This window comes from Streptomyces sp. NPDC031554, assembly GCF_055580685.1.
The window spans coordinates 216,073-330,720 of sequence record NZ_JBVIKX010000005.1 but is presented as its reverse complement, the minus strand read 5'-3'; the positions used below and the strand labels follow the sequence as shown (position 1 = coordinate 330,720).

At 73.4% G+C, this 114,648-nt stretch carries 95 protein-coding genes and 2 pseudogenes; 56 read left to right on the top strand and 41 right to left on the bottom strand.

What is annotated here, in order from left to right; genetic code table 11:
- Positions 1-357: 357 nt before the first annotated feature.
- The 4 genes from ACZ5FU_RS16235 to ACZ5FU_RS16220 all read left to right on the top strand — a co-directional run bounded on the left by ACZ5FU_RS16235 (position 358) and on the right by ACZ5FU_RS16220 (position 4,177).
- Positions 358-2,193, top strand: a complete 1,836-nt coding sequence (locus ACZ5FU_RS16235; protein WP_451775882.1) for a GNAT family N-acetyltransferase — start codon at positions 358-360, stop codon at positions 2,191-2,193.
- Entirely contained in the window at positions 2,190-3,338 is a 1,149-nt protein-coding gene (locus ACZ5FU_RS16230) for an HAD-IIIC family phosphatase (RefSeq protein ID WP_468644002.1), read from the top strand. Before ACZ5FU_RS16235 ends, ACZ5FU_RS16230 begins: the two co-directional genes overlap by 4 nt.
- Positions 3,335-3,628, top strand: a complete 294-nt coding sequence (locus tag ACZ5FU_RS16225; protein WP_451526661.1) for an acyl carrier protein — start codon at positions 3,335-3,337, stop codon at positions 3,626-3,628. Before ACZ5FU_RS16230 ends, ACZ5FU_RS16225 begins: the two co-directional genes overlap by 4 nt.
- Before the next feature lie 186 nt (positions 3,629-3,814).
- Positions 3,815-4,177: a chaplin gene (locus ACZ5FU_RS16220; protein WP_451526660.1), complete on the top strand. Its 363-nt coding sequence runs from the start codon at positions 3,815-3,817 to the stop codon at positions 4,175-4,177.
- A gap of 165 nt (positions 4,178-4,342) precedes the next feature.
- Here ACZ5FU_RS16220 and ACZ5FU_RS16215 read toward each other — a convergent pair whose 3' ends face one another.
- From ACZ5FU_RS16215 to ACZ5FU_RS16195, 5 genes are all read right to left on the bottom strand, one after another.
- Positions 4,343-5,209 carry a tyrosinase family protein gene (locus ACZ5FU_RS16215; protein WP_451526659.1) on the bottom strand — a complete coding sequence of 289 codons (867 nt, stop codon included), beginning with the start codon at positions 5,207-5,209 and terminating at the stop codon, positions 4,343-4,345.
- Positions 5,193-5,663, bottom strand: coding sequence for a tyrosinase family oxidase copper chaperone (locus ACZ5FU_RS16210; protein WP_451526658.1), 471 nt, complete (start codon positions 5,661-5,663; stop codon positions 5,193-5,195). The genes ACZ5FU_RS16215 and ACZ5FU_RS16210 overlap by 17 nt, the downstream gene beginning before the upstream one ends.
- 405 nt (positions 5,664-6,068) lie before the next feature.
- Positions 6,069-6,350, bottom strand: coding sequence for a hypothetical protein (locus ACZ5FU_RS16205; RefSeq protein WP_468644006.1), 282 nt, complete (start codon positions 6,348-6,350; stop codon positions 6,069-6,071).
- A 160-nt stretch (positions 6,351-6,510) separates the two neighbouring features.
- Positions 6,511-7,299, bottom strand: coding sequence for a hypothetical protein (locus tag ACZ5FU_RS16200; RefSeq protein WP_468644008.1), 789 nt, complete (start codon positions 7,297-7,299; stop codon positions 6,511-6,513).
- A 318-nt stretch (positions 7,300-7,617) separates the two neighbouring features.
- Complete coding sequence (locus tag ACZ5FU_RS16195) at positions 7,618-7,857, bottom strand: chaplin (RefSeq protein WP_451526655.1); 240 nt, start codon at positions 7,855-7,857, stop codon at positions 7,618-7,620.
- A gap of 739 nt (positions 7,858-8,596) precedes the next feature.
- On the opposite strand from ACZ5FU_RS16195, the gene ACZ5FU_RS16190 reads away from it, so the two are divergent.
- Genes ACZ5FU_RS16190 through ACZ5FU_RS16155 form a run of 8 tightly spaced genes read left to right on the top strand, consistent with a single transcriptional unit; the run spans position 8,597 to position 18,015 of the window.
- On the top strand, positions 8,597-9,787 hold the full coding sequence (locus tag ACZ5FU_RS16190; protein WP_468835251.1) for a glycosyltransferase: 1,191 nt from the start codon (positions 8,597-8,599) through the stop codon (positions 9,785-9,787).
- Positions 9,784-11,208 carry an exopolysaccharide biosynthesis polyprenyl glycosylphosphotransferase gene (locus ACZ5FU_RS16185; protein ID WP_451526653.1) on the top strand — a complete coding sequence of 475 codons (1,425 nt, stop codon included), beginning with the start codon at positions 9,784-9,786 and terminating at the stop codon, positions 11,206-11,208. The genes ACZ5FU_RS16190 and ACZ5FU_RS16185 overlap by 4 nt, the downstream gene beginning before the upstream one ends.
- Positions 11,209-11,217: 9 nt before the next feature.
- Entirely contained in the window at positions 11,218-12,588 is a 1,371-nt protein-coding gene (locus ACZ5FU_RS16180; RefSeq protein WP_468644013.1) for an O-antigen ligase family protein, read from the top strand.
- The gene (gene murJ / locus ACZ5FU_RS16175) at positions 12,585-14,324 is read left to right on the top strand and encodes a murein biosynthesis integral membrane protein MurJ (protein ID WP_469045467.1); all 1,740 of its coding nucleotides are present in this window, start codon (positions 12,585-12,587) and stop codon (positions 14,322-14,324) included. The genes ACZ5FU_RS16180 and murJ overlap by 4 nt, the downstream gene beginning before the upstream one ends.
- Positions 14,308-15,048, top strand: a complete 741-nt coding sequence (locus tag ACZ5FU_RS16170; RefSeq protein WP_451775900.1) for a polysaccharide deacetylase family protein — start codon at positions 14,308-14,310, stop codon at positions 15,046-15,048. The genes murJ and ACZ5FU_RS16170 overlap by 17 nt, the downstream gene beginning before the upstream one ends.
- Complete coding sequence (locus tag ACZ5FU_RS16165; protein ID WP_468644018.1) at positions 15,045-16,214, top strand: glycosyltransferase; 1,170 nt, start codon at positions 15,045-15,047, stop codon at positions 16,212-16,214. The genes ACZ5FU_RS16170 and ACZ5FU_RS16165 overlap by 4 nt, the downstream gene beginning before the upstream one ends.
- Positions 16,211-16,867, top strand: a complete 657-nt coding sequence (locus ACZ5FU_RS16160) for a YveK family protein (RefSeq protein ID WP_468644020.1) — start codon at positions 16,211-16,213, stop codon at positions 16,865-16,867. Before ACZ5FU_RS16165 ends, ACZ5FU_RS16160 begins: the two co-directional genes overlap by 4 nt.
- Positions 16,864-18,015, top strand: coding sequence for a GNAT family N-acetyltransferase (locus ACZ5FU_RS16155; protein ID WP_451526647.1), 1,152 nt, complete (start codon positions 16,864-16,866; stop codon positions 18,013-18,015). Before ACZ5FU_RS16160 ends, ACZ5FU_RS16155 begins: the two co-directional genes overlap by 4 nt.
- A 40-nt stretch (positions 18,016-18,055) precedes the next feature.
- On the opposite strand, the gene ACZ5FU_RS16150 is transcribed toward ACZ5FU_RS16155, so the two are convergent.
- A complete protein-coding gene (locus ACZ5FU_RS16150; protein WP_469045466.1) occupies positions 18,056-19,429 on the bottom strand; it encodes a glycoside hydrolase family 26 protein in 1,374 nt (457 codons plus the stop codon).
- 158 nt (positions 19,430-19,587) lie between these two features.
- Here ACZ5FU_RS16150 and ACZ5FU_RS16145 point away from each other — a divergent pair, with 158 nt between their 5' ends.
- Positions 19,588-20,904: a carboxylate--amine ligase gene (locus ACZ5FU_RS16145; RefSeq protein WP_469045465.1), complete on the top strand. Its 1,317-nt coding sequence runs from the start codon at positions 19,588-19,590 to the stop codon at positions 20,902-20,904.
- A gap of 166 nt (positions 20,905-21,070) precedes the next feature.
- Here ACZ5FU_RS16145 and ACZ5FU_RS16140 read toward each other — a convergent pair whose 3' ends face one another.
- From ACZ5FU_RS16140 to ACZ5FU_RS16120, 5 genes are all read right to left on the bottom strand, one after another.
- Positions 21,071-22,405: an LPXTG cell wall anchor domain-containing protein gene (locus tag ACZ5FU_RS16140; RefSeq protein ID WP_469045464.1), complete on the bottom strand. Its 1,335-nt coding sequence runs from the start codon at positions 22,403-22,405 to the stop codon at positions 21,071-21,073.
- 100 nt (positions 22,406-22,505) lie between these two features.
- Positions 22,506-22,733 carry a chaplin gene (locus ACZ5FU_RS16135; protein ID WP_468644029.1) on the bottom strand — a complete coding sequence of 76 codons (228 nt, stop codon included), beginning with the start codon at positions 22,731-22,733 and terminating at the stop codon, positions 22,506-22,508.
- A 514-nt stretch (positions 22,734-23,247) separates the two neighbouring features.
- Positions 23,248-24,147: an ABC transporter permease gene (locus ACZ5FU_RS16130; protein WP_451775914.1), complete on the bottom strand. Its 900-nt coding sequence runs from the start codon at positions 24,145-24,147 to the stop codon at positions 23,248-23,250.
- Positions 24,144-26,774, bottom strand: a complete 2,631-nt coding sequence (locus ACZ5FU_RS16125) for an alpha/beta fold hydrolase (RefSeq protein WP_451526641.1) — start codon at positions 26,772-26,774, stop codon at positions 24,144-24,146. Before ACZ5FU_RS16125 ends, ACZ5FU_RS16130 begins: the two co-directional genes overlap by 4 nt.
- Positions 26,775-26,885: 111 nt before the next feature.
- Entirely contained in the window at positions 26,886-28,307 is a 1,422-nt protein-coding gene (locus ACZ5FU_RS16120) for an APC family permease (RefSeq protein WP_451526640.1), read from the bottom strand.
- A 332-nt stretch (positions 28,308-28,639) separates the two neighbouring features.
- On the opposite strand from ACZ5FU_RS16120, the gene ACZ5FU_RS16115 reads away from it, so the two are divergent.
- Positions 28,640-29,485 carry an SCO4651 family lipoprotein gene (locus ACZ5FU_RS16115; RefSeq protein ID WP_451526639.1) on the top strand — a complete coding sequence of 282 codons (846 nt, stop codon included), beginning with the start codon at positions 28,640-28,642 and terminating at the stop codon, positions 29,483-29,485.
- A 48-nt stretch (positions 29,486-29,533) separates the two neighbouring features.
- Here the strand turns inward: ACZ5FU_RS16115 and mmsA are convergent, their stop codons facing one another.
- The 5 genes from mmsA to iolC all read right to left on the bottom strand — a co-directional run bounded on the left by mmsA (position 29,534) and on the right by iolC (position 35,871).
- Positions 29,534-31,036 (bottom strand): CoA-acylating methylmalonate-semialdehyde dehydrogenase, encoded by a 1,503-nt coding sequence (gene mmsA / locus ACZ5FU_RS16110; protein ID WP_451526638.1) that lies wholly within the window; start codon positions 31,034-31,036, stop codon positions 29,534-29,536.
- Between the two features lie 14 nt (positions 31,037-31,050).
- Positions 31,051-32,928 (bottom strand): 3D-(3,5/4)-trihydroxycyclohexane-1,2-dione acylhydrolase (decyclizing), encoded by a 1,878-nt coding sequence (gene iolD, locus ACZ5FU_RS16105; protein WP_469045463.1) that lies wholly within the window; start codon positions 32,926-32,928, stop codon positions 31,051-31,053.
- The gene (iolB, locus tag ACZ5FU_RS16100; protein WP_451526636.1) at positions 32,925-33,749 is read right to left on the bottom strand and encodes a 5-deoxy-glucuronate isomerase; all 825 of its coding nucleotides are present in this window, start codon (positions 33,747-33,749) and stop codon (positions 32,925-32,927) included. The genes iolD and iolB overlap by 4 nt, the downstream gene beginning before the upstream one ends.
- Positions 33,750-33,934: 185 nt before the next feature.
- Positions 33,935-34,873, bottom strand: a complete 939-nt coding sequence (locus ACZ5FU_RS16095; protein ID WP_469045462.1) for a Cgl0159 family (beta/alpha)8-fold protein — start codon at positions 34,871-34,873, stop codon at positions 33,935-33,937.
- A gap of 47 nt (positions 34,874-34,920) precedes the next feature.
- The gene (gene iolC / locus ACZ5FU_RS16090) at positions 34,921-35,871 is read right to left on the bottom strand and encodes a 5-dehydro-2-deoxygluconokinase (protein ID WP_451775931.1); all 951 of its coding nucleotides are present in this window, start codon (positions 35,869-35,871) and stop codon (positions 34,921-34,923) included.
- Positions 35,872-35,995: 124 nt separating this feature from the next.
- Here iolC and ACZ5FU_RS16085 point away from each other — a divergent pair, with 124 nt between their 5' ends.
- The 3 genes from ACZ5FU_RS16085 to ACZ5FU_RS16075 all read left to right on the top strand — a co-directional run bounded on the left by ACZ5FU_RS16085 (position 35,996) and on the right by ACZ5FU_RS16075 (position 38,116).
- On the top strand, positions 35,996-36,913 hold the full coding sequence (locus ACZ5FU_RS16085; RefSeq protein WP_468644036.1) for a sugar phosphate isomerase/epimerase family protein: 918 nt from the start codon (positions 35,996-35,998) through the stop codon (positions 36,911-36,913).
- 287 nt (positions 36,914-37,200) lie between these two features.
- Positions 37,201-37,398, top strand: a complete 198-nt coding sequence (locus tag ACZ5FU_RS16080; protein ID WP_451526632.1) for a helix-turn-helix transcriptional regulator — start codon at positions 37,201-37,203, stop codon at positions 37,396-37,398.
- Between the two features lie 127 nt (positions 37,399-37,525).
- On the top strand, positions 37,526-38,116 hold the full coding sequence (locus ACZ5FU_RS16075; RefSeq protein WP_469045461.1) for a GNAT family N-acetyltransferase: 591 nt from the start codon (positions 37,526-37,528) through the stop codon (positions 38,114-38,116).
- Here ACZ5FU_RS16075 and ACZ5FU_RS16070 read toward each other — a convergent pair.
- A pseudogene (locus ACZ5FU_RS16070) lies at positions 38,097-39,105 on the bottom strand (zinc-dependent alcohol dehydrogenase family protein). The gene ACZ5FU_RS16075 and the pseudogene ACZ5FU_RS16070 overlap by 20 nt on opposite strands.
- Positions 39,106-39,454: 349 nt before the next feature.
- A complete protein-coding gene (locus tag ACZ5FU_RS16065) occupies positions 39,455-41,674 on the bottom strand; it encodes an MMPL family transporter (protein ID WP_468644041.1) in 2,220 nt (739 codons plus the stop codon).
- Positions 41,675-41,848: 174 nt separating this feature from the next.
- Between ACZ5FU_RS16065 and ACZ5FU_RS16060 the strand changes: the two genes are divergently transcribed.
- From ACZ5FU_RS16060 to ACZ5FU_RS16050, 3 genes are all read left to right on the top strand, one after another.
- Entirely contained in the window at positions 41,849-42,520 is a 672-nt protein-coding gene (locus ACZ5FU_RS16060) for a TetR/AcrR family transcriptional regulator (protein ID WP_451526628.1), read from the top strand.
- A gap of 161 nt (positions 42,521-42,681) precedes the next feature.
- Positions 42,682-42,921, top strand: a complete 240-nt coding sequence (locus ACZ5FU_RS16055) for a heavy-metal-associated domain-containing protein (protein WP_401470859.1) — start codon at positions 42,682-42,684, stop codon at positions 42,919-42,921.
- 86 nt (positions 42,922-43,007) lie between these two features.
- A complete protein-coding gene (locus ACZ5FU_RS16050) occupies positions 43,008-45,287 on the top strand; it encodes a heavy metal translocating P-type ATPase (protein WP_451775942.1) in 2,280 nt (759 codons plus the stop codon).
- Between the two features lie 794 nt (positions 45,288-46,081).
- On the opposite strand, the gene ACZ5FU_RS16045 is transcribed toward ACZ5FU_RS16050, so the two are convergent.
- From ACZ5FU_RS16045 to ACZ5FU_RS16035, 3 genes are all read right to left on the bottom strand, one after another.
- On the bottom strand, positions 46,082-47,398 hold the full coding sequence (locus ACZ5FU_RS16045; RefSeq protein ID WP_468835296.1) for a citrate synthase: 1,317 nt from the start codon (positions 47,396-47,398) through the stop codon (positions 46,082-46,084).
- 180 nt (positions 47,399-47,578) lie between these two features.
- Entirely contained in the window at positions 47,579-49,846 is a 2,268-nt protein-coding gene (recD2, locus tag ACZ5FU_RS16040) for an SF1B family DNA helicase RecD2 (protein WP_451526625.1), read from the bottom strand.
- Between the two features lie 174 nt (positions 49,847-50,020).
- Positions 50,021-50,659, bottom strand: coding sequence for a TetR/AcrR family transcriptional regulator (locus ACZ5FU_RS16035; protein WP_451526624.1), 639 nt, complete (start codon positions 50,657-50,659; stop codon positions 50,021-50,023).
- Positions 50,660-50,790: 131 nt separating this feature from the next.
- Here ACZ5FU_RS16035 and ACZ5FU_RS16030 point away from each other — a divergent pair, with 131 nt between their 5' ends.
- The 10 genes from ACZ5FU_RS16030 to ACZ5FU_RS15985 all read left to right on the top strand — a co-directional run bounded on the left by ACZ5FU_RS16030 (position 50,791) and on the right by ACZ5FU_RS15985 (position 60,373).
- The gene (locus tag ACZ5FU_RS16030) at positions 50,791-51,483 is read left to right on the top strand and encodes an NAD(P)-dependent oxidoreductase (protein WP_451526623.1); all 693 of its coding nucleotides are present in this window, start codon (positions 50,791-50,793) and stop codon (positions 51,481-51,483) included.
- Positions 51,480-51,884, top strand: coding sequence for a pyridoxamine 5'-phosphate oxidase family protein (locus tag ACZ5FU_RS16025; protein WP_451775945.1), 405 nt, complete (start codon positions 51,480-51,482; stop codon positions 51,882-51,884). The genes ACZ5FU_RS16030 and ACZ5FU_RS16025 overlap by 4 nt, the downstream gene beginning before the upstream one ends.
- Before the next feature lie 231 nt (positions 51,885-52,115).
- On the top strand, positions 52,116-53,231 hold the full coding sequence (locus tag ACZ5FU_RS16020; protein WP_468835302.1) for a LacI family DNA-binding transcriptional regulator: 1,116 nt from the start codon (positions 52,116-52,118) through the stop codon (positions 53,229-53,231).
- Positions 53,228-54,775, top strand: coding sequence for a sugar ABC transporter ATP-binding protein (locus ACZ5FU_RS16015; RefSeq protein WP_468644052.1), 1,548 nt, complete (start codon positions 53,228-53,230; stop codon positions 54,773-54,775). Before ACZ5FU_RS16020 ends, ACZ5FU_RS16015 begins: the two co-directional genes overlap by 4 nt.
- The gene (locus tag ACZ5FU_RS16010; protein WP_451526619.1) at positions 54,765-56,714 is read left to right on the top strand and encodes an ABC transporter permease/substrate-binding protein; all 1,950 of its coding nucleotides are present in this window, start codon (positions 54,765-54,767) and stop codon (positions 56,712-56,714) included. Before ACZ5FU_RS16015 ends, ACZ5FU_RS16010 begins: the two co-directional genes overlap by 11 nt.
- Before the next feature lie 106 nt (positions 56,715-56,820).
- The gene (locus ACZ5FU_RS16005) at positions 56,821-57,723 is read left to right on the top strand and encodes a ribokinase (protein ID WP_468644055.1); all 903 of its coding nucleotides are present in this window, start codon (positions 56,821-56,823) and stop codon (positions 57,721-57,723) included.
- A complete protein-coding gene (gene rbsD, locus ACZ5FU_RS16000; RefSeq protein ID WP_451775951.1) occupies positions 57,720-58,109 on the top strand; it encodes a D-ribose pyranase in 390 nt (129 codons plus the stop codon). Before ACZ5FU_RS16005 ends, rbsD begins: the two co-directional genes overlap by 4 nt.
- Before the next feature lie 183 nt (positions 58,110-58,292).
- Positions 58,293-58,514: a type II toxin-antitoxin system VapB family antitoxin gene (locus tag ACZ5FU_RS15995; protein ID WP_451526616.1), complete on the top strand. Its 222-nt coding sequence runs from the start codon at positions 58,293-58,295 to the stop codon at positions 58,512-58,514.
- Positions 58,511-58,921: a PIN domain-containing protein gene (locus ACZ5FU_RS15990; RefSeq protein ID WP_468835307.1), complete on the top strand. Its 411-nt coding sequence runs from the start codon at positions 58,511-58,513 to the stop codon at positions 58,919-58,921. The genes ACZ5FU_RS15995 and ACZ5FU_RS15990 overlap by 4 nt, the downstream gene beginning before the upstream one ends.
- A 249-nt stretch (positions 58,922-59,170) precedes the next feature.
- Positions 59,171-60,373 (top strand): esterase/lipase family protein, encoded by a 1,203-nt coding sequence (locus tag ACZ5FU_RS15985; RefSeq protein ID WP_451775960.1) that lies wholly within the window; start codon positions 59,171-59,173, stop codon positions 60,371-60,373.
- 66 nt (positions 60,374-60,439) lie between these two features.
- Here the strand turns inward: ACZ5FU_RS15985 and ACZ5FU_RS15980 are convergent, their stop codons facing one another.
- Complete coding sequence (locus tag ACZ5FU_RS15980) at positions 60,440-60,697, bottom strand: GntR family transcriptional regulator (protein WP_468644061.1); 258 nt, start codon at positions 60,695-60,697, stop codon at positions 60,440-60,442.
- Positions 60,698-60,858: 161 nt separating this feature from the next.
- On the opposite strand from ACZ5FU_RS15980, the gene ACZ5FU_RS15975 reads away from it, so the two are divergent.
- Both ACZ5FU_RS15975 and ACZ5FU_RS15970 read left to right on the top strand, forming a co-directional pair.
- On the top strand, positions 60,859-61,086 hold the full coding sequence (locus ACZ5FU_RS15975; RefSeq protein WP_469045460.1) for a hypothetical protein: 228 nt from the start codon (positions 60,859-60,861) through the stop codon (positions 61,084-61,086).
- Entirely contained in the window at positions 61,083-61,343 is a 261-nt protein-coding gene (locus tag ACZ5FU_RS15970) for a hypothetical protein (protein ID WP_451775966.1), read from the top strand. Before ACZ5FU_RS15975 ends, ACZ5FU_RS15970 begins: the two co-directional genes overlap by 4 nt.
- 68 nt (positions 61,344-61,411) lie before the next feature.
- Here the strand turns inward: ACZ5FU_RS15970 and ACZ5FU_RS15965 are convergent, their stop codons facing one another.
- From ACZ5FU_RS15965 to ACZ5FU_RS15945, 5 genes are all read right to left on the bottom strand, one after another.
- On the bottom strand, positions 61,412-61,771 hold the full coding sequence (locus ACZ5FU_RS15965) for a hypothetical protein (RefSeq protein WP_469045459.1): 360 nt from the start codon (positions 61,769-61,771) through the stop codon (positions 61,412-61,414).
- Positions 61,768-62,247, bottom strand: coding sequence for a hypothetical protein (locus ACZ5FU_RS15960; RefSeq protein ID WP_451775969.1), 480 nt, complete (start codon positions 62,245-62,247; stop codon positions 61,768-61,770). Before ACZ5FU_RS15960 ends, ACZ5FU_RS15965 begins: the two co-directional genes overlap by 4 nt.
- 161 nt (positions 62,248-62,408) lie before the next feature.
- Positions 62,409-63,242 (bottom strand): sugar phosphate isomerase/epimerase family protein, encoded by an 834-nt coding sequence (locus tag ACZ5FU_RS15955; protein WP_469045458.1) that lies wholly within the window; start codon positions 63,240-63,242, stop codon positions 62,409-62,411.
- Positions 63,239-64,393 carry a dihydrodipicolinate synthase family protein gene (locus ACZ5FU_RS15950; protein ID WP_451526608.1) on the bottom strand — a complete coding sequence of 385 codons (1,155 nt, stop codon included), beginning with the start codon at positions 64,391-64,393 and terminating at the stop codon, positions 63,239-63,241. Before ACZ5FU_RS15950 ends, ACZ5FU_RS15955 begins: the two co-directional genes overlap by 4 nt.
- A complete protein-coding gene (locus ACZ5FU_RS15945) occupies positions 64,390-65,541 on the bottom strand; it encodes a Gfo/Idh/MocA family protein (protein ID WP_451526607.1) in 1,152 nt (383 codons plus the stop codon). The genes ACZ5FU_RS15950 and ACZ5FU_RS15945 overlap by 4 nt, the downstream gene beginning before the upstream one ends.
- Positions 65,542-65,864: 323 nt before the next feature.
- On the opposite strand from ACZ5FU_RS15945, the gene ACZ5FU_RS15940 reads away from it, so the two are divergent.
- The 3 genes from ACZ5FU_RS15940 (at position 65,865) to ACZ5FU_RS15930 (ending at position 69,752) form a co-directional block, all read left to right on the top strand.
- Positions 65,865-66,911: a LacI family DNA-binding transcriptional regulator gene (locus ACZ5FU_RS15940; RefSeq protein WP_468835317.1), complete on the top strand. Its 1,047-nt coding sequence runs from the start codon at positions 65,865-65,867 to the stop codon at positions 66,909-66,911.
- A gap of 469 nt (positions 66,912-67,380) precedes the next feature.
- A complete protein-coding gene (locus tag ACZ5FU_RS15935; protein ID WP_468835319.1) occupies positions 67,381-68,181 on the top strand; it encodes a sugar phosphate isomerase/epimerase family protein in 801 nt (266 codons plus the stop codon).
- A 191-nt stretch (positions 68,182-68,372) separates the two neighbouring features.
- The gene (locus ACZ5FU_RS15930; RefSeq protein WP_468835322.1) at positions 68,373-69,752 is read left to right on the top strand and encodes an MFS transporter; all 1,380 of its coding nucleotides are present in this window, start codon (positions 68,373-68,375) and stop codon (positions 69,750-69,752) included.
- 3 nt (positions 69,753-69,755) lie between these two features.
- Here the strand turns inward: ACZ5FU_RS15930 and aroA are convergent, their stop codons facing one another.
- Positions 69,756-70,997 carry a 3-phosphoshikimate 1-carboxyvinyltransferase gene (aroA, locus tag ACZ5FU_RS15925; protein WP_451775981.1) on the bottom strand — a complete coding sequence of 414 codons (1,242 nt, stop codon included), beginning with the start codon at positions 70,995-70,997 and terminating at the stop codon, positions 69,756-69,758.
- 664 nt (positions 70,998-71,661) lie between these two features.
- Between aroA and ACZ5FU_RS15920 the strand changes: the two genes are divergently transcribed.
- Positions 71,662-73,488, top strand: a complete 1,827-nt coding sequence (locus ACZ5FU_RS15920; RefSeq protein ID WP_468835325.1) for a glycoside hydrolase family 3 protein — start codon at positions 71,662-71,664, stop codon at positions 73,486-73,488.
- 64 nt (positions 73,489-73,552) lie between these two features.
- On the opposite strand, the gene ACZ5FU_RS15915 is transcribed toward ACZ5FU_RS15920, so the two are convergent.
- The 5 genes from ACZ5FU_RS15915 to ACZ5FU_RS15895 form a co-directional block, all read right to left on the bottom strand.
- Positions 73,553-74,974: a S28 family serine protease gene (locus tag ACZ5FU_RS15915; RefSeq protein ID WP_451526601.1), complete on the bottom strand. Its 1,422-nt coding sequence runs from the start codon at positions 74,972-74,974 to the stop codon at positions 73,553-73,555.
- Between the two features lie 207 nt (positions 74,975-75,181).
- Complete coding sequence (locus ACZ5FU_RS15910) at positions 75,182-75,571, bottom strand: hypothetical protein (RefSeq protein ID WP_451526600.1); 390 nt, start codon at positions 75,569-75,571, stop codon at positions 75,182-75,184.
- Positions 75,572-75,654: 83 nt separating this feature from the next.
- Complete coding sequence (locus ACZ5FU_RS15905) at positions 75,655-79,386, bottom strand: ABC transporter ATP-binding protein (protein ID WP_451526599.1); 3,732 nt, start codon at positions 79,384-79,386, stop codon at positions 75,655-75,657.
- 205 nt (positions 79,387-79,591) lie between these two features.
- A complete protein-coding gene (locus ACZ5FU_RS15900) occupies positions 79,592-80,626 on the bottom strand; it encodes an esterase-like activity of phytase family protein (protein ID WP_469045457.1) in 1,035 nt (344 codons plus the stop codon).
- Between the two features lie 71 nt (positions 80,627-80,697).
- Positions 80,698-81,519, bottom strand: a complete 822-nt coding sequence (locus tag ACZ5FU_RS15895; protein WP_451526754.1) for a serine hydrolase — start codon at positions 81,517-81,519, stop codon at positions 80,698-80,700.
- Positions 81,520-81,697: 178 nt separating this feature from the next.
- On the opposite strand from ACZ5FU_RS15895, the gene ACZ5FU_RS15890 reads away from it, so the two are divergent.
- The 3 genes from ACZ5FU_RS15890 to ACZ5FU_RS15880 all read left to right on the top strand — a co-directional run bounded on the left by ACZ5FU_RS15890 (position 81,698) and on the right by ACZ5FU_RS15880 (position 85,485).
- Entirely contained in the window at positions 81,698-82,075 is a 378-nt protein-coding gene (locus tag ACZ5FU_RS15890; protein WP_451526597.1) for a hypothetical protein, read from the top strand.
- 122 nt (positions 82,076-82,197) lie between these two features.
- Positions 82,198-84,468: a mannosyltransferase YkcB-related protein gene (locus ACZ5FU_RS15885; RefSeq protein ID WP_469045456.1), complete on the top strand. Its 2,271-nt coding sequence runs from the start codon at positions 82,198-82,200 to the stop codon at positions 84,466-84,468.
- Between the two features lie 213 nt (positions 84,469-84,681).
- Positions 84,682-85,485 (top strand): endonuclease I family protein, encoded by an 804-nt coding sequence (locus ACZ5FU_RS15880; protein WP_451526595.1) that lies wholly within the window; start codon positions 84,682-84,684, stop codon positions 85,483-85,485.
- 70 nt (positions 85,486-85,555) lie between these two features.
- On the opposite strand, the pseudogene ACZ5FU_RS15875 reads toward ACZ5FU_RS15880, so the two are convergent.
- A pseudogene (locus tag ACZ5FU_RS15875) lies at positions 85,556-87,235 on the bottom strand (thiamine pyrophosphate-binding protein); the annotation flags it as partial.
- Positions 87,232-88,212 carry an agmatinase gene (speB, locus tag ACZ5FU_RS15870; protein ID WP_468644084.1) on the bottom strand — a complete coding sequence of 327 codons (981 nt, stop codon included), beginning with the start codon at positions 88,210-88,212 and terminating at the stop codon, positions 87,232-87,234. The gene speB and the pseudogene ACZ5FU_RS15875, both read right to left, overlap by 4 nt.
- Before the next feature lie 206 nt (positions 88,213-88,418).
- On the opposite strand from speB, the gene ACZ5FU_RS15865 reads away from it, so the two are divergent.
- Together ACZ5FU_RS15865 and ACZ5FU_RS15860 are read left to right on the top strand one after the other, a co-directional pair.
- Entirely contained in the window at positions 88,419-89,951 is a 1,533-nt protein-coding gene (locus ACZ5FU_RS15865; RefSeq protein WP_469045455.1) for a PucR family transcriptional regulator, read from the top strand.
- A gap of 90 nt (positions 89,952-90,041) precedes the next feature.
- Complete coding sequence (locus ACZ5FU_RS15860; protein ID WP_451526591.1) at positions 90,042-90,830, top strand: phosphatase; 789 nt, start codon at positions 90,042-90,044, stop codon at positions 90,828-90,830.
- An 86-nt stretch (positions 90,831-90,916) separates the two neighbouring features.
- Here ACZ5FU_RS15860 and ACZ5FU_RS15855 read toward each other — a convergent pair whose 3' ends face one another.
- From ACZ5FU_RS15855 to ACZ5FU_RS15845, 3 genes are all read right to left on the bottom strand, one after another.
- Positions 90,917-91,789 (bottom strand): acyl-CoA thioesterase, encoded by an 873-nt coding sequence (locus ACZ5FU_RS15855; RefSeq protein ID WP_451526590.1) that lies wholly within the window; start codon positions 91,787-91,789, stop codon positions 90,917-90,919.
- Between the two features lie 35 nt (positions 91,790-91,824).
- Positions 91,825-92,982: an acyl-CoA dehydrogenase family protein gene (locus ACZ5FU_RS15850; protein ID WP_451526589.1), complete on the bottom strand. Its 1,158-nt coding sequence runs from the start codon at positions 92,980-92,982 to the stop codon at positions 91,825-91,827.
- 173 nt (positions 92,983-93,155) lie between these two features.
- Positions 93,156-93,755 (bottom strand): SACE_7040 family transcriptional regulator, encoded by a 600-nt coding sequence (locus ACZ5FU_RS15845; protein ID WP_451526588.1) that lies wholly within the window; start codon positions 93,753-93,755, stop codon positions 93,156-93,158.
- A gap of 98 nt (positions 93,756-93,853) precedes the next feature.
- Between ACZ5FU_RS15845 and ACZ5FU_RS15840 the strand changes: the two genes are divergently transcribed.
- From ACZ5FU_RS15840 to ACZ5FU_RS15825, 4 genes are read left to right on the top strand one after another with little or no spacing between them, the layout of a single operon-like run.
- Positions 93,854-95,470, top strand: a complete 1,617-nt coding sequence (locus tag ACZ5FU_RS15840; protein WP_468644090.1) for a carboxyl transferase domain-containing protein — start codon at positions 93,854-93,856, stop codon at positions 95,468-95,470.
- Between the two features lie 14 nt (positions 95,471-95,484).
- Complete coding sequence (locus ACZ5FU_RS15835; RefSeq protein ID WP_451776000.1) at positions 95,485-97,428, top strand: ATP-binding protein; 1,944 nt, start codon at positions 95,485-95,487, stop codon at positions 97,426-97,428.
- Positions 97,425-98,402 carry a hydroxymethylglutaryl-CoA lyase gene (locus ACZ5FU_RS15830; RefSeq protein ID WP_451526585.1) on the top strand — a complete coding sequence of 326 codons (978 nt, stop codon included), beginning with the start codon at positions 97,425-97,427 and terminating at the stop codon, positions 98,400-98,402. The genes ACZ5FU_RS15835 and ACZ5FU_RS15830 overlap by 4 nt, the downstream gene beginning before the upstream one ends.
- Before the next feature lie 5 nt (positions 98,403-98,407).
- Entirely contained in the window at positions 98,408-99,568 is a 1,161-nt protein-coding gene (locus ACZ5FU_RS15825) for an acyl-CoA dehydrogenase family protein (protein ID WP_468835343.1), read from the top strand.
- Between the two features lie 133 nt (positions 99,569-99,701).
- Here the strand turns inward: ACZ5FU_RS15825 and ACZ5FU_RS15820 are convergent, their stop codons facing one another.
- Complete coding sequence (locus ACZ5FU_RS15820; protein ID WP_468835346.1) at positions 99,702-100,037, bottom strand: hypothetical protein; 336 nt, start codon at positions 100,035-100,037, stop codon at positions 99,702-99,704.
- On the bottom strand, positions 100,034-100,624 hold the full coding sequence (locus tag ACZ5FU_RS15815) for a DUF6232 family protein (RefSeq protein ID WP_451526582.1): 591 nt from the start codon (positions 100,622-100,624) through the stop codon (positions 100,034-100,036). The genes ACZ5FU_RS15820 and ACZ5FU_RS15815 overlap by 4 nt, the downstream gene beginning before the upstream one ends.
- A 252-nt stretch (positions 100,625-100,876) precedes the next feature.
- Between ACZ5FU_RS15815 and ACZ5FU_RS15810 the strand changes: the two genes are divergently transcribed.
- The 9 genes from ACZ5FU_RS15810 (at position 100,877) to glmS (ending at position 111,474) form a co-directional block, all read left to right on the top strand.
- Complete coding sequence (locus ACZ5FU_RS15810; protein WP_451526581.1) at positions 100,877-101,926, top strand: ABC transporter substrate-binding protein; 1,050 nt, start codon at positions 100,877-100,879, stop codon at positions 101,924-101,926.
- 104 nt (positions 101,927-102,030) lie between these two features.
- The gene (locus ACZ5FU_RS15805; RefSeq protein ID WP_468644097.1) at positions 102,031-102,840 is read left to right on the top strand and encodes a siderophore-interacting protein; all 810 of its coding nucleotides are present in this window, start codon (positions 102,031-102,033) and stop codon (positions 102,838-102,840) included.
- A 173-nt stretch (positions 102,841-103,013) separates the two neighbouring features.
- Entirely contained in the window at positions 103,014-104,456 is a 1,443-nt protein-coding gene (gene desA / locus ACZ5FU_RS15800) for a lysine decarboxylase DesA (RefSeq protein WP_451526579.1), read from the top strand.
- The gene (locus ACZ5FU_RS15795; protein WP_468644099.1) at positions 104,440-105,732 is read left to right on the top strand and encodes a lysine N(6)-hydroxylase/L-ornithine N(5)-oxygenase family protein; all 1,293 of its coding nucleotides are present in this window, start codon (positions 104,440-104,442) and stop codon (positions 105,730-105,732) included. Before desA ends, ACZ5FU_RS15795 begins: the two co-directional genes overlap by 17 nt.
- On the top strand, positions 105,729-106,280 hold the full coding sequence (locus tag ACZ5FU_RS15790; protein ID WP_469045454.1) for a GNAT family N-acetyltransferase: 552 nt from the start codon (positions 105,729-105,731) through the stop codon (positions 106,278-106,280). Before ACZ5FU_RS15795 ends, ACZ5FU_RS15790 begins: the two co-directional genes overlap by 4 nt.
- Positions 106,277-108,055, top strand: coding sequence for an IucA/IucC family protein (locus ACZ5FU_RS15785; RefSeq protein WP_451526576.1), 1,779 nt, complete (start codon positions 106,277-106,279; stop codon positions 108,053-108,055). The genes ACZ5FU_RS15790 and ACZ5FU_RS15785 overlap by 4 nt, the downstream gene beginning before the upstream one ends.
- Positions 108,056-108,171: 116 nt before the next feature.
- Positions 108,172-109,041, top strand: coding sequence for a DUF4429 domain-containing protein (locus ACZ5FU_RS15780; protein WP_469045453.1), 870 nt, complete (start codon positions 108,172-108,174; stop codon positions 109,039-109,041).
- A gap of 311 nt (positions 109,042-109,352) precedes the next feature.
- Positions 109,353-109,610: a hypothetical protein gene (locus ACZ5FU_RS15775; protein WP_451526753.1), complete on the top strand. Its 258-nt coding sequence runs from the start codon at positions 109,353-109,355 to the stop codon at positions 109,608-109,610.
- 46 nt (positions 109,611-109,656) lie between these two features.
- A complete protein-coding gene (gene glmS, locus ACZ5FU_RS15770; protein ID WP_451526574.1) occupies positions 109,657-111,474 on the top strand; it encodes a glutamine--fructose-6-phosphate transaminase (isomerizing) in 1,818 nt (605 codons plus the stop codon).
- A gap of 251 nt (positions 111,475-111,725) precedes the next feature.
- Here the strand turns inward: glmS and ACZ5FU_RS15765 are convergent, their stop codons facing one another.
- Positions 111,726-112,253, bottom strand: a complete 528-nt coding sequence (locus ACZ5FU_RS15765) for a universal stress protein (RefSeq protein WP_451526573.1) — start codon at positions 112,251-112,253, stop codon at positions 111,726-111,728.
- A gap of 305 nt (positions 112,254-112,558) precedes the next feature.
- On the opposite strand from ACZ5FU_RS15765, the gene ACZ5FU_RS15760 reads away from it, so the two are divergent.
- Entirely contained in the window at positions 112,559-112,888 is a 330-nt protein-coding gene (locus ACZ5FU_RS15760) for a hypothetical protein (RefSeq protein WP_451526572.1), read from the top strand.
- Between the two features lie 379 nt (positions 112,889-113,267).
- A complete protein-coding gene (locus ACZ5FU_RS15755) occupies positions 113,268-114,521 on the top strand; it encodes a helix-turn-helix domain-containing protein (protein ID WP_451526571.1) in 1,254 nt (417 codons plus the stop codon).
- The last annotated feature ends 127 nt before the right edge of the window (positions 114,522-114,648 follow it).

Genomic DNA, 114,648 nt, shown 5'->3' with positions numbered 1-114,648 from the left:
GCTCGATCAGGCCCAGCCTAGCATCCGGGTCGCTCTACGGCTCGCGCACGCACGCTGTCAAGGGCTGCAACACCGCCCTCCTCACCGCCTTCCGAATACCGGCGGAACAATTCTTCGGACGCCCGGAAAAGAACTCCCCTTTCCCTCCTTCGATTTTCCGCATTTCCCGCGCCGCGGCCGGGTCGGGCCGACTCCGCAGCAGCCCGTATACTCGATAGCCCTGGATTCCATCAGCCCGCCCGGAGCAGCTTTGTGAAAAACGCGCCTCGACACCGTCGGAGTACCCCCGCCGATCGAGTGCTCACGGAAGTCGCGGACGCCGTCAGGCTTCAGGAGGGCCCGCCCGGAGTGCGCTCCGTGCTGCGAGCCCTGCGCCGCCTGGCCCCCGCCTCCACGAAGGACATCAGCCGGGCCACCGGCCTGCCCGTCCCGATCGTGGCCGCGCTGGGGAACGAACTGCGCCGCCGTGACCTGCTCACCAAGGAGCGCCCCTCCCGGCTGACCCCGGCCGGCCTGGACGTGGTGGCCGAGCTGGGCATGGACCTCACGCTGGACGCGACCTGCGGCACCTGCGAGGGCCGCGAACTGGTGATCCCGTCCGTCCTGGACGAGGCCGTACGACGGCTGCGCGCCCTGATGGAGGCCGGTCCGGCCGCCGACATGGCCATCGACCAGTCCCACTGCACGCCCGAGACCAAGGTGCGCCGCGTCCTCGCGCTGCTCGCGGCGGGCGCGCTGCCCGGCGGCTCCCTGCTGCTGGTCGGCGACGACGACCTCGTCTCGCTGGCGGTCGCCGTCGTCGGGGACGTCCTGGGCGCCCCGATCGTCGAGCGCGTGACCGTCGTCGACATCTCCCCCGAGATCCTCGCCTACATCCGGGAGGTGTCCGCGGGACTCGGCACCCGCGTCGAGACGGTCGAGCACGACCTGCGCCGCCCGCTCCCCGCCGAACTGCACGACGGCTTCGACGTGGCGATGACCGACCCGCCGTACACCGCGGAGGGCGCCCGGCTGTTCCTGTCGCGCGCCGTGGAGGGCCTGCGTCCCGGCCCCGCGCACAGCATCTTCTTCTCCTTCGGCGGGAAGAGCCCGGACGAGATGCTCGAGGTCCAGCGCGAGATCATGGCGCTCGACCTGGTCACCAACGGCTACGTCCGCAACTTCAACGAGTACGAGGGCAGCGGCATCCTCGGCGGGGTCGGCTTCTTCCAGCACCTCCTCACCACCACCTCGACGGCCTCCCGGCAGGGTGCCTACGAGGGCCCCCTCTACACGGGCGACAAGCGGACCCGGCAGCGCGAGTACACGTGCGTGGCCTGCGGCACGAAGCTCCGGGTCGGCCCCGGTGCCCGCTGGACCTCGGTCGCCGCCCTGCGCGCGGACGGCTGTCCCCAGTGCGGCAAGGGTCCCTTCCGCCCCGGTCGTCTGGTACCGGCGGACGAACCCGGGACCACGGCGCCCGCCCCGTCACCGGCATCCGCCCCGCTACCGGCGTCCACCTCCACGCCGGCGCAGACGCCGGTGCCGGTGTCGGTGTCGACACCGGCCGAGGCACCGGTACCGGCTTCGGCACCGGCCGGGACTCCGGCTCCGGCCCAGGCCCAGACGCCCACCGCCGCGCCCTCTCCCGCCTCCGCCCCCGCTCCCGCTCCCGCCCCGCCCCAGCAGCCCGGCTGGTACCGCCCCGCCCCCGCGGCCCGCGCCGCCCTCGAAGAACGGGCGCGGCCCTACCTCACCCGTCAGGCCGACGAGGGCGACCTGCCGGCCATCGGTGAGTTCGAGGCCGAGATCGCCCGCATCTCCTTCGGCGAGGACGCCGTGGACGACCCCGCCCGGCACGCGTCCCGCGTGGGCCGTTCCATGGAGAAGTCCAGGGAGGGCATGATCGTCGCCCACCGGCCGGACGGGGAGGTGGCCGGTTGGTGCTGGGTGAGCATCAACCAGAACCAGATGACCGGCGACCGCTACGCCAACTTCCGGTCCCTCGCGGTCGCGCCCCTGGACAACCGCGCCGACGTGGCCGAACTCCTCCTCACCGAGGGCCTGGAGTTCTGCCTGGCGAACGGCATCACGGAGGTCGTCGGCCGGGTCCACGTCGGCAACGTCCCGATGCGCACGGTCTACCGCAAGTTCGGTTTCGACCCCGCCACCCTGACGATGAAGCTGCGCCTTCCGGAGGAGGACCCCCGATGACCGGGGCACCAGGGGCACCGGACGCACCGGGCGGGCCGGAGACACCGGGTGCACCCGGGACACCGGACGCACCCGACCCGACCGGTTACGCCCCCGACCGGATCAAGTGCGTCGTCTGGGATCTGGACGGCACCCTGTGGGACGAGATCGCGGTGGAGACGCCCACCGACGAACTGCCCGTCCCCCGGCCCGAGATGCTGGCCGCGATCGACGCGCTGGCGGCCCGCGGCGTGCTCAGCAGCCTCGCGAGCCGCAGCGCGCCCGCCGTCCTCGACCGGATGGGCGCCGTCCCGGAGCTCAGGGAGCGCTTCCTGGCGCCACAGGTGTCCTGGCAGGACAAGAGCGAGTCGCTGCGCCGGATCGCGAAGGATCTCGGGATCGCCGTGGAGGCACTCCTCCTGGTCGACGACTCCCCCTACGAGCGGGCGGAGGTGGAGGCGCTGCTGCCGGGCGTGCGCACCCTCGACCCCGGTGAGGTCCCCGCACTGCTCGCGGCCTTCGGGGACCGCGAGGTCACCCCCGAGTCGCGGGAGCGGGTCCGCCGCTACCGCACCGAGGAGACCCGCCGGGCCGAGGGCGAGCGTTTCCAGGGCACCCGCGAGGAGTTCCTGCGCTGGTGCGACATGCGCCTCACGGTGGGCGCGGCCGCCCCGGACGAGGTCCCGCGGGCGCTGGAACTCGCCGCGCGCACCCACCGTCTGAACTCCTCCGGCCTGACCCCCGACCGGCTGCGCGCGCTGGCCGCCGCCGACGGGCACGACCTGTACACCGCCCGCATGTCCGACCGTTTCGGGGAGTACGGCATCATCGGTGCCGCCCTCGTGGACCGGACCGCCCCCGGCTCCTGGTCGGTACCGCTGCTGGCGCTCTCCTGCCGGGTCGCCGGCCGGGGCGCCGCCGCGGCGTTCCTGTTCTGGCTGATGGAGCGGGCGCGGGAATCCGGTGCCGGGGAGTTCCGGGTGACGCTGCGGCCCACGGACGCCAATCTGGAGATGCGGATCCTGCTCCGCCAGGCGGGTCTGCGCCGCACCGAGGACGGCGAGCACGACGACGGGGCGGTACTGGCCCGCTCCCTGGACGGCGGCGACCTGCCGAAACCCCCCGCCTGGCTGCACGTCTCCCCCCGAAAGGACGCCGACGCGTGACGGACGCCCCCATCCCCTCCTCCACGGACCGCGCGACGGTGGAGCGGGAACTCCGCTCGATGATCGCCGAGGCCGCCCGCCTGGACGCCGCCGTGGTCGCCGGACTCCCCGCCGACACCGACCTGTTCGGCCCGGAGATCGGTCTGACCTCGCTGGCCGGGGTGACGCTGCTGGGCGCGGTCGACGCCCGGTTCGGCGTCGACGTCGCCGCGCTGGACCTCAGCCTGGACAGTCTCCAGTCCATCGCCACCCTGGCCGACTTCGTGGCCTCGCACCGGGACGGCCGCTGAGGCGCCCGCGTGTGCGCGGCGGGCCGGCCCGGCATCGACGGCCATGCGGCCGACTAGGCGCCCGCGTGTGCGCGGCAAGGGTGATCCGGCGGGTGTCGCCGTGACCTGCCCGGGGGGCCGGCGTTGAACGGGGAGTGCGGTGGCGCGATCTGCTGCCGCGCGAACCGATTCACTAAGGAGAACGTGATGTCTCGCATCGCGAAGGCAGCCGCCGTCGCCGTCGGCGCCGGCGCCATGATGGCCGGCGGAGCCGGTCTGGCCATGGCGGACGCGGGCGCGCAGGGCGCGGCCGTGGGCTCGCCGGGTGTCCTGTCCGGCAACGTCGTCCAGGTCCCGGTCCACGTGCCGGTCAACCTGTGCGGCAACACCGTCAACGTCGTCGGCCTGCTCAACCCGGCCGTCGGCAACACCTGCGCCAACATCAGCGACCACGGCAAGGGTGAGTACAAGGACGGCGACAAGAAGCACAGCGACAAGAAGGACAAGAAGGACAAGAAGAAGAGCGACAAGAAGCACAGCGACGCCGAGGACTACGGCTACGGCGGCTGACGTCGCACCGCGGCACCCCGCGGGAGAGCCCCGGCACCTCGAGCGCCGGGGCTCTCCCCTTTTCCCCTCTGCCGGGCCCCTCCGGTCTCCCAGGTCTCCCCGGGCACTGCTCTGCCCCTCACGTCCCCGTCCGCCGTGAAGTCGGCGACCGCGCGTGACGCGGACTCAGGCGTACCGGTAGATCCGTCCCACGTCCTCCAGCCGGTCGGGAGTGACGCCCCACGGGGACAGCTTCTGGTTCCGGGCGACGACCCGGCCGTGCTGGTCACTGCCCGGCAGCGGCGGGCGGGCGGGCAGATAGCGGTGTTCGCGGTGCCGTCGCTGCCAGCGGGTCCACAGCAGGTCGACGAAGGCGTGGTGCAGCCAGAACACCGGGTCGTTGACGGACGCCCCGCCGACCATGACCCCGCCCACCCATCGGTGCACCCGGTTGTGGTTGAGCCAGGCGGCGCTGCCCCGGCCGGTCCCCCACCCCTCCAGCTTGTTGCGGAAACCGCGGGTGACCGTCGAGTCCCAGGGCGACACGTCGTAGACCGGGTCCTTCAGCGCCCGTTCGACGTCGGCCTTCGTCGGCAGGGCGATCGGGTCGCGGGCCCGGCCGATGTCGCGGGTGAGGAACTCCACGTCGGTGACGTTCTCCCTGATCGTCCAGTCGCCCGTCGCGTAGGCGAACGGACCCGTCGTCACCTGGCGGTCGGAGCGCCGCCCGTTGCCGCCGAGGAGGTCCGCGGTCCACGGCACGGAGGTCGCCGTGCGGTCCCGCGTCCAGTCCCAGTACGGCACCGTCACCGAGGGATCGACGCGGCGCAGCGCCTCCTCCAGGTCCAGCAGGAACCGGCGGTGCCAGGGCAGGAAGGACGGCGCCATGTGGGCCGTGCGCAGGCCGCCCTCGCCGTCGGAGACGTAGTGGTCGATGTGCATGCGCACGAACTCGTCGTACTCGCCGCGGCGTTTCAGTTCCAGGAGGGCCCCGACGAAGCGCCGGCGCTCGGCGGCGGTGAGCGTGCTGACGTCCTTACGGATGTAGACCACGGTGTCCCCCCAGGTGTGCGTGACGGCCGGTGGCGGTGGCCCGCAGCATCTGTCCGGGGCCCAGTTCGTCGACGGCGGCGCGGGTCGCGTCCAGCGGACTGGCGTACGAGCAGTAGTGGTCGACCATGCTCAGCCAGGTGCCGTCGGCTCGGCGCATGAGGTGCAGCGGGCGGCCGTCGACGGTGATCTCCCAACGGCCGGCGTCGGCCGCGCCGGCCGGCCGGACGAGACGGCCGAGCAGGTGACGCCCGAGATAGGTCTCGTCGAAGGCGGCTTCCGCGGGCCCGGGGCCGTCCCGGCGGCGGGCGGGCCGCGAGGCGGCGGCGAGCGGGGTGAGCGCGAGGGCCGCGGCGGCGGCGAACAGCGCGCGCAGCGCGTCCCTGCGTGTCGCTCGTCTCGCCGTCCCTGCCGGGGCCGTGGTCACGGCGGCGGTTCCGTCCACGCTGACGACCATGTGTGCTCCTCCTCCGGTTCCGTTGTCCACCAGCGGTAACCGTCCGACGGCCCGCGGGGTCACCGTGCGGACCGGGAAACGGGAAAGACGACAGACGGGACGGTGGGACCCCGGCCCGCGGCCGGGCCGGCCGCTCAGGCGGGCCCGGCCGGGCCCGGTCCGGGTCCGGCGCCGTCCGCGGGACCGGAGTGAGCACACCTGCCCGGCCGGCCACGACCGGCGTGCCGAGGGGCGGGCCCGGCGGTTTCCACCCGCGCGGAGGACACCGGTTCCACCCGGGCGGAGGACACCGGTCGAGTACCGCGCACGAACGGGGAGGGGTCGGCCGGCCCCTCCCGGACAAGCGCGGACGGCCGGTCCCGTGCGTGCCGGGAACGGCCGTCCGAAGGGTTCGCGGACGGTACGTCAGCCCCGCAGGGGCAGGCCGCCGAGGAGCGAGCCGGGGGTGTTGAGCTTGGTGGTCGCGTCCTTGACCTTGCTGAGGGGGGAGCTCTTGTTCTCCGTGTCGAGCACGTTCGACTGGTACCGCAGCGGCGTCATGTCGAAGGAGTCCGGGGCGGGCGTGTCGACGACGCCGTTGAACCCGGCGGGGGTGAGGTCGGCGGTGTCGTTCGCGAACGCCGGTGCGGCGGCACCCGCGATCACCAGGGATCCGGCAACGACAGCGGCAGCCTTCAGAGACTTCATCGGGGACCTTTCTTCGGCGCCCGGCGACCCGGGTCACCAGGGGGAATGCTGACGCCGTGCCTAACGATGCGCGGCGACGGCGGAAACCCCGGACGCGGAAGAATTCCGCACCCCGGCACGGACGGGCCGGTGCCGGGGTGCGGAGAAGGAGGGGTGGCCGTCAGGCGCCGGGGGCCGGTGCCCCGGAGGCGGGCGGCGACGCCGGTGCCGGCAGCGTGGACGGCGTGACCGGCAACGCCGGGAGCGCCGCGGACCCCTCCTCGGCGGGCGGGGCGGGAGTCTCGGCCAGGTCCTCCGGGTCCGTCAGGTCCTCCGGGTCCTCCAAATCCTCCAGATCTTCCAGGCCTTCCAGGGCCGACAGGTCCTCCAGGTCCGACAGAGCCTCCAGGTCCGGCAGCGACAGGCCGTCCGTCAGGGAGGTGACCAGCTCGCTCAGGCCGGTCACCAGCTTCGTGGACGCGGGGAGGATCTGGTCGGCGTCACCGGAGGCGACCGCCTCGATCAGCGCGTCCAGCCGGGTGTCCACCGCGGCGAGCACGTCGTCCGTGACGTCGGCGGACCGGGACGGCGTCCGGGAGCCGGCGCGGACCGCCGGGGGACCGCCGGTCGGGCCGGCGGTCGGGCCGGCGGACCGGGCCACCCGGGTGAGGGCGTCCTCGGCGGCGGCACGCAGGCGTTTCGCGCGGTCGGCGTCCGCCCGGTGGCCGCCCGTCCTCAGCGAGGTGGCGAGCAGGTCGGTGACGGGCGCGAGCGCGGGCTCGATGTGGTCCAGGTTCCTGGCCCGTGCGAGCAGTGCCTCCGCGCCGGGGAGGGACGCACTCGGCACCGCGTGGGCGCGCTCGCGGGTCGCGACCCCGTCGGCGGCCAGGGCGGAGGGGGCGGCGAAGCCGAGGACGAGGGTGGCGCACAGTGCGCTGAAGGCGGTGGGCCGAACGGGCAGACCACGCATGGGGGTTCCTTTCGCTATGCGTCGAGTCGCAGGTTCAGCGTGAAAGCGCGTGTCGTTCACCGCAACAGCGCAGTGGCGTTCCGTGACCGCCCCATGGGCCGCCTCCCCCTTCCGGGACGGCGTGTCGGGGGCCGCCGGACCGGCCGGCCGACCGCCCGCCATTCGGGGCGGCACGCGGAACGGCGCCCCCGGGCCGGACGGCGGCCCGGCGCGGACGACGGCCCCGGCCCGGACGGCCCGACCACGCGAACGGCCGCCCTCCTGACGAAAGGGCGGCCGTATGAGGTCGTACGCGTCGTGACCCCGGTCGAGGTGAGGTCAGTCGTTGACGCAGGTGTTGCCGAACGCCGGGTTCAGCACGCCGATCACGTCGACGGTGTTGCCGCAGACGTTGACCGGGATGTGGACGGGGGCCTGGACGACGTTGCCCGACAGCACGCCCGGGGAGTGCGCGGCGACCGCTTCGGCGCCACTGTCGGCGGCGGCGACGCCGGAGGCCCCGGCGACGGCCGCGGCGGCAACGGTGCTCAGGACCAGGCCCTTGGCGATACGCGACATGGAGAAGTGCTCCTTGAGGTTTTGACACATGCACCCGGGCGGGGATGCCCTGGCGGTCTGTCAACGCGTGACGCGGCCCGGAGTTTTGCCTCCGAACGGGTGAAGCGGCGCCGCGCCGGTCTTCACAAACCCGACACGGATGACCGACTTCTCCTGATTAGCGACGTTCGTGACTAGAGTGACGCCTCGTCCCTCGCACGCCTGTCACCAGGCACACCGCACCTTTCCCGAAAGGGCACGCCGGTCATGCGCCACTTCCTGGATCCGCTGCCGCGCCCCGCGACGGCGGGAGCCGTCGCCCCCGCCTCCCGGCGGGCCCGGGCCGGTGCCCCGGCCGCTTCCCCGCGGACCGCCCCGGAGGCCGGGCGCCTCGCGGCCGTCCACGACGGGGACCGCGGCCGTTCGGGTGAGTCGTGCACGTGCTCGACCGGCGCGCGGGCCGTCCCGGCGCCGTCCGCCCCGGTCGGTCCATCCGACGATGTGTTGAAATCCGCGATCAGCGGGCCGGGGGCGGCTCCGGCGGCGCGTGTCCCGGCGTACGCCCGCACGCCCGGCCGCGATCCCGATGTGTTCGATCCGCGAGCGGGTTTGCGGCACGGCGGTGACCAGCCGGCCGTCCGGCTCGTTCCCCAGCGGGACGCGGCGTGGGCCGGCGTGTTCTTCGTCGCCGTCGGCACACGGAAGCAGTAGGCGCGTTCCCACCCCGTCCGAGCGCCACCGTGAGCGAGGAAAACGCGCGATGCATCAGCCAGAACCCGGCGTCGGACCGCGGGTCCTGCACCTCACCCGGCCTGTGGACGGCGGGGTCGCCCGCGTCGTGACGGATCTGGCGCGTGCCCAGCTCGCCGCCGGACTGCGCGTCGCCGTCGCCTGCCCCGCCGGTGCCCTCGCCGAGGACCTGCGGTCCCTGGGGGCGGACGTGCTCAGGTGGGAGGCGTCGCGGGCGCCGGGGCCCTCGCTGCCCGGCGAGATGCGGCGGCTCGCACGGGTGCTCGACGCGGTGCGGCCCGACCTGGTGCACGCGCACAGCGCCAAGGCCGGGCTCGCCGGGCGGCTCACCGTGCGGGGGCGGATCCCGACCGTGTTCCAGCCGCACGCCTGGTCGTTCGAGGCGGTCGGCGGGACCACCGCCGCGCTGGCCCTCGGGTGGGAGCGGTGGGGGGCGCGTTGGACCGACCGGCTGGTGTGCGTGAGCGAGGCGGAGCGGGCGACCGGGGTGCGGGCCGGCATCACCGGACGGTGGACGGTCGTCCCCAACGGCATCGATCCGCGGCGCTTCCACCCGGCCCCCGTCGACACCGTGCGCGCCGCGCTCCTGCCGGACACCGACCCGGCCGCCCCGCTCGTGGTGTGCGTGGGGCGGCTGTGCCGGCAGAAGGGGCAGGACGTGCTGCTGGACGCGTGGGACGCCGTCACCGCCAGGGTGCCGGGGGCCCGGCTCGCCCTGGTCGGCGACGGTCCGGACCATGACGCGCTGCGCTCCCGCGCCCCGGGATCGGTGCTGTTCGCGGGACCCGTCGCCGACACGGTCCCCTGGTACCAGGCCGCCGACCTGGTCGTGCTGCCCTCCCGCTGGGAGGGCATGGCGCTGGCCCCGCTGGAGGCGCTGGCCTGCGGACGGCCGGTGGTGGTGACGGAGGTGGACGGCGCCCGCGAGAGCCTGCCGGCCGCACTCGCGCCCCGCTGTCTGGTCGCCCCGCAGGACGCCGCCGCGCTGGCCCGGGCGGTCACCGACCTCCTGCTCGACCCGCTGCTGCGGGAGTCCCTCGGCCACCAGGGGCGCCGTTACGTCCTGTCCACGCACGATGTGCGGCGCACGGCCGAGCAGGTCGCGGACGTGTACCGCGACCTCCTCGGCCGGCGGCCGTCCGCCGGCGGCCGTCCGCCGCGGGTCGTGCCCACCGAGCACAGGGAGTCCATCCACTCGTGACCACGGAAAGCACCCTCCCCCCGCCCGGGACGCAGCCCGGGTTCGCCCACGTCTCGGTCCTGCCGCGGCGCGAGAGCGCGGCGGGATTCCGGTTCCCCGCCGGGCGGCCCGCCGGCCGGCCCGTCTCGCCGCTGCCCCTGCTGCTGGCCGACGCTCTCGCCGCGGCGGCGGGCGCCCCGGCCCTGGCCGGGACGCCCCACCGCACGCCGCTGGTCGCCGCGCTGGTGGCGGCGACGATGCTGCTGCGCCCCCACCGTTCACGGCCGGTGGCCGGGGTCCTGGACGAACTGCCCGTCGTGTGCGGGCGGATCGCGGTGGCCTGGCTCATGCTGGGGGCGCTCGTGGCGGCGTACGCTCCGGCGCACGCGCTGTCCGCGCGGACCCTGGCCCTCGGGTTCGCCGCCCAGGCCCTCGTCTGCTGCACCGGCCGGGCCGTCGTCCATCTGCTGCGCCGTCGGACGCTGCTGCGCCGGCCGCACGCCGCGCTGGTCGTCGGCCCGGCGGCCACGGCGCAGCGGGTGGCCGCCGCCGTGCTGCGCCATCCCCGCTACGGCGTCCGGCCGGTCGGCATCGTCGCCGAGCGCCCCGACCGTCCGGACGGGACCGACGGGCTCCCGGTGCTGACCTCCGGTCAGGAGGTGCAGCGGGCCCTGATCCAGAACGGCGTCCGCGAGGTCCTGTGCGTGCATCCCTCGGTGCGCACCGCGCAGGGTCCGCTGCTGCGGGCGCTCGCCGAGTCGGGCTGCACCGTGTGGGAGGTCGACGCCGACACCCCGTCGTACGCGAGCCGCGAACAGCTCGCCGGGTTCCCCTGCCGGCGGCTGGACATGGGCACCGGGCGCGGCGGCGGCCTCGGCAAGCGACTGCTGGACGTCACGGTGTCGGGGACGCTGCTGCTGCTGACCGGTCCGCTGCTGCTGGTGTTCGCGACGGTGCTGCGGCTGACCGGCGGACCGGGCGTGGTGTTCCGGCAGGAACGCATCGGCCGGGACGGCCGCCCGTTCACCCTGCTGAAGTTCCGCACCCACCGTCCGGTGGACGAGCACGAGTCGGCGACCAGGTGGAGCGTGGCGGGAGAGGTGCGGATGAGCCCGTTCTGCCGCTTCCTGCGCGAGACGTCGCTGGACGAACTGCTCCAGCTGTGGAACGTGCTGCGGGGCGACATGAGCCTGGTCGGCCCGCGACCCGAACGCCCTTACTTCGTTGCCCAGTTCAGCCAGAACCACCCCGGCTACGCGGCCCGTCACCGGATGCGGACCGGCATCACCGGGCTCGCCCAGATCCACGGGCTGCGCGGTGACACCTCCATCGAGGACCGGGCCCGGTTCGACAACGCCTACATCGACAACTGGTCGCTGTGGCAGGACGTCTGCATCCTGCTGCGCACCGCGGCCGCCCTCGTGCGACCGACCGGGAGCTGAAACCGTCCGATGACCCTCGCCCCTCCCCCGTCCCGTGCCCGGACGCTGTCGCCGGTGCTGCCCGTCGTCGCCGTGGTGGCCCTGCTCGCGCTGCCGGTCTCCCCCGGCGGTGAGGGCGGCGCGGGACCGGCCGACGCGTGCTCCGCGCTCGTCGTGCTGTTCTGCGCGGTCCGGCTGCTGCGGCAGCGGCGGCGCCCGCTGTCCCGTACGGCGGCCGTGGTACTGGGGCTGCCGGTGGCCGGGCTCGCGCTCGCCGCGATGGGGGCGTCCTCGCCGGGCGCGGGGATCGGTGGCCTGGGCCGCTATCTCCAGGTGTTCGTCCTGGTCCCGGCGGCGGTGCTGCTGCTGATCCGCGGCCGGTCCGACTTCCGGCTGCTGGCCTGGTCGTTCGTCGCCCTCGCGGGCTGGCAGGGCGCGGTCGGCGTGCACCAGTACGTCACCGGCACCGGCGCCTCCTACCAGGGCGAGGAGATCCGGGCGGTCGGCACCTTCGGGGCGCAGGACGTGATGGGCATGGCGACGGTGGTGTCCTTCGGGGTGGTCTGCGCGGTGGGCCTGGCCCTGGGCCGGTCCCCGGCGCGGCGGCGGGCGGTCGCCGCCGCCTGCGCCCTCGGGCTGCTGCTGCCGCTCGCGCTGTCCTTCAGCCGGGGCGCGTGGATCGCGACGGCGGTGACCTGTTCGGCACAGCTGGTGCTGGCCGGGCCGCGGCGGGCGCTGAAGGCCGGCGCGGCGGCGGTGGCGGCGGGCGTGGTCCTGGTCGGCGGCCTCGGTGTCGGTACGGCGATGCTCCAGGAGCGCATCAGCAGCATCACGCAGGTCGCGGACGCCCCCGACCGGTCGGTCACCGACCGGTACACGATGTGGGCGGCGGCGGCCGGCATGTGGCGCGAGCATCCGCTGACCGGGGTCGGGCTGAAGGGTTTCCCCGAGCACCGGGACACGCACGCCTCGCTGGCGCTGTCCGCCGGCAGCGACACCGAGGGCGCCGGCGCGGGCTTCCGCAAGCAGCCGCTGCTGTCCCCGCACAACATGTACCTGCTGGTCCTGGGCGAGCAGGGCCTGGTCGGGCTGCTCGCGCTGGCGGGCAGCTGGCTGGCCCTGCTGGTGTGCGCGCTGCGCGGGCTGGCGCGGACCCGGCGCGCGGGCGGCCTCGACTGCGCCCTCGTCGCCTGCGGCCTGCTGGTCTGGCAGCTCACCGACTTCCTGTACGCCGACATCGGCGGGCCCTCCACGGTGCTGACGGCGGTGGTGCTGGGGCTGGCGGCCTGGTGGGCGCTGGCCGGGGGCGAGCGGGCCGGCGGGACCGGGGCACCGGCCGGGGACGAGGGGCGCGCACGGACCCGCGGAAGCGGCCGGAGCGAGGAGGCTCTCGGGCGATGACGGTGACGCCTTCCCGGTCCCCGCGGGCGGACGGCGACGCGGCCGGCGGCACGGCCGTGCCGTCGACGCGGTCCGCCGCGCGGCCCCCGGAGACGGCCGGGAAGCCGCCCCCGGAGTCAGGGCCGTCGCGGGCGTCCGGCGGGTTCCTGGCCCGTGCCGCCCTGGTCACCGCCGTCCTGTCGGTGGCCGGGTCGCTGCTCGGGCTGGTCCGCGACCAGGCGCTGGCCCGGCTGTTCGGGGCGGGCCGGGACACGGACGCCTTCCTCGTCGCGTGGACGGTGCCGGAGTTCGCGGCCACGCTGTTCATCGAGGACGGGCTGGCGTTCGCGCTGATCCCGGCGTTCAGCCTCGCCCTGGCCCGGCGTGCCCGGGGAGCGGGCGGCGACCCGGTCCGCGCCCTGGTCGCCGGGACGCTCCCGCGGCTGTCGCTGGCGTTCGTGGCGGTCGGCGTCCTCGTGGCGGCGCTCGCCCCGCAGCTGGTCGGGGTCCTCGCGCCCGGCCTGCCCGACCCCGGGCTGGCCGTCGACTGCACCCGGCTCACCGCGACCTGCGTGGTGAGCTTCGGGCTCGCCGGGTACTGCAGCGCGGCCCTGCGCGCGCACCGGAGGTTCGTGGCGCCCGCGGCGATCTACGTGGCGTACAACGCCGGGATCGTCGCGGGGATGTTCGTGTTCGGCGGGCGCTGGGGGGTGCGGTCGGCGGCGGTCGGGGTCGCGGTCGGCGGCTTCCTGATGGTGGCCGTCCAGCTTCCCTCGCTGTGGCGGCAGTTGCGCAGGCGCGGGGCACGGCCGACGGGCGACACGGCCGAGGAGCCGCGGCCGCTGGGCGGGGCCGTGGTGGCGACCGTGCTGCTGTTCGCGCTGTGCCGGCAGTCGCAGGTCCTGGTCGAGCGGTTCCTCGCCTCGCAGCTGCCGTCGGGGGCGATCTCGCACCTGAACTACGCGCAGAAGGTCGCGCAGATGCCGATGATCCTGTCGGTGATGGTGTGCACGGTCACCTTCCCGGTGGTCGCGCGGGCGCTGGCCGAGGGCGACACCGAGCGGGCCCGCGACCGGGTGCAGCGGGACCTGGCGCTGGCCGCGTGCGTGGTGCTGCTCGGCACGGCGGCGGTCGTCGCCTGTGCGCCGCAGATGATCGAACTGTTCTTCCAGCGGGGCGCGTTCACCGCGGGGGACACGGCGGTGACGGCGGGCGTGATGCGGGTGTACGCGCTCGGGCTGCTCGGGCAGACGCTGGTCGGGGTGCTGGCCCGTTCCTACTTCTCGACCGGCCGCGCCTCCTGGTACCCGGCCGGCGCGATGGCCGTCGGCATCCTCGTGACCTCCGGGCTGGGCGCGCTGTGCGTGACGCCCTGGGGGGTGCACGGGATCGCCGCCGCCAACGCGGCCGGCATCACCGTCACCGCCCTGGTGCTGCTGGCCGGCACCGCGGGCGGGCCGGCCGGCTCGCGCCCGCGGCGGGGCGCGCACCGCGTGCCGCGCAGCGTCCCGCTCCACGTCCCCGGCGTCCTGGACGGGTTGGCCCGGCCGGTGCTGGCCACCGTGGTCGCGGCCCCCGCCGGTGCCCTCGCCGGGGGCCACTTCGACGGCCCCACGGCGGGGCTGGCCGCCGGGTCGCTCACCGTGCTCGCCGTCTTCGTCCTGCTGGGCCGGGCCCTGGGCGCCCAGGGCATCGCCTGCGCACTCCGATCCGTTCGTTCCGCGACCCGAAGGCTCCCGCATGTCCGTTCCCGTTGACACCGCAACCGGCCCCGTCCCCTGGGTGGCGATGTACCACTCCGTGGGCGACTGCTCCGACGACCCGTACCGCATCACGGTCACGCCCGAGCGGCTGGACCGGCAGCTGACCCTGCTGGCGCGCTGGGGCCTGCGGGGTGTCTCGCTGGCCGAGCTGCTCGCCGCCCGCGCGCGGGGCGAGGGCCGCGGCCTGGCCGGCCTGACCTTCGACGACGGCTACGCCGACTTCCTCACCGGCGCCCTGCCCGTGCTGCGCCGGCACGGCTGCACCGCGACCCTCTTCGTGCTGCCCGGCCGGCTCGGCGGCGACAACGCCTGGGACCCGCTCGGCCCGCGCAGGCCGCTGCTGACCGCCGACGGCATCCGCGAGGCCGCCGCCGCGGGCGTCGAGATCGGCTCGCACGGCCTGACCCACGTGGACCTCACCCGCGCGGACGAGCGCACCCTGGAAGCCGAGACCGCCGGCAGCCGTGCCGCGCTCGCCGAGCTGCTCGGCACCGACGTCGCGGGGTTCTGCTACCCGTACGGGACGGTCGACCGGCGCGCCGTGGAGGCCGTACGGGACGCCGGGTACGCGTACGCCTGCGCGATCGACCCCGGCCCGCTGACCGGCCCGCACGCCCTGCCGCGCGTCCACGTCGGGCAGAACGACACCGCCGCCCGGCTGTTCCTCAAGCACCGGCTGCACCGGCTGCGCCGCCGTCCCGTGGCGGGCCTGCGATGAGGGCGCTGCACATCATCACGGGGCTCAAGGTCGGCGGCGCCGAGCAGCAGCTGCGGCTGCTGCTGCGCCACCTGCCCGCCGACTGCGACGTCGTGACGCTGACCGATCCGGGGCCGGTGGCCGACGGGCTGGCCGCGGACGGAGTGCGCGTCGTCCACCTCGGCATGGCCGGCAACCGCGACCTGACGGCCCTGCCCCGCCTGGTCGAGATCGTGCGCTCCGGCCGCTACGACCTGGTCCACACCCACCTCTACCGCGCCTGTCTCTACGGCCGTCTCGCCGCCCGGCTCGCCGGGGTGCGCGCCGTCGTCGCCACCGAGCACTCCCTGGGCGACTCCCAGATGGAGGGCCGCCCGCTCACCCCGGGCGTCCGCGCCCTGTACCTGGCCGGCGAGCGGCTGGGCCGCGTCACGGTCGCCGTCTCCCCCACGGTCGCCGCACGCCTGCGGCGCTGGGGCGTTCCGGCCGGGCGGATCGAGGTCGTCCCCAACGGCATCGACCTGGCCCGTTTCCGGTTCGACCCGGTCCGGCGCCACCGCACCCGCCGCCGCCTGGGCCTGCCGGAGCACGCGCGGGTCATCGGTGGCGTCGGGCGCCTGCACGCGGGCAAGCGCTTCGACGTCCTGGTCACCGCCCTCGCCGCGCTCCCCGCCGACCACTACCTGCTGCTGGTCGGCGGCGGCCCCGAGGAGAGCGCGCTGCGGCGGACCGCGCACGAGGCGGGCGTCGCCGACCGGGTCCTGTTCACCGGCGAACGCCCCTGCGTCCCGGACGGCGGTCCGGGGCCCGACCTGCCCGCCCTCGTCTGCGCGATGGACGTGCTCGTCTCCCCCTCGCCCGAGGAGTCGTTCGGCCTGGCCGTCGTCGAGGCCCTCGCCTCGGGCCTGCCGGTGCTGTACGCGTCCTGCCCGGCGGTCGAGGACCTCCCCGCGCACACCGCGCCCGCCGCCCGGCGCGTCACGGGCGGCCCCGGGGCCGTCGTCCGGGCGCTCGCCGAGACCCGCGGCGCCGCCCCCGGCCCGCGCACCGCGCCCGAGGCCGCCCGCCATTACGACATCGCCCGCAGCGCCGCCCGGCTCATGGACGTGTACACGGCCACGACGGCCCGCCGCCCCGTGCCGGCCCCCTCGTCCGCCCCGTCACCTCAGGGAGTGCCTTCCTCATGACCGACAACGCCACCCGTCCGCACCGCCGAGCCGGCACCCTGGGCCGCGCCGGGAAGCTCCCGCCGTGGTCGCTGCTGGCCGCCGGCGCCCTCACCGGCGGCCTCCTCGGCGGCGCCTACGGCGTCCTGAAGCCGCCCGTGTACAGCGCCACGGCGTACGTCGTCGCCGTCCCCGCCGAGAAGTCCGACCCGGCGTCCGCGCTCGGCTTCGCGCAGGCCTACGGCCGGGTGGCCACCCAGGTCGCGGTGCTCGGGGACGCTCAGGTGTGGGCGGGCGTACCGGTGCGGACGCTCCAGGGCGCGGTGCGCACGGCGACCTCGCCCGACGCGCCGATGGTGTCGATCACCGCGACCTCCTCGCGCGCCGACCTGGCCGCCGACATGGCCAACGCGGTCTCGCGCGCGCTGACCCGGCACGCCGCCCGGGCGAAGGCCACCACCCACGTCGAGCTCGAGCCGTTCGCCCGCGCGGTGAAGCCCGCCGGGCCGTCCTCGGCGTCCCCCGTGCTGACCGGGCTGGTCGGCGCGAGCGCGGGCGGCCTGCTGGGCGGCCTGTTCCTGCTGGTGCGGCCGAGGGCGAGCAGGCCGGAGGCCGGGAGACCGGCCGCCGTGCCGAGCCCGGCACTCGCCGCCGACGCCCACGGAACGCTGTGAAGCCGGCCCCCCTCACCGAAGTCATCACCGACGAGCAGGAGTTCGCCGCCCTGGCCCCCGCCTGGGCGCGCCTGTACCGGCGGTGCGCGACGGCCACGCCGTTCCAGAGCCACCCGTGGCTGCACTCGTGGTGGCTGTCCTACGGCGGACGCGGCCGGCTGCGGCTGCTGGTGGTGCGCTCCGGCGACGAGCTCCTCGCCGTCGCCCCGCTGATGACCGTGCGCCGCCCGCTGCCCGCCCTGGTGCCGCTCGGCGGGGCGATCTCCGACTACGGGGACGTCCTGGTCGACGACGAGCGGGGGGAGACGGCCGTCGCCGCGCTCACCGGGGCGCTCGCCGCGGCCGCCCGCACCGCGCTGATCGACTTCCGCGAGGTCCGGCCGGGCAGCGCGGTGGAGCAGGTCTACGAGCGCTGGAGCGGGCCGCGGCACCGGGTGAGCGACTCGGTGTGCCTGGAGCTGCCCGCCGTACCGATGGACGAGCTGGTGGCGCGGCTGCCGTCGGCGAAGGCGCAGCGGGTGCGCGCCAAGCTGCGCCGGCTGGCCGCGCTCGGCGTGCGGCGCGAGGTGGTCGGCCCGGACGGGGTGGACTCGGCGCTGCGGCGGCTGCTGGAGCTGCACCGGTTGCAGTGGCAGGGCCGCAAGGTGACCGGCGAGCACCTGCGGGACCGCTTCTGCGAGCACCTGGTGCGCTCGGTGGGCCCGATGGTGCGCTCCGGGGACGCGGTGGTCACCGAGTTCCGTCTCGACGACGACGTGGTGGCCGTCGACCTCACCCTGCTCTCGCGCCGCCTGGCCGGCGGCTACCTCTACGGCGCCCACCCGCGGCTGCGCGAGCACAAGGCGGACGTGGCGGTGATACTGCTCGACGCCTGCGCGGAGCACACCCGGCACGAGGCGCGCGGCACCCTGAGCCTGCTGCGCGGCAACGAGCCGTACAAGCACCACTGGCGGCCGGAGCCGGTCGTCAACCAGCGGCTGCTGCTGGCCCGACGGCGCACCGCCCCGCTGCTGTCGGCGGCGGTGTGGGACGTGGCCGCGCGGCGGCGGGGCAAGGAGCTGGTGCGCCGCTGGGAGGAACGGCGGGAACAGCCGGACCGGGGCGACGGGCGGGATCGGGCGGAACGTGCCGCCGGCGGCAGGTCCTGAGGTGGGCCCGCCGCCGGCGGGGGCGCTGCGCGGGGACGTCTCAGCGGTCGCGCGGCCACCAGTCCCGGCGCACGCACAGCCTGCCGCCCGCCCACTGCTCGATCCAGTCGCCGAGCTCCAGCGGCGAGCAGTCCGCCGCGGGCTGCGGGGCCGGCTCGGCCGTGGGCGCGGTCGAGGGCCGGGGGGTCGCCGGTGCGGCCGGGTCCGTGGCCGTCGGCCCGGTCACCGGTTCGCCGGTGCGGCCGGACAGGACCGCGCGGTAGACCTCCGACGCCTCGGGGTTCTCCGAGCACTGCCATACGCCGTGCGGGCAGTAGTCGGTCACCGTGTTGTACAGCGGTTCCTGCTCGTCCATCCAGGCGAGCATGCGCCGCATGTACTCGGGGTTGTCGCCGTTGCGGAAGAGACCCCATTCCGGATAGGAGACGGGTTTGCCGTGACGCCTGGCGAATTCCACGTGGTGGCGCAGTCCGTAGGGCTCCGTCACCTGCTCGTCGAAGGAGATCCCGCCCGGCTGGTCGTAGGAGTCCATTCCGATGATGTCGACGGTGTCGTCGCCCGGATAGCACTCGGTCCAGGGAACGGCGTCGAGGCCGCGGCTCGGCGTGAAGTCGAACCTGAACCGCTGGCCCGGTACGGCCCGCATGGTGGTGACGATCCGCTTCCAGTACGTCTTCCAGGCCTGCGGGTCCGGCCCGCAGCGATGGGTGTACGTGATGCCGTTCATCTCCCAGCCGAGCACGATCACCGTGTCCGGCACCCGGGCCTCCACCAGCCGCTCGGCCAGGGCGCGGAAGTGGTGGTCGAACCGGCCCGCCGCGCCCTGCCGCAGCAGCCCCCGCACCTCGGCGTCGGGGACGCCCTCCTCGTTGCGCTCCAGCATGGGGACGTTGAGGACGAGCATCCGGTCGTCCTTCTCGGCCCGCCAGTCGGCCCACGCGTCGAGGAAGCCGGGCCGGCCCTCGATGTTGCTCCACCGGTCGCCCGGCAGGTAGGTGTGGCCGACGCGCAGCTCGGCACCGCCCAGCCAGTCGCCGAGCTGGGCCATCCGGGCCACGCCCCGCGGACCGTAGTCGAGGTAGGCGCCGAAGGCGGGGCCGGACCCGGCGGCCGGCGCCGCGGCGCCGGCCGGGGGAGAGGGAGGGGGAGGAGCAGGGGTCGTCGTCGTGTCCGGGCCGGGGGTCGTGGCCGGGGCTCCCGCGGGGGTCGTGGCCGGTGCGGGTCCGGCAGGGGTCTGCGGTCCGGCGAGGACGGGGGCGGGGGCGGCCGGCGTCGGAACGGGAGGACCGGCGGCCCGCGCCACCTCCACGCCCGCGGCGAATCCGGGACCGGACGCCAGCGCCGCCGACGCCGCGACCGCCGCCGCGACGGCGGCCAGCCGCCGGGACCGGGTGGGTCGCTGCTGTGGTGCCATGCCTGCTCCTTCCTCCACTCTCGTGCCGTCACCGACGCGCGAGCGCACGACTGACGCTCAGTCATATGAAAGTCACAGGAAAAGGAATCACGCCACCGCCGTTACGGCTTTCGAGTGTCCTGATGGTCCGTGCCGGTGAAACAACCGAAGGAAAAAACGTGTCGCAGCTCGACACCCGCGTCCCCGCCGTACTCCTGCGCATCGACCGGAATCCCTTCCACCACGGCACCCTGGGTGCCGTGCGTTCGCTCGGCAGGGCAGGGGTCGACGTGCACCTGGTCGCCGAAGTGACCGGAAGTCCCGTCCGCGGATCCCGGTTCGTCGGCCGGCTGCATCCCCCGCCGCCGCCCGGCGCCGCCCCCGCCGACATCGCCGGCGCGCTGCTGCGGGTCGCCGCGCGCATCGAGCGGCCGGCCGTGCTGATCCCGATGGACGACGCGGGCGCGGTCGCGGTGAGCCGCCTGCGCAGGGAACTCGCCCCCGCCTACCTGCTGCCGCAGCAGCCCGCCGCGCTGCCCGAACGCGTCGCCGACAAGGCCGAACTGGCCACGCTGTGCGCGGCGGCGGACGTGCCGCACCCGGTCACCGTCGTCCCGGAGAGCGTCTCGCAGGCCGCGTCCGCCGCCTGGCGGCTCGGCCTGCCGGTGATGGCGAAGTGGAGCCGGCCCTGGCTGCTGCCGCCCGGGTCCGGACTGCGCAGCACCGTCGTGGTGCGCTCCCCGCAGGAGGCCCGCGAGCTGTACGCGCGCAGTGAGGAGGCCGGCAGCCGGCTGCTGCTCCAGGAGTTCCTCCCGCCGGGCACCGGCCGCGACTGGTTCCTGCACGGGTACGTCGACCGTGCGGGCGTGCTGCGCGGCGGCGGCTCCGGCCGCAAGCTGCTCGCCTGGCCGCGCGGGGCGGGGCTGACGGCGGTCGGCGAATGGGTCCCCAACCCGGACCTGCGGGCCCTCGCCGAACGTCTCACCGAGCGGCTCGGCTACCGCGGCGTCCTCGACCTCGACTTCCGCCGCTGCGGCAGCACCGGCCGCCACCACCTGCTCGACTTCAACCCGCGCCCCGGCGCGCAGTTCCGCCTCTTCACCGACACCGCGGGCCTGGACGTCGTGCGCGCCCAGCACCTCGACCTGACCCACCGTCCGCTGCCGGACGGCCGGGCACGCCCCGGGCGGACCTTCGTCGTGGAGAACTACGCGCCCCTGACCGCCCTGCGCCGGACCTCCCCCGGCGACCGCGAGCTCGCCTGGTACGCCGAGGACGACACCGCTCCCGGCCGGGCCATGTGGGGACTGTGGACCGCCCACGCGACCCGCCGTCTGCCGGGCCGGCTGCGCCGGACCGGCGTGGCGGGCGCGACCGGCGTCCCGCCCCGCGTGGTCCGCCAGGGCCCGCCGCCCCCGCAGTCCCTGACCGGTCTTCCGCAGGTACCGCACATGCCGACCGGGCCGGCCGACGAGAGGGGAGCGGGCGGCCGCTGACGTACGGCCCGCCGGTGGGGCGGGCCCGCGGGACGTCCCGGACGGCCGGACCCTCCGGACGGCCCGCCGGTCACGGCGGGCCGCGCCGGACGTCCCGCGGGCCCGCACGGGCGTCGGGCGCGTGCGGGCCGGGCGGGGCGTGCGGGACGTGCGGCGCTCGTCGCCGTCAGCGACGGGAGGCGGTGCGCCCTCGTCGGTACAGCAGGACGCCCGCGGTGATCAGCACGGCACTGGCCCCCGAGGCGGCGAGCAGAGCACCGCCACCGGTCTGCGGCAGCTCCGGCCGGTCCCCGTCGTGCGGCGGGGTCGGGTGGTCACCGTGATGCGGGGGCGGGGTCGTCTCACCGCTGGGCGGCGGGGTCGGGTGACCACTGGGGGGCGGGGTGGTCTCACCGCCGCACTTGTCACCGTAGCCTCCGCAGTCCTCCTCCGGGGCGTCGCCGTAGCCGGGCTCGTCCCCATGGCTGGGCTTGTCGCCGTACCCGGGCTCGTCCCCATGGCTGGGCTTGTCGCCGTACCCGGGCTTTTCCCCAGCGGAGGGCTTGTCCCCGTAACCGGGCTCGGCCCCGGCCGAGGGCTTGTCCCCGTAACCGGGCTCGGTTCCTTCCGAGGGCTTGGCCCCTTCCGAGGGGTCGTCGCCGTAGCCGGGCTCGTCCCCGTGAGGGCGCTCCTTCCCGGCCGAGGGCTTGTCCCCGTAGTCGGGCTCGTCCTCACCGGAAGGCTCGTCGCCGTGCGGAGGCTCCTCCTCGGCCGAAGACGCATCCCCGGAGCCGGGCTTGTCGCCGTACTCGGGCTCGTCCTCACTCGAAGGCTCGTCGCCGTAACCGGGCTTGCCCTCATCCGAGGGCTCGTCCCCGTGCGGACGCTCCTCCTCGGCCGAAGACGCATCCCCGGAGCCGGGCTTGTCGCCGTAGCCGGGCTCGTCCTCACCGGAAGGCTCGTCGCCGTAGCCGGGCTTGCCCTCATCCGAAGGCTCGTCCCCGTGCGGACGCTCCTCCGCAGCCGAAGACGCACCGCCGTAGCCCGGCTCGTCCTCACCGGAAGACGCACCGCCATAGCCGGGCTCGTCCTCACTCGAAGGCTCGTCGCCGTAACCGGGCTTGCCCTCATCCGAAGGCTCGTCCCCGTGCGGACGCTCCTCCGCAGCCGAAGACGCACCGCCGTAGCCCGGCTCGTCCTCACCGGAAGACGCACCGCCGTAGCCGGGCTCGTCCTCGCCCGAAGGCTCGTCCTCCTGCGGACGGTCCTGCGCCCGCGTCCGCGGGGTGTCCGCGCAGGCGTCGGTGTCGGTCGGGGCGCCGCAGGCGTTCGCCGGGACGGCCGGCGGGGCCTCGGGGCCGTCGTCCGCCACTGCTCCGGGCTCCGACACGGCTCCGGGCGAGTTCTTGGCGGTGCCGTCCACTTGTGAGCCCGCCAGGGCGGAACCGCCGTACAGGGACAGGATGCTCGTCGCGGCGGCAACCGCGATCATCCCCCTGCTCAGGGTCTGTCGCAATCTCATGGTCTTCCTGCTCGAAGAGGTGGGGAAAGCCGACCCCGGACGGACAGCTCGGTGTCCCGGGCCGGCTTCGGTCCAGCCGGACGACTGGTACGGCGTTCGGTCAGTGGTTGATGCAGACGTTGCCGGCCGCCGGGTTCAGCGCACCGATGATGTTGACGCTGTTACCGCAGACGTTGATCGGGATGTGGATCGGAACCTGGACGACGTTGCCGGAGAGGACACCCCCGGAGCCGGCGGTGAAACCGTTGGCGCCGGAGTCGGCGAAAGCCGGGGCGGCCCCGCCGAGGGCCAGGAGCAGACCCGTGACGACAGCAGCGGTCTTCTTCATGTTTTTCCCTTCCCCGCGGTCATGCCTGGATGACGGTCGGAACCGAGCGAGCACAACGGGGACGGCTCGCACCACGACCGCGGCCTGCACACGAGGAATTGACGAACGGAGGAATCACGGAACCTGCGGTACGACTAATTCACGCGAATGCCCCGTCCACGGCGTACCGCTCCCCCGGTGGGAGCAACCGACGTCCATCCGTCCGCCCGGCGCGTCGTGCGCCGGTTCCCTGCTCCGGCCGGCCGTGCCGACCGGGCCGGCGGGGCCGTCGGGGCCGTCGGCCTCCGGATGCCGGGTCCGCCTCGCCGAGCCGCGGCCGGCCCGAGGCCACGGGTCGTCCTCGCCCGCGGCCCGCCCCTCGGCCCTCGGCGCCTGCGTGCGCGGCGGTGCGTGCGCGGCGGCAACGGCTCCGGGGGCCCGGGCGTGGGCGCGGGCCACCGCGGACGAGCGCGAGGCGGGTACGGGAGGACCTGTCGAAGCCGGTGAGCGATCTCCCGGAGGTCTCGCGGGACGCCTACGAGACGATGTCCTTGCGGGCGAAGCCGCGGAAGGCCAGGGCGAACAGGACGAGCGCGTACGTCACCGAGACGACGGTGCCCTGGACCATGCCCGCGTACTCGGGGGTGGGCTGGAGGGCGTCGGCCCACGCGAACTGCCAGTGCGCGGGGAGGAAGTCGCGCCAGTCGCCGAGGGCGGTGACGGCGTCCAGGACGTTGCCGACGATGGTCAGGCCGACCGCGCCGCCGACCGCGCCGAGCGGGGCGTCGGTCCTCGTCGACAGCCAGAACGCGAGCCCGGCGGTGACCAGCTGGGACACGAAGACGTATCCGACGATCACCACGAGCCGCTGGACGGCGGTGCCCGCGTCGAGGGCGCCGCCGGTGGGGATCGCCAGGGGACCCCAGCCGTAGGCGGCGGTGCCGACGGCGAGGGCGACCAGCGGCAGCAGGACCATCGCGGCCAGGCTCAGGCCGAGTCCGACGACGAGCTTGGACCACAGCAGGCGGGCGCGCGGGACGGGGGCGGCCAGGAGGTAGCGCAGGGAGGACCAGCCGGCCTCCGAGGCCACGGTGTCGCCGCAGAACAGGGCCACGGGGACGACCAGCAGGAAGCCCGCGGAGACGAACAGGTTGACCGCGGCGAAGTTGGCGCCGGACGCGGTGGCCGTGTCCATCAGGTTCACCCGGTCGCCGCCCTCGCCGGGTTCGCCGCCGATCGCGAAGGCGACGGCCAGGACGAACGGCAGGGCGGCCAGGACCGCGCCCATGACCAGGGTGCGGCGGCGCCTGAGCTGGCGTGCCAGCTCGACGCGCAGCGGCAGGGTGTGCGCGGCGCGGTAGCCGGAGGCGGCGGCGACGGGCACGGAGGGCTCGGAGTCCCCGGTGTGCGGGACCGGCTCGGTCGTCGTGCTCATGCAGAGCCTCCGATCAGGGTGAGGAAGGCGTCTTCCAGGCGGCGGTGCGGGCCGACCGACCGGACGGGCACGTCGAGCCGGACCAGCTCGGCGATCAGGCGCTGGGCGCTGCCGCCGGCGTCGAGACGGACGAGGAGTCCGTCGTCGGTGCGCACGGCGGAGGCGACGCCGGGCAGCGCGGCCACCTTCTCCGCGACCGGCTCCTCCACGGGGTGGGCGGTGCCGACGAGGAGGGTGTCGCCGGAGCCGACGATCACGCCGACCGGGCCCGCCTGGACGAGCCGGCCGCGGTCCATGACCACGAGGTGGGTGCAGGTCTGCTCGACCTCCGCCAGCAGGTGGCTGGAGACGATCACGGTGCGGCCGGCGGCGGCGTACCGGATCATCACCTCGCGCATCTCGCGGATCTGTGGCGGGTCCAGGCCGTTGGTCGGTTCGTCGAGGATGAGCAGGTCGGGCAGGCCGAGCATGGCCTGGGCGATGGCCAGGCGCTGGCGCATGCCCTGCGAGTAGGTGCGCACGGCGCGGGCCAGGGCGTCGCCGAGGCCGGCGATCTCCAGTGCCTCGTCGAGGTGAGCGTCCTCGGCCGGGCGGCCGGTGGCCTGCCAGTACAGCTCCAGGTTCTGCCGGCCGGACAGGTGCGGGAGGAAGCCGGCGCCCTCGACGAAGGCGCCGACGCGGGAGAGGACGGGGGCGCCGGGGCGGATGGCGTGGCCGAAGACGCGGATCTCGCCGCCGTCCGGCTTGATGAGGCCCATCAGCATGCGCAGGGTGGTGGTCTTGCCGGCGCCGTTGGGGCCGAGCAGGCCGAGGACCTGGCCCTTCTCGACGCGGAAGGAGAGGTCGCGGACGCTGTAGCGGTCACCGCCCGCGTACTTCTTGCTCAGGCCGGTGATCTGGAGCGGGACCTCGGCCAGCTCCGGGTCGGGGCCGGGGGTCGCGACGCGGCGGCGGCCGGTGACCAGCAGGATCAGGGCGAGGCCCGCGCCGGCGAGGGGCAGCCACCACACCCAGGACGGCAGCGGGGCGGCCGCGGTGCGCACGCCGGCGGCGGTGGGCACCTTCAGGTCGCCCTTCAGGGAGACGGTGTACGTCGCCGGGGCGGTCGGGGAGGCGTAGCCGAGGTCGGTGGAGGCGAGGACCAGGCGCAGGCGGTGGCCCTTGTCGACCTCGTGGTCGACGGCCGGGAGGGTGAGCGTGACGTCCTTGCCGGTCCTGGCGCCCTCGACGCGGACGGGGGCGACCAGCTGGGAGGGCAGCACCTGCTCGCGGCCGTCCGGGCCGACGTCGTAGACCTTGGCGAACAGGACGGCGTCCTCGCCGGTCGACCTCACGTGGACGGTGGCCGTCGGGGAGCCGGTGACGCGCAGGTCCGCGGTGAGGGGGGCGGAGGTGAAGGCGGCGAACTGGCCGGGGAAGTCGAGGGAGACGCCGACGCCGAGGGAGGACAGCCGGGAGAGACCGCCGCCGCCGAGTCCCGGCAGGGCGGAGACGGCGGGCGGGCTCGCGCCGGGCGGGTTGGCGAAGGACTGTTCGCGGCCGGTGAGGGCGATCGGGCGGGCGTCGGCGGTGAGGCCGGGGTAGGTGTCGTCGCTCGCGCCGCGCAGGAGGGCGGTGCCGTCGGTGGAGTCGACGCCTCCGGTGCGGGTGACGCGGAAGGCGGGGCCGGTGTCGGCGCCCTCGTCGCCCTTGAGGTAGCGGTCGAACCAGGAGGTGACGCGGGCCTGGACGCGGCTCGCCTCCGGGTCGCCGCCGTCGTGGCCGCCCGCGATCCAGTCGACGTCGACGGGGGCGCCGTTGGCGCGGATCGCCCGGGCGGCCGCGTCGGACTGGGCGAGGGTGAAGAGGGAGTCGGTCTGTCCCTGGAGCAGCAGGGTGGGCACCTCGACGCGGTCGCCGACGGCGGACGGGGAGCGCTCCTCGAGGAGGGCGCGGGCGGCGGCGTCGGGGGTGCCGGACTCGGCGACCCGCTCGTACATCGCGCACAGCGCGGGCTCGAACCTGGCGCAGCCGCCGCCGGAGTTGAAGAAGACGCCGGTCCACAGCTTCTTGAACACACCGCCGGGGAACAGGGCGTCGGCGAGGTTCCAGTAGGTGATCGCGGGGGCGATGGCGTCGACGCGGTCGTCGTGTCCGGCGGCCAGCAGGGAGATCGCGCCGCCGTAGGAGGAGCCGGCCAGGCCCACGCGCGGGTCGCCGGCCTTGTCGAGCCGCACCTCCGGCCGCTTCGCCAGCCAGTCGATCAGCTTCGAGACGTCGGCGACCTCGCCCTTCGGGTCGTTGAGTCCGATCTTCCCGGTGGACCTGCCGAAGCCGCGGGCGGACCAGGTCAGTACCGCGTAGCCGTCGGCGGCCAGGTCCTCCGCCTGCTCGCGGACGTCCTCCTTGCTGCCGCCGAAGCCGTGGCCGAGGAGGACGGCGGGGCGGCGGCCGGAGCCGCCGGAGGTGAACCAGGAGGTGTCCAGGCGCACGCCGTTCACGGCCATGACCCGGTCGGAACGGTGCACGGAGGGCGCGTCGTCCGAGGCCACGGCCGTCCAGGTGCCGCCGGCGGCGAGCACGGCGACGGCGGCCACGGCGGCGGCGGTCCGCCGCGGCCACCGTGGTCCGCGCAGTCGAAGATCCATGCGTCAACGGTACGGGGTGAAACTGTCGGGGAGTTGTCGACCGGAGACCGAACTCCCCGACCTCCCGTGGGTGTACGGCGGGGTGCCGGCGTACACCAGGCGCGGTACGGGTCAGTCCCGCGCGTCCTCCGGGAGCGACACCAGCCAGCGGGTGCCGGGGCGGGGCCGGAGGTAGAAGACCCAGTAGAGGGTGGCCACGAGGGTGATGCCGCCGGTCCACAGGAGGTGGACGGTCTCCTGCTGGATCAGGATGTAGGCCAGGACCGCGATCAGCAGGGCCGGGACGACCGGCCACAGGGGCATGCGCCAGGCGTGCGTGTGGCGGTGGTCGCCGCGGCGGGAGAGCAGCGCGGCGACCGCGACGAGCAGGTACATGCCGGTCACGGAGACGCCGGTGACGCCGTACAGGGTGTCCAGGTCGACGAAGCAGAGCAGGGCGCCGGGGACGCCGACGGCGAGGGTGGCCACCCACGGGGAGCCGAAGCGGCCGAGCCGGGAGAAGACGGTGTTGACCGGCTGCGGCCAGGCCTTGTCGCGGGCGGAGGCGAACAGGACGCGGGAGTTCTGGATGACCATGACGATGCCGGCGTTCACGATGGCGAGGGCCACGCAGAGGCTGACGAAGGTGCCGACGGCGGAGTTGGACCAGGCCGTCACCATGGCGCCGATGTCGCCGCCGGTCAGCTCGGTGAGGTCGGGGGCGCCGAGGGTGATGCCGACGACCGGGACCAGGATGATCACGGTGGAGATGGCGAGGGTGGCCAGGACCGTGCGGGCGACGTTGCGGCGCGGGTTCTCCAGTTCCTCGGACAGGTAGACGGCGGTGGAGAAGCCCTGGGTGACGAAGAGGGCGACGGCGAGGCCGGAGACGACCAGCATGGCCGTCACGGTGTCGGCGTGGCCGTCGGCGCCCGCGACCTCCAGGGAGACCAGGCTGCCGGCGCCGCGCTCGGCGTGGGCGAAGCCCAGGACCGCGACCACGGCGGCCGCGATGACCTCCAGGACCAGGAAGACGCCGGTGATCCAGGCGTTGGCGCGCAGGTCGAGCAGGCCCGCGAGGGTGGCGAGCAGCATCACGGCGGCGCCGGCCGGCGCCGGGTCGAGGTGGACGACGGGGGCGAGGTAGTCGGCCGTGCCCATGGCGATCACCGGCGGGACGATCATCACGACCAGGAGGGAGAGGACGAACACCAGCCAGCCCGCCAGCCGCCCGGCCAGGGTGGAGACCATCGCGTACTCGCCGCCCGCGCTGGGGACGAGGGTGCCCAGTTCCGAGTAGCAGAACGCCACCGCGACGCAGAGGAGGGAGCCGATCGCGATCGTGAGGGCGGTCGCGGTGCCGAGCGAGCCGAACAGGTCGGGCACGACGACGAACAGGGTGGACGCGGGGGTCACGCAGGACAGGGTCAGCAGGGTGCCGCCGACCACTCCGATGGAACGCTTGAGCTTCTGGGGGCCGCCGGGGACGTCGGGGACGGCGAGGACGTCGGTCCCCTCGGCGGTGTCCCGGGCAGGGCGGAGCGTGTCGGTCATGGAGTTCCGATCGACTGGTGCGGCGAGGTTCGGTCGGGAGCGCTATCGCCTCCGGCGGCTGGGGTGGTACTCGTTGTGGCCGCTCCCGGCGCTGCATGGAACCCCGACGAAAACCACTGCGTCAATAGGTGTTCATCCGCGGAATCCGTTGATCGTAGGCGTGTTGGTAGAGGTTTTCCGCAGTGACGGGCAATCCCCGAACGGGTGATGGGACATACGGGAACCGTAGGGGCGGTGGCGAAAAAACGTGCCGCCGTCCGCAGTCCGGACGTGTCGGTGGGGGCCGCTAGAGTCGAGGACACAGACGGTTCACAGCAACGGGGTGGGGACGAATGAAGGTCAAGTACACCGCTGCCCGGGTGGGGTTCACGGCGGCGGCGCTGGTGGCGGTCGCCGGATGCAGCTCCGACCCGGTCGGGGACACCGCGCGCAGGGCCGCCGAGGTGGCCGACGGCTCCGAGCAGATCATGGCGGCGCTCACGCGCGCGACGGACCGCACCGAGCGGCTCGGCTCGGCCGAGGTCAGGATGACCACCGACATGGGCACCGGGGCCCCGGTCACCATGGAGGGCACCTACTCCTGGGGCGACGGGTACGCGTTCGACGTCGAGATGGACACCGCCGCCGCGCAGATGCAGCAGCTCCAGGACGCCCCGACCACGCGCATGCTGTTCGTGGACGGGGCGTACTACTACGACGTCGACCCGCAGGCCTCCGGCCCCCTGGAGGGCAAGGAGTGGATGAAGGTCGACAGCTCCGCCGTGTTCGGCGAGGGCGCGTCGCAGGCCCTCAGCGGCAGCAACGGCAGCCCCTCGGCGTCCATGAAGGGCCTGAAGTACGCCGACGACGTCGAGGACCTCGGCGAGGAGACGGTGAACGGCAAGGCCACGACCCACTACCGGGCCGTGATCGACCAGAGCCGCATGGGCGAGTTCAAGGAGGTCTACGGCGGCCAGGAGAGCCTCTTCGGAGAGGTGACCGGCGGCGCCACCTCGATCACCATGGAGGTCTGGGTCGGCGCCGGGGACCTGCCGGTCCGTCTGTCCCAGGAGTTCGGCGCCATGAAGGTCACCATGGACTTCGACAAGTTCGGCGAGACGGCCGCGGTGAAGGCCCCGCCGGCCGCGCAGACCGGCGACCTCACCGAGGCGATCGCGGAGGCCGGCGCGGCGCGGTGACACGGTGGTGCCCCGCCCCCCGAGGGGACGGGGCACCGTGCCGCCGGGTCAGTGGTTGCGCGGGAAGCCCAGGTCGACGCCCGCGGGGGCGTCGGCCGGGTCCGGCCAGCGGGTGGTGACGACCTTGCCGCGGGTGTAGAAGTGCGTGCCGTCGTTGCCGTAGATGTGGTGGTCGCCGAAGAGGGAGTCCTTCCAGCCGCCGAAGCTGTGGTAGCCGACGGGGACCGGGATCGGGACGTTCACACCGACCATGCCGGCCTCGATCTCCAGCTGGAAGCGGCGGGCGGCGCCGCCGTCGCGGGTGAAGATCGCGGTGCCGTTGCCGAAGGGCGACGCGTTGATCAGCGCCACGCCCTCGTCGTAGGTGTCCACGCGCAGCACGCACAGGACGGGGCCGAAGATCTCGTCCCGGTAGGCCTTCGCGGTGGTCGGCACCTTGTCGAGCAGCGAGATGCCGATCCAGTGGCCGTCCTCGAATCCGGCGACGGTGTGGCCGGTGCCGTCCAGGACGACCTCGGCCCCCTCGGCGGCCGCGCCCTCGACGTACGACGCCACCTTGTCGCGGTGGGCCTTGGTGATGAGCGGGCCCATCTCGGAGGCCGGGTCGTCGCCGGGGCCGATCGTGATCCTCTCGGCGCGCTCGCGGATCTTCGCCACCAGCTCGTCGCCGACCGCGCCGACCGCGACCACGGCCGAGATGGCCATGCAGCGCTCGCCGGCCGAGCCGTAGGCCGCGCTGACCGCCGCGTCCGCCGCCGCGTCCAGGTCGGCGTCCGGGAGGACCAGCATGTGGTTCTTGGCACCGCCCAGCGCCTGGACGCGCTTGCCGTTGGCGGAGGCCGTGGTGTGGATGTACCGGGCGATCGGGGTCGAGCCGACGAAGGAGACCGCCTTGACGTCCGGGTGCTCCAGGAGCCGGTCCACGGCGACCTTGTCACCGTGGACGACGTTGAAGACGCCGTCCGGCAGGCCGGCCTCCGCGAGCAGCTCGGCGAGCTTCAGGGACGCCGACGGGTCCTTCTCGCTCGGCTTCAGCACGAAGGTGTTGCCGCACGCGATGGCCAGGGGGAACATCCACATCGGCACCATGGCCGGGAAGTTGAACGGCGTGATGCCGGCGACGACGCCCAGCGGCTGCCGGATCGACGACACGTCCACGCGGCTGGCGACCTGCGTGGACAGCTCGCCCTTGAGCTGGACGCTGATGCCGCAGGCCAGGTCGACGATCTCCAGGCCGCGGGCGACCTCGCCGAGCGCGTCGGAGTGCACCTTGCCGTGCTCGGCGGTGATCAGCCCGGCGATCGCGTCGCGGTTGGCGTCGAGCAGGGCGCGGAAGCGGAAGAGGATCTCCGTCCGCCTGGCCAGCGAGGACTGTCCCCAGTCGGCGTAGGCGTCCTTGGCGGCGGCCACGGCGGCGTCGACCTCGTCGACGGTCGCGAACGCGACCTTGGTGGTGACCGCGCCGGTCGCCGGGTCGGTGACCGGCCCGTAGGTGCCCGACGCGCCTTCGACGGACTTGCCGCCGATCCAGTGGTTGACGATCTTCGTCATGACCGAGTGCTCCTTCACAGATGGCGGCGTCGGGTCGAGACGTGCCGTTCGTACAGCTCGCGGGCCTTCACCGCGGACGCTCGGGTCGCGGTCTCGGCCACGGGTACATCCCACCAGGCCTGGGCCGGGGGCGCGCCCGACACTGTGTCTGCCGTTCGGGTCTCGACGTAGACACAAGTGGGGGTGTCGGCGGCGCGCGCCTCGGCGAGGGCCTCGCGCAGGTCGCGGACGGTCCTCGCGCGCAGGACGCGCACGCCGAGGCTGGCCACGTTGGCGGCGAGGTCGACGGGGAGCGGGGCACCGGTGAACGTCCCGTCGTCGGCCCGGTAGCGGTAGGCGGTGCCGTAGCGCTCGCCGCCGGTCTCCTCCGACAGGCCGCCGATGGAGGCGTAGCCGTGGTTCTGCACGAGCAGGATCTTGATCGCGATCCCCTCCTGCACGGCCGTGACGATCTCCGTCGGCATCATCAGGTAGGTGCCGTCGCCGACCAGCGCCCACACCGGCCGGTCGGGCGCGGCGAGCTTGACGCCGATCGCCGCCGGGATCTCGTAGCCCATGCAGGAGTAGCCGTACTCCAGGTGGTACTGGTCGCGCGAGCGGGCCCGCCACAGCTTGTGCAGGTCGCCGGGGAGCGAGCCGGCCGCGTTGATGATCACGTCCGATGCGTCGACGACCGCGTCCAGCGCGCCGAGCACCTGCGGCTGCGTCGGGAGCGCGTCGGGCTCCTCGGCCGCGTAGCAGGCGTCGACGCGCCGCTCCCAGCGCTCCTTGCCCCCGGTGTACTCGGCGAGGTAGGCGTCCGCGACGCGGTGGCCGTGCATGCCGAGGGCCTCGGTCAGTTCCTGGAGGCCGCTGCGGGCGTCCGCGACGAGCGCCAGTCCGGCGAGCTTGTGGCCGTCGTGGGGCGCGATGTTCAGGTTGAGGAAGCGGACCCCGTCGTGGCCGAAGAGGGTGCCCGAGGCCGTGGTGAAGTCGGTCCAGCGGGTGCCGACGCCGATCACCAGGTCGGCGGTGCGGGCCAGTTCGTCCGCCGTCGCGGTGCCGGTGTGGCCGACGCCGCCGACGTCCTGGGGGTGGTCGTGGCGCAGCGAGCCCTTGCCGGCCTGGGTGGAGGCGACCGGGACGCCGGTGGCGGCGGCGAACTCGGCGAGGGCCTCCTCGGCGCGGCTGTGGTGGACGCCACCGCCCGCGACGAGCAGGGGGCGCTCCGCCGCGCGGACGGCGGCGACCGCCTCGGCGAGTTCGACGGGATCGGCGCCCGGACGCCGTACGGCCCAGACGCGCTCGGCGAAGAACTCCTCGGGCCAGTCGTGGGCCTCGGCCTGGACGTCCTGGGGCAGCGCGAGGGTGACCGCGCCCGTCTCCACCGGGTCCGTCAGCACCCGCACCGCCTGGAGGGCGGCCGGGATCAGGGCCTCGGGACGGGTGACGCGGTCGAAGTACCTCGACACCGGGCGCAGCGCGTCGTTGACCGACACGTCGCCGGCGTAGGGGACTTCGAGCTGCTGGAGGACGGGGTCGGCGACGCGGGTCGCGAAGGTGTCGCCGGGGAGGAGGAGCACGGGGAGGTGGTTGACGGTCGCCAGGGCGGCTCCGGTGACCAGGTTGGTCGCGCCGGGGCCGATGGAGGTGGTCACCGCGTGCGTGGAGAGGCGGTTGGACTGGCGGGCGTAGCCGACCGCCGCATGCACCATGGACTGCTCGTTGCGGCCCTGGTGGTAGGGCATGTCGTCGGCGTACTCGACGAGCGCCTGGCCGAGACCGGCGACGTTGCCGTGGCCGAAGATGCCCCAGGTCGCGGCGATCAGCCGCCGCCGTGTGCCGTCGCGCTCGGTGTACTGGGCGGCGAGGAAGCGCACCAGCGCCTGGGCCACGGTGAGCCTGACGGTCATCGGTAACCCCCGGTGGTCGCGGTGTGGGCCGGGTGGAAGCAGATCCGCCACTCCCGGGTCTCGCCGGGTCCGGCCATGACGTTGAGGTAGTACATGGTGTGGCCGGGCTGGGCGATCGAGGGGCCGTGCCAGCCGTCGGGGACCAGGACGGCGTCGCCGGAGCGGACCTCGGCGAGGACGTCGGAGCCGCCCTCGCGCGAGGGGGACACCCGCTGGTAGCCGAAGCCGTCGGGGCCGTCGATCTCGAAGTAGTAGATCTCCTCCAGCTCCGACTCCTCGCCCGGCCGGTGCTCGTCGTGCTTGTGCGGCGGGTACGAGGACCAGTTGCCGCCGGGGGTGACGACCTCGACGGCGATCAGCCGGTCGCACTCGAAGGCGTCGGCGGAGGCGAAGTTGCGCACCAGACGGGCGCAGACGCCACTGCCGCGTTCCTCGACGGGGACCTCCGGCGCGGGGCCGTAGCGGGCGGGGAGTTGGCGCTCGCACTTCGCTCCTGCCAGGGCGAAGCGGCCTCCCGCGCCGGAGGCGATCTGGACCCGGGCGTCACGGGGAACGTACGCGAAGTCGGTCACCGACGCGAAAACGCTTTCCCTGCCCAGGAGTCGGAACTCTTCGTCGGCTGTGCGCACGGTACATCCGCCTTCCAGCGGAAGCACGATCCATTCGCTGTCGCCGGTGGTGAAGTCGTGGCCGCCGCCCGGCGGCAGCTCGACGATCCGCAGAGCGCTGTGCGTCCAGCCGGCCCGTTCGGGGCCGATGTCGAGCACGTGCCGCGAGTCGGCGGTGCTGCCGTGCGGAACGTACAACCCGTCGTCGTTCATGCGGCCTTCCCTGTCCACGTGCCCCTCACGCTCCTCGCGGCCTTCGGTTTCCCCGCGACACTCCTGCCCCGCGCGGTCCCCTGGTTCCCCTCGGCTCTCGGGTTCCTGTCGGCCCTCGGGTTCCTGTCGGCCCTCGGGTTCCTGTCGGCTCTCGGTTTCCCCGCGGCGCTCCCGCCCCGCGGTCCTCACAGCAGTCCCACGGCGGTGTCCACGGCGGCGGCCACGTCGCCGTCCGCCGGGTACAGCAGCGAACGGCCGACCACCAGGCCCCGGACGGTGGGCAGCCGCAGCGCCCCGCGCCACTTCTCGTACGCGCCGTCCTGGTCGTCGCCCACCTCGCCGCCCAGCAGGACGGCGGGGAGCGTGGAGGTCGCCATGACCTCGGCCATGTCGTCGGGGTCGTCGGTGACCGGGACCTTCAGCCAGGTGTAGGCGGAGGTGCCGCCCAGGCCGGAGGCGATGGCGATCGACTTGGTGACGGCCTCGGCGGAGAGGTCGTTGACCAGCCTTCCGTCCGGCGCGCGCCGGCAGAGGAACGGCTCGACGAAGAGGGGCAGCCGGCGGGCCGCCATGTCGTCGACCGCGCGGGCGGTGGACTCCAGGGTGGTGAGCGAGCCGGGGTCGTCGTAGTCGACGCGCAGGAGCAGCTTGCCCGCGTCGAACCCGAGCCGCTCGATGTCCTCGGCGCGGTGGCCGGTGAAGCGGTCGTCGAGTTCGAAGCGGGCGCCCTGCAGGCCGCCGCGGTTCATCGAGCCCATGACGACCTTGCCGTCGAGGGCGCCGAGCAGGAGCAGGTCGTCGAGGATGTCGGCGGTGGCGAGGACGCCGTCCACGCCGGGTCGGCCCAGCGCCAGGCAGAGGCGTTCCAGCAGGTCGGCCCGGTTGGCCATGGCCAGCTCGCGATCGCCGACGCGGAGGGCGCCGCGGGCCGGATGGTCGGCGGCGACGATCATCAGCCGGCCGGTCCCGTCGACGAGCGGGCGGCGGGTGCGGCGGGCGGCGGCCTCGGCGACCGCCTCGGGGCGGTGGGCGCGCAGGCGGACCAGTTCGGAGACGTCGACGGGGGTGGGGGCGGGAGCGGTGGCGGGCGTGCGGCTGCCGGTGGGGGCGGTCGCGGCCGTCACCGCCGGGCCGGTGTCCGGCGGCGGGGTCGGTCCCCCGCGGCCCGCCCTCATCGCACCGCTCCGGCGGCGAGCGCCTCTTCGATCTCGGCGGGCGTCGGCATGGCGGAGGAGCACTCCAGGCGGGAGGCGACGAGGGCGCCGGCGGCGTTGGCGTGACGCATGGTCCTCTCCAGGTCCCAGCCCGCGAGCAGGCCGTGGCAGAGGGATCCCCCGAAGGCGTCGCCGGCACCGAGGCCGTTGAGGACGCGCACGGGCAGCGGCGGGACCTCGGCCCGCTCGCCCGCCCTGTCGACGGCCAGGACGCCCTCGGGTCCCTGTTTGACGACGGCGAGTTCGACTCCGGCGTCCAGGAGGGCGCGGGCGGCGGCGTGCGGGTCGCGCAGCCCGGTGGCGATCTCCACCTCGTCCAGGTTCCCCACGGCGACGGTGGCGTGCCGGAGGGCCTCGGCGTAGAAGGGGCGGGCCGCGTCCGGGTCGGACCAGAACATGGGCCGCCAGTCGAGGTCGAACACGGTGGTGCCGGCCCCGGCCCGGTGGGCGAGGGCGGCCAGCGTGGCCGTACGGCTGGGCTCCTCGCTCAGGCCGGTGCCGGTGACCCAGAAGACGCGGGCCTCGCGGACGGCGTCGAGGTCGAGGTCGTGGGCGTCGATCTCCAGGTCGGGGGCCTTGGGCAGGCGGTAGAAGTAGAGCGGGAAGTCGTCCGGCGGGAAGACCTCGCAGAAGGTGACGGGGGTCGGCAGGCCGGGGACCGGGGTCACCCAGCGGTCGTCGACGCCGAAGTCGCGCAGGGCCTCGTGGAGGTAGGTGCCGAAGGGGTCGTCGCCGGTGCGGGTGATCACCGCGGTGTTCCGGCCGAGGCGGGCGGCGGCGACCGCGACGTTGGCGGCGGAGCCGCCGAGGAACTTCCCGAAGGACGTGACCTGCGGCAGCGGCACGCCCGTCTGCAACGGGTAGAGGTCCACTCCGATCCGCCCCATGGTGATCAGGTCGTAGGCCATCGAGTTCCCTTCGTATCGGCTCTCCACGGCTTTCTAGCCCCGTACGGTGGACCCTGTCAACATTTTGTCCGGACATTCGGACCAGCTCTTGACACTCCTGCGGCCGGGCCGCACACTGACGGCCATGACGTCGTTGTCACCTCAGCCCTCACTTTCCCGCATCCGGGTCGGTTCGGCCCCCGACAGCTGGGGCGTCTGGTTCCCGGACGACCCGCGGCAGGTGCCCTGGCGGCGCTTCCTCGACGAGGTCGCGCTCTCGGGCTACGAGTGGATCGAGCTCGGCCCCTACGGCTACCTGCCGACCGATCCCGCCGTCCTCACCGAGGAGACCGCCGCGCGCGGCCTGAAGGTGTCGGCCGGCACGGTGTTCACGGGGCTGCACCACGGCGAGGCCGTGTGGGAGAAGACCTGGGCGCACGTCGCCGACAACGCGGCGCTCGCCCAGGCCGTGGGGGCCCGGCACCTGGTGGTCATCCCGTCCTTCTGGCGGGACGACAAGACCGGCGAGGTGCTGGAGCCGGACACGCTCACGCCCGGGCAGTGGCGCGACCTCACCTCGCTGACCGAGCGGCTCGGCCGGCGGGTGCGGGAGCGGTACGGGCTGCGGATCGTGGTCCACCCGCACGCCGACACCCACATCGACAGCGAGGAGAACGTCGTCCGGTTCCTGGACGGCACCGACTCCGACCTGGTGTCCCTGTGCCTGGACACCGGGCACTACGCCTACTGCGGCGGCGACAGCGTCAAGCTGATCGAGACCTACGGGGAGCGGATCGGGTACCTGCACCTCAAGCAGGTCGACCCGGAGGTCCTCGCGCAGGTGCGGGCGCAGGAGGTGCCCTTCGGGCCGGCCGTCGCGCGCGGGGTGATGTGCGAGCCGCCCTCGGGGGTGCCGGCCCTGGAGCCCGTGCTGGAGGCCGCGCGGAAGCTGGACGTCGACCTGTTCGCGATCGTGGAGCAGGACATGTACCCGTGCGCACCGGACGCGCCGCTGCCCATCGCCCGGCGGACCCGGGCGTTCCTGCGGTCCTGCGGGGCGTAGGCGGCCGCGGACGGAGCAGGAGCGCAAGGGGACGGAGGCGGCCGGGCCCGGTCTTCCCGCCCCTCGCACCTCCTGGGTTCTTCTGTGACACTCACGTCACGAAAGTCCGCCTCCCGTCACTGATGTCGCGGCTGCGTTCACGCCAGGTCGCACGCTGTCGACAGCCGCTTCCCCGCTGTCACCGTGCGTCGTTGAGCGGGCACAGGCCTGGTGATCGCCAGCGCAGCGCCGGGCTCCCCCCGGCGGCCTCCCGGCCGCCGCCCCGCACGCGCACGGAGGTGCCCCCCATGACCGACCGAAGCCTCTGGTCCTACAAGGAGATCGCGGCACACATCAAGGTGCAGACGGACACCGTGCGGTCCTACCGCAAGCACGGACTGCTTCCCCCGCCCGACCACGTGGAGGGCGGCAAGCCCTACTGGTACGCCGACACCGTCCGCACCTGGGTCGCCGCACGGCCCGGAAACCGGGGCCGCCGGGACTGACCGTCCCACCGCGAAACCGAACCGTGCGGGACCGACCGCCCGCCCGGAGGACCGTTCCGTCGGGGACCGATCGCCTTGCCGGAAAACCGTTCTGTGTCCCACCCCCGGGTGGGGCACAGTGCCGTGCATGGACCTCTCCGCCTCCCCCAGCCCCTCCGGCTTCTCCGTCAAACCCCTGCTCACCGGTGAGAAGACCGTGCTGCGGCCGTTCACCGAGGCGGACGCCGAGACCATGGGAAAGATCATCGAGGACCCCGAGGTCGTCCGCTTCACCTTCCCGGCGAACGGCGAACTCACCCCGGAGCGGCTGCGCTCCTGGTACGCCACGCGCTCCGCGCAGCCCGACCGCCTCGACCTCGCCGTCACCGACCGGGCCACCGGCGAACTCGTCGGCGAGGTGGTCCTCCACGAGTACGACGCCCTCGCCCGCACCTGCACCTTCCGCACCCTGATCGGCCCCCGCGGCCGCGGCCGCGGACTGGGCACCGAGGCGACCCGCCTGATCGTCGGCCACGGCTTCGGGCACCTGGGCCTGCACCGCATCCAGCTGGAGCTGTACGGCGACAACGCCCGGGCCCGGCACGTCTACGAGAAGGTCGGCTTCGTGGTGGAGGGCGTGCGGCGGGAGGCCGCGCCGCGGGACGGGGGCTGGGTGGACGAGGTGCTGATGGCGCTCCTGGACCGGGAGTGGGCCGCCCTCACCGCCACGGCTCGATGACCGTGGCCCCGGCGGCCGGCGCCGTCCCCATCGCCGCCAGTGCCTCCGGTACGGCGTCCAGGGCGATCGTGGACGTCACCAGCAGGTCGGGCCGGAGCACGCCCGCCCGGACCAGCTCCAGCATCGGGGGGTAGGTGTGGGCGGCCATGCCGTGGCTGCCCAGCAGTTCCAGTTCCAGGGCGATGGCCCGGGCCAGGGGGACGGGGGTCGTGCCGGCCGCGGCGGCGCAGTCCGTTCACCGAGGCGGCGCAGGTGGCGGGGGAACCGAGGGCGTCCAGGGAGAGGTGCGCCCCGCCGCCGGTCAGTTCCCGGACCGCCGCGGCGGTGTCCGGGGCGTCCCGCGCGTCCACGCACGCGGCCGCGCCGAACGTCCGCGCCAGTTCCAGGGCCTTCGGAGCGACGTCCACGGCGACGACCCGCGCCCCGGAGGCCGCAGCGATCATCACCGCGGACAGGCCCACCCCGCCGCAGCCGTGCACGGCCACCCACTCCCCCGCCGCGACCCGGCCCTGCTGAACGACCGCCCGGAAGGCGGTGGCGAACCGGCAGCCGAGGCCGGCGGCGGTGGCGGAGGACAGGTCGTCGGGGATCGCGACCAGGTTGACGTCGGCGTGGTCCAGCGCCACGTACTGGGCGAAGGAGCCCCAGTGGGTGAAGCCGGGCTGGGTCTGGCGCTCACAGACCTGGTGGTCGCCCGCCACACAGGACGGGCAGCTGCCGCAGCCGCACACGAAGGGCACGGTCACCCGGTCGCCCCGCTTCCACCGGGTGACCCGGGCGCCGGTCTCCTCGACGACGCCGGCGAGTTCGTGGCCCGGGACGTGCGGCAGGGTGATGTCCGGGTCGTGACCCATCCAGCCGTGCCAGTCGCTGCGGCACAGGCCGGTGGCCTCGACGCGGACCACCACGCCATGGTCCGCGGGCCGAGGTTCGGGCACCTCCCGGACCTCGGCGGGCTCCCCGTACCGCTCGAACACCACAGCCCGCATGCGCGGCTCCTTCCACCCGTACCCGTCCCGGTCACCGCCGCCCGCTCGCGGAGGGGATCACCGTGCACGCTAACGCCCGGTCCCGCCGGTCGGACGGCGGGGTGGCGGAGCGGCGGCGGGGACGACGGCACCCGATGGACGGCCGAACGGGTCCCGCCCGACCGGCCGCCCATCGGATCCCGCAGGACCGGATCCCGCAGGGTCAGGTCCGCGGCAGCCGGATCCGCAGATCCGGCCCCACGGCGGCCGGTCCACGGTGCTCGGCCCCGCGGCGCCCGGTCCCGCGGATCCGGCCCCGCAGGCCGACCCCCGGTCGGTCGGCTGTCACCGAAGTCATGACCGGGTACACCTAGCCGCGCGCTCCCACCACGTCCGACTCCGTGGCCGGGGCCGGTTCCGGGGCCGGGGCCGGTTCCCCCTCGCTGAGGCCGAACCGCTGGTGGAACCGGCGCAGCGGGGCCGGTGCCCACCAGGTGGCCCTGCCGCTGAGGCGCATGATGGCCGGCACCAGCAGGCTGCGGACGACCATCGCGTCCATCAGGACCGCGAGGGCGATGCCCAGCCCGAGCATCTTGGTGTTGGTGACCCGCGAGGTGCCGATCGCGACCATCACCACGGCCAGGATGACCGCCGCCGCCGTGATCAGACCGCCCGTGCGTCGGAGGCCCAGCCGGACCGCCCCCTCGTGGTCGCCGCTGCGGTCGTGCTCCTCCTTGATGCGGGAGAGCAGGAAGACGCCGTAGTCCATGGAGAGGCCGAAGGCGACGCAGAACATCAGGACCGGCAGGGTCGTCTCGATGGAACCGGTGGCGGTGAAGCCGAGCAGGCCGGAGAGGTGACCGTCCTGGAACACCCACACCACGGCGCCGAACATCGCGGTCAGGCTGAGCGCGTTGAGCAGGACGGCCTGGACCGGTATCAGCACGCTGCCGGTCAGCAGGAACACCAGGAGCAGGGTGACCACGGTGATGAAGACCGCCGCCAGGGGGAGCCGGCCGCCTATCGCGTCCTTGGAGTCGACCAGCACGGCGGCGGCGCCGGTCACCTTGGTGTCGAAGGGCGCCTCGGTGGCGCGCAGGTCGTCCACCAGCCGCTGGGCGGCGTCGTCGACGGCCTCGCCCTCGGGCTGCACCGTGAAGTACGCCGCGTCGCCGTGCACCAGCGGGCCGTCCACGCGCGCGACGGCCGGGAGGGCGGCGACACGCTCCTTGTAGGCGGCGTACTCGGCCCGGGTGGCCCTGCCCTCGGCGAGGACCTCCAGGCCGCCGCCGGGGGCTCCGGGGAATCCGTCCCTGATGTGCTGCTGCACGACGTGGGACTCTGCGGAGGAGGGCAGCTGGCGGTCGTCGGCGGTGCCGAACCTCACCCCCAGGAAGGGCAGTCCGAGCAGGACGAGGACGGCCGTCGTGCCCAGCGCGAAGAACGGGGCGCGGCGCATGACGAGAGCCGCCGCGCGCCCCCAGCCCGCGCCGGCCTCCGCGCCGGGGGCCGCACCCTTCGCCCGCCCGCGCCGGAACAGGCGGCGCAGGTCGAGGGAGTCGACCCGGTGGCCGAGCAGGATCAGGGCCGCCGGGAGCAGGGTCAGCGCGGCGGCCGCGGCCAGCAGGACGACCGCGATGCCGGCGTAGGCGAAGGAGCGCAGGAAGTACTGGGGGAAGACGAGCATCGCGGCCAGCGAGACCGCGACCGTGAGCGCGGAGAACAGCACGGTGCGGCCGGCCGTGCGCAGGGTGGTGCCGATGGCGGCCGTCGGGTCGGCTCCGCCGGCGAGTTCCTCGCGGAAGCGGCGGACGATGAACAGGGCGTAGTCGATGGCGAGGCCGAGGCCGAGGGCGGTCGTGAGGTTCATGGCGAAGACGGAGACGTCGGTGAACTCCGTGAGGCCGGCGAGGACCGCGTTGGTGCCGAGGATGGCGACGATGCCGATGCCGAGCGGCAGCAGGGCGGCGACCGCGCTGCCGAAGACCATCACCAGCAGCACCAGCGTGACCGGCAGGGCGATGATCTCGGCGCGGGTGAGGTCCTCCTGGATGATCGTCTGCATCTCGTGCCGTACGGCCACGATGCCGCCGATCCTGACCTCCAGCGGGCCCTGGGTGCCGCGGTAGGAGGGGGCGATGCGGTCGAGGGTCTCGCCCATGGTCTTCTCGTCGCCCGTGATGCGGGCGGCGATCACCGCCTCGTGGCCGTCCTTCGCGCGCAGCGCGGGCGCCCCGGTCCGCCAGTAGGAGCCGACGCCCACGACGCCCTTCTCGGCGGACAGCCGCTCGGCGAGGCGGGTGGCCTCGGCGGCGACGGCCGGATCGTCGACCGAGGCGCGGCCCGAGCCGACGAGCAGCAGCAGGTTGGGCTGGGAGTCGGGGAACTCGCGCTCCAGGACCTCGGTCGCGTAGGTGGACTCGGCGTCCGGGTCCTCCCAGCCGCCGCTGCCCAGTTTGCCGGCGACCCCGCTGCCCGCCAGCACCGCGAGCACGGTCAGCACCAGGGCGGCGAGCAGTGACAGACCGGGCCGGGCGGTCACGAAGCGGGTCCAGCCCCCGACCCGCGGCGGACGGTTGACTTCGGTCATCGTGCGGTGTCCCCTCACCGTGATGGAAGGTGACCCGTGCCCGCGTGAGCGGGCAGCATGGGTCGCCACTGCCATAGACTGGCAAACACGAGACCTCGCTCGCGTTTCACTGGAATCAGAATGCGAGCGGCCACTCGCGTTTGTCAATCGCGTTCGGATAACTGGGGATGACTCGTGCCCGAAACCGCCGAGAACCAGGCGAAGGAACAGCCGCGCCGCCGCCAGGCCCGCGGCGAGCGCCGGATCGCCCAACTCCTCGAGGCCGCCGCCTCGGTCTTCTGCACCACCGGCTACACGGCCGCGAGCACCAACGCCATCGCCCGCGAGGCCGGGGTCTCCCCCGGGACGCTCTACCAGTTCTTCCCGAACAAGGAAGCGATCGCCGTAGAGCTGGGCGACCGGCTGATGCACGAGATGCGCGACGCCTACGGCGAGGCACTCGCCCCGGTGGATCCCGCCACCCCCCTGGAGGAGGCCGTCGGCGCCGCCGTCGACCGGTTCATGGCCTTCAACTGCGACCACCCGGTGTTCTTCACCCTCATGCACGGCCCCGACATCCCCGGCCGCATCGCCGAGGAGCACGACGCACTGCACGCCACCCTGCTCACCCGGATCGAGGGCCTGCTCTCCTCGCTGCTGCCCGACAGTCCCCCCGCCGACCTCTCCCGCACCGCACAGATGTGCCTGGGCATGTACAAGGCGGGTCTGGAGCTGGTCCTCGGCCACGAGGGCGCCGAGCGGGAGGCGTACGTCCAGGAGGTGAAGAACGCCCTCGTCCGCTACCTCGGCCCCCTGACCGGCGGGCGGCCCGGCCCCGACGAGGCGCCTTGGATAAATACCCCCTAGGGGTATAACGTGGATGGCGTGGCGGCCCTCCGGGGCCACCTCGGCCGGCTCGGCCGGCTCACGGCGGCCGACGCACGGTCGCGCACCGCCGAACCGGAACCGGCCCACGGCGGGGCCGCGGCCGGCCACCCAGTCCACACGCCTCGACGAGGAGCAACGAGATGACCGCCCACACCGACACCCCGGGAACCGTCACCGCCGTCTACCAGGTGAGCGGCATGAGCTGCGGACACTGCGAGGGCGCCGTCTCCGGCGAGATCTCCCGGCTTCCCGGCGTCACCTCGGTGAAGGCCGTGGCCTCCACCGGCGAGGTCACTGTCGTCTCCGCCGCCGCGCTGGACGACGAGGCCGTGCGCGCCGCCGTCGACGAGGCCGGCTTCGAGCTGGCCGGCCGCGCCTGAGCCGTCCCCACCCCCCGGCAGCGGGCCGTGCCGACCGGTGGACACTGGTCGGACACGGCCCGCTGCCGCTCCCTGGAGTCACGGACATGTCCAGCACCACCACACCCGCGGCCACCGCCGGGCCCTCCGAGGTCGAGCTGCTCATCGGCGGGATGACCTGCGCCTCCTGCGCGGCCCGCGTGGAGAAGAAGCTCAACCGCATGGACGGCGTCACCGCGACGGTCAACTACGCGACGGAGAAGGCGCGGATCAGCTACGGCGCCGGGGTCGAGGTCGCCGACCTGATCTCGACCGTCGTCAGGACCGGCTACACCGCCGAGGAGCCCGCGCCGCCGGCCCCCGCCCCGACCTCGGCCCCGACCTCGGCGTCGGCCACGGAAGAGGCACCGGCCGGGCCGGCCGGGGACCGCGAGCTGTCGGCCCTGCGCCACCGTCTCCTCGTCTGCGCCCTGCTCGCCACGCCCGTCGTCCTGACGGCGATGGTCCCGGCGCTCCAGTTCGACAACTGGCAGTGGCTGTCCCTGACGCTCGCCGCGCCCGTCGTCGTCTGGGGCGGCCTGCCCTTCCACCGGGCGGCCTGGACGAACCTGCGGCACGGCGCCGCCACCATGGACACGCTCGTCTCCGTCGGCACCCTGGCGGCGTTCGGCTGGTCGCTGTGGGCGCTGTTCCTCGGTGACGCGGGCATGCCCGGCATGCGGCACCCCTTCGAGCCGACCGTCTCACGCGCCGACGGCGCGTCCACGATCTACCTGGAGGTCGCCGCCGGCGTCACCGCCTTCATCCTGCTCGGCCGCTTCCTGGAGGCGCGTTCCAAGCGGCGTGCGGGAGCCGCGCTCCGGGCGCTGATGGAGCTGGGCGCCAAGGACGTGGCCGTCCTGCGGGACGGGCGGGAGACCCGGGTCCCGGTGGACCTGCTGGCCGTCGGGGACCGGTTCGTCGTCCGGCCCGGCGAGAAGATCGCCACCGACGGCACCGTCGTCGAGGGCGTCTCCGCCGTCGACGCCTCCCTGCTGACCGGCGAGTCCGTGCCGGTGGACGTGGGTCCGGGCGACCCGGTCACCGGCGCGACGGTGAACGCGGACGGCCGGCTCGTCGTCGAGGCGACCCGGGTCGGCGCGGACACCCGGCTCGCCCGCACGGCCCGGCTCGTCGAGGACGCGCAGAGCGGCAAGGCCGAGGTGCAGCGGCTGGCCGACCGGGTCGCCGGGGTCTTCGTCCCCGTGGTGCTGCTGATCGCCGCCGCCACCTTCGGCGTCTGGCTCGGCCTGACCGGGGACACCGTCGCCGCGTTCACGGCGGCCGTCGCGGTCCTGATCATCGCCTGCCCGTGCGCCCTGGGCCTGGCCACCCCCACCGCCCTCATGGTCGGCACCGGGCGGGGCGCCCAGCTCGGCATCCTCATCAAGGGCCCCGAGGTCCTGGAGAACACCCGCCGGGCCGACACCGTCCTCCTCGACAAGACCGGCACCGTCACCACCGGCCGGATGACCCTGCGGGAGGTGTACGCCGCCGAGGGCACCGACGAGAAGCAGCTGCTGCGGTTCGCGGGCGCCCTGGAGCACGCCTCGGAGCACCCGGTGGCCCGGGCGGTCGCCGCCGGCGCCGAGGAGCGGGCCGGCCGGCCGCCGTCGGCCGAGCACTTCGAGAACGTGCCGGGGCGCGGCGTACGGGGGCGCGTGGAGGGGCACGAGGTGGCCGTGGGGCGCCTCCTCGACGGCTTCCGCGATCTGCCGCCCGACGTGGCGCGCGCCCGGGACGAGGCCGAGCGCCGGGGCCGTACGACCGTCGTCGTCGGCTGGGACGGGGCGGTGCGCGGGGTGCTCGCCGTGGCCGACGCCGTCAAGGAGACCAGCGCCGAGGCCGTACGGGAGCTGCGCGGGCTCGGGCTCACGCCGGTGCTGCTGACCGGGGACAACCGGGCGGTGGCCGAGGCGGTGGCGGCCGAGGTCGGCATCGACGAGGTGGTCGCCGAGGTGCTGCCCGAGGAGAAGGTGGCCGTCGTGCGACGGCTCCAGGCCGAGGGGCGGGTCGTCGCCATGGTCGGCGACGGGGTCAACGACGCCGCCGCGCTCGCCGCCGCCGACCTGGGCCTGGCGATGGGCACGGGCACGGACGCGGCGATCGAGGCGAGCGACCTGACGCTGGTCCGCGGGGACCTGCGGGTCGCGGCGGACGCCATCCGGCTGTCCCGGCGGACCCTGACCATCATCAAGGGCAACCTGGTGTGGGCCTTCGGCTACAACGTGGCCGCGCTGCCGCTGGCCGCGGCCGGGCTGCTCGACCCGATGCTCGCCGGGGCGGCCATGGCCTTCTCGTCGGTCTTCGTGGTGACGAACAGTTTGCGGCTGCGGACGTTCCGCTGAGGCGGCGCGAAGTGCCGGGAAGTTACCGGTGATTAGGACCAAGTCGAGACCACAGCCCCCCTGGAGTCCGGCGCGAGCCTCACATAAGCTCTTCACAAGGCTCGCGCATCATCCTTACGCGCGGGCCCCGATCGCTGTATCCGGGATCTTGCGCATCTCACGGGACATACGCGAGAGACACAGATCACAGTGATGTGAAGGTAACCATCGAAGGGGTTCGACGGTCTAAGTTTGGCGATGTCAGGAAGCGTCTTGGGGGGCGCGGACTGGCATCTGGGGATGTCTTGGGGGACTTCTCCAGAGATGCGTTGCCGGGGCACGCACACCGGGAAGCTTTGAGCGGCCCTCCCAGCGTGCGCTGTCCCGGCAGACCGCACCACACGACAGGAGTACGGCGGGTCCCGCTCACCCCGCCCGGCTCCCGCCGCACCACAATCACATACGGCATCAGCGAATTCAGGCGCTGTGTCCTCCAGACGCCCGGCCGGATCCCGTGGGGGGAATCCGTACCGGGACATGGGAAGGCGCCCTGGTCGTCGGCCCGTGGGGGGACCGACGCACCAGGGCGCCTTCTTCATGCCCGCGGACGCCTCCGCCGGCGTCCCGCGCCGCGTTCCCGCGCGGTGGGACGAGTACGGGGCTGCCCTTCCGGACAGCCCCACGGTCATGCGCCCGCCCGCCCGGCCGGACGCACGGGCCGCCCGCGCCCCGCGAGGAGGCACAGCCGGCCGAAGCCCGGCGGACTCGACCCTCCCGGCGGGGCACCTGGGGAAGGTGCCCCGTGCCGACAGGTGTCAGCGCTCCTCGACGGGGACGAAGTCGCGCTCGACCACACCGGTGTAGATCTGGCGCGGGCGGCCGATGCGGGAGCCCGGCTCCTTGATCATCTCGTGCCACTGGGCGATCCAGCCCGGGAGGCGGCCGAGGGCGAACAGGACCGTGAACATCTCGGTCGGGAAGCCCATGGCCCGGTAGATCAGGCCGGTGTAGAAGTCGACGTTCGGGTAGAGGTTGCGCGAGACGAAGTAGTCGTCGGAGAGCGCGTGCTCCTCCAGCTTGAGCGCGATGTCCAGCAGCTCGTCGGACTTGCCGAGGGCGGAGAGGACGTCGTGGGCCGCGGCCTTGATGATCTTCGCGCGCGGGTCGAAGGACTTGTACACCCGGTGGCCGAAGCCCATCAGGCGGACGCCGTCCTCCTTGTTCTTCACCTTGCGGATGAAGGAGTCGACGTCGCCGCCGTTGGCCTGGATGCCCTCGAGCATCTCCAGGACGGACTGGTTGGCGCCGCCGTGCAACGGGCCCCACAGGGCGTTGATGCCGGCCGAGATCGAGGCGAACATGTTGGCCTGCGAGGAGCCGACCAGGCGGACCGTGGACGTCGAACAGTTCTGCTCGTGGTCCGCGTGCAGGATCAGCAGCTTGTCGAGCGCGGAGACGACGACCGGGTCCAGGTCGTACTCCTGCGCGGGGACCGAGAAGGTCATGCGCAGGAAGTTCTCGACGTAGCCGAGGTCGTTGCGCGGGTAGACGAAGGGGTGACCGATCGACTTCTTGTAGGCGTAGGCCGCGATCGTCGGGAGCTTGGCGAGCAGGCGGATCGTCGAGAGGTTGCGCTGCGTCTCGTCGAACGGGTTGTGGCTGTCCTGGTAGAACGTGGACAGCGCGGAGACCACCGACGACAGCATCGCCATCGGGTGGGCGTCACGCGGGAAACCCTTGTAGAAGTTCTTGACGTCCTCGTGCAGCAGGGTGTGCTGCGTGATGTCGTTCTTGAAGACGGTGAGCTCGTCGACGGTCGGCAGCTCGCCGTTGATCAGCAGGTAGGCGACCTCGAGGAAGGTCGACCGCTCGGCGAGCTGCTCGATCGGGTAGCCGCGGTACCGGAGGATGCCCTGTTCGCCGTCGAGGTAGGTGATGGCGGATTTATAGGCGGCGGTGTTGCCGTAGCCGCTGTCCAGGGTCACCAGACCGGTCTGGGCGCGGAGCTTGCCGATGTCGAAGCCCTTGTCGCCGACGGTGCTGCCGATCACCGGGTAGGTGTACTCGCCGTCGCCGTACCGCAGTACTACAGCGTTGTTGGTGTGCTCGCTCACGTCATCCCTCACCGACATTGTGCCTCTTCTTCGAGGTTGCCCTGACTGTCTCTACCATCCCCCATTTGGCGCAGGAGAGTGCACTCGGGGTCGGCCATTGGGCTTATCCACGGCACTCAGTGCCGCCAACTTGCCCATCCTGCCGCCTCCGTCACGGTTGCGGAAGAGCTCTGTGACCTTCGTGACTCATTTGATCGATCATTTTTCGCGGCCGCCCGAGAGCCGGAAGCCGAGAGCGGTGCAGCGGCGGCCCGCCGACACCGTGCGCACCGCCTGGCCGATCGCCTTGCGGGAGCCGACGAGGACGACCAGCCCCTTGGCGCGGGTGACGGCCGTGTACAACAGGTTCCGCTGCAGCATCATCCATGCTCCGGTGGTGACGGGGATCACCACGGCGGGATATTCGCTGCCCTGGGACCGGTGGATCGTCACCGCGTAGGCATGGGCCAGTTCGTCCAGCTCGTCGAATTCGTAGGGGACTTCCTCGTCCTCGTCGGTGCGCACGACGAGGCGCTGGTCGACCGGGTCGAGCGAGACGACCACGCCCACGGTGCCGTTGAAGACGCCGTTCTCGCCCTTGTCGTAGTTGTTGCGGATCTGGGTGACCTTGTCGCCGACGCGGAAGACCCGGCCGCCGAAGCGCTTCTCGGGGACGTCGGGCCGGCCGGGGGTGATGGCCTGCTGGAGCAGGCCGTTGAGGGTGCCGGCGCCGGCCGGGCCGCGGTGCATGGGGGCGAGGACCTGCACGTCCCGGCGGGGGTCCAGGCCGAACTTCGCCGGAACGCGGCGGGCGGCCACGTCGACCGTGAGCCGGCCCGCCTCCTCGGTGTCGTCCTCGACGAAGAGGAAGAAGTCCTTCATGCCGTCGGTGACCGGGTGCTGCCCGGCGTTGATCCGGTGCGCGTTGGTGACCACGCCGGACTGCTGGGCCTGGCGGAAGACGCGCGTCAGGCGCACGGCGGGGATCGGGCCGCCGTCGGCCAGCAGATCGCGCAGCACCTCGCCGGCGCCGACGCTGGGGAGCTGGTCGACGTCGCCGACGAAGAGGAGGTGGGCGCCCGGCGGGACCGCCTTCACCAGCTTGTTGGCCAGCAGCAGGTCCAGCATCGAGGCCTCGTCGACGACCACCAGGTCGGCGTCGAGCGGGCGGTCGCGGTCGTACGCCGCGTCACCGCCGGGCCTGAGTTCGAGGAGGCGGTGGACGGTGGAGGCCTCGGCGCCGGTCAGCTCGGCCAGGCGCTTGGCGGCGCGGCCGGTGGGGGCGGCGAGCACCACCTTGGCCTTCTTGGCGCGAGCCAGTTCGATGATCGAGCGGACCGTGAAGGACTTGCCGCAGCCCGGTCCGCCGGTGAGGACGGCGACCTTCTCGGTCAGCGCGAGACGGACGGCGGCCTCCTGCTCGGGGGCGAGGTCGGCGCCGGTACGGGTCCGCAGCCAGGACAGCGCCTTGTCCCACGCCACGTCGCGGAAGCCCGGCATGCGGTCCTCGCCGGTGCGCAGGAGGCGCAGCAGCTGCGCGGAGAGGGAGAGTTCGGCCCGGTGGAAGGGGACCAGGTAGACGGCCGTGACGAGGTCCGGGCCGCCGTCCGGACCGGGGACCCTCTCCCGTACGACACCGGGCTCCTCGCCCTCCTCGGGGGGCTCCGCGAGGGCGGCGAGGCACTCGATGACGAGGCCGGTGTCGACCTGCAGCAGCTTGACCGCGTCGGCGATCAGGCGCTCCTCCGGCAGGTAGCAGTGGCCCTGGTCGCTGGACTGGGACAGCGCGTACTGCAGGCCCGCCTTGACGCGCTCCGGGCTGTCGTGCGGGATGCCGACGGAGCGGGCGATCCGGTCGGCGGTGAGGAAGCCGATGCCCCAGACGTCGGCGGCCAGCCGGTAGGGCTGGTTCTTCACGACGGAGATGGAGGCGTCGCCGTACTTCTTGTAGATGCGGACCGCGATCGACGTCGACACCTCGACGGTCTGGAGGAAGAGCATGACCTCTTTGATCGCCTTCTGCTCCTCCCAGGCGTCGGCGATCTTCCTGGTGCGCTTCGGGCCGAGGCCGGGCACCTCGATCAGGCGCTTCGGCTCCTCCTCGATGATCCTCAGGGTGTCCGTGCCGAAGTGCTGGGTGATGCGGTCGGCGAAGACCGGGCCGATGCCCTTGACCAGCCCCGATCCCAGATAGCGGCGGATGCCCTGGACGGTGGCGGGCAGCACGGTCGTGTAGTTCTCCACCGTGAACTGCTTGCCGTACTGCGGGTGGGAGCCCCAACGGCCCTCCATCCGCAGGGACTCGCCGACCTGGGCGCCGAGCAGGGCGCCGACGACCGTCAGGAGATCACCGGCGCCCCGGCCGGTGTCGACGCGGGCGACCGTGTAGCCGTTCTCCTCGTTCGCGTACGTGATGCGCTCCAGCACGCCTTCCAGTACGGCCAGTCGCCGCTCCTCCGCCTGGGAGGCTCCCGCCTGAGTGGACATGGTCCGACGGTAGCGCCGCGGTGTGACATCGCGGGCACCCGCCCGGGACCGGGGCCCGGGATCGGGTGCCCGGGACGGCCGGCAGGGCCGGACGGCACCCCCGTGCGGTCCTTTGTGTCCGTGTCCCCCTCCGAGTCCGTCGGGTCCGTGTCCCCCTCCGGGTCCGTGCGCGCCTCAGCCGGCGGCCGGCCGGCCGCGGCGGGCCGTTGCGGTGGGCGGCCCGGAGCGGGGCCTCGGGGACAGCGCCGCGCGCAGCGCCGGGGTCAGGACGCGGCGGGCCTCGGACGGGGTGAGGGCGGCGGGGGTGGGCAGGGGGTTGAGGTAGCGGGTGTAGATGAGGCCGCCGAGGATCGTCACCGCGGCCGTGGCCCGGGCGGTCGCGTCCCGGCCGCCGAGGAATTCAGCGAGCCGGGCCAGCAGCTCGTGCTCCAGGTACTCGCGGATCACCTCGGCGGCCTCCTCGCCCCGGGTGCTCAGCCGGACGAAGTCGGCGTTCTCCCACAGGTCCGTCACCGCGTCGATCAGCCGGTCGGGGAGGCCGGCCGGGTCACCTCCGAGGACGGCGTCCACCGCCAGCGCGTTGGCGCACTGGAACTGCATCACGTCCGCGAACAGGCCTTTCTTCGAACCGAAGTGATAGGCGATCAGCGCGGGGTCGACCCCGGCCGCCCCGGCCACCGCGCGCAGGGTGGTGCGCCGGTAGCCGCTCCGGAGGAACAGGTCACGGGCCGCGGTGACGATCGACTCGCGGATCGGCGGGTTGCCGCGGGGGCGGCCTCGGGTGCGGGCGGGGGCGGGGCCGGAGTTATTCATCGGCGTTGAGCCTGCGAGCCGCGATCCGCACAGTCAAGGGCGTTTCCGGCACCACACGCCCCGCACGGCCGGCCTCGCACGACCGGCACCGCACCCACCGCACACGCCGTACGAAGGGATCACCCGCCACCATGCGCATCGCAGTCTTCGGCGCCAACGGACCGACCGGACGCCACCTCACCGACCAGGCCCTCGCGGGCGGCCACGAGGTCGTCGCCGTGACCCGCCGCCCCGGCTCCCTGGCCGCACGGCCCGGCCTCACGCCGGCCGTCGCCGACGCCACCGACCCGGCGGCCGTCGACACCGCGATCGAGGGGACCGACGCCGTCCTGTCCGTGCTGGGCAGGCCCTTCAGCCGGAAGACCATCACCACGTACTCGGCGAGCGCCATCGTCGTCACCGCCGCGATGGCCCGCCACGGCATCAAGCGGCTGCTCGTCGTCAGCTCCAACATGATGGACCCGCACTGGCGTCCCACCGGCGCGCACTTCTTCAACCACGTGCTCGACCCGCTGGTGACCCGGCGCCTGGGCCGCACCCTGCACGCGGACATGCACCGCATGGAGGACGTGGTCGGGGACACGGACCTCGACTGGACCCTCGTACGGCCCTCGGGTCTCTTCGACCACCCCGTCGTCACCGACTACCTCACCTCGCGGACCAGCGCCGACGGCGTCTTCACCGCCCGCGTCGACCTCGCCGCCGCCATGCTGCGCGAACTGGCGGAGGGGCGGTACGTCCGGCAGGCCATGGGCGTCGTCACGACGGCCGCGAAGCCGAACATGGTCAAGCTGATCTGGAACGAGGGCGTGAGGAAGAAGTGAGCCGCACGACCACCACGCTCACGCCCGTCGCGAGGGCGTTCCTCGCCCGCCCCGGCACGGCCGTCCTCACCACCCTGCGGTCCGACGGCACCCCGCACGCCACCCCCGTCCGCTTCACCCACGACACGGCGACCGGCCTGGCCCGGGTGACCACCCGCGCCGGCGCCCGCAAGGCCCGCAACGTGGCGGCGGGCGGCCCGGCGGCACCCGTCGCGCTCTGCCAGGCGGACGGTTTCCGCTGGATCACCCTCGAAGGCCGGGCCGTCGTCACCGACGACCCGGAGCGCCTGGCCGAGGCGGTCCACCGCTACACCGTCCGCTACGGCGCGGCCCCGCCCACCCCGCCGGACCTGGTGGTCGTCGAGATCACCGTCGACCGCGTCCTGAGCCTCAACCTGTGACGCCGCGGCGCCCGGACCCGCCGCCCGCACCCCGCCGGCCGCGGTCGGCGACGCGCTGACGGAACTCCCCGCCCCCTCGTGATCACGAGGGGGCCGTCGCCGTGTCCGGGCACGGCCGGCTCCCGGTGTGACATCACGATCCGGTCTCAGGGTCTTGCGCGCCACCCGTGTAATCGATTCCAATCCTCCGTGACGCACATGTAAACGATTCCACAAGGAGGTGGAGCGGCGATGGCGAGCATCAAGGACGTCGCGGCCGGGGCGGGCGTCTCCGTCGCCACGGTCTCGCGCGTCCTGAACGACCATCCGTCGGTCAGCGAGGACGCACGCACGCGCGTGCTGGCCGCCGTCGAGGCCCTGGGCTACCGCCCGAACGCCGTCGCCAGGTCGCTGCGCACCGACCAGACCCGCACCCTGGGCCTGGTCATCAGCGACGTGATGAACCCCTACTTCACCGAGCTGGCCCGCTCCGTCGAGGAGGAGGCCCGCGCGCTCGGCTACAGCGTCATCATCGGCAACGCCGACGAGCGGCCCGATCTCCAGGACCACCACGTACGGACCCTGCTGGACCGCCGGATCGACGGCCTCCTGGTCTCCCCCACCGACGGCGGCTCGCCGCTGATGCTGGACGCCGCGCGCGCGGGGACCCCGATGGTGTTCGTCGACCGGTGGATACCGGGCGTGGACGTGCCGGTCGTCCGGGCCGACGGGCGGGCCGCCGTGCGGGACCTGGTGGCGCACCTGCACCGGCTGGGGCACCGCCGGCTCGCGATCATCGCGGGCCCGGCCGCCACCACCACCGGCAGCGAGCGCGTGGAGGCCTTCCGCGAGGCGCTGGGCGCCTGCGGCATCGACCTCCCGGACGCCTACATCGGGCAGGGTGACTTCCAGGCCGAGAGCGGCCGGCGGGTGACCGAGGGCTTCCTCGACCTGCCCGAGCCGCCCGAGGTCGTGTTCGCCGCCGACAACCTGATGGCGCTGGGCGCGCTGGACGCCGTACGCGCGCGTGGGCTGCGGGTTCCCGACGACATCGCGCTCGCCGCGTTCGACGACATCCCGTGGTTCGTGCACACCGATCCCCCGGTCACCGCCATCGCCCAGCCGACGGGCGAGCTGGGACGCGCGGCCGTGCGCGCGCTGGTCGACCGGATCGAGGGGCGGACCCCGCGGTCCGTCACCCTCCCCGCCCGCCTGGTCGTGCGCCGCTCGTGCGGCGGGACGGGCGACACCGGCGGGACGGGCCGTCCCGGAGGGAACGGCGAGACCGGCCGGACCGGCGAGACCGGCCGGACCGGCGAGACCGGCGAGACCGGCGAGAACTCAGCGAGGAACAGGAGCCAGTCGTGAGCAACGCGGACGAGTTGCTGCGCATCGAAGGCATACGCAAGACCTTCCCCGGGGTGGTCGCGCTCGACAGCGTCGACTTCGACCTGCGGCGGGGCGAGGTGCACGTGCTGCTCGGTGAGAACGGCGCGGGCAAGAGCACCCTCATTAAGATGCTCTCCGGCGCCTACACGCCCGACGCCGGGCGGATCCTGGCCGGCGGCGAGGAGGTGCGCATCCACGGGGCTCAGGACTCCGAGCGGCTCGGGATCGCCACCATCTACCAGGAGTTCAACCTCGTCCCCGACCTGACGGTCGCCGAGAACATCTTCCTGGGGCGCCAGCCGCGCCGGTTCGGGATGATCGACCGCAAGCGGATGGAGGCCGAGGCGGCCGTCCTGCTGGAGCGGGTCGGCGTCACCGTGTCACCCCGCACGCGGGTGCGTGACCTCGGCATCGCACGCCTGCAGATGGTCGAGATCGCCAAGGCGCTGAGCCTGGACGCGCGCGTGCTGATCATGGACGAGCCGACGGCCGTGCTCACCTCCGAGGAGGTCGAGAAGCTCTTCGCCATCGTGCGCAGGCTGCGTGAGGACGGCGTGGGCATCGTGTTCATCACCCACCACCTGGAGGAGATCGCGGCCCTGGGCGACCGGGTCACGGTCATCCGGGACGGCCGGAGCGTCGGGCAGGTCCCGGCATCCACGCCCGAGGACGAGCTGGTGCGCCTGATGGTGGGCCGTTCCATCGAGCAGCAGTACCCGCGCGAGCGCGCCGGGGCCGGCGCCGCCCTGCTGTCCGTCGAGGGGCTGACGCGGGACGGCGTCTTCCACGACGTCAGCTTCGAGGTGCGGGCCGGCGAGGTCGTCGGAGTGGCGGGGCTGGTCGGCGCGGGCCGTACCGAGGTCGTCCGGGCCGTCTTCGGGGCGGACCCCTACGACCACGGGACCGTGCGGGTGGCGGGCACGCGGCTGCCCCGCCACGACGTGGGCGCGGCCATGGCCGCCGGGATCGGGCTGGTGCCGGAGGACCGCAAGGGGCAGGGGCTGGTGCTGGACGCCTCCGTCGAGGAGAACCTCGGCCTGGTGACCCTGCGTTCGGCCACCCGTGCCGGGCTCGTCGACCTCAAGGGGCAGCACGAGGCCGCGGGCCGCATCGCCGGACAGCTCGGCGTGCGCATGGCCGGGCTCGGCCAGCAGGTGCGCACGCTGTCCGGCGGCAACCAGCAGAAGGTCGTCATCGGCAAGTGGCTCCTGGCCGACACCCGGGTGCTGATCCTCGACGAGCCCACGCGCGGCATCGACGTCGGCGCCAAGGTGGAGATCTACCAGCTCATCAACGAGCTGACGGCCGCCGGGGCCGCCGTCCTGATGATCTCCAGCGACCTGCCCGAGGTGCTCGGCATGAGCGACCGGGTGCTGGTGATGGCCCAGGGCCGCCTCGCCGGCGAACTCCCGGCGGGCGAGGCCACCCAGGACGCGGTGATGGCTCTCGCCGTGAGCACCCCCACGACCCCGACCCCTACCACCCCTACGACCACTGAAGTGGAGGCCGGCCGTGGCCGCTGACACGCTCAAGAGCACGACGGGCGCCGGTGGCGGCGCCGCGGCGGTGCGCCGCCTGCTGCTCGACAACGGGGCGCTCACCGCGCTCATCGTCCTCGTCGTCGCCATGTCGGCGCTGTCGGGCGACTTCCTCACCACGGACAACCTGCTCAACGTGGGTGTCCAGGCGGCCGTGACCGCCATCCTCGCCTTCGGCGTGACCTTCGTGATCGTCTCGGCGGGCATCGACCTGTCGGTCGGCTCGGTGGCGGCGCTGTCGGCGACCGTCCTCGCCTGGAGCGCCACCTCGCACGGCGTGCCGGTCGTCCTCGCGGTCGTCCTGGCCGTCGCCACCGGCATCGCGGCCGGCCTGGTGAACGGTTTCCTCATCGCCTACGGCAAACTGCCGCCGTTCATCGCGACGCTCGCCATGCTGTCGGTGGCGCGCGGTCTGTCGCTGGTGATCTCCGAGGGCTCCCCGATCGCCTTCCCCGACTCCGTCTCGCACCTCGGGGACACGCTCGGCGGCTGGCTGCCGGTGCCCGTGCTGGTGATGATCGTCATGGGCCTGCTCGCCGCGTTCGTCCTGGGCCGCACCTACATCGGCCGTTCGATGTACGCCATCGGCGGCAACGAGGAGGCCGCGCGCCTGTCGGGCCTGCGGGTGAAGCGGCAGAAGCTCGCCATCTACGCGCTGTCGGGCGTGTTCGCGGCGGCGGCGGGCGTGGTGCTCGCCTCCCGGCTGTCCTCCGCGCAGCCCCAGGCCGCCGACGGCTACGAGCTGGACGCGATCGCCGCGGTCGTCATCGGCGGCGCCTCCCTGGCGGGCGGCACCGGCAAGGCGTCCGGCACCCTGATCGGCGCGCTGATCCTGGCCGTGCTGCGCAACGGCCTCAACCTGCTGTCGGTGTCGGCGTTCTGGCAGCAGGTCGTCATCGGTGTCGTCATCGCGCTGGCCGTGCTGCTGGACACCGTGCGGCGCAAGGCGGGGGCGACCCCGGTGGCCGCCGGGACGGGCGGCGGCAAGGGCCGGCAGGCGGCCACGTACGGGCTCGCCGCGGTCGTCACCGTGGCCGTGGTCGGCGCGACCTCCTTCCTGCACGGCGGCACCTCCTCGACCGCGAACCCGAAGGTCGGGCTGGCGCTGTCGACCCTCAACAACCCGTTCTTCGTGCAGATCCAGTCGGGCGCGAAGGCCGAGGCGAAGAAGCTGGGCGTCGACCTGACCGTCACCGACGCGCAGAACGACGCCTCGCAGCAGGCCAACCAGCTCCAGAACTTCACGAGCTCCGGTTACGACGCGATCGTCGTCAACCCGGTGGACTCCGACGCGGCCGGTCCGGCCGTGCGCGCCGCCGGCAAGGCGGAGATCCCGGTCGTCGCGGTCGACCGCGGCGTCAACAAGGCGACCACCGAGGCGCTGGTGGCCTCCGACAACGTGTCCGGCGGTGAACTCGCCGCCCGGACCGTCGCCGAGAAGCTCGGCGGCACCGGAAAGATCGTGATCCTCCAGGGCCAGGCGGGCACCTCCGCGGCCCGCGAGCGCGCCGAGGGCTTCGCCAAGGGCCTGAAGGCCTACCCCGGCATCCAGGTGCTCGCCCAGCAGCCGGCCGACTTCGACCGCACCAAGGGCCTCGACGTGATGTCGAACCTGCTCCAGGCCCACCCGGACGTCCAGGGCGTCATCGCCGCCAACGACGAGATGGCGCTCGGCGCGGTCAAGGCGCTCGGCTCCAAGGCCGGCAGGTCCGTCCAGGTCGTCGGCTTCGACGGCACCCCGGACGGCCTGACCGCGGTCGGCGACGGCACGCTCTACGCGTCGGTGGCGCAGCAGCCCTCGGAGCTGGGCAGGATCGCCGTGGACAACGCCCTCAAGGCGCTGAAGGGCGAGAAGGTCGCGGACATGGTGAAGGTGCCGGTGAAGGTGGTCACGAAGGAGAACGTGGCCGGCTTCGGCGGCTGACATCCGGCAGGCGGGCGGAGCGGGCGGGCGGCCGGGGAACCGGGGCCCGCCCCCTCCGCCCGCCTCACGTCACGTACGGCATGTACGACGTACACAGGAGAGTTTCATGTACGACTACGACCTCCTGGTCGTGGGGTCGGCCAACGCCGACCTGGTGATCGGCGTCGAACGGCGCCCGGCGGCGGGCGAGACGGTCCTCGGCTCGGACCTGGCCGTCCACCCGGGCGGCAAGGGCGCCAACCAGGCGGTGGCGGCCGCCCGTCTCGGCGCCCGTACGGCGCTGCTGGCCCGGATCGGCGACGACGCGTACGGCCGGCTGCTGCTGGAGTCGCAGCGGGCGGCCGGGGTGGACACCGCGGGGGTGCTGGCGGGCGGGGCGCCGACCGGGATCGCACTGATCACGGTGGACCCGTCGGGCGACAACAGCATCGTGGTGTCGCCGGGCGCGAACGGGCGCCTGACCCCGGACGACGTCCGCGCCGCCGCCGGCCTGCTCCACGCCTCCCGCGTGGTGTCGGCCCAGCTGGAGATCCCGCTGGAGACGGTCGTGGAGGTCGTCCGGAACCTGGCGCCGGGCAGCCGCTTCGTGCTGAACCCGTCGCCGCCGCGGCCGTTGCCCGCCGAGGTGCTGGCGGCCTGCGACCCGCTGATCGTCAACGAGCATGAGGCGAAGGTGATCCTCGGGGAGGCGGGGGCGGACGGGCGCCCCGAGGACTGGGCACGGGCGCTGCTCGCGAAGGGACCGAGGTCCGTGGTCGTGACGCTGGGGCCGGAGGGGGCGCTGGTGGCGTCCGCGCAGGGCGTGGAGCGGGTGGCGGCGGTGAAGGTCGGCGCCGTGGACACCACCGGGGCGGGCGACTCCTTCACGGCGGCGCTGGCGTGGCGGCTGGGCGCGGGCTCCCCGCTCGCGGAGGCCGCGGCGTACGCGGCACGGGTGGGTGCGGTGGCCGTGACGCGGCGGGGCGCGCAGGAGTCGTTCCCCACGGCGGCGGAGGTCGAGGCGCTGTGAGGAGGACCGGAATACTCAACCGTCACCTCGCGGGCGCGCTGGCCGAGCTGGGCCACGGGCACGGGGTGCTGGTGTGCGACGCGGGCATGCCGATCCCGGAGGGCCCGCGCGTCGTGGACCTCGCCTTCCTCCCCGGGATCCCCTCCTTCGCGGAGGTGGTGGAGGGCCTGCTGGCCGAGCTGGTCGTGGAGGGCGCGACGGCGGCGTCCGAGGTGCGGGAGGCGAACCCGGCGGCGGCCGGCCTGCTGGACGCGCACTTCCCCGACCTGGCCCTGGTCCCGCACGAGGAGCTGAAGAGGCTGTCGGCGGGGGCCCGCCTGGTGGTGCGCACGGGCGAGGCCCGGCCGTACGCGAACGTGCTGCTGCGGTGCGGGGTGTTCTTCTGACGGGGTGAGGTGCGGAGACGCTTCGAGGGGCCCGGTCGGTGGACTGGGCCCCTCGGCCTTCTGCTCACGCCGCCAGAACGCCCGCGATCCTCCGGGGTCGAGAGCCGGTTCCAGAAGCGGATCCGTAAATGTTGGTGCCATACTCTTCCATGTACATAACCAACATCTCATAGGAGGTGCGGTATGTCCGTGACCCAGATCGACATCGACGACGACGCCCTGGAACGCGCCATGGCTCTGTCCAAGGTCAGGACCAAGAAGGAAGCGGTCAATCTCGCTCTGAACTTCTACGCCGAGCAGCAGGAGCGCGCGGCGCGCATCAGCCGCCACTTCGAGCGTGCACGTGCCTGGGGCGCCGTCGAGGACGCTGAACGTCTGCACCGCGCGGAGAAGCACGGCCGGTGATCTACCTGCTCGACACGTCCGCCCTGGTGCGGCTGCTCCGCAACCCCGAACTGCAGGCGGCGTGGTACGACGCGATCGATGCCGGGAGCATCGGATCCTGCTACGTCCAGCGCGCCGAATTGCTCCATAGCGCCCGGAACGGGCGTGAGTACGACGAGATCACGGAGATGTTCACCGATCTCTACCCCGACGTGTCCGTACCGAAGAACGCCGGACGCTGGGTCGGCTCGGTGCAACACCGGATGGCCCAGGCGGGGGAGCATCGCAGCGCCTCCGCGGTGGACCTCGTCATCGCCGCCACCGCGGCCCACCACGGTCTGACCGTCCTCCACGACGACGCCGACTACCGCGCTGTCGCCCGGCACGCATCCGACCTGACCGAGCACAACGTCCACGACATCGCCTGACGGACGTCCGGTCTTGCGCAGGGACGCGAAGCGTTCTTGCGACCGGGTGAGGTGTCGGGAGCTCCGGGGTGCCCGGTCCGTCGATCGGCCCCCCGGTCGGGCCTGACCCCCAGTGCCTGCCGGGCGGCCAAACGCACACGCCGGAGAAACTACCTGTTGTGATGAAACATGCAGGTCAGAGCGGCGAGACGAGCGAACCGGCGTGATGATGACAGGGTCTCCCCCACTCTCCTCCCAAGGAGCAGGACCATGTCCGAAACCACCGAGCCCAACGTCGGCATGTTCACCCTCGCCGACCCGCTGACGACCGAGCCCCCCACTCCGGTCGAGGTACCGGAACACGAGGAATGGCAGCTGCCGAACGGCTTCGCCTGGGTCTTCCCCGCCGACCGGGACCGCGGTCTCGTCCGGCCCGTGATCATGGCCGACGGCTTCAACCTCGGCCGCAGCGAGCTGGACAAGCTCTACCAGGGCCTGGAGGGCGGCCACCCCTTCGTCTCCGAGCTGCACCGGCGCGGCCGGGACGTGATCCTCCTCGGCTTCGAGGAGCGCAGCGCGTCCATCCTGGACAACGCGCAGGCGGTCGAGGCCGCCGTCATGCGGACCGTCGCCGAGCAACGGGGTGACGCCCGTCTGGTCGTCGGCGGCTTCAGCATGGGCGGCATCGTCACCCGCTACGCGCTGGCCAGGCTGGAGACGCAGCGGATGGACCACCGCACCGCGCTGTACTTCTCCTACGACAGCCCGCACCGCGGCGCCTCCATCCCCGTCGGCGTGCAGGCGTTCTCGCACTTCATCCCGTTCCCGAACAGCTTCGCGAAGCAGATGGACAGCCCGGCCGCGCGCCAGATGCTGTGGCGGCACTACGACAAGGACACCGGCAAGATCGGGGTCGCCCCGGAGCGGACCGAGTTCCTGGACGCCCTGAACCGGGTCGGCGGCTGGCCGCGGATCCCGAGGACGATCGCCGTCGCCAACGGCCGCGCCGACGGGGTCGGCCTGCCCGACGTGAAGCCCGGCGAGGTCGCGCTGCGGATCGACAAGATCTACCCCGGCACCGCCTTCTACACCCAGGACCAGGGCGCCGACGTGACGGCCGCCTACCTCAACCGGCGGTTCCCCAAGGCCGAGAGGACCATCACGACCAGCGACTTCCCGGAGCTGGACGGCGCGCCGGGCGGCACGCTGCACACGTACCGGATCCTCGCCGACGCGATGCGCAAGCTCGGCGGCGCGGTCGACCTGCGGCACGAGGAGGTCTGCTTCGTCCCGTCGGTGAGCGCGGTGGCCGTCCGCGACATCGAGACGCAGAAGGACCTGTACACGAACATCGACGACCTCGCGCCGGAGGAGAGCGAGCTGGACGACCACCTCTGCTCGTCCACGACCACCGCGCACACGGCCATCACCGAGGAACTCTGCACCTGGCTGATGGACCGCCTGCCCGACTGACCCGGCCCGCGCGCCAGACACCACCGGGGCCGCCCGTCCGCTCACATCCTGCGGAGGGCGGCCCCTTCACGCGGATGGCAGGGGGTCCGAGACGAACCATCCGCGCTGGGGAACGGCGTACACCCAGCCTTCGTCGGCCAGCAGGCCGAGCCCTCGCCGCACGGTCGTCCGCGCGATCCCGTACTTCTGTACGAGCTGGGCTTCGCTGGGCAGCATCCGCCCGGGCTGCCAGTCACCGCGCTGAATCTGCGCCCGCAGGATCTCGGCCAGCTGCCGGTAGGGGGTCAGCGGCGCTCCGTGGTCGATCTCAGCGTCGGGGTTCATGGAGTCGACGCTAGGCAACGGGAGAACTGCACACACTTTGAGATACGTCTCGCTACGTAGCGATACAAGGCGATACCATGGGAGCCGTCCAACGAAATCGCCCCGGCGGGAAGGGAGAAGCTTCCGCGCCGGGGCTGAGCCGACTGACAAGGAGTCGACCTGTGCGCAGCCTACTGGCCGCCGTCCTGAGCCTCTTCCTGCCGCCTCGGGGAGCGCACCGCGCCCTCGATCCGTTCCCCTTCCTCTCCGCCCCCGCGCACCACCCGGCCCACGCGTGCCGGCCGCGCCCGTGCCCCGCGGACGTGATCCTCGCCGACGGTCTGCCCCTGGTGCGGCCGTACCTCGCGGCCCTGGGCCAGGACCACGTCCCGGCGGAGGCCGCCGCATGAGCGCGCGGCGTTTCCGCAGTCTCGGCGTCGACCCGGCCACCGGCAGGGAGGCGTTCGTGGACGCGCGCCCCGGCGGCGTGCTGGAGGAGCTGGCCGACGTACACGCCCTGAAGGCCGCGGCCGTCCTGGTGACGGTCGTCGGCGCCGTACTGGCGGGAGGCCGGTCGTCGGACACCGAACTCGCCGCCTTCGTACCGGCGTTGCACGCGGCGCTGGAGGAGTGCGTGGGCATCATGGCGGCGGACGGGAAGCGGTGACGTGGACGGGTCGTCGACATCACGTCGCCGTGATGTCGACGGCCCGCTTTTCACTCGGCTGTGCGGGATCAGCTTCGATCCGTGGCTCGCGGGTGCCCCGTGCCCGCGAAGGTGATCCAGCAGGTGTCACGGGTCATGTCCAGGAGGTACCAGACACGGCCGCCGCCGGTCACCCCGATCTGCCACTGCTCGCAGGTCTGTCCGCGGTGTGCACCGTGCGCCAGACCGCCCTTGAGTCGGTGGTGCCGGGGTGTCTCGGTGGCCGGCCTGGGGGCGGTGCGCATGGTGACCCAGGCTCGGTAGGTGTTCTCGCGGGCCTGTTGGGCGAGGTTCTCCCAGCCTTTGGCCGAGGCCGCGTCCGCGAAGCGGACTTCCCAGTGGCCTTCTGGCGCCGGGGGCGCGGCGCGGTCGCCGCGGCCCGCGGTCATACGACGTCCCGCGGGTCCGGCACCGGACCGTAGTCCTCGCCGTGATCCCGGGTCAGCGCGGTCAGCAGATCCGGGTCGGAGTAGACCTCGGCGGTGTGCTGCCAGGCGACGAGCAGCTGGGCGACGGAGGCGCTGTTGCCGATCGAGTCGGCGGCGCGCATGGTGTCGACCAGTTCGACGGCGAAGGCGTGAAGGTCGGGCTCGGGCAGGAAACGGACCCACGGGAAGGCGTCCGGCAGTATGTCGAGGAGCAGCTCCGTGCTGCCGGGCTCCCTGCGCGCCATCGCGGCCAGCATCCGGGTGGCCGCCGACACCACGGTCTGGTCCTGCTCGGCCCGCGCCGCGGTGGTGAGGACCAGGTCCTCACCGTCTCTGCGGTGCAGCAGCAGTCTCGGTGATTTCTGGAGCCGGGCCAGTGTCTGCTTGTTCTTGTTCACCAGCTCGGAGAAGTTCACGGCCGCACTCTCGGTACCCATGACTTTGAAAGTACTTCGAAATTCACTTCGGCGCTATCACCCGGAAGAGGGGCGAAGACCGGCCGCGGCCAGGGAGCGCTGACGCAGAGGGACCGCCGGGCGCCGGAGCGGCTCCGGCGCCCGGCGGTCCCCGGACGGTGCGAGTGGCCTGCGGCCCTCACTCAGAGGGCCAGGTTCTCCGTGAACAGCCGCGCCGTCTCCGCCAGCACCTCCCGGCCGTCCCGGGCCCACAGGGCGTCGTTGAAGAGTTCCACCTCGATGGCGCCGGTGTAGCCGGCCGCCTCGACGTGGGCCTGCCACTCGCGCATGTCGATCGCGCCGTCGCCGATCTGGCCGCGGCCGTTGAGGACGCCCTCGGGCAACGGGGTGGTCCAGTCGGCCAGTTGGAAGGTGTGGATGCGGCCGGACGCGCCGGCCCGGGCGATCTCGGCGGGGGCCCGGTCGTCCCACCAGATGTGGTAGGTGTCGACGGTGACGCCCACCTGGTGGGCGGGGAAGCGTTCCGCGATGTCCAGGGCCTGGGTGAGCGTCGAGACGACGCAGCGGTCGGCGGCGTACATGGGGTGCAGGGGCTCGATGGCCAGTCTCACCCCGTGGTCCTCGGCGTAGGGGCCGAGTTCCGTCAGCGCGTCCGCGATGCGTTCCCGGGCCCCGTGCAGGTCCTTGGAGCCGGGCGGGAGACCGCCCGAGACCAGGACCAGCACCTCGGTGCCCAGGGCCGCCGCCTCGTCGACCGCGCGGCGGTTGTCGGCCAGGGCCGCCGCGCGCCCGTCCGGGTCGGCGGCCGTGAGGAAGCCGCCGCGGCACAGCGTCGTCACCGTCAGGCCGGCGTCGCGGACCAGCTTGGCCGTCTCCGCCACGCCGTACGCCTGGACCGGTTCGCGCCACAGGCCGACGTTGCCGACGCCCAGGTCGGTGCAGGCCGCCACCAGTTCGGGCAGCGACAGCTGCTTCACCGTCATCTGGTTGATGCTGAAGCGCTCGAGACCGGTCACCGCGTCACCCCGTACAGGGCGAGCAGGTTCTTCATGCGTTCCTCGGCCAGCTTCGGGTCGGGGAACAGGCCCAGGCCGTCGGCGAGTTCGTAGGCGCGGGCGAAGTGGGGCAGGGAACGGGCGGACTGGAGGCCACCGACCATCGTGAAGTGCGACTGGTGGCCGGCCAGCCAGGCCAGGAGGACCACGCCCGTCTTGTAGAAGCGGGTCGGGGTCTGGAAGAGGTGGCGGGAGAGCTCGACCGTGGGGTCCAGCAGGGAGCGGAAACCGCTCACGTCACCGGTGTCCAGGACCCGCACCGCCTCCGCCGCCAGCGGGCCCAGCGGGTCGAAGATGCCGAGCAGGGCGTGGCTGAAGCCCTGCTCGTCGCCCGCGATCAGCTCGGGGTAGTGGAAGTCGTCGCCGGTGTAGCAGCGGACGCCGTCCGGCAGGCGGCGGCGCAGCTCGACCTCGCGCCGGGCGTCCAGCAGGGAGACCTTGATGCCGTCCACCTTGTCCGGGTGGGCGGCGATGACCTGCAGGAACACCTCCGTCGCCGCGTCCAGGTCCGCCGAGCCCCAGTAGCCCTCCAGCGCCGGGTCGAACATCGGGCCCAGCCAGTGCAGGATCACCGGTTCGGCGGACTGGCGCAGGAGGTGGCCGTAGACGTCGAGGTAGTCCTCGGGGCCGGCGGCCGCCGCGGCCAGGGCGCGGGAGGCCATCAGGATGGCCTGGGCGCCGGAGGCCTCGACGAGGGCGAGCTGCTCCTCGTAGGCCGCGCGGACCTCGGCCAGGGAGGCCGGGCCGGTGAGCTGGTCGGTGCCGACGCCGCAGGCGATCAGGCCGCCCACCGCCCGGGCCTCGGCGGCGGAGCGGCGGATCAGCTCGGCCGCGCCCGCCCAGTCCAGGCCCATGCCGCGCTGGGCGGTGTCCATCGCCTCGGCGACGCCGAGCCCGTGGGACCACAGGTGGCGGCGGAAGGCGAGGGTGGCGTCCCAGTCGACGGCGGCGGGGGAGTCGGGGGACACGTCGGCGTACGGGTCCGCGACGACGTGCGCCGCGGAGAAGACCGTGCGGGAGGTGAAGGCGCCGCCGGTGGTGACGGCGAGGGGTTGCGTGCGGGGTTCGTAGGTCCGCAGGGTCCCGTCCGCGCCCGGGAGTTCGATGGTCACAGCGCGATCTCCGGGACGTCGAGGCGGCGGCCCTCGGCGGAGGACCTGAGGCCCAGCTCGGCGAGCTGGACGCCGCGGGCTCCGGCCAGGAGGTCCCAGTGGTAGGGGGCGTCGGCGTAGACGTGCCTGAGGAACAGCTCCCACTGGGCCTTGAACCCGTTGTCGAAGTCGCCGTTGTCGGGGACCTCCTGCCACTGGTCGCGGAAGACCTCGGTGGCCGGGATGTCGGGGTTCCAGACCGGCTTGGGGGTGGCGGAGCGGTGCTGGACGCGGCAGTTGCGCAGGCCGGCGACCGCCGAGCCCTCGGTGCCGTCGACCTGGAACTCCACCAGTTCGTCGCGGTTGACGCGGACCGTCCAGGAGGAGTTGATCTGGGCGATGGTGCCGCCGTCGAGTTCGAAGATGCCGTAGGCGGCGTCGTCGGCCGTGGCGTCGTAGGGCTTGCCGTTCTCGTCCCAGCGCTGCGGGACGTGGGTGGTGGCGACGGCCTGGACGGACCTCACGCGGCCGAACAGCTCGTGCAGGACGTACTCCCAGTGCGGGAACATGTCGACGACGATGCCGCCGCCGTCCTCGGCGCGGTAGTTCCACGAGGGACGCTGGGCGTCCTGCCAGTCGCCCTCGAAGACCCAGTAGCCGAACTCGCCGCGCACGGAGAGGATCCGGCCGAAGAAGCCGCCGTCGATGAGGCGCTTCAGCTTCAGCAGGCCCGGCAGGAACAGCTTGTCCTGGACGACGCCGTGCTTGATGCCCGCGGCGCCGGCCAGCCGGGCCAGCTCCAGGGCGCCGTCGAGGCCGGTGGCGGTGGGCTTCTCGGTGTAGACGTGCTTGCCGGCGGCGATCGCCTTGCGGATCGCCTCCTCGCGGGCGGAGGTGACCTGGGCGTCGAAGTAGATGTCGACGGTCGGGTCGGCGAGGACCTCGTCGAGGTCCGTCGAGACGTGCTCCAGACCGTGCTTCTCGGCAAGCGCGTTCAGTACGTGTTCCCGGCGTCCGACCAGGATCGGCTCCGGCCACAGCACGGTGCCGTCACCGAGGTCGAGACCGCCCTGCTCGCGTAGGGCCAGGATGGAGCGGACCAGGTGCTGGCGGTAACCCATGCGTCCGGTCACGCCGTTCATGGCGATACGCACCGTCTTGCGTGTCACGTCGGTCCCTTCTTGGGCGTTGTACGCGGCGGCGTGCGCGGCGGTGCCCGCAGCGGCGCGCGCGTCTCGTACGCGGATGTGCGCGCCGCGTACGCCTTGGCACTGATCAGCGTCACAGCAAGCGCTTTCTATGTGAGAAGAAGCTAGCCTCTGACCGGCGGTCCGGACAAGACCGTGTCCGCCCCGAGTTGTTCGAGGGGGCGAACAACTCGGGTGCGGGGCCGTAAGGTCTGCTCGACACGCCCGGAACCAGGCACGCGAGTCCGCTGTCTTGCAGGGCGAACGACGACGTACGACGAGACGCGTGACCGGAGGACGACGAGATGACGGTGACCCTGGCGGACGTGGCGGCCCGCGCGCAGGTCTCGCCCGCGACGGTGTCGCGCGTGCTGAACGGGAACTACCCCGTGGCCGCGTCGACCCGGGAACGGGTCCTGCGGGCCGTGGACGAGCTGGACTACGTGCTCAACGGCCCCGCGAGCGCGCTCGCCGCGGCCACCTCCGACCTGGTGGGCATCCTGGTCAACGACATCGCCGACCCCTTCTTCGGCATCATGGCGAGCGCCATCCAGGGCGAGATCGGCGGGCCCGGCGGGCGGGCCGGCGGCGAGCGGCTCGCGGTGGTCTGCAACACCGGGGGCACGCCCGAGCGCGAGCTGACCTACCTGACGCTGCTGCAGCGGCAGCGGGCCGCGGCCGTCGTGCTGACCGGCGGGGCCATGGAGGACGGGCCGCACGCCGCTGCGGTGGCGGCGAAGCTGCGCAGGCTGACCGGGGCGGGCACCCGGGTCGTGCTGTGCGGGCGGCCGCCCGCGCCCGACACCGGGGCGGTCGCGCTCACCTTCGACAACCGCGGCGGCGGCCGGGAACTCACCGAGCACCTCATCGGGCTCGGGCACCGGCGTCTCGGCTACATCGCGGGCCCGGAGGAGCGCACCACCACCCGGCACCGGCTGGAGGGCCACCGGGCGGCACTGGCCGCGGCCGGCATCGAGGAGGACCCCCGCTGGACGGTCCACGGCCGTTACGACCGGCGCGCGGGCCACGAGGCCACGCTGGAGCTGCTGCGGCGGGACCCGGGGCTGACCGCCGTGGTCGCGGCGAACGACTCCGTCGCGCTCGGCGCGTGCGCGGCCCTGCGCGAGTCCGGACTGCGCATCCCGGAGGACGTGTCCGTGGCCGGCTTCGACGACCTGCCCTTCAGCATCGACGCGGTGCCCGCGCTCACGACGGTACGGCTGCCGCTGGCCGAGGCGGGGGCACGGGCGGGCCGGATCGCCATGGGCCGGGAGGAACCGCCGCCCGGGGAGATCGCCATGGTGCGGGGGGAGTTGATGGTGCGGGGGTCCTCGGGGGTGCCGCGGGGCTGAGCGACGGACGGGCCGCCGAGAGGGCCGGGGACGGCGGGGGCCGAGGAAGCGGGGCCGAGGGGACCGAGGGACCGAGGGGGCGACGGGGCGACGGGGGCGGCGGCGGAGGCCGGAAAGCAGGACCCGCGAGACCGGGGAGCCGCGGAGTCAGGACCCGGGAAACCGGCGGGCGGCGAAGGCCGGGGAGCAGGCCCCACGGGGCCGGAGGACCACGGGGCCGGAGAACCACGGGGCCGGGGAGCCCGGGACGCGGGGGCGGAGGACCGTGGCGGCCGGGGAGCAGGCCCCACGGGGCCGGAGGACCACGGGACCGGAGAACCACGGGGCCGGGGAGCCCCGGGACGCGGGAGCGGAGGACCGTGGCGGCCGGGGAGGCGGGAGCGTGACGGTCGGGGGAGGCGGGGCCGAGGGGCGTCCCGGAGAGGGCAGCGGTCGTGGTCGGGACCGTTCGCGAGTAGGGTCCGAGGACATGAAGCTCGCCTTCTCCACCCTCGGAGTGCCCGGCCTTCCGGTCCCCGACGTGCTGCGGCTCGCGACCACGCACGGATACCACGGTGTCGAGCTGCGCGCCCATCCCGAGGAGCCCGTGCATCCGGGCCTCGGCCCGGCCGAACGGGCCGCGGTGGCCGCCGGGTTCGAGTCGGCCGGGGTCGAGGTGCTCGGGATCGCGGGGTACGCGCGCGTCGCCGCTCCGGGGGACGACGGGCAGGTGCTCGACGAGGTCCGCGCGCTCACCGCGCTCGCCCACGACCTCGGCGCCCCCTACGTCCGCGTGTTCCCCGGCGGCGCCGACGGGCAGGACCCGGCCGAGGCGGACGCCGTCGCCGCCGGACGGCTGGGCACCGCCGCCGAGCACGCCGCCGACCTCGGGGTGCGCATCCTGCTGGAGACCCACGGCTCGCACCGCACCGGTGCCGCCGCGACGCGTGTGCTCGGCCTGGTCGGACACCGGCAGGTGGGCGCGCTGTGGGACGTGATGCACACCTGGCTGGGCGGCGAGCAGCCGCAGGACACCTACGCCGCGCTCTCCCCGTATCTCGGATACGTGCAGGTCAAGGACATCGCCTCCGCCGAGGACACCACCCCGCTGGCGCTGGGCGCCGGCGTGCTGCCCCTCGCCGAGTGCGTGGAGGTCCTGTCCCGGCACGACTGGGACGGCTGGCTGTGCTGGGAGTACGAGAAGCGGTGGTACGGCGCCGCCGAGCCGCTGGACGGGCTGCTGGACGCCGGACGGGAGCACCTGGCGAGGCTGATCGGCGAGTCGGCGTGAGGCAGCACGGCCGGACGGCGGGGGAAGACCCCTGCCGGGCCGTCTAACCACCGGCCCGCCGGGCCGGTGAACTACCGCCGGGCCGGTGAACGACCGGCGGGCCGGTAAACGACTGGCGGTTCCGTGCGGGCGCGGGCTAGCCTCCGCGCCGTGCATCGACCCGCGACGCGGCCCGCCGCCCCCTCGGCTTCATGAGTCCCGGCCGGACCTTCCTCGACGTCCGCCCCCTACGCACCTCCCCCGTCTTCCGACGACTGCTGATCGGGCGCACCGTCTCCACGCTCGGTGGCTTCATGACCATGGTCACCGTCATGTACCAGGTGTGGGACATGACCCACAGCTCGGTGTGGAGCGGTGCGGTCGGGCTGGCGCAGGCGCTGCCGATGGTCGGCGTGGGGCTGTTCGCCGGCGCCTGGGTCGACCGCGCCGACCGGCGCCGCATCTACCTGATCGCCACCGTCGGCCAGGCGGTGTGCTCGCTGCTGCTCGCCGTGCAGGGCTTCACCGGGCACGTGCCCGTGGCGCTGATCCTGGCGCTGGTCGCGGCGCAGGCCTCGTTCGGGGCGGTCGGGGGGCCGGCGGCCGGCGTGTTCGTGCCGCGGCTGCTGCCCAAGGACCAGGTGGCCGCGGGGCTCGCGCTGAACCAGGTGACCGGGCAGTCCATGATGCTGCTCGGCCCGGCCGTCGCCGGCGTGGTCCTCGGCTGGTGGGGCCTCGGCGTCTGCTACCTGCTGGACGCCCTCAGCTTCGGACTGTCCTTCTACGGCGCTTTCGGCCTGCCCGCGCTGCCGCCCGAGGGCGGCAGGTCCCGGCCCGGACTGCACGGCGTGCTGGACGGGCTGCGGTTCCTGACCGGCCACCGGGTGGTGCGCGGCGCCCTGCTGACGGACCTGGCCGCGACCGTGCTGGCGATGCCGGTCAGTCTCTTCCCGCTGGTCAACGCGGAACGCTTCGGCGACGACCCGCGCACGCTGGGCCTGTTCCTGTCCGCGCTCGCCGTCGGCGGTGTCACGGCGACCGCCCTCTCCGGTCCGGTGACCCGGCTGGCGCGGCCGGGGCCGGTGATGCTGTGCTCCTCGGCCCTGTGGGGCGTGTCCCTCGCCCTGTTCGGCCTGACGACCGACGCCTGGACGGGACTCGGGGTGCTGGTGGTGGCCGGCGCGGCGGACGCCGTGGCCGTCCTGTCCCGCACGACCATCGTCCAGACCCGTACGCCGGACTCGCTCCTGGGCCGGGTGACGGCGGCCGAGACGATCGTCGGACAGGCGGGCCCGCATCTGGGCAACCTGCGCGGTGGCCTCGCCGCCGGCTGGTCCTCGGGCGCCACCGCCCTGGTCACCGGCGGTCTGATGTGTTTCCTCGCGGTGACGGCGGTGGCCGCCACGACGCCGGAACTGCGGGGCGGGGCGGAGGCGGAGGACCCGCGGGACGCGGAAACGGAGACGGAGAGCACGGGGGCGGCGCGCGCGGAGACGGAGGGCGCGGGCGCGGAGGGCGCGGGCGCGGAGGGCCCCGGCAGGTCGGGACCCGGTGGGCCGGCGCGCCCTCGGGGACCGGTCACCCCAGGGTGAACGTCACCCGGCGATGTCCTTCCGCAACTCCGCGAACGCCTCGTGGAAACCGGGGAAGGTCTTGCGGACGCACTCCGGGTCGTCGAACGATATTCCGGGCGTGCGCAGGCCGGTCACCGCGAAGGACATGACGATGCGGTGGTCGCCGTAGGAGGTGATCTCGGCGCCCCCGGGCGCGGCGCCGGGGCGGATCTCGATCCAGTCCGGGCCCGTCGCCACGTCCACGCCCAGCCGGCGGAGGTTGTGGGCGCACGCCTCCAGGCGGTCGCACTCCTTCACGCGCGTGTTGGCCACGTCCTCGATGCGGACCGGGCCGGAGGCGTAGGGGGCGATCGCGGCGAGGGTCGGCATGGTGTCGGAGACGTCCCGCATGTTCACGGTGAGGCCGCGGAGTTCGCCGGTGCCGCGCACGGTCGTGCGGTCCGCCCCGACCGTGACCCGCGCGCCCATCGCGCGCAGGACCTCCACGAAGCCCAGGTCGCCCTGGAGCGCGCCCGCGCCGAGACCCGGCACGGTCACCTCGGCGCCCGGCGTCACCGCGGCCGCCGCGAAGAAGTAGCTCGCCGTCGACGCGTCCGGCTCGATCGCGTACGTCGTCGCCCGGTAGCCGCCCGGCGGGACGACGTACGTGTCGCCCTCGCGGACCACCTCCACCCCGAACGCCCGCATCATCGCGAGCGTGATCTCCACGTACGGCGCCGAGACCAGGTCGGTGACCGTGACGCGCAGGCCGGTGCGGGTGAGCGGGCCGAGCAGCAGCAGGGCGGTCAGGTACTGGGAGGACTGGCCGGCGTCCAGGACGACGTGCCCGCCCTCCACCCCGGCGGCGGCGACGGTCAGCGGATGGTGGCCCTCCGTCTCCTCGTGCCGCACGTCCACGCCCAGGTCGCGCAGGGCGCGGGTCAGCGGCAGCAGGGGCCTGCGGCGCATCTGGGGGGAGGCGTCGAAGCGGTAGGTGCCGTGGCCGGCGGCGGCCAGGGCGGGCAGGAAGCGGGCGGTGGTGGCGCCGTCCCGGCAGTACACGTCGGCCTCGCGGACCGCGGGGCCCTGCGGGCGGCCGTCGACCTGCCAGGCGTCCGGGGTGCGGCCGACGCGGTAGCCGAGCCGTACGAGGCCCTCGGCGAACCCCTCGGTGTCGTCCGACCGCAGGGGCCGCCGGAGGGTGGTGACCCCGTCGGCGGCCGCGGCGAGGAACAGGGCGCGGGCGGTGAGGGACTTGGAACCGGGAACGTCGACGAGGGCCATGCCCCGCATGATCCCGCCGGGGGTCGCGCGCGGGCGGGGGTGTCCATCTGGTGGACGAGATGTCCACTCGGTGGGCGGGATCGGCGATCGCGGAGACGGTACGGGCGCTGAGGGACCACTGGCCGGGGATGGCGACGGATCACCGGCGGGCCTGGACCCGGCCGCCCGCACGCCTTGGGGGCCGGCCGCCCGCGCACCCCGGGACCGGCCTCGCACCCCCTCGGGCCCTGCCGCCCGTACACCCTCGGGGGCGGCCCCGTACGCCCTCGGGACGCCCGCACGCCCGACCGCCCACGCGCGCCCGCACGCCCGCACGCCCGACCGCCCGCACGCGCCGCCTCCGTCCGCCGGCGAGGCGGGGAACCGCTCCCGCCCCGGTCCGTCCGAGGTGCGGGAGCCGGACGAGTCACCCCGGTGCGGTGCCGGCCCTCGCCGGGGCCGCGATCGCCGGCCCGTCTCCTCCGCCGCACCGGGGCCGGCGGCGGCCGTCGTCGGCGTGCCCCTCCGTTGCGCCGATGGCGGCTCCTCCGCCGGCGCCGTGCGCGTTTCCTTGACCGGCGGAGACTTCACGGTTACTGCTGGCGCGACGGAAGTTTCGTTCGGCGGGCCACCGGACCGCCGGATCACCTGGACCACCCCCGGATCGCCTCCGGAAGGAGCGCACGTGCCCTCCAGACGTACCGTCCTGGCCGCCGGTGCCGGCCTCACCACGGCCCTCGCCGCCGCGCTCCCCCTCGGCGGCGCCGCGCACGCCGGCACCGACCGCCGCCTGCGCGCGCTGATCTCCCGCATGTCGCTGGAGGAGAAGGTCGGCCAGGTCTTCGTCACCCGGGTCCACGGCCACTCGGCGACCGACCCCGACCCGGCCGACGCCGACGCCAACCTCGCCGAGTTCGGGGTGCGCACCGCCGCCGAGCTGATCACCCGTTACCGCGTGGGCGGCGTCATCTACTTCACGTGGGCGCACAACACCCGCGACCCGCTCCAGATCGCCGACCTCTCCAACGGCGTCCAGCGGGCCTCCCTCGGCCCGCCGCGCGGGCTGCCGGTGCTGATCTCCACGGACCAGGAGCACGGCATCGTCGCGCGCGTGGGCAGGCCGGCCACCCTGTTCCCGGGCGCGATGGCGATCGGCGCCGGAGGGTCGCGGTCCGACGCCCGAGCCCTCGGCCGCGTCGCGGGCGCCGAACTGCGGGCGATGGGCGTCCGGCAGGACTACTCCCCCGTCGCCGACGTGAACGTCGACCCGGCCAACCCGGTCATCGGCGTCCGCTCGTTCGGCGCGGACCCGCGGGCGGTGGCGGAACTGGCCGCGGCGGAGATCCGCGGCTACCGGGCGGCCGGGGTCGCGGCGACCGCCAAGCACTTCCCCGGGCACGGCGACACCGCCGTCGACAGCCACCACGGCTTCCCCGTCATCACGCACACGCGTGAGGTGTGGGAGGCGCTGGACGCGGTGCCGTTCCGGGCGGCGATCGCGGCCGGCGTCGACGCGATCATGACCGCGCACCTCCTGGTCCCGGCCCTGGACCCCTCCGGCGACCCGGCGACCCTCTCCCGGCCGATCGTGACCGGCCTGCTGCGCGAACACCTCGGCTACGACGGGGTCGTGGTGACCGACGCGCTCGACATGGCGGGCGTACGGACGAAGTACGGGGACGACCGGGTGCCGGTGCTCGCGCTGAAGGCGGGCGTCGACCAGCTCCTCGACCCGCCGAGGCTGGACGTCGCCTGGAACGCCGTGCTGCGGGCCGTGCGGGACGGGGAGCTGACGGAGGCGCGGCTGGAGGAGTCGGTCCTGCGGATCCTGCGGCTGAAGGACCGCCTCGGCCTGCTCGCCGACCCGTACGTCGACCGGGACCGGGTGGGGCGGACGGTGGGCACGAGGGCGCACCTCGCGACGGCCGACCGGATCGCCGGGCGGACGACGACCCTGCTGGTCAACGAGGGCTCGCTGCTGCCGCTGTCCCCGCGCGCGCACCGGCGGCTGCTGGTGGTGGGCGCCGATCCGGCGTCCCCCTCGGGCACCACCGGCCCGCCCACCGGGGTCCTGGCCGCCGCCCTCACCGGACGGGGGTTCACCGCGACGGCCCTGCCCACGGGCACGGCCCCGTCCGCGGCGACGATCGCGCGTGCGGTGGCGGCGGCGGGCGAGGCGGACGCGGTGGTGGTGGCGACGTACGACGTCACCGCGACGAGTCCGCAGAAGACGCTCGTCGAGGGCCTGCTGGCCACCGGACGCCCGGTGGTCGCGGTGGCGGTCCGCAATCCGTACGACGTGGCCCAGCTGCCGTCCGTGCGGGCGTACCTGGCGTCCTACTCCTGGACCGACGTCGAACTGCGGGCCGCCGCGCGGGTGATCGCGGGGGCCGAGGGGCCGCGGGGGCGGCTGCCGGTGCCGGTGCCGCGCGCGGACGACCCGGCGCGCGTGCTGTACCCGGTCGGGCACGGCCTCGCCTACCGACCCGGTCCACCGCGCGCCACGGGGTGACGCGGCGCGACGGCCGGCCGGCGGGGAAGCCGGCCGGCCGTCGCGCACGGGCCGGGCGGAAGGGTCACGGGCGCAGCGCCGGCTCGCGCTCCACGTCCCGCACGTCCAGCTTCGCGTCGAACTTCGCCAGCGGCCGGGCCGCGGCGGCGTCCTCCTGGACGGCGGCCGGGGCGACGCCCGCCCAGTCCAGGATGCGGGCCGTGGCGAGGGCCTTCTCGTCGGCGACGAGGCCGGCCACGTTCGCGCCGTGGTTCATGCCGGGCGCGGTGAGGACGTAGGAGTCCTTCGCGCCCTTGCCGAGGCGGAACCGCTCGGCGCCCCACGGGTCGTTCTGGCCGTAGACGAACAGCATGTGGCGGGCGTTGTGCTTCACCCACGTGTCGACGTCACGCATCGCCCACGGCTGGAACTTCATGGAGATGTCCCGGGGGACGAAGTTGCGCGGGGGCTGGTAGCCGTAGCGGACGTACTTCTTCTCGATGTGCGGGAAGTGGATGGTGGGCGCGCCGAGCTGGGTGCCCGCCTGGTAGTAGTACGGGGTGTACGGCGACAGGCCCTGGTCGGTGTAGAAGGAGAACCCGGAGATCGTGTCGATCGAGGTCCAGATCTCGTCGTCGGTCGCGTTCTTCGCGTCGGCGGGGATCGTGTCGCAGTCGGACAGCAGGCTGTACTGCCAGAAGCCCCACACGTAGTCGAGGACGACGGCCTCGTAGGCGCGGTCCAGGCTGCCGATGGTGGTGAAGGTGTAGCCGTTCTCGGCGGCGTAGGCCTCGTACTTCTTCTCCAGCGCCCCGCGGCGCACCAGGGCCTCGCGCTGCACGGCGTTCAGGCGGTCGCGGCACTCCTTGGTACCGACGGTCGCGAAGAAGCGGTCGTAGGCGGAGTCCTCGTCGTTCACCACGTCGTTGGGGGCGACGTAGGCGACGACGCCGTCCATGTCGCGCGGGTAGAAGCGCTCGTAGTAGGTGGCCGTCATGCCGCCCTTGGAGCCGCCCGTGGAGATCCAGTTCTGCGGGTAGACCGCCTTCAGCGCGCGGAATATGCGGTGCTGGTCGCTCGCGGCCTGCCAGATGTCCAGCTTGGACCAGTCGGCGGGGTCGGGGCGGGAGGGGGTGAAGAAGCGGTACTCCATGGAGACCTGGTTGCCGTCCACGATCTGGGTGGGCTCGCGGCGGCTGGGGGTCGTGGAGACGCTGTAGCCGCCGGTGTAGAACACCGTCGGGCGGCTGACGTCCTTGTGCAGCACGGTGATCCGCTGCTGGAACGTTCCCTTGGAGGGGTGCCGGTGGTCCACCGGCTGGGTGTAGTTCAGGACGAAGTAGCGGTAGCCGGGGTACGGCTTCTCCTGGACCAGGCTCATGCCGGGTACGGAGAGGAGCCGGTCCTTGATGTCCGCTTCCGGTTCGGCGGCGGTGGCCGCCCCGGCCGTGGTCAGCGTGCCGATGAGCACGGTGAACGCCAGCAGCCATCTGAGCGCCTTGCGCATGCGCGTGCACCCTCCCTGTGAGACAGATGTGCGCCGGAAGCTATCGGAGCAACACCCGTCACACCAGAGGGGATCGGCGAGTGGTACGCATATCGGCCGGGATGTGACGGCCAGGACGCGCCGGCCGGAAGGCACCGGCCACCCGGTGCGGTCGGCCGGTGCCGGTCAGCCGGTGCGGGTCGGCCGGTGCCGGTCAGCCGGTGCCGGTCAGCACAGGATCCAGCCGGAGGTGTACGTCCCGCTGCCCACCGAGCCCGACACCCGCACGCAGCGGTGTCCGGCGTAGACCGCCACCGGCGGCGAACTGCGCGTGTGCTTGCGCGACTTGCGCACGGTCACGTGGCCGCGCGCCTGCACGCCGACCGACACCGACCGCTTCGTGCCGGGGTGCTTCTGGACGGTCACGGCACACACCCGGCCGCCGCTCTTGTAGACGAAGACGGAGCCGGTGGAGAACGGCAGCATCCGCACCTGGCGGCCCGCGCAGGCGGCGGGGGCGGCCTGGGCGCTGCCCGGCGCCGCCACCGCGAACAGCAGGGAGGCGCTCAGCACGGCCAGCCCCGCCCCCAGCCGTCGGCGTATCGCACCACTGTCCACGGTCGTCGACCCCTCCCCCGTCCGCCCTGCGCAGCCGTACAGGTGTACGGACGCCGGACGTGTGCCGGATGGTTGCGCGGCCGTCAGCGGGACGCGCCGACCGGCTCCTCCGGTTCCGCCTCGCCGACGAACGCCCGCCACAGCCCGGCGTAGCGGCCGCCCCGCGCGAGCAGCTCGTCGTGGGTGCCGTCCTCGGCGACCCGGCCGTGGTCCATGACGACGACCCGGTCCGCACGGGCGGCCGTGGTCAGGCGGTGGGCCACCACCAGGGTCGTGCGGCGGCCCGCGACGCGGTCGGTGGCGTGGTTGACCTGGGCCTCCGTGGCCAGGTCCAGGGCGGCCGTCGCCTCGTCGAGGAGCAGGACGTCGGGGTCGACCAGTTCGGCGCGGGCCAGCGCGATCAGCTGCCGCTGCCCGGCGGAGAGGTTGCGGCCGCGCTCGGCGACCTCGTGGAGGTAGCCGCCGTCCAGGGTGGCGATCATCTCGTGCGCGCCGACCGCCCGCGCCGCCGCCTCCACCTCGGCGTCGGTGGCGTCGGGACGGCCGTAGGCGATGGCGTCGCGGACGGTGCCGGGGAAGAGGTAGGCCTCCTGCGGGACGACGCCCAGCCGGTGGCGGTACGACGTGAGGTCGAGGGTGCGCAGGTCCGTGCCGTCGACCAGCACCCGGCCGCTCGTGGGGTCGTAGAACCGGGCCACCAGCTTCACCAGGGTCGACTTGCCGGCGCCGGTCTCGCCGACGAACGCGACGGTCTGGCCGGCCGCGATGCGCAGCTCGATGCCGGTCAGGGCCTCCTCGTCCTCGCCGTAGGTGAAGTGCACGTCCTCGAAGGCGATCTCGCCGCGCAGCGTGTCCACGGCGCGGGGCTCCTCGGGGGCCTTCGTGGACGTGGGCTCCCGCAGGAGTTCCTGGATGCGGCCCAGGGAGACCGTGGCCTGCTGGTAGCCGTCGAAGACCTGGGAGAGCTGCTGGACGGGCGCGAAGAACAGGTCGATGTAGAGCAGGTACGCCACCAGCGCGCCGGTCGTCAGCGTCGCCGCGTCCACCCGGTGCGCGCCCACGATCAGGACGGCCGCGACGGCGGCCGAGGACAGCAGCTGGACGAAGGGGAAGTAGACCGAGATCAGCCACTGGCCGCGGATGCGGGCCCGGCGGTAGCCGTCGCTGCGCTCCGCGAACCGCGCCCCGCCGTCGTGCTCGCGCCGGAAGGCCTGCACGATCCGCAGGCCGGCGACCGACTCCTGCAGGTCGGCGTTGACCGCCGAGACCCGCTCGCGGGCGAGTTCGTACGCCTTCACGCTGGCCCGGCGGAAGAAGAAGGTGGCCAGGACCAGCGGCGGCAGGGTGGCGAAGACGACCAGGGCCAGCTGCACGTCGAGCACCAGCAGGGCCGCCATGATGCCGAAGAAGGTGACGACCGAGACGAACGCGGTGACCAGGCCGGTCTGCAGGAACGTCGACAGCGCGTCGACGTCCGTCGTCATCCTCGTCATGATGCGGCCGGTCAGCTCGCGCTCGTAGTAGTCGAGGCCGAGCCGCTGGAGCTGGGCGAAGATCTTCAGGCGCAGGGCGTACAGGACGCGTTCGCCGGTGCGGCCGGTCATCCGGATCTCGGCGGTCTGCGCGACCCACTGGACGAGCACGGCGAGCAGCGCGAGCAGGGAGGCGGTCCACACGGCGCCCACGGCCGCCCGGGTGACGCCGTCGTCGATGCCGTGCCGGATCATCACCGGCAGCAGCAGGCCCGTGCCGGCGTCCACGGCGACCAGGCCGAGACTGATCAGCAGCGGCAGCCCGAAGCCCCGCAGGAGCCGGCGCAGGCCGTAGGAGTCCTCGGCGGCCACCGCGCGGGCCTCGTCGACGTCGGGGACGTCGGTCGCCGGCGGCAGCGCCTCCACCTGTGCCAGCAGCTCGGGCGTGGCGGGCGTACCGGCGAGCGCGGTGTCCTTGCGCTCGCGGTCGCCCGTCCACAGCCGTGGGGTGACCCCGCGCTCGGCGTCGAACTCGGCGTCCAGCTCGTCCCGTATCGAGGTGTCCTCGCGGGGCTCGGCGGGGCGGGCGTGGCCGGGCGAGACCCCGCCCAGCTCGTCCGGGTCGGTGAGCAGGCGGCGGTAGAGGGCCGAGCGCTCCTGGAGCTCCTCGTGGGTGCCGATGTCGGCGAGCCGGCCGCCGTCGAGGACGGCGATGCGGTCGGCGAGGTTGAGGGTGGAGCGGCGGTGCGCGATGAGCAGGGTCGTACGGCCCCGCATGACCTGCTTGAGGGCCTCGTGGATCTCGTGCTCCACGCGCGCGTCCACCGCCGAGGTGGCGTCGTCGAGGACGAGCAGCCGCGGGTCGGTGAGGATCGCGCGGGCGAGCGCGACGCGCTGGCGCTGGCCGCCGGAGAGGGTGAGGCCGTGCTCGCCGACCTCGGTGGCGTAGCCCTCGGGCAGCTCGGCGATGAACCGGTGGGCCTGGGCGGCGCGGGCGGCGGTCTCGATCTCCTCGTCGGTGGCGTCGGGACGGCCGTACGCGATGTTGGCGCGGATCGTGTCGGAGAACAGGAAGGAGTCCTCCGGCACCAGGCCGATCGCGGCCCGCAGCGAGTCCTGGGTCAGCTCGCGCACGTCGTGGCCGCCGACGAGGACGGCACCGCCGGTGACGTCGTAGAAGCGGGGCAGCAGCAGGGAGACCGTGGACTTCCCGGAGCCGGAGGAGCCGACGACGGCGAGGGTCTCGCCGGCGCGGATCTCGAAGCTGAGCCCGTCCAGCACCGGGCGGTGCCCGCCGGAGGCGTCGTCGTACCCGAAGGAGACGTCGTCGAACTCGACGGTGGCGGGCGCGTCGGCGGGCAGCACCTTGCGGCCGTCCTCGATCGACGGCTCGGTGTCGATCAGCTCCAGGACGCGCTCGGTGCCCGCGCGGGCCTGCTGGGCGACGGTGAGGACCACGGCGAGCATGCGGACCGGGCCGACGAGCTGCGCCAGGTAGGTGGAGAAGGCGACGAAGGTGCCGAGGGTGATGTGCCCGTGCACGGCGAGCCAGCCGCCCAGCGCGAGCATCGCGACCTGGCCGAGCGCGGGGACGGACTGCAGGGCCGGGGTGTACCGCGCGTTGAAGCGGATCGTGCGCAGCCGGCCGGCGTAGAGCCGGCGGCCGACCTCGCGCAGCTTGCCGGTCTCCTGCTCCTCCTGCCCGAAGCCCTTCACCACGCGGACGCCGCCGACGGCGCCGTCGACCACGCCCGCGACGGCGGCGGCCTGCGCCTGGGCGTACCAGGTGGCCGGGTGCAGCCTGGCCCGGCTGCGCCTGGCGATCACCCACAGGGCGGGGGCCACGGCCAGCGCGACCAGGGTGAGCGGCGGCGACAGCCAGGCCATGATCCCCAGGGAGATCAGGAACAGCAGGACGTTCCCGATGGTCATCGGGAGCATGAAGAGCAGGCCCTGGATGAGCTGGAGGTCGCTGGTCGCCCGGCCGACGACCTGCCCGGTGGACAGCTCGTCCTGGCGGCGGCCGTCGAGCCGGGTGATCGTCGCGTACATCTCGGTCCGCAGGTCGTGCTGGACGTCGAGGGCGAGCCGGCCGCCGTAGTAGCGGCGGACGTAGGTGAGGGCGTAGACGATCACGGCCGCGCCGATCAGGGCGCCCGCCCAGGGCGCCATGTCACGGCTGTGGTCGCCGATCACGTCGTCGATGATCACCTTGGTGATCAGCGGGACGAGCGCCATGACGGCCATGCCGCCGAGGGAGGAGCCGAGGGCGAGGACCACGTCCGTCCGATGGCGCCACGCGTAGCCCGCCAGTCGTCGTGCCCATCCCCGTTGCGCAGCCACGCCGGTGCCTTCCGTCAGACCTGATCTTCCAGAAGGCACCAACGTGACAGGAAGCGGATTTCATCCCTCCGCAACAATTCCGGGGTCGCGGGAACGGGATCACGGGCCGGACGCGGACCCGCGGGACCGGGATCACGGGTCAGGTGCGGACGCGCAGGACCGGGATCACGGGTCAGGTGCGGACGCGCAGGACCGGGGTCGCGGGTCAGGTGCGGACGCGCAGGAAGTAGAGGCGGGTCGTCTGTGCCGCGTTCTGGTTGTCGTCGCTGACCAGCAGGACCTTCAGGGTGCCGGCGCGGTGCCCGGTGATCACCATGCCCTCGATGTTGTCGAGGAGCGGGTTCGGCTGGGGCTGCCTGGCGGTCGCTCCCTGTGAGGGGCAGGTCACGAGGTCGGCGAGGAGGGTCTTGCCGATCGGGCGGACGCCCTCCTGACCGGTCAGGTGTTCGACACTCCTGGTGTCCGTGGCGCGGCGGGGGTCGGCGAGGTAGAGGCGGACCGTGTTGCCGACGCCCGCGGTGAAGCCACGCTCCAGGACGAGGAGGCGGCCGTCGGGGGTCGCCTGGACCTCGGGGACGCCGAGCCCGGCGTCGGCGCGGTAGGCGTACTGGGCGCCGAGCGCGAAGTGGCCGCCGCGCCGCGTCCAGGTCTGGAAGCGGAGCGTGCCGGCCGCGTCGCCGGAGAGGGCGTACTCCATCGACGCGAGGAGGGTGCGGCCGCCGGGCAGCAGGGTGAGGCCCTCGAAGGTGCCGTTGGGGACGGCGCGGCCGGCCGGGGCGACCCGCAGCGCGTCCGGGACGGGGAGCCGGTCCAGGAGCGCGCCGGAGGCGCTGTGGCGGCGTACGGAGGGCTCCGTCTCGGAGGTGACCAGGAAGGTGCCGTCCCGGTCGGCGACCAGGCCCTCGGAGTCCAGGGCGGCACCGTTCTCGTCGGCGAGGGGGACGACCCCGGTCGGCCGCAGGGTCCTCGCGTCGAGGCGGAACAGGGCGGAGCGGTCGGAGAGGGCCGCGATGCCGCCGGAGCGGGACCGGGCGAGCGCGGAGAGGTTGCCGACGAAGGTGCCGTCGTACGTCGTCCTGTCGAGGGCGTCGGAGAAGCGCTCCAGGGAGACCGAGGCCGAACAGGCTTTGTCCTGAGCGGCGTTCGTCGGTCCGGCGGCGTTCGCCGGCCCGGCGGCGGACACGCAGGCGGCCGCCGCCAGGACGGCGGTGAGGGTGGCGAGTACGGTTCGCAGGCGCATGACGGTCACCGTAGGACGTACGGGTGGCGACCCGGTGGAACATGCGTCGAAGTGGCTTGGAACAAAGCCTTTCAGGAAGCCGCGAGGTCCCGGTGGACGACCTTGGCGACGCCCTGGATGGTGGTGATGCCGTAGTTCATCGTGCTGTTGCCGTGGGTGAGGACGGTGATGGTGTAGTCGTGGCCGCCGCCCTTGAAGGTGCCGACGCTGTGCACCCGCCAGCCGTGGGTGGCACGCGAGAGCCAGCCGTTCTTGACGTGCAGGCTGACCCCGGCGGGCCGCCCGTAGGGGGTTCCCCAGCGCTGCGACGAGACGACCTTCGCCATCAGCGTGTTGACGTAGGCGCGCGAGGTGTCGGTGAGGACGGTGTTCCTGGCCGTGAGGAGCTTGAGCAGCTTCTGCTCGTCGGTGACGGTGATCTGGGTCAGACCCCAGTAGTTGTTGGCACCCGGCTTGGTCTGCGTCATCTTGGCGGCCGTGAGGAAGGCCCTGATCTTCGTCAGGCCGAGCTGCTTCCACAGGGTGGAGGTGGAGGCGTTGTCCGACTTGGTGATCATCGCCGTGGCGAGGGTCTTCTCACGGGAGGTCAGCGCCCTGTTGTGCTTCTGCGCGTCCCACAGCAGCGCGGACAGGACGGTGACCTTGACGACGCTGGCCGAGTCGAAGGCGGTGGAGGCGCGCAGGGTGCAGGTGGTGTTGGTGCTGCGGTCGTGGAGGCCGACGGCGACCGTGCCCTTGCGGGTGGCGAGCGCCGCGGTGATGTCCTTCTTCAGCTTGGCGGCGAGGCCGGCCTTGGCCGACGTGCAGCCGACCGTCGGGGTGGCGGCCGCGGCGGGTGTGGCGGCGCCCACGCCGGTGAGGAGGACGCCGGCGCCGAGGGTGGCGGCGACCAGGCTTCTCGTGCGTCCGGTTCGCCCGGTTCCGGTGCGTCCGGGTCCGGCTCGTCCAGCTCCGGTTCGTCTGGGTGTGCGGAGAGTCATGCCACGATGACTCGCACGTACGGCCGATAGTTGTACGTGTGTTCCAAGAACGGGATTCGTCGCGCGTCCCGGCGGTGGGTAGACATGAGACATGTCGACCGAGACACCGAACAGGCACTTCAGGGCAGGACAGTTGAGCGCCGCCCTGTGGGTGCTGCGCCGCCTCGCGGCGCCCGGCACCAAGGCTCCCGAGGAGAGCGCGTTCCGCGGGAAGAAGGTCCCCGTCCGCCTCATGGCCGAGGGCATGGGGTCCGCGATGAGGAACCTCTCGGAGGCGAGGCGGCACGGCGGAGCCCGGTGGGCGGCGGCGGCCGAGGTCTTCCGCGACCTGCCGGACCTCCTCCCGTCGCGCCTGCCCGGCACCACGATGGAACCGGGCGAGGAGAAAGCCTTCATCAGCGGGCACGAGACGCAACTCGCCCTCTACAAGGAGAAGTTCGGAGAGCTCCTGCGGGACGCGACCGGGTGACCGGCTTCTCGCGGGCGGCGCCCCGGCCGGGTGCCGCCCGCCGGGCCCGCCCTCCGCCCACTCACAGGTGACGACCAGGCCGGGCACAGCCCCCGCTCATCGGTCCCCGGCACGGTGGACCGGTGACATCAGCCACCGATCTCCCTCACCCGACCGTGTCTTCCGACCGGCCGCCGTCCGCGGCGGACCCGGCGGCGCCCCCTCCGGACAAGGCGCCGCGCTGGTCGCTCCCCGCGCTGCTCGCGATCCTGGTGCTGGCGGCGGTGCTGTACTCCTGGAACCTCTCCGGCTCCGGGCTCAACAGCTTCTACAGCGCCGCCGTGCTGAGCGGCACCGAGAGCTGGAAGGCCTGGTTCTTCGGCTCGCTGGACGCGGGGAACTTCCTCACCGTCGACAAGCCGCCGTTCGCCCTGATGGTGATGGGCCTGTCCTGCCGCGTGTTCGGCTTCGGGACCTGGCAGATGATGCTGCCGATGATCCTGACCGCCCTCGGCACGATCTGGGTCCTGCACGCGAGCGTGAAGCGGGTCTGGGGGCACGGCGCGGCGGCGGTCGCCGCGCTGGTCCTCGCGCTGACCCCGATCACCGTGGCCATCAACCGGGACAACAACCCCGACACCCTGCTGGTGTTCCTGATGGCGGGCGGCGCGGCGCTGGCCCTGCGGGCGGCGCACGACGGCAGGCTGCTGCCGCTGCTCGGCTCGGCCGCCTGCTTCGGCCTCGCCTTCAACACCAAGATGCTCCAGGGCTACATCGCCCTGCCCGCCGTCTTCGCGGTCTACCTGTACGCGGCGAGGCCGAAGCTGGTGAAGCGGCTCGTCAACCTGGCCGCCGCCGCCGTGGTCCTCGCCGTCTCCAGCTTCTGGTGGGCGGCGGCCGTCTCCCTGGTCCCGGCCGACGAGCGGCCCTACATCGGCGGTTCCACCGACGGCACCGCCTGGAACCTGATCATGGGCTACAACGGCCTCGGCCGCGTCTTCGGCGGCGAGGGCAACGGCGGGGGCGGCGGGGGCGGGGGCGGCGGCTTCTCCGGGACCGCCGGCATCGGCCGGATGTTCAACGACGTCCTCGGCGGCCAGATCTCCTGGCTGATCCCCTTCGCGGCGATCGCCGCGGTCGGCGGTGTCGTCCTGTGCGGGCGCGCCCCGCGCACCGACCCCACCCGCGCCGCGCTGGTGATGTGGGGCGGCTGGACCGCCCTGCACTACCTGACCTTCGCCCTGGCCGAGGGCACCATGCACCCCTACTACACGACCGCGCTCGCCCCGGGCATCGCGGCGCTGTGCGGGGGCGGCGGCCTGATGCTGCTGCGCGCCTTCCGCGCCGACCGGAGGTGGGCGTGGGTGCTGCCGCTCGCTCTCGGGATCACGGCCGTGTGGGCGGTCGTGCTGCTGCGCCGGGCCTCCGGCTGGAACACCTGGCTGTGGCCCGTCATCGGGGTCGTGATGGCGCTCGCGGTCGTGGGGCTGTTCGTCTTCCGCTCGGGCCGACGCGCCGGCCTGCTGGCGGCCTCGGTGGCGGCGGCGGTCGTCGCGTCGGTGGCCGGTCCAGCCGCGTACGCCTGGTCGGTGCCGTCCGGCTCGGGCGGCGGGATGGGCGGCACGAACCCGACGGCCGGTCCCACCACCGGGAGCGGCGGCTTCGGCGGCGGCGCTCCCGGCGGCGGCCGGGGCGCCTTCCCGGGCGCCGGCGGCGAGCAGGGCGGACAGGCGGACGGGCAGGCCGGGGGCCAGGCCGACGGGCAGGCGGGCGGCGACGCCGGCGGCTTCCCCGGGGGCGGCGGGCCGCCGGGCGGCACGCCTCCCGGCGGCACCGCGGCCGACGGCGGTACGGCACCGGGCGGCACCGCCCCGGAAGGCGGCACCGGCACGGGCGACGGCCCCGGCGGCGGCGCCATGGCAGGTGGCGCGGGCGGCGGCATGGGAGGCGGCGCGAGCACCGAGCTGATCTCCTACCTGAAGAAGCATCAGGACGACGCGAAGTGGCTGCTGGCGGTGTCGAGTTCGCAGTCGGCCGCGCAGCTCATCCTCAGCAGCGGTGAGCCGGTGATCTCGATGTGGGGCTGGTCCGGCTCCGACAACGCGATGACGCTGGCCCGGCTGAAGGAGCTGGTGAGGAACGGCGAGCTGCACTACATCCAGCTCGGCGGCGGCATGGGGGGCGGCGGCATGGCAGGCGGCTCCACGGCCAACTCCGAGGTGACGGAGTGGGTGCAGGAGAACGGGACCGCGGTCGAGGAGAGCGACTACGGCTCGGCGTCGCAGACCGCTTCCGGCTCCGGCACCTCAGACTCCTCCGGCACCTCAGACTCCTCCGAAACCTCCGACACCGGCTCCTCGTCGCAGAGCGGCCAGTCGACCGTCTACCGGCTGGACCCCTCGGACGTGAACTGACGCACGCCAAAAGCGCATCCGCCGCACCACGGCGAGAAACGGCCCCTGACTTTCCGTCAGGGGCCTTTTCGCGCCATCGACTCGCGTGGACAAGGGGTAATTTGCCGGTCCCCGTCATCTGATCGACATGTCAGATTCATTGCCATGACCGCATGTGCATGTCACTCTCCCGATTGCCGCCTCCACTCAACACGCGTAGATCGGACTCCCCCCATGCTGACGACACGCATACGCCGATGGAAGCCGGTGGCGCTCGCCACCACCGCCGTCCTGGTCGGCCTCACCGTGCCCGCGCTCACCGCGACCCCCGCCGCGGCGACCACGACGGCGTACGACTCGACGTACTACAAGAACGCGGTCGGCAAGACGGGTACGAGCCTGAAGTCCTCGCTGCACACGATCATCAGCAGCCAGACGAAGATCTCGTACTCCGCGGTCTGGAACGCCCTGAAGGTCACCGACCAGGACCCGAACAACAGCAACAACGTGATCCTGCTGTACAGCGGCGTCTCGCGCAGCAAGTCCCTCAACGGCGGCGACGTCGGCGACTGGAACCGCGAGCACACGTGGGCCAAGTCCCACGGCGACTTCGGCGAGGTGACCGGTCCCGGTACCGACCTGCACCACCTGCGCGCCTGCGACGTCCAGGTCAACAGCACCCGCGGCAACCTGGACTTCGACAACGGCGGCAGCGCGGTCACCAACGGCGGCGGCAGCACCGTCGACTCCGACTCCTTCGCGCCGCGCGCCGCGGACCGGGGCGACGTGGCCCGCATGATCCTCTACATGGCGGTCCGCTACGACGGCGGCGACGGCTTCGCCGACCTGGAGCCCAACGAGAAGGTCGGCAACGGCAGCAACCCGTACATCGGCAAGCTCTCCGTCCTCAAGGCGTGGAACGAGCAGGACCCGCCGAGCGCCTTCGAGGAGAAGCGCAACCAGGCCATCTACGACACCTACCAGCACAACCGCAACCCGTTCATCGACCACCCGGAGTGGGTCGAGGCGATCTGGTAGGCGAACGGCTCCACACGGACACGGCCGGCCGCGAGGGATGACTCCCCGCGGCCGGCCGCCGCCGTCCGCCCAGGTGGGTCGGGGCGAACATCCGCAGTCGCGCCGGCAGGACCACCACCGAGGGGCCGGGGGACGCCAGCGCCCGCGCCAGGTCGGCCTCCAGTGCCTCGGGGGACGTCCGCACGCCCGGGACGCCGAAGGACTCGGCGAGGGCGACGTGGTCCGGGCCGGTCAGGTCCGTCGCCGTGGCTTCACCGAAGGCGTCGGTCATGTACTCGCGGAGGATGCCGTAGCCGCCGTCGTCGACGATCAGCCAGGTGACGTCCAGGTCGTGCTGGCGGGCGGTGGCGAGCTCGGCGATCGAGTAGAGGGCGCCGCCGTCGCCCGAGACGGCGAGGACCGGGCGGGTGGGGTCGGCGACCGCCGCGCCGAGGGCGGCCGGGAAGCCGTAGCCGAGGCCGCCGGCGCCCTGGGCGGAGTGCAGGTGGTTGGGTCCCATGGCGTCGAACGCGGACCAGGCCCAGTAGGCCAGGATCGTCATGTCCCAGAAGGACGGCGAGTCGGCGGGCAGGGCCCGGCGGACCGCCGCCAGCACCTGCTGTTCCAGGGTGAGGTCCTGGGCGTCGATCCGTTCGCGCACGCGGTCCAGCACCTCCCGCACGCGCTCCGGGGCGCCCTGGTCCTCGCGCCGTTCCACCGTTTCCAGGAGCGCCTGGAGGGCGAGGCGGGCGTCGGCGTGGATGCCGACGCCCGGGTGGTTGGACTCCAGCTTGCCGAGGTCGGCCTCGATCTGGATCACCCGGCCGCGGGGCCGGAACGTGTGGTAGTTGGAGGAGAGTTCGCCGAGGCCGGAGCCGACGACGAGGAGGACGTCGGCGTCCTCCAGGAAGTCGGTGGTGTGGCGGTCCTCCAGCCAGGACCGGAGCGACAGCGGGTGCGTCCAGGGGAAGGCTCCCTTGCCGCCGGGGGTGGTGACCACCGGCGCCCGAAGGCGCTCGGCGAGCTGCCTGAGCTTGCCGGAGGCGTCGGAGCGGACCACTCCCCCGCCCGCGATGATCGCCGGACGGGCGGCGTTCGACAGCAGGTGGGCGGCGAGCGCCGTGAGTTCGGGGCGCGGGGGCAGCTCGTCCGGGGTGGCGTCCATCGCCGTCACCACGGGCAGGACCGTCTCCGCGACGAGGACGTCCTGCGGGATCTCCACCCACACCGGCCCGGGCGGGACGGTCAGCGCCGACTTCCAGGCCTCCGCGATCACGGAGGGGATCTGGGACGCCGTGCGCGCCGTGTGCACGGACTTGACCACCCCCCGGAACGAGGCCGCCTGGTCGGGGAGTTCGTGCAGGTGGCCGTGGCGGCCGCCGCCCAGCCCGCGGGTGGGGACCTGGCTGCTGATCGCCAGCACGGGGGCGGACGCGGCCGCCGCCTCCTGGAGCGCGGGCAGGGAGGTGAGGGCGCCCGGGCCGGTGGACAGCAGCAGCGGGGCAGCCTCGCCGGTGATCCGGCCGTACGCGTCCGCCGCGAACCCGGCGTTGTTCTCCATCCGCAGGCCGACGTAGCGCAGGCCGGAGCGGCGCAGGGCGTCGAACACGCCGAGGGCGTGCTGGCCGGGCAGTCCGAAGACGGTGGTCGCGCCGAGACCGGCCAGCGTCTCCACGACCAGGTCTCCGCCGGTGCGGCCGGGGGGCGGGTCGAGTGCCGCCTCCGTCTGCGCGGCGGTCGGGCGGAGCACCAGGTCGTGGTCGTGGGTCACCGGCCGTCGTCCTCCTTGCGGGATGCCGCGATCTGGCGGGACATGATCGTGGTCAGTTCGTACGCCGTGTGGGACGCGGCCACCGACGTGATCTCCGCGTGATCGTACGCGGGCGCCACCTCGACGACGTCCGCCGAGACCAGGTTGCAGGAGGCCAGGCCGCGCAGGATCTCCAGCAGCTCGCGGGAGGTCATGCCGCCCGCCTCGGGGGTGCCGGTGCCGGGCGCGTGCGCCGGGTCGAGGCAGTCGATGTCGATGGAGATGTACAGCGGGCGGTCGCCGATGCGCTGCCGTAGCTGGTCGGCGACCTCGTCGGCGCCGCGCCGGTAGACGTCGGCCGAGGTGACGATGCCGAAGCCCATCTTCTCGTCGTCGGTGAGGTCCTGCTTGCCGTAGAGCGGGCCGCGGATGCCGACGTGGGAGAGCGCCTCGGTGTCGAGGACGCCCTCCTCGACGGCGCGGCGGAACGGCGTGCCGTGCGTGTACTCGGCGCCGAAGTAGGTGTCCCAGGTGTCGAGGTGGGCGTCGAAGTGGAGCAGGGCGACCGGGCCGTGCTTCTTCGCGACCGAGCGCAGCAGCGGCAGGGCGATGGTGTGGTCGCCGCCGAGGGTCATCAGGCGGGCGCCGGTGCCCAGCAGGTCGTCGGCGGCCGCCTCGATGGTCTCGACGGCCTCGTTGATGTGGAACGGGTTCACGGCGATGTCGCCGCCGTCGGCGACCTGCGCGAGCGCGAAGGGGGAGGCGTCCTGCGCCGGGTTGTACGGGCGCAGGAGCCGGGACGCCTCGCGGATCGCGTTGCCGCCGAAGCGGGCGCCCGGCCGGTAGGAGACGCCGGAGTCGAACGGTACGCCGACCACGGCCACGTCGGCGCGGCCGACCTCGTCGAGGCGGGGCAGCCGGGCGAAGGTCGCGGGACCGGCGTACCGCGGCACCCGCGAGGAGTCGACCGGTCCGCGGGGCGTCTCGCTGCTGCTCATCTGCTGCCTTCTTTCCTACGCGCCGTCGTGTATGTACTGATCCGTCCCACAGTGTCCGACTCTACTGGGAGCCGCGACGGTGCAGGACACGAGTTCGAGTGCCGGGTCGGGGAGCCGGTCGGGACGACCCTAGACGGCCGCGGAGCGGCGGCGAAGTGTACGTTTCCTCCATCCGGGCCGTACCCAGTGGAGGAAACGCACACGTCATGACCGATCCCGCGTCCCCTTTCCCCCCTCCTCCGCCGCCCCCGCCCCCCACGCCGGCCGTCCCCCTCGCCGCCCTGCTGGCCCGCGAGGACCTCGCCCTGCGCCAGATCGCCGGGCCCCGCGAACCGGACCTGGCCGTGCACGGGGCGCACACCTCGGAGATGGCCGACCCGTACCCGTACCTGCTGGGCGGCGAGCTGCTGCTGACGGCCGGGGCCCACGTCCCCGAGACGGCGGCGGGGCCGGACGCCCACTTCGACGGCTACGTCGCGAGGATCGTGGCGGCCGGCGGCGCGGCCCTCGGATTCGGCCTGGCGCCGGTGCACGACAGCGTGCCGCGCGCCCTGGTCGCCGCCTGCGAGGCCCAGGGCCTGCCCCTGCTGGAGGTCCCGCCGCGGACCACCTTCTCCGGTGTCGCCCGCGCGGTCTGGGAGCTCATGGCACAGGCCCGGCACGACGGGCTGCGCCGGGTCGCCGAGGCCCAGCGGAGCCTCGCCGCCGCCGCGTCCCGCCCGGATCCGGTGCCGTCGGTGCTGCGGCAGCTGGCCCGGTGGGTGGGCGGCCGGGCGGTGCTGTACGGCCCGGAGGGCACGGAGATCGCGGCGGCGGGACGGGAGCCGGACGGCGAGGCGGGTCCGGCGCTGGCACGGCTGGCGCGGGTCGTGCGCCCGGCCGGCCCGCCGTCGGCGCCGATGGGCACGGCCACCGCTCCGGCGGCCCCCGCGACCACCCCCTCCTCCGCCACCGACACCACCGGCGACACCCGGCTCGCCGCCTACGCCCTCGGGTCCGGCCGGGGCTTCGTGCTCGGGATCGCCGCTCCGCGCCGGGCGGACGGCGACCACACCGTCGCCTCCGTCGCCGCCGTCCTGCTCTCGCTGCTCACCGGCGAGCACCGCGGCGACCCGGAGGCGGCCCGCTCCTCGGCCCTCGTACGGCTGCTGCTCGGCGCCGCCCCGGAGTCCGTGGCCCCGCTGCTCGGCGCAGAGCGGTGGCAGGTCGTGCACGGGCGGCCCGAGGGGCGGGCGCCGGACGCGATGGCCGCCGCCGCGCTGGGCACCGCGCTCGGGTCCCCGCTGGTCGACCTCGGGGACGACGTCGTACGGGTCCTGGTGCCGGGCGGGCGCGAGCCGCTCGCGCAGCCGGGATGGATGCTGGGGGTCGGCTCCGCCGCGAACCCCGCCGACTGGCCGGCCGCCGACGTCCGGGCGGCCCGCGCCCTGGCCCGCGCCCGCGCCACCCGCACGTCCCTGGTCCGGCACGGCACGCGCTCCGCGCTCGCCGACCTGGTGCCGCCCGCCGAGGCCGAGGCGCACGCCCGCGCGCTGCTCGCCCCCCTCGACGAGACGCTCGCGGCCACCCTGCGCAGCTGGCTGTCGCTGCACGGCGGCTGGGACCGTACGGCGGTGGCGCTGGGCGTGCACCGCAACACCGTGCGGCAGCGGATCGCGCGCTGCGCGGCCCTGCTGGGGACGGACCTGGACGACCCGGACGTACGGATGGAGCTGTGGTTCGCCCTGCGGCGAGGATGAGTCCACCGGCGCGGGCCGGGGCGAGTGACCCGCGTCCCAGCGCCCGGGACACCACGGACTCCCCCCGGCCACTGCCCCACAATGGGAGCCATGCCGATACCCGGGACACCCAGCCGCGCCGAGCTCGTCGAACACCTCGTGAGGACCCGTATCGCGGGTGACGTCGCCACCCCGCGCGAGAACAACCTCTCCCACTACCGCCAGTTGGCCAACGGCGTCCGCAACTTCTGGCTCGGCCTGGAGCTCGGCGACCGCTGGACCGACGAGCAGGACGTGCTCGCGGTGATGGCGGAGCGGGTCGGCGTCAACGACGACCCCGGGTACCGCCACGGCCAGGACACCATCGACCCCCGGCTCACCGTCGACGGCTTGGAGCGGCTCGCCGGGCGGCTGCGCAAGGCGGCCGAGGACCGGCAGCGGGTGCTGTTCGCCACCGGCCACCCGGGCGGGCTGCTGGACGTGCACCGGGCCACGGCGGACGCGCTGCGCCGGGCCGGCTGCGAGATCGTCGTCATCCCCGACGGGCTCCGGACGGACGAGGGGTACGTCATGCAGTTCGCCGACGTGGCGGTGCTGGAGCACGGCGCCACCCTGTGGCACACCCACTCGGGCGAACCGATGAAGGCGATCCTCACCGCCCTGGAGCGCGCGGGCCGCCCGCTGCCGGACCTGGTCGTCGCCGACCACGGCTGGGCGGGCTACGCCGGACAGCACGGCGTGGACTCCGTCGGGTACGCCGACTGCAACGACCCGGCGCTGTTCCTCGCCGAGGCCGAGGGCACCGTCCAGGTGACGGTCCCCCTCGACGACCACGTCGTCAGCCCCCGCCACTACGACCCGATGACGGCGTACCTGCTGGCGGAGGCGGGGCTGGTCTAGGGCGTGTCGCTCCGGAAAGGCGGCGACGGGCACCGTGAAGGTGTTCTCGCCGCCGCCCCGTTCCTCCGTGCGGGCCGTGCCGCCCCTCAGTCCTCCCGGGGGACGCGCACCACGCCTTCCTGGATCACCGAGACGGCGAGCCGTCCGTCCTGCGTGTAGATGCGGGCCTGGCCCAGACCCCGGCCGCCGTGCGCCGACGGCGACTCCTGGTCGTAGAGCAGCCAGTCGTCGGCGCGGAACGGGCGGTGGAACCACATCGCGTGGTCCAGCGAGGCGCCGACCACGTCCCCGACCGCCCAGCCGCCGCGGCCGTGCGCGAGGAGGACGGAGTCCAGGAGGGTCATGTCGGAGACGTAGGTGGCGAGGACGACGTGCAGCAGCGGGTCGTCCGCGAGCTTGCCGTTGGTGCGGAACCAGACCTGGCTGTGCGGTTCGCGCGGCTCGCCGAACCTGCCGTACGGCGGCTCGTCGACGTACCGCAGGTCGATGGCCCGGCGCGCCTCGAGGAACCGCTCGACGACGTCCGCCGGGAGGTGGTCGTAGCCGCGCAGGCGTTCCTCGGAGGTCGGCAGGGTCGCCGGGTCCGGGGAGACGGGCATCGGGCGCTGGTGGTCGAGCCCCTCCTCGTACGTCTGGAAGGACGCCGACAGGGTGAAGATCGGCCGGCCGTGCTGGACGGCGACCGCGCGGCGGGTGGTGAAGGAGCGGCCGTCGCGGATGCGCTCGACGTTGTAGACGATGGGCGCGCCGGGGTCGCCCATCCGCAGGAAGTACGCGTGCAGGGAGTGGGCGTGCCGGTCGGCGGGGACCGTGCGCCCGGCGGCGACCAGCGCCTGGGCCGCGACCTGCCCGCCGAAGACGCGGGGGACGACGGCGGAGCGGGACCGGCCGCGGAAGATGTTCTCCTCGATCTGCTCGAGGTCGAGCAGATCGAGGAGATCCTGTAGTGCCTGGCTCATGAGGACCGTTGTACCGGGCGGTAGTTGCGGCCGGCTTACAGGCCCATGTCCTTGGCGATGATCGTCTTCATGATCTCGCTGGTGCCGCCGTAGATGCGGTTGACGCGGTTGTCCGCGTACAGGCGGGCGATCGGGTACTCGTTCATGTAGCCGTAGCCGCCGTGCAGCTGGAGGCAGCGGTCGATGACGCGGTGCGCGACCTCGGTGCAGAACAGCTTGGCGCTGGCGGCCTCGGCGGGGGTCAGCTCACCGGCGTCCAGGGCCTCCGTGGCGCGGTCGGCGACGGCCTCGGCCGCGTCCACCTCGGCCTGGCAGGCGGCCAGCTCGAACTTGGTGTTCTGGAAGTGGGCGACCGGCTTGCCGAAGACGGTGCGCTCCTGCACGTACTGCTTGGCGAACCGGACGGCCGCCTTGGCCTGGGCGTAGGCGCCGAAGGCGATGCCCCAGCGCTCGGAGGCCAGGTTGTGGCCGAGGTAGAAGAAGCCCTTGTTCTCCTCGCCGAGGAGGTCCTCGACGGGCACCTTGACGTCGACGAAGGCCAGCTCGGCCGTGTCGGAGGTCTTCAGGCCGAGCTTGTCGAGCTTGCGGCCGACGGAGTAGCCCTCGGACTTGGTGTCGACGGCGAAGAGGGAGATGCCGTGACGGCGGTCCTCGGCGGTCGGGGCGGCGGTCCGGGCGCAGACGATCACCTTGTCGGCGTGGACGCCGCCGGTGATGAAGGTCTTGGCGCCGTTGAGGACGTAGTGCGTGCCGTCCTCGCTCAGCTTGGCGGTGGACTTCATGCCCGCGAGGTCGGAACCGGTGCCCGGCTCCGTCATCGCGATGGCCCACATCTCCTCGCCGGAGACGAACTTCGGCAGGTAGCGCTTCTTCTGCTCCTCGGTGGCGAGCATCTTGATGTACGGCAGGGCGAGCAGCACGTGCACGCCGGAACCGCCGAACTGGACACCGGCGCGGGCGGTCTCCTCGTACAGGACGGCCTCGAACTTGTGGCTGTCCAGGCCCGCGCCGCCGAACTCCTCGGGGACGTTGATCCCGAAGATGCCCAGCTCACCGAGCTTGTAGTAGAACTCCCGCGGGGCCTGGCCGGCGGCGAACCACTCGTCGTAGACGGGTACGACCTCGGCCTCGATGAAGGCGCGAAGGGTCTCCCGGAACGCCTCGTGATCCTCGTTGAACACCGTACGGCGCACGCCGCCACCTCCACGTACCTCGGCCTGTCTAAGCGCTTGCTCATATCACCGTACCGGCGAGTACGAGGTGCGTCCAGGGCGGGGACGGGGTAACGCTCGTCACGCGGGCCCGCCCGCCGGGACCGCCGCCCCTCCCCCGCCGCCGCCCTCCGCCGCCGGCCTCCGCGCCCGGGTCACTCCTCCCGCGCCGCCGACCCGAAGGCGCCCCGGGCCATGCGGTGCAGCAGGTCCGCCGTGGCGCCCCGGCCGGGGAGCACACCCGGCCTGCCCAGGTGCGGGGTGGAGTTGAGCAGTCCGAACACCGAGTGCACCGCGGACCGGGCCGCCGGCTCCGGCAGCGCCGGATAGACCTCGCGGACGACCTCCACCCACAGCTCGACGTACTGCCGCTGCAGCTGCCGCACCAGCTTGCGGTCGCTGTCGCGGAGGCGGTCCAGCTCCCGGTCGTGCAGGGTGATCAGGGGACGGTCGTCGAGCGCGAAGTCGATGTGCCCCTCGATGAGCGAGTCGAGGAGCGCCTCGGCCCCGGCCCCGTCGGCCTCCTGCACCCGGCGCCGCGCACCGGTCAGCAGCCGGCCGCTGATCCCGACCAGCAGTTCCGCGAGCATCGCGTCCTTGCCGGGGAAGTGCCGGTAGAGGCCGGGGCCGCTGATGCCGACCGCGGCCCCTATCTCGTCCACACCGACACCGTGGAACCCGCGTTCGGCGAACAGCCGCGCGGCCTCCTTGAGGATCTGCTCGCGGCGGGTGGGGGCGTCGGTTCTGGTGGCCATGGAAACAATTCTAGACAGGGAGGTTAGCGCTCGTTAACCTGGTGGAAATGGTTAACGCTCATTAACCAGTCGACCACTGGGTGAGGGGACCGCAAGGTATGGAGCAGGCACCGGAGCTGACCAGCGCGGCAGACCCCGCGTCGGAAGCCTGGCGGACCAACGAGAGGGCCCACCTCGCGCTCGTCGGGGAACTGCGCGGCAAGCTCGCCGCGGCCCGGCTCGGCGGCGGGGAGAAGGCGCGGGCCCGGCACACCGCGCGCGGGAAGCTGCTGCCGAGGGAGCGGGTGGACACCCTCCTCGACCCCGGCTCCCCGTTCCTGGAGCTGGCGCCCCTCGCCGCCGACGGGCTGTACGACGGGCAGGCCCCCGCGGCCGGCGTGATCGCCGGGATCGGCCGGGTCGCCGGCCGGGAGTGCGTGATCGTCGCCAACGACGCCACCGTCAAGGGCGGGACGTACTACCCGATGACGGTGAAGAAGCACCTGCGGGCCCAGGAGGTCGCCCTCGAGAACCGCCTGCCGTGCCTGTACCTGGTGGACTCCGGCGGCGCCTTCCTGCCGATGCAGGACGAGGTCTTCCCCGACCGTGAGCACTTCGGCCGGATCTTCTACAACCAGGCCCGCATGTCCGGGGCCGGCATCCCGCAGATCGCCGCCGTGCTCGGCTCGTGCACGGCCGGCGGGGCGTACGTCCCGGCGATGAGCGACGAGGCCGTCATCGTGCGCGGCCAGGGCACGATCTTCCTGGGCGGTCCGCCGCTGGTGAAGGCCGCCACCGGCGAGGTCGTCACCGCGGAGGAGCTGGGCGGCGGCGAGGTCCACGCGCGGGTGTCGGGCGTCACCGACCACCTCGCCGAGGACGACGCGCACGCCCTGCGCATCGTGCGGACCATCGTCTCCACCCTCCCGGCCCGCCGCCCGCTCCCCTGGGAGGTGCGGGCGGCCGTCGAGCCCAAGGTCGACCCCCACGGGCTGTACGGCGCGGTGCCGGTCGACTCCCGCACCCCCTACGACGTGCGGGAGATCATCGCCCGCCTCGTGGACGGCTCCCGTTTCGCCGAGTTCAAGTCCGAGTTCGGGCAGACCCTGGTCACCGGCTTCGCCCGCGTCCACGGGCACCCGGTCGGCATCGTCGCCAACAACGGCATCCTGTTCTCCGAGTCCGCCCAGAAGGGCGCCCACTTCATCGAGCTGTGCGACCAGCGCGGCATCCCGCTGCTGTTCCTCCAGAACATCTCCGGCTTCATGGTCGGCAAGGACTACGAGGCCGGCGGCATCGCCAAGCACGGCGCCAAGATGGTCACCGCGGTGGCCTGCACGCGCGTGCCCAAGCTGACGGTCGTGGTCGGCGGGTCGTACGGCGCGGGGAACTACTCGATGTGCGGCCGGGCCTACTCCCCCCGCTTCCTGTGGATGTGGCCGAACGCCAAGATCTCCGTGATGGGCGGCGAACAGGCCGCCTCCGTCCTCGCCACCGTCAAGCGCGACCAGCTGGAGGCGCACGGCCAGGACTGGCCCGCCGGGGAGGAAGAGGCGTTCAAGGACCCGATCCGGGAGCAGTACGAGCGTCAGGGCAACGCCTACTACGCGACCGCCCGGCTCTGGGACGACGGGGTCATCGACCCGCTGGAGACCCGCCAGGTGCTGGGTCTGGCCCTGACCGCCTGTGCCAACGCGCCGCTGGGCGACCCCCAGTTCGGCGTCTTCCGGATGTGAGGGGCTTCAAGACGATGTTCGACACAGTCCTCGTGGCCAACCGGGGCGAGATCGCCGTCCGGGTGATCCGCACCCTGCGTTCCCTGGGCGTGCGCTCGGTGGCCGTCTTCTCCGACGCCGACGCCGAGGCGCGGCACGTCCGGGAGGCCGACACGGCCGTCCGGATCGGTCCGGCGCCGGCCGCCGAGAGCTACCTGTCGGTGGAGCGGCTGCTGGAGGCCGCCGCCCGCACCGGCGCGCAGGCCGTCCACCCCGGCTACGGCTTCCTCGCGGAGAACGCCGGCTTCGCGCGCGCCTGCGCCGACGCCGGGCTCGTGTTCATCGGGCCGCCGGCCGAGGCGATCTCCCTCATGGGCGACAAGATCCGCGCCAAGGAGACCGTGCAGGCCGCGGGCGTCCCGGTGGTCCCCGGATCGAGCGGAAGCGGCCTGGGCGACGCCGAACTGGCCGCCGCCGCGCTGGAGATCGGCATGCCGGTGCTGCTCAAGCCGTCGGCCGGCGGCGGTGGCAAGGGCATGCGGCTGGTGCGGGAGGAGGGCGCCCTCCTGGACGAGATCGCCGCCGCCCGCCGTGAGGCCCGCGCCTCCTTCGGGGACGACACGCTGCTCGTCGAGCGCTGGATCGACCGGCCCCGGCACATCGAGATCCAGGTCCTGGCGGACGGCCACGGCCGGGTGATCCACCTGGGCGAGCGCGAGTGCTCCCTGCAGCGCCGGCACCAGAAGCTCGTCGAGGAGGCGCCCAGCGTGCTCCTCGACGAGACCACCCGCGCGGGGATGGGCGAGGCGGCGGTCCAGGCGGCGCTGTCGTGCGGCTACCGGGGCGCGGGCACGGTGGAGTTCATCGTCCCCGGCGGGGACCCGAAGGCGTACTACTTCATGGAGATGAACACCCGTCTCCAGGTGGAGCACCCCGTCACCGAACTGGTCACCGGGCTCGACCTGGTGGAGTGGCAGCTGCGGGTGGCGGCCGGGGAGCGGCTGCCGTACGCGCAGGACGACATCCGTCTGACGGGGCACGCCGTCGAGGCGCGGGTGTGCGCCGAGACGGTGTCCGTCCGGGAGGGCGCCCGCGGCTTCCTGCCGTCCGGCGGCACCGTGCTGCGGCTGCGCGAGCCGCAGGGCGAGGGCGTGCGCACCGACTCGGGTCTGAGCGAGGGCACCGAGGTCGGCAGCCTGTACGACCCGATGCTCTCCAAGGTGATCGCGTACGGTCCCGACCGGGCGACGGCGCTGCGCAGGCTCCGGGCCGCCCTCGCGGACACGGTCACGCTGGGCGTGCCGACGAACGCCGGGTTCCTGCGCCGGCTGCTCGCCCACCCGCAGGTCGTGGCGGGCGAACTGGACACCGGCCTGGTCGAACGGGTGATGGACGACCTGGTCCCCACCGAGGTGCCGGAGGAGGTCTACGAGGCCGCCGCGGCCGTCCGGCTGGAGGGACTGAAGCCGTCCGGTGCGGGGTGGACGGACCCCTTCTCGGTGCCGAGCGGGTGGCGCCTCGGCGGGGAGCACCGGCCGCCGGCGTTCCCGCTGCGGGTCACCGACCCCGTGGAGCACACGCCACGCGGCACGCACGCCGTCACCGACGAGAAGGTCGACGTCACCCTCGACGGCGTCCGGCACACCTTCCACCGGGCCGGTGACTGGCTGGGCCGCGACGGCGACGCCTGGCAGGTGCGCGACCACGACCCGGTGGCCGCCTCCCTGACCGGGGCGGCGCACGCGGGCGCCGACTCGCTGACCGCGCCCATGCCGGGCACGGTGACGGTGGTGAAGGTCGCCGTCGGCGACGAGGTGACGGCCGGGCAGAGCCTGCTGGTGGTGGAGGCGATGAAGATGGAGCACGTCATCTCCGCCCCGCACGCCGGCACGGTCGCCGAACTCGACGTCGCCGCGGGCACCACCGTCGCCATGGACCAGGTGCTGGCCGTGATCGCGCCGCACGGGGAGGAGGGATGAGCGTGCGGGGACTTCCCATGACCGTGCCCGCGCCGGGCCTGCCCGCGCGGGTCAGGATCCACGAGGTCGGCGCCCGCGACGGCCTGCAGAACGAGAAGGCCACCGTGCCGACGGCCGTGAAGGCCGAGTTCGTGCACCGGCTCGCCGACGCCGGGCTGACCACGATCGAGGCGACCAGCTTCGTCCACCCGGCGTGGGTGCCCCAGCTCTCCGACGCCGAGGAGCTGTTCCCGATGCTCGCCGGCCTGCCGGTGGAGCTGCCGGTGCTGGTGCCGAACGAACGCGGGCTGGACCGGGCGCTGGCGCTCGGGGCGCGGCGGGTCGCGGTGTTCGCCAGTGCCACCGAGTCCTTCGCCAAGGCCAACCTCAACCGCACGGTGGACGAGTCGCTGGCCATGTTCCACCCCGTGGTGGAGCGCGCCAAGGCCGACGGGGCGCACGTGCGCGGCTACCTCTCCATGTGCTTCGGGGACCCCTGGGAGGGCGCGGTCCCGGTCCCCCAGGTCGTCCGGGTGTGCCGGGCCCTGGCCGACATGGGCTGCGACGAGCTGAGCCTCGGCGACACCATCGGGGTCGCCACCCCCGGCCACGTCGAGGAACTGCTGACCGCGCTCGGCGAGGCGGGCGTCCCCGTGAGCACGCTGGGCGTGCACTTCCACGACACCTACGGCCAGGCCCTCGCCAACACCCTCGCCGCGCTCCGGCACGGCGTCACCACCGTCGACGCCTCGGCGGGCGGCCTGGGCGGCTGCCCGTTCGCGAAGTCCGCCACCGGCAACCTCGCCACCGAGGACCTCGTGTGGATGCTGACCGGCCTCGGCATCGACACCGGGGTCGACCTCGGCCGTCTCGTCGCCACCAGCGTCTGGATGGCCGGCCGGCTGGGCCGGCCCAGCCCGTCCCGCACCGTCCGCGCCCTGTCCCACGAGGACGCAGAGGGCCAAGAGGGCCGCGAGGCCCACAAGGAGCAGTGACCGCCATGGACCACCGTCTCTCCCCCGAGCTGGAAGAACTGCGGCGCACCGTCGAGCAGTTCGCGCACGACGTCGTCGCGCCGAAGATCGGCGACTTCTACGAGCGGCACGAGTTCCCGTACGAGATCGTCCGCGAGATGGGCCGCATGGGCCTGTTCGGGCTGCCCTTCCCCGAGGAGTACGGCGGCATGGGCGGCGACTACCTGGCGCTGGGCATCGTGCTGGAGGAACTGGCCCGCGTCGACTCGTCGGTGGCCATCACCCTGGAGGCGGGCGTCTCGCTCGGCGCGATGCCGATCCACCTCTTCGGCACCGAGGCGCAGAAGAGGGAGTGGCTGCCGCGGCTGTGCGCCGGCGAGATCCTGGGCGCGTTCGGCCTGACCGAGCCGGACGGCGGCAGCGACGCGGGCGCGACGCGCACCACGGCCCGTCTGGACCCCGACACCGGCGAATGGGTGATCAACGGCACGAAGTGCTTCATCACCAACTCGGGCACGGACGTCACCGGCCTGGTCACGGTCACCGCGGTGACGGGCCGCAAGCCGGACGGCAGACCGCTGATCTCGGCGATCGTCGTCCCCTCCGGCGCCACCGGCCTCACGGTCGCCGCGCCCTACTCCAAGGTCGGCTGGAACGCCTCGGACACCCGCGAGCTGTCCTTCGCGGACGTCCGCGTCCCGGCGGCCAACCTGCTGGGCGAGGAGGGCCGCGGCTACGCCCAGTTCCTGCGCATCCTGGACGAGGGCCGCGTCGCCATCGCGGCCCTGGCGACGGGCCTCGCCCAGGGCTGTGTCGACGAGTCGGTGAAGTACGCCAAGGAACGCCGCGCCTTCGGCCGTCCGATCGGCGCCAACCAGGCGATCCAGTTCAAGATCGCCGACATGGAGATGAAGGCCCACACGGCCCGCCTCGCCTGGCGCGACGCGGCGTCGCGTCTGGTGTCCGGGGAGCCCTTCAAGAAGGAGGCGGCCCTGGCGAAGCTGTACTCCTCGACCGTCGCCGTCGACAACGCCCGCGACGCCACCCAGGTCCACGGCGGCTACGGCTTCATGAACGAGTACCCGGTCGCCCGCATGTGGCGCGACTCCAAGATCCTGGAGATCGGCGAGGGCACGAGCGAGGTGCAGCGGATGCTGATCGCCCGCGAGCTGGGGCTGGTGGGCTGAGGCGGTGCCGGTTCCCGCGGACACCGGGACCGGCCCACCGCGCCACCCGGCGGGCGGCCACCCGGCGGTGAGTCACCCGCCGGGTGGCCGATCACCGAGGAGGTCACCCGACGGGAGGTCACCCGACGGGAGGTCACCCGCCCAGCATGCCTCGCAGTCCCTCGATCAGGTCCCGTACCGGTGCCGCCGCCGACCCGAGGGCCGCGACCGCTCCGGAGAGGGCGACCAGGGCCGCGCGCCGCTCGCCGGCGGCGCGCGTGCCGTCGGCGACGACCGGCAGGTTGTCCTCGACGGTCCGCTCGGCGTCCGGCGGCAGCGTGCCGCGCAGCTCCCGGAGCTGCAGGCGCAGCGCCTCGACCGCCTCCTGGACGCCGGTCGCGCCGCCGCCGGCCTTGACCATGCCGATGTGGCCCGAGCCCCCGTCGATGTACACCGAGTCGCCGTGGTTGTGGAAGGTGTTGCCGCTCACTTCTTCACCATCCCCGTGTGGTTGAGGCCGCCGTACATGTTCACCGTGTCGCCGAACTGGTAGTTCCTGGGGTTGACCTGGAGGCTCTGCACCCAGACCTGGAACTCGGCCTCGGGGTGCTCGATGGTGTGGGTGATGTAGAGGACCAGCTGCTTCAGCTGGGCGGGGTCGGGCAGGGTCACCAGGGCCGTGGAGCCGCTGGAGGTCTCGACGGCCAGGACGTGTTCGTCCGGCGAGGCCCACGCCTTCAGCATCCGTGAGAACAGCCAGACCAGTACGGTCAGGCCCAGCACCCACAGCACCTGGGCGCTGTCGTCCGCGGCCCTGCCGGAGGAGTTGCTCGCGTTGATCGCCTGGATGACGGCCAACGCCACCACGGTGTAGGCCACGCCCTTCAGGAAGTCGCTGAACGCCTCCATCCTCTTGGGCTTGAGGACGAAGGTGTGGACGCGTGCGATGTTGCGCAGCGGATAGGCCGCCTCCCCCACCCACAGCAGCCGTTTGCTCACCTTCAGGACGACGGCCGTCCCCTTCGCCGGGGGCGGCGGTGGGAGCATCGGCGCCCCGATCGTTCCCTGAGCCTCCATGAGTCCCCCCGTCAGCACCCGCACCCGTGGGGACCATTAAGCAGTCGCCGAAGCCCGCCGCAAGAGGCGTTTTACGGCCAACTCGCGCGCTTCGCATGCGTATCGGGCCGGGCCGACGGGTACGGATGGCCTCGCCGGGGCCACGGCGGAGGGTTGCGGGCGGACCCGCCCCCTGGACAAGATCTGAGGTTAGGCTAACCTACCTTCGAATTGTCCGGCGGTGATCCGCCCCGTTCGAAAGCGGCCACACTCATGTCCAACGCCAGAGCCACTCACCTCACCCGTCGCGGCATCCTCGCCGCCGGTGGCGCCCTCGGCCTCGGTGCCGTGCTCGCAGCCTGCGGGGACGACGACTCCAAGAGCGGTGGCTCGAAGTCGACGGACGACGCTGCCGCCAAGTCCGGCCCCTGGACGTTCAAGGACGACCGCGGGACCACCGTGAAGCTCGACGGGATCCCGGCGAACATCGTCGCGTTCACGGGCGTCGCGGCCGCCCTCTTCGACTACGGCATCCAGGTCAAGGGCGTCTTCGGGCCGACGAGGACCACCGACGGCAAGGCCGACGTCCAGGCCGGCGACATGGACGTCAGCAAGGTCGAGGTCCTCGGCAACGTCTGGGACGAGTTCAACGTCGAGAAGTACGCGGCCCTCGCGCCCGACGTGCTCATCTCCACGATGTTCGACGACGCCGGCACCCTCTGGTACGTCCCCGAGGCCTCCAAGGACAAGATCGCCAAGCTGGCCCCGAGCGTCGGCGTCTCCGTCTACGACCGGCAGCTCACCGCTCCGCTGGAGCGCGTGTGGGAACTGGCCGAGTCCCTCGGCGCGGACATGACCGCGGCGAAGGTCACCGACGCCAAGAAGCGCTTCGAGACCGCCGCGACCCGGCTGCGCGCCGCCGCCAAGGCCAAGCCCGACCTCAAGGTCATGGCCGGCTCCGCGAGCGACCAGCTGTTCTACGTCTCGGGCACGAACCTCTCCATCGACCTGGAGTACTTCAAGTCCCTCGGCGTGAACTTCATCGAGCCGCCGGAGAGCTCCAAGGCCGTGGGCGGCGGCTGGTACGAGTCGCTGAGCTGGGAGAACGTCGACAAGTACCAGGCCGACATCATCATGATGGACGACCGTTCCTCGACGATCCAGCCGGCCGACATCACCAAGCCGACGTGGAAGCAGCTCCCCGCGGTCAAGGCCGGGCAGGTCATCGCCCGCTCGCCCGAGCCGATCCTGTCGTACGACAAGTGCGTGCCGCTGCTGGAGACCCTCGCCGAGGCGCTCGAGAAGGCGAAGAAGGTCTCCTGACCGAGGCGCCGTGATCCCGGGGCCCGTCCGGCCGGGCCGGGCGGGCCCCGGGCCGCCACCGCCACCGCAAGGCCGAATGCCCCTCCCCCTCCCCAGGAGACCGCATGACCACGGCCGTCGCCGCCCCGTTCCGCTTCTTCGCCCTGCACGTCGTACGGACGAGACGGCTGGGGCCGTCCCTGGTCCGGGTGAGCTTCGCCGGGGAGGACCTGCGGTACTTCCTCTCCGACGGCTACGACCAGTCCCTGTCGCTGTTCCTGCCGCATCCGGGGCAGGACGCGCCGGCCGTGCCCCTGGAACTGGGGGACAGCTGGTGGCAGGGCTGGCGGGAACTGCCGGACGACGTACGGGCGGTGATGCGTTCGTACACACTGCGGGCGCTGCGCCGGGACCCCGACGAACTCGACATCGACTTCGTGCTGCACACCCCGGCCGGCCCCGCCTCCGCGTGGGCCGGCCGGGCCCGCGCCGGCGACCGGGTGCTGCTGCTCGGCCCCGCCGTCGCCGACAACCGGGCGATCCGGTTCCGGCCGCCGGACGACACCGACCTGGTGCTGCTGTGGGGCGACGAGACGGCCCTGCCGGCGATCGCGTCCATCCTCGCGGCCCTGCCCGCCGGACGGCGCGTGCGGGCGTGGCTGGAGGTGCGCGACGCCGGGAGCGCGCGGGACCTGGTGACCGCGGCGGACGCCGAGATCTCCTGGCGGACCGACGGGAGCTGCCTCGACGCCCTGCGCGAGGCGCCGCTCCCGCCCGCCGAGCGGCCGTACGCCTGGATCGCCGGCGAGTCGGGCTCGGTGAAGGCGCTGCGCCGGCACCTCGTGCGGGAGCGCGGCATCGACCGGAGCCGGGTCACCTTCGTCGGGTACTGGCGCCAGGGCATGACCGAGGAGCAGCTGCGCGCCGCCGGGTGACCAACTCCCTTTTTATTCAAGGCAGTTGAACAGGCATGCAAACGTGATGACCATCACGGCCGGGTGGCGTTTCGCCAGCGTTACTTAGGTTAGGCTTGCCTAAGTAAAAATCGAGGCTCCGCTCCCGCGTCCGTCCCGCGGCGGACCCGTCCCCATACCGGAGGACCCCCACGATGCGCTCGCACCTGCTCAATGACACGAACGCGGAGCGGTACCGCCGCACCGTGACCGAAGGAGTCGAGCGGGTGGCCGCCAAACTCGCCGCCACCGACCGTCCGTTCACCGGCGTCACGGTCGACGCCCTCGCCCCCCGCATCGAGCGCATCGACCTCGACCGGCCGCTGGGCGACACCACGGCGGTGCTGGACGAGCTGGAGGAGGTCTACCTCCGCGACGCGGTCTACTTCCACCACCCCCGCTACCTCGCCCACCTCAACTGCCCGGTCGTCATCCCGGCCGTGCTCGGCGAGGCGGTCCTGTCCGCCGTCAACTCCTCCCTGGACACCTGGGACCAGTCGGCGGGCGGCACGCTCATCGAGCGGAAACTGATCGACTGGACGGCCGCCCGGATCGGCCTCGGACCCGCCGCCGACGGCGTGTTCACCTCCGGCGGCAGCCAGTCCAACCTGCAGGCGCTGCTCCTCGCCCGCGAGGAGGCCAAGGCCGACTCCCCGCACCGGCTGCGCGTGTTCACCTCCGACGTCAGCCACTTCAGCGTGCAGAAGTCGGCGAAACTGCTGGGCCTGGGACCGGACGCGGTGATCTCGATCCCCGTCGACCACGACAAGCGCATGCAGACCGTCGCCCTCGCCCGCGAGCTCCAGCGCTGCGAGGAGGCCGGCCTCCTCCCCATGGCCGTCGTCGCCACCGCCGGCACCACCGACTTCGGCTCCATCGACCCGCTGCCCGAGATCGCCGAGCTGTGCGAGCGCCACGGCGCCTGGATGCACGTCGACGCCGCCTACGGCTGCGGACTGCTCGCCTCGGTCAAGTACCGCGACCGCATCGACGGCATCGAGCGCGCCGACTCCGTCACCGTGGACTACCACAAGTCCTTCTTCCAGCCGGTGAGTTCCTCGGCCGTCCTCGTCCGGGACGCGGCCACGCTGCGCCACGCCACCTACCACGCCGAGTACCTCAACCCCCGCCGCATGGTGCAGGAACGCATCCCCAACCAGGTGGACAAGTCCCTGCAGACCACCCGCCGCTTCGACGCGCTGAAACTGTGGATGACCCTGCGCACGATGGGCGCCGACGGCATCGGCCAACTGTTCGACGAGGTCTGCGACCTCGCGGCCCGGGGCTGGGAACTGCTCGCCGCCGACCCGCGCTTCGACGTCGTCGTCGAACCGTCGCTGTCCACCCTGGTCTTCCGCTACGTCCCGCGGTCCGTCACCGACCCGGCCGAGATCGACCGCGCCAACCTGTACGCCCGCAAGGCCCTGTTCGCCTCCGGCGACGCGGTGGTGGCGGGCACCAAGGTGAGCGGCCGCCACTACCTGAAGTTCACCCTGCTGAACCCCGAGACGACGGTCGACGACATGGCCGCCGTCCTCGAACTGATCGCCGGCCACGCCGAGCAGTACCTGGGAGAGTCCCTTGACCGCGCGTCCTGAAAACCCCGCCGCCACCCACGACCTGGTCGGGATCGGGCTCGGCCCCTTCAATCTGGGCCTGGCCTGCCTGACCGAACCCATCGAGGCGCTGAACGGCGTCTTCCTGGAGTCCAAGCCCGACTTCGAATGGCACGCGGGCATGTTCCTCGACGGTGCGCACCTGCAGACACCGTTCATGTCGGACCTGGTCACCCTCGCCGACCCGACCTCGCCGTACTCCTTCCTCAACTACCTGAAGGAGAAGGGCCGGCTGTACCCGTTCTACATCCGCGAGAACTTCTACCCGCTGCGCGTGGAGTACGACGACTACTGCCGCTGGGCCGCCGGCAAGCTGAGCAGCGTGCGCTTCTCGACGACGGTCGCCGAGGTGACGTACGACGAGGGCACCGAGCTGTACACCGTGCGGACCACGGGCGGCGAGGAGTTCCGCGCCCCGCACCTGGTCCTCGGCACCGGCACCGTGCCGTACGTCCCCGAGGCGTGCCGCGGTCTGGAGGACGGCGTCCTGCACACCTCGCAGTACATGCACCGCAAGGCGGAGCTGCGGGAGAAGAAGTCGATCACCGTGGTCGGCAGCGGGCAGAGCGCCGCCGAGATCTACCACGAGCTGCTCTCCGGGATCGACGACCACGGCTACCAGCTCAACTGGGTCACCCGGTCCCCGCGGTTCTTCCCGCTGGAGTACACCAAGCTGACCCTGGAGATGACCTCCCCGGACTACATCGACTACTTCCGCGCGCTGCCCGAGGAGACCCGCTACCGGCTGGAGAAGCAGCAGAAGGGCCTCTTCAAGGGCATCAACTCGACGCTGATCGACGCGATCTTCGACCTGCTCTACCAGAAGAACGTCGAGAGCGCCGGCCGCGGGGTCCCCACCCGGCTGCTCACCAACTCCTCGCTGACCTCGGCCCGGTACGAGGACGGCGGCTACACCCTCGGCCTCCACCAGGACGAGCAGGACAAGGACTTCGAGATCCGCACCGAGGCCATCGTGCTGGCCACCGGCTACCACTACGAGCCGCCGGCCTTCCTCGACCCGGTCCGCGACCGGCTCCGCTTCGACGCGCACGGCCGTTTCGACGTCACCCGCGACTACGCGATCGACGTCACCGGCCGGGGCGTCTTCCTGCAGAACGCCGGCGTCCACACGCACAGCGTCACCAGCCCCGACCTCGGCATGGGCGCCTACCGCAACAGCTGCATCATCCGCGAGCTGCTCGGCAGCGAGTACTACCCCGTCGAGAAGACCATCGCCTTCCAGGAGTTCGGCGCATGAGCACGACCGAGGCCGTCGGCCCCCTCACCTTCCGCTCCCTCGACCCCCGGAGGGACGCCGAGCTGCTGCACTCCTGGGTGACGCACCCCAAAGCGGCCTTCTGGATGATGCAGGACGCCACGCCGGCCGACGTCGAACGCGCCTACGCGGAGATCGCCGCCGACGAGCACCACCACGCCCTGCTCGGGCTGCACGACGGCACACCGGCCTTCCTGATGGAGTACTACGACCCCCGTCACCGCGAGCTGGTCGGCCTGTACGAGCCGCGGCCCGGCGACGTCGGCATGCACTTCCTGGTCGCCCCCGCCGACCGGCCCGTGCACGGCTTCACCCGCGCGGTCATCACCGCCGTCATGGCCCGCCTCTTCCAGGACCCGGCCGCCGAACGGGTGGTGGTCGAGCCGGACGTCTCCAACAAGGCCGTGCACGCGCTGAACGAGGCCGTCGGCTTCGTCCCCGAGCGCGAGATCGACAAGCCGGAGAAGAAGGCGCTGCTCAGCTTCTGCACGCGGGAGCGGTTCGCCGCCGCCACGGGGGTGGCCGCATGAGCCTCACCGACGCCGTGGCCCACCTCTCCCCCGAGCGCTGGGAGGAGGCCAACCGCCTGCTGGTGCGCAAGGCCCTCGCGGAGTTCGCCCACGAACGGCTGTTCACGCCCGAGCCCGCGGACGGGCAGGACGGCCGGTACGTCGTCCGCAGCGACGACGGCCTGACGTCCTACCGCTTCACCGCCGTGCGCCGCGCCCTGGACCACTGGCAGGTCGACGCCGGCTCGATCACCCGCACCCGGGACGGCGCCGAGCTGCCCCTGGCCGCACTGGACTTCTTCATCGAGCTGCGGCACACGCTCGGCCTGAGCGACGAGATCCTGCCGGTCTACCTGGAGGAGATCTCCTCCACCCTCTCCGGCACCTGCTACAAACTCACCAAGCCGCAGGTCACGGCCGCCGGACTGCTCGAAGGCGGCTTCCAGGCCCTCGAGAGCGGCATGACCGAGGGCCACCCCTGCTTCGTCGCCAACAACGGACGGCTCGGCTTCGGCGTCGACGAGTACCTGGCGTACGCGCCGGAGACCGCGCACCCGGTCCGCCTGGTGTGGCTGGCGGCGCACCGGTCGCGGGCGGCGTTCACGGCGGGCGCCGGCATCGACTACGCGTCGTTCGTCCGGCAGGAGCTGGGCGAGGAGACCGTCGAGCGCTTCGACGGCGTACTGCGCGGGCGGGGCCTCGACCCGGCCGACTACCTCCTCATCCCCGTCCACCCCTGGCAGTGGTGGAACAAGCTCAGCGTCACCTTCGCCGCCGAGGTGGCCCGCCAGAACCTGGTGTGCCTCGGCGAGAGCGACGACGAGTACCTGGCCCAGCAGTCCATCCGGACGTTCTTCAACGCCACCCACCCCGAGAAGCACTACGTGAAGACGGCCCTGTCCGTCCTCAACATGGGCTTCATGCGCGGCCTGTCGGCGGCGTACATGGAGGCGACCCCGGCGATCAACGACTGGCTGGACCGGCTGATCGACAACGACCCGGTGCTGAAGTCCACGGGCCTGTCGATCATCCGGGAGCGGGCGGCCGTGGGCTACCGGCACCTGGAGTACGAGGCGGCGACCGACCGCTACTCGCCGTACCGCAAGATGCTGGCCGCGCTGTGGCGGGAGAGCCCCGTCCCCGCCCTCCGCGACGGCGAGTCCCTCACCACGATGGCCGCCCTGGTCCACGTGGACCACGAGGGCAGGTCGGTGGCCGGTGAGCTGATCGCGCGGTCGGGCCTGGCCCCCACCGCGTGGCTGCGGCACTACCTGCGGGCGTACTACACCCCCCTCCTGCACTCCTTCTACGCCTACGACCTGGCCTTCATGCCGCACGGCGAGAACACCATCCTGGTCCTGAAGGACGGTGTCGTGCAGCGGGCGGTCTACAAGGACATCGCCGAGGAGATCGTCGTCATGGACCCGGACGCGGTGCTGCCGCCCGAGGTGCGGCGCGTCCGGGCCGAGGTCCCCGAGGACATGAAGCTCCTGTCGATCTTCACGGACGTCTTCGACTGCTTCTTCCGCTTCCTCGCCGCCGGCCTGGCCACCGAGGAGGTCCTGGCGGAGGACGACTTCTGGCGCACGGTCGCCGAGGTCACCCGCGAGTACCAGGAGGCACACCCCGAACTCGACGACCGGTTCCGGCAGTACGACCTGTTCGCCCCCGAGTTCGCGCTGTCCTGCCTCAACCGCCTCCAGCTGCGCGACAACCGGCAGATGGTGGACCTGGCGGACCCCTCGGCCGCCCTCCAGCTGGTCGGCACCCTGCGGAACCCCCTCGCCGGCCTCTGAGCCCCGCGGACGGACGCGCGCCCCCGAGTACGGTCCTCGGGGGCGCGCGTCGTGCCGTTCCGGGCGCGCGTCGTCATGCCGTTCCGGGGACGAACACCTGATGGAACAATCACCCCATGGCGGAAATCATCCAGAAGGACGGCACCTGGGTCTTCGACGGGGACGCCCTGCGGCTGACACCGGGCCGGGACCGGAACATCAGCCCGCTCCGCGGCACCCTGGGTGAACTCGTCGTGCCGCTCGGCGCGTTGGCGGGGATCTCGTTCGAGCAGGGCAAGCGGTCCGGACGGCTCAGGCTGCGGATGCGCGACGGCGCCTGTCCTCTGCTGCAGGCGACCGGGGGCCGGCTCGCCGAGCCCCACGACCCCTACCGGCTGACGGTGGAGCCCGACCGCCACGGCGTCGCCGAGTACCTCGTCGACGAGGTGCGCGACGCGCTGCTGCTCGACCGGGTCCCCGCCACCCCGGTGGACGCCTATCTGCTGCCGTCCCCGCCCGTGCCCCTGTCGGTGTCCGCCGGGGACGGCACGGCGGGCTTCGACGGCGAGCGGGTGCGCCTGGAGTGGAACTGGAAGACGGAGGAGGCCAAGGCCGCCGCCGGCGTCCGCACCCTGCCCGTCGACGTGATCACGGCCGTGGAGTGGCGTCCGGCGTCCGGACTGGACAACGGCCACCTGCGGTTCACCGTCCGGGGCGCCCCGGCGAGGACCCCGGCGAAGTACGACCCGAACGCCGTGGAGCTGTGGGGGTTCAAGAAGGACCCGCTGATGGCGCTGGTCGCGGCCGCCGTGCAGGCCAGGCTGCCGCACCCGGCCGCGGGCCCCGGGGACGCCGCACCCCCGGCGCGGCTGCCGGGACCGGCCGCGGGGGACGACCACGACACGCTCCTGCGCCGCCTGCGCGAGCTGGGCGAACTGCACCGCGAGGGCGTCCTGACGGACGAGGAGTTCGCGAGGGCCAAACAGGCGGTCCTCCACCGCATGTGAGACCGGACGGCACGAGTGCGGCCGCCGGACGACGCGGGCGGGGCCCCGGCGGCGCTGGGAAAGCCCGGCGACGCGGGGAAAGCCCGGCGGCGCGGGCGGAGCCGGAAACCGCAGGTGAGGCGGACAGCGCCGGCGAGGACGGGCACGCCCCTGACCGGCGGGCACGCCCCGAGGCGAGGTGCACGCCCCCCGGCGGAGGACGCACGCACCCCTAGCACACGCACAGGCCGCCCACGACCTCCCGCCAGGGTTCTGCCCGGAATCGGGCAGGAATCTTGCGAAAGTCCCGCCGGTACCCCAGGATCTACCGGGTGCACGACGAACTCGTTGATCACCTGACGCGCTCCACCCCGCTGAACCGGGGTGAGGCCCTGCGGGTGATCCAGGACGTCCTCGCCTACTTCGACGAGACGACCGAGGAATTCGTCCGTCGCCGCCACCGCGAGCTCCAGGCCCAGGGCCTGGTCAACGCGGAGATCTTCGAACGGATCGCGGCGGACCTGAGATACCGGGCGGTGGCACCGCCGGAGCCCACGCTCCGCCAGTTGCGCCGCATCGTCTACGGCTGAGCGACCGCCACGGCCCGGCCGAGAACTACAGAGGGATTGCCTACACATGTGCGGAATCGTCGGATACATCGGGAAGCGTGACGTCGCGCCCCTGCTCCTGGAGGGCCTGCAGCGTCTGGAGTACCGCGGCTACGACTCCGCGGGCATCGTCGTCACCTCCCCGAAGACGGCCGGCCTGAAGATGGTCAAGGCCAAGGGACGCGTGCGCGACCTGGAGGCCAAGGTCCCGGCCCGCTTCAAGGGCACCACCGGTATCGCCCACACCCGCTGGGCCACCCACGGCGCCCCCTCCGACGTGAACGCCCACCCGCACATGTCGGCCGACCTCAAGGTCGCCGTCGTCCACAACGGCATCGTCGACAACGCCTCCGACCTGCGCCGCAAGCTGGAGGCGGACGGCGTCGAGTTCCTCTCCGAGACCGACACCGAGGTCCTCGTCCACCTCATCGCCCGCTCCGGGGCCGAGAAGCTCGAGGACAAGGTCCGCGAGGCGCTGCGCGTGGTCGAGGGCACCTACGGCATCGCCGTCATGCACGCCGACTTCAACGACCGGATCGTCGTCGCCCGCAACGGCTCCCCGGTCGTCCTCGGCATCGGCGAGAAGGAGATGTTCGTCGCCTCGGACATCGCCGCCCTGGTCGCCCACACCCGCCAGATCGTCACCCTCGACGACGGCGAGATGGCCACCCTCAAGGCCGACGACTTCCGCACCTACACCACGGAGGGCACCCGCACCACCGCGGAGCCCACCACCGTGGAGTGGGAGGCCGCCTCCTACGACATGGGCGGCCACGACACCTACATGCACAAGGAGATCCACGAGCAGGCCGACGCCGTGGACCGCGTGCTGCGCGGCCGCATCGACGACCGCTTCTCCACCGTGCACCTGGGCGGCCTCAACCTGGACGCCCGCGAGGCGCGCCAGATCCGCCGCGTGAAGATCCTCGGCTGCGGCACCTCGTACCACGCGGGCATGATCGGCGCCCAGATGATCGAGGAGCTGGCCCGCATCCCCGCGGACGCCGAGCCCGCCTCCGAGTTCCGCTACCGCAACGCGGTCGTCGACCCCGACACCCTGTACATCGCCGTCTCCCAGTCCGGTGAGACCTACGACGTGCTGGCCGCCGTCCAGGAGCTGAAGCGCAAGGGCGCGCGGGTCCTCGGCGTGGTGAACGTGGTCGGCTCCGCCATCGCCCGCGAGGCCGACGGCGGCGTCTACGTGCACGCCGGGCCGGAGGTCTGCGTCGTCTCCACCAAGTGCTTCACCAACACCACCGTCGCCTTCGCGCTGCTCGCGCTGCACCTCGGCCGCACCCGCGACCTGTCGGTGCGCGACGGCAAGCGGATCATCGAGGGTCTGCGCAGGCTGCCCGCCCAGATCGCCGAGATCCTGAAGGGCGAGGAGGAGATCAAGGAGCTGGCGGAGCAGTTCGCCGAGGCCCGCTCGATGCTCTTCATCGGCCGCGTCCGGGGCTACCCGGTGGCCCGTGAGGCCTCCCTGAAGCTCAAGGAGGTCTCCTACATCCACGCCGAGGCCTACCCGGCCTCCGAGCTGAAGCACGGTCCGCTGGCCCTGATCGAGCCGGCCCTGCCGACGGTCGCGATCGTCCCCGACGACGACCTGCTGGAGAAGAACCGCGCCGCCCTGGAGGAGATCAAGGCCCGCAGCGGCCGGATCCTCGCGGTGGCCCACCGGGAGCAGGAGAAGGCCGACCAGACGATCGTCGTGCCCAAGAACGAGGACGAGCTCGACCCCATCCTCATGGGCATCCCCCTCCAGCTCCTCGCCTACTACACGGCCAAGGCCCTCGGCCGTGACATCGACAAGCCGCGGAACCTGGCGAAGTCGGTGACGGTCGAGTAGGGCGACCGGAACGGACGGACCCCCCGTGACGCCGTCGCGCACGGGGGGTCCGTCGCTTCCGGCGGAAGTCCGACTCCCCCGACGCGGGCCGCCGTTCGCCCCGTGGCCGTCGCCCCGGGACGGGCGGCCCGTCGCGTCCCACCGCGCCGCGCGAGGGGAACCCGGGGGGAGCCGAGGAGATCCGGGACCCGTCGCTCCCGGAGTGAAGGCGAGTTGACGGGGCGTCAGGGAGTCCGGTGAATCCGGGGAGTTCAGGGAATGACGACGACGGGCCGCCTCGCCCGCTTGGCGAGCCGCCCCGCGACCGAGCCGAAGATCCGCCCGACGAGGCCGTGCGTCGAGCCGACGACGATCGCGTCCGCCGCGTACTCCCGCCCCACCTCCTCGAGTTCGTGGCAGATGTCGCCGCCGCGCTCGACCAGGATCCAGGGCACCTCGGACAGGTACTCGGCGCAGGCCAGTTCCAGACCGAGCACCTCGGTGCGGTGGTCCGGCACGTCCACGAAGACCGGCGGCTCGCAGCCCGCCCACACCGTGGTGGGCAGCCGGTTGGCCACGTGGACGATGATCAGGCCCGCACGGGAGCGGTGGGCCATCCCGACGGCGTACGCCAGGGCCCGCTCGCTGGACGTCGATCCGTCGAAGCCGACGACGACACCGTGCTGGAAAGCGGGATCACAGGAGGGGCGTGCCTCCTCCGCCGCCAGGGGATCGGCCGCCGCGTGATCGGCGACCGGCCGCTTGCGGTCCGCTGGTTCGGAGAATTCGTGACCGGCCATGGCTGTCTCGGCGTATCGATCCTTTTACGGGTGGGAGGAGCGTGAACGGCGGAGCGTGTCCGGGAATCATCTTCCCGACCCCATACCCCCAAGGGTACGGCGCCACGCCTTTGGGGCCCATTTCCGCCCGCGGTCCGCGGGGGGTTCCAGGGAGCATGCACGAGGGGCCGCCCGTGACGCAATGGTCGCTGCCCCGTACAGCCGGTTCGTACGGAGTTCACCTGCCCGCCGGCCGCCCGGGGAGTGACCGACGCGTCGGACGGGCGTTGAACCCCCTGAACCGCCCCCAGGGAGGAGCCCGCCCCATGCCCTCGTCCCGCCCGACCCCCGAGACGCGCCCCGGCGACGACAGGACGACGGAACTGATCCGCTGGGCGGCCTTCAGCTGCGTCCTCGTCCCGGTGGTCCTCCTCTGGTACGGCACCTCCCTGGCCGGAACCGCGGGCACCGCCGTCGGCCTGACCGCCGTCACTGCCGCCTGCCGGCTGCTGCTGCGCCGCTCCGAGCGGTACGCTGCCCGGCTCCCCGACGGGGGACGCCCGCCGCGCGCGCCGTACCGGGAGGGCCGTCGGCGCACCGGAACCGGGTCCCGCCGTGGCGGTCGTCACAGCGGCGGAAGCTCACCGGTCGACTGACCGGTTTTCACGCACGCGCCCGTATCTTTTCAGCCAACTTCCGGATACCGCGCATGCCTTGCCCCACCCACCCCCCTCACCCCGTCCGACCTGCGCGAAAAGGCGTCCGGAGGGCCCTGGCACCCTACGTGGATTGGCCACTGCGACGAGGCGCACTTCCCCGCACGGCCCACGAGTGCAACGCTTCGTGATCGAATGCTTCACGCCAAGTTGCCATGTCGACAATGTGCCGGGTGACGAACTGGCCACTCCGGCACGACGCGACACAGTAGATTTCGATCTTGACTGTCTACGGCGGGGGACTCGTGCAGGACCGAGGGGAAACGTGCAGGAGCGACACAACCGAGGAGCCGCGACCACCGAGGGGGGCTTAGCAGGGATGAGCCACGACTCCACCGCCGCGCCGGAAGCCGCGGCCCGGAAACTGTCCGGGCGACGCCGCAAGGAGATCGTCGCGGTGCTGCTGTTCAGCGGCGGCCCCATCTTCGAGAGTTCCATTCCGCTGTCGGTGTTCGGGATCGACCGCCAGGACGCCGGCGTACCTCGCTACCGCCTTCTGGTGTGCGCGGGTGAGGACGGCCCGCTGCGGACCACAGGGGGCCTGGAACTCACCGCGCCACACGGCCTGGAGGCGATATCGAGGGCGGGCACGGTCGTCGTACCGGCCTGGCGCTCGATCACCTCGCCACCACCGGCCGACGCGCTCGACGCGCTGCGCCGGGCGCACGAGGAGGGCGCCCGCATCGTGGGCCTGTGCACCGGCGCGTTCGTGCTGGCGGCGGCGGGCCTGCTGGACGGCCGGCCGGCCACGACGCACTGGATGTACGCACCGACGCTGGCCAAGCGCTATCCGTCGGTGCACGTCGATCCGCGTGAGCTGTTCGTCGACGACGGCGACGTGCTGACGTCGGCGGGGACGGCGGCCGGGATCGATCTCTGCCTCCACATCGTGCGGACGGACCACGGCAACGAGGCGGCCGGTGCGCTGGCCCGCCGGCTCGTGGTCCCGCCGCGCCGGACCGGCGGCCAGGAGCGCTACCTCGACCGGTCTTTACCGGAGGAGATCGGCGCCGACCCGCTCGCCGAGGTCGTCGCCTGGGCGCTGGAGCACCTCCACGAACAGTTCGACGTGGAGACGCTGGCCGCGCGCGCCTACATGAGCCGGCGGACGTTCGACCGCCGCTTCCGGTCGCTGACCGGCAGCGCACCGCTGCAGTGGCTGATCACCCAGCGGGTGCTCCAGGCGCAGCGGCTGCTGGAGACGTCGGACTACTCCGTCGACGAGGTCGCCGGACGGTGCGGCTTCCGCTCGCCGGTCGCGCTGCGCGGACACTTCCGGCGCCAGCTCGGGTCCTCGCCGGCGGCCTACCGGGCGGCGTACCGGGCGCGGCGGCCGCAGAGCGAGCGGGTGCCCGCGGCGGAGAGCGAGCCGGCGCCCGCCGTCACGGTGGGCGGGGCCGGCGCTCCGCACCCCGAGACGCCGGGGGTGCCGCCGCAGGTGCGGCGGACCGCGGGAGCGGGGGCACTGGGCATGGCCCCGGCCTCCGCGAGCGCCCTGGCCGGGGAGCAGCATCCGCGGGACGCGTACGCGGGGTCCCGGGGCGGGGTGCCGGGGCAGCGCAGCGGGATGTGAGGGGCGGGGGGGGGGGGGGGGGGGGGGGGGGCCCCCCCCCCCCCCCCCCCCCCCCCCCCCCCCCCCCCCGGGGGGGGGGGCCCCCCCCCCCCCGCGCCCCCCCGGCGCCCCCCGCGCCGGGCCCGCC

Coding starts and splice junctions, on each gene's coding strand:
- ACZ5FU_RS16020 (WP_468835302.1), top strand. CDS start 52,116: ATGGCGAGCATCAAGGACGTCGCGGCCGGGGCGGGCGTCTCCGTCGCC.
- ACZ5FU_RS16160 (WP_468644020.1), top strand. CDS start 16,211: ATGACCGACAACGCCACCCGTCCGCACCGCCGAGCCGGCACCCTGGGC.
- ACZ5FU_RS16140 (WP_469045464.1), bottom strand. CDS start 22,405: ATGAGATTGCGACAGACCCTGAGCAGGGGGATGATCGCGGTTGCCGCC.
- ACZ5FU_RS15860 (WP_451526591.1), top strand. CDS start 90,042: ATGCCGATACCCGGGACACCCAGCCGCGCCGAGCTCGTCGAACACCTC.
- aroA (WP_451775981.1), bottom strand. CDS start 70,997: ATGGCCCTCGTCGACGTTCCCGGTTCCAAGTCCCTCACCGCCCGCGCC.
- ACZ5FU_RS15995 (WP_451526616.1), top strand. CDS start 58,293: ATGTCCGTGACCCAGATCGACATCGACGACGACGCCCTGGAACGCGCC.
- ACZ5FU_RS15930 (WP_468835322.1), top strand. CDS start 68,373: ATGAGTCCCGGCCGGACCTTCCTCGACGTCCGCCCCCTACGCACCTCC.
- ACZ5FU_RS16165 (WP_468644018.1), top strand. CDS start 15,045: ATGAGGGCGCTGCACATCATCACGGGGCTCAAGGTCGGCGGCGCCGAG.
- ACZ5FU_RS15900 (WP_469045457.1), bottom strand. CDS start 80,626: ATGCGCCTGCGAACCGTACTCGCCACCCTCACCGCCGTCCTGGCGGCG.
- ACZ5FU_RS15835 (WP_451776000.1), top strand. CDS start 95,485: ATGTTCGACACAGTCCTCGTGGCCAACCGGGGCGAGATCGCCGTCCGG.
- ACZ5FU_RS16120 (WP_451526640.1), bottom strand. CDS start 28,307: ATGACCGACACGCTCCGCCCTGCCCGGGACACCGCCGAGGGGACCGAC.
- recD2 (WP_451526625.1), bottom strand. CDS start 49,846: ATGTCCACTCAGGCGGGAGCCTCCCAGGCGGAGGAGCGGCGACTGGCC.
- ACZ5FU_RS15970 (WP_451775966.1), top strand. CDS start 61,083: ATGAGCGCGCGGCGTTTCCGCAGTCTCGGCGTCGACCCGGCCACCGGC.
- ACZ5FU_RS16030 (WP_451526623.1), top strand. CDS start 50,791: ATGCGCATCGCAGTCTTCGGCGCCAACGGACCGACCGGACGCCACCTC.
- ACZ5FU_RS16180 (WP_468644013.1), top strand. CDS start 11,218: ATGACCCTCGCCCCTCCCCCGTCCCGTGCCCGGACGCTGTCGCCGGTG.
- ACZ5FU_RS16200 (WP_468644008.1), bottom strand. CDS start 7,299: ATGCGTGGTCTGCCCGTTCGGCCCACCGCCTTCAGCGCACTGTGCGCC.
- ACZ5FU_RS16125 (WP_451526641.1), bottom strand. CDS start 26,774: ATGGATCTTCGACTGCGCGGACCACGGTGGCCGCGGCGGACCGCCGCC.
- ACZ5FU_RS15845 (WP_451526588.1), bottom strand. CDS start 93,755: ATGGCCACCAGAACCGACGCCCCCACCCGCCGCGAGCAGATCCTCAAG.
- ACZ5FU_RS16130 (WP_451775914.1), bottom strand. CDS start 24,147: ATGAGCACGACGACCGAGCCGGTCCCGCACACCGGGGACTCCGAGCCC.
- ACZ5FU_RS16135 (WP_468644029.1), bottom strand. CDS start 22,733: ATGAAGAAGACCGCTGCTGTCGTCACGGGTCTGCTCCTGGCCCTCGGC.
- ACZ5FU_RS15840 (WP_468644090.1), top strand. CDS start 93,854: ATGGAGCAGGCACCGGAGCTGACCAGCGCGGCAGACCCCGCGTCGGAA.
- glmS (WP_451526574.1), top strand. CDS start 109,657: ATGTGCGGAATCGTCGGATACATCGGGAAGCGTGACGTCGCGCCCCTG.
- ACZ5FU_RS15755 (WP_451526571.1), top strand. CDS start 113,268: ATGAGCCACGACTCCACCGCCGCGCCGGAAGCCGCGGCCCGGAAACTG.
- ACZ5FU_RS15980 (WP_468644061.1), bottom strand. CDS start 60,697: ATGAACCCCGACGCTGAGATCGACCACGGAGCGCCGCTGACCCCCTAC.
- ACZ5FU_RS15935 (WP_468835319.1), top strand. CDS start 67,381: ATGAAGCTCGCCTTCTCCACCCTCGGAGTGCCCGGCCTTCCGGTCCCC.
- ACZ5FU_RS15810 (WP_451526581.1), top strand. CDS start 100,877: ATGTCCAACGCCAGAGCCACTCACCTCACCCGTCGCGGCATCCTCGCC.
- ACZ5FU_RS15760 (WP_451526572.1), top strand. CDS start 112,559: ATGCCCTCGTCCCGCCCGACCCCCGAGACGCGCCCCGGCGACGACAGG.
- ACZ5FU_RS15805 (WP_468644097.1), top strand. CDS start 102,031: ATGACCACGGCCGTCGCCGCCCCGTTCCGCTTCTTCGCCCTGCACGTC.
- ACZ5FU_RS16065 (WP_468644041.1), bottom strand. CDS start 41,674: ATGACCGAAGTCAACCGTCCGCCGCGGGTCGGGGGCTGGACCCGCTTC.
- ACZ5FU_RS16205 (WP_468644006.1), bottom strand. CDS start 6,350: ATGAAGTCTCTGAAGGCTGCCGCTGTCGTTGCCGGATCCCTGGTGATC.
- ACZ5FU_RS15780 (WP_469045453.1), top strand. CDS start 108,172: ATGGCGGAAATCATCCAGAAGGACGGCACCTGGGTCTTCGACGGGGAC.
- ACZ5FU_RS15880 (WP_451526595.1), top strand. CDS start 84,682: ATGCTGACGACACGCATACGCCGATGGAAGCCGGTGGCGCTCGCCACC.
- ACZ5FU_RS16055 (WP_401470859.1), top strand. CDS start 42,682: ATGACCGCCCACACCGACACCCCGGGAACCGTCACCGCCGTCTACCAG.
- mmsA (WP_451526638.1), bottom strand. CDS start 31,036: ATGACGAAGATCGTCAACCACTGGATCGGCGGCAAGTCCGTCGAAGGC.
- ACZ5FU_RS15830 (WP_451526585.1), top strand. CDS start 97,425: ATGAGCGTGCGGGGACTTCCCATGACCGTGCCCGCGCCGGGCCTGCCC.
- ACZ5FU_RS16210 (WP_451526658.1), bottom strand. CDS start 5,663: ATGGTCGTCAGCGTGGACGGAACCGCCGCCGTGACCACGGCCCCGGCA.
- iolD (WP_469045463.1), bottom strand. CDS start 32,928: ATGACCGTCAGGCTCACCGTGGCCCAGGCGCTGGTGCGCTTCCTCGCC.
- ACZ5FU_RS15855 (WP_451526590.1), bottom strand. CDS start 91,789: ATGAGCCAGGCACTACAGGATCTCCTCGATCTGCTCGACCTCGAGCAG.
- ACZ5FU_RS16195 (WP_451526655.1), bottom strand. CDS start 7,857: ATGTCGCGTATCGCCAAGGGCCTGGTCCTGAGCACCGTTGCCGCCGCG.
- ACZ5FU_RS15965 (WP_469045459.1), bottom strand. CDS start 61,771: ATGACCGCGGGCCGCGGCGACCGCGCCGCGCCCCCGGCGCCAGAAGGC.
- ACZ5FU_RS16190 (WP_468835251.1), top strand. CDS start 8,597: ATGCATCAGCCAGAACCCGGCGTCGGACCGCGGGTCCTGCACCTCACC.
- ACZ5FU_RS15825 (WP_468835343.1), top strand. CDS start 98,408: ATGGACCACCGTCTCTCCCCCGAGCTGGAAGAACTGCGGCGCACCGTC.
- ACZ5FU_RS15940 (WP_468835317.1), top strand. CDS start 65,865: ATGACGGTGACCCTGGCGGACGTGGCGGCCCGCGCGCAGGTCTCGCCC.
- ACZ5FU_RS16220 (WP_451526660.1), top strand. CDS start 3,815: ATGTCTCGCATCGCGAAGGCAGCCGCCGTCGCCGTCGGCGCCGGCGCC.
- ACZ5FU_RS16045 (WP_468835296.1), bottom strand. CDS start 47,398: ATGTCGGTGAGGGATGACGTGAGCGAGCACACCAACAACGCTGTAGTA.
- murJ (WP_469045467.1), top strand. CDS start 12,585: ATGACGGTGACGCCTTCCCGGTCCCCGCGGGCGGACGGCGACGCGGCC.
- ACZ5FU_RS15815 (WP_451526582.1), bottom strand. CDS start 100,624: ATGGAGGCTCAGGGAACGATCGGGGCGCCGATGCTCCCACCGCCGCCC.
- ACZ5FU_RS16075 (WP_469045461.1), top strand. CDS start 37,526: ATGGACCTCTCCGCCTCCCCCAGCCCCTCCGGCTTCTCCGTCAAACCC.
- ACZ5FU_RS16035 (WP_451526624.1), bottom strand. CDS start 50,659: ATGAATAACTCCGGCCCCGCCCCCGCCCGCACCCGAGGCCGCCCCCGC.
- ACZ5FU_RS16050 (WP_451775942.1), top strand. CDS start 43,008: ATGTCCAGCACCACCACACCCGCGGCCACCGCCGGGCCCTCCGAGGTC.
- ACZ5FU_RS16170 (WP_451775900.1), top strand. CDS start 14,308: ATGTCCGTTCCCGTTGACACCGCAACCGGCCCCGTCCCCTGGGTGGCG.
- ACZ5FU_RS16005 (WP_468644055.1), top strand. CDS start 56,821: ATGTACGACTACGACCTCCTGGTCGTGGGGTCGGCCAACGCCGACCTG.
- speB (WP_468644084.1), bottom strand. CDS start 88,212: ATGAGCAGCAGCGAGACGCCCCGCGGACCGGTCGACTCCTCGCGGGTG.
- ACZ5FU_RS15865 (WP_469045455.1), top strand. CDS start 88,419: ATGACCGATCCCGCGTCCCCTTTCCCCCCTCCTCCGCCGCCCCCGCCC.
- ACZ5FU_RS16115 (WP_451526639.1), top strand. CDS start 28,640: ATGAAGGTCAAGTACACCGCTGCCCGGGTGGGGTTCACGGCGGCGGCG.
- ACZ5FU_RS15985 (WP_451775960.1), top strand. CDS start 59,171: ATGTCCGAAACCACCGAGCCCAACGTCGGCATGTTCACCCTCGCCGAC.
- ACZ5FU_RS16085 (WP_468644036.1), top strand. CDS start 35,996: ATGACGTCGTTGTCACCTCAGCCCTCACTTTCCCGCATCCGGGTCGGT.
- ACZ5FU_RS16150 (WP_469045466.1), bottom strand. CDS start 19,429: ATGGCACCACAGCAGCGACCCACCCGGTCCCGGCGGCTGGCCGCCGTC.
- ACZ5FU_RS15765 (WP_451526573.1), bottom strand. CDS start 112,253: ATGGCCGGTCACGAATTCTCCGAACCAGCGGACCGCAAGCGGCCGGTC.
- ACZ5FU_RS15890 (WP_451526597.1), top strand. CDS start 81,698: ATGTCGACCGAGACACCGAACAGGCACTTCAGGGCAGGACAGTTGAGC.
- ACZ5FU_RS15960 (WP_451775969.1), bottom strand. CDS start 62,247: ATGGGTACCGAGAGTGCGGCCGTGAACTTCTCCGAGCTGGTGAACAAG.
- ACZ5FU_RS16080 (WP_451526632.1), top strand. CDS start 37,201: ATGACCGACCGAAGCCTCTGGTCCTACAAGGAGATCGCGGCACACATC.
- ACZ5FU_RS16230 (WP_468644002.1), top strand. CDS start 2,190: ATGACCGGGGCACCAGGGGCACCGGACGCACCGGGCGGGCCGGAGACA.
- desA (WP_451526579.1), top strand. CDS start 103,014: ATGCGCTCGCACCTGCTCAATGACACGAACGCGGAGCGGTACCGCCGC.
- ACZ5FU_RS15915 (WP_451526601.1), bottom strand. CDS start 74,974: ATGCGCAAGGCGCTCAGATGGCTGCTGGCGTTCACCGTGCTCATCGGC.
- iolB (WP_451526636.1), bottom strand. CDS start 33,749: ATGAACGACGACGGGTTGTACGTTCCGCACGGCAGCACCGCCGACTCG.
- ACZ5FU_RS15785 (WP_451526576.1), top strand. CDS start 106,277: ATGAGCCTCACCGACGCCGTGGCCCACCTCTCCCCCGAGCGCTGGGAG.
- iolC (WP_451775931.1), bottom strand. CDS start 35,871: ATGGCCTACGACCTGATCACCATGGGGCGGATCGGAGTGGACCTCTAC.
- ACZ5FU_RS15790 (WP_469045454.1), top strand. CDS start 105,729: ATGAGCACGACCGAGGCCGTCGGCCCCCTCACCTTCCGCTCCCTCGAC.